Source organism: Nocardiopsis sp. CC223A (assembly GCF_030766825.1).
Classification (GTDB): Bacteria; Actinomycetota; Actinomycetes; order Streptosporangiales; family Streptosporangiaceae; genus Nocardiopsis.
This window is the reverse complement of the sequence record NZ_JASFDV010000022.1, coordinates 1-84,473: the sequence shown is the minus strand read 5'-3', so window position 1 is coordinate 84,473 and position 84,473 is coordinate 1. Positions and strand designations below refer to the sequence as shown.

66 protein-coding genes are annotated in these 84,473 nt (G+C 73.0%); 40 read left to right on the top strand and 26 right to left on the bottom strand.

The features are described from left to right. A partial coding sequence (gene sepH / locus QJS33_RS11740; protein ID WP_306367951.1) for a septation protein SepH occupies positions 1-1,268 on the bottom strand: 1,268 nt, incomplete at its 3' end. Positions 1,269-1,852: 584 nt separating this feature from the next. On the opposite strand from sepH, the gene QJS33_RS11735 reads away from it, so the two are divergent. Then, positions 1,853-2,878 (top strand): hypothetical protein, encoded by a 1,026-nt coding sequence (locus QJS33_RS11735; RefSeq protein ID WP_306367950.1) that lies wholly within the window; start codon positions 1,853-1,855, stop codon positions 2,876-2,878. Positions 2,879-3,131: 253 nt separating this feature from the next. Here the strand turns inward: QJS33_RS11735 and QJS33_RS11730 are convergent, their stop codons facing one another. Beyond that, complete coding sequence (locus QJS33_RS11730) at positions 3,132-4,430, bottom strand: D-arabinono-1,4-lactone oxidase (RefSeq protein ID WP_306367949.1); 1,299 nt, start codon at positions 4,428-4,430, stop codon at positions 3,132-3,134. Between the two features lie 145 nt (positions 4,431-4,575). Here QJS33_RS11730 and QJS33_RS11725 point away from each other — a divergent pair, with 145 nt between their 5' ends. After that, complete coding sequence (locus QJS33_RS11725) at positions 4,576-5,607, top strand: ferrochelatase (protein WP_306367948.1); 1,032 nt, start codon at positions 4,576-4,578, stop codon at positions 5,605-5,607. Between the two features lie 115 nt (positions 5,608-5,722). After that, positions 5,723-7,759 carry a S9 family peptidase gene (locus tag QJS33_RS11720; protein ID WP_306367947.1) on the top strand — a complete coding sequence of 679 codons (2,037 nt, stop codon included), beginning with the start codon at positions 5,723-5,725 and terminating at the stop codon, positions 7,757-7,759. Positions 7,760-7,801: 42 nt separating this feature from the next. Here the strand turns inward: QJS33_RS11720 and QJS33_RS11715 are convergent, their stop codons facing one another. Then, positions 7,802-8,272, bottom strand: coding sequence for a GNAT family N-acetyltransferase (locus QJS33_RS11715; RefSeq protein ID WP_306367946.1), 471 nt, complete (start codon positions 8,270-8,272; stop codon positions 7,802-7,804). 332 nt (positions 8,273-8,604) lie between these two features. On the opposite strand from QJS33_RS11715, the gene QJS33_RS11710 reads away from it, so the two are divergent. Further along, positions 8,605-9,414, top strand: a complete 810-nt coding sequence (locus QJS33_RS11710) for an inositol monophosphatase family protein (protein WP_306367945.1) — start codon at positions 8,605-8,607, stop codon at positions 9,412-9,414. Between the two features lie 97 nt (positions 9,415-9,511). On the opposite strand, the gene QJS33_RS11705 is transcribed toward QJS33_RS11710, so the two are convergent. After that, entirely contained in the window at positions 9,512-9,673 is a 162-nt protein-coding gene (locus tag QJS33_RS11705) for a hypothetical protein (protein WP_220560172.1), read from the bottom strand. Positions 9,674-10,363: 690 nt separating this feature from the next. Here QJS33_RS11705 and QJS33_RS11700 point away from each other — a divergent pair. The 3 genes from QJS33_RS11700 to QJS33_RS11690 all read left to right on the top strand — a co-directional run bounded on the left by QJS33_RS11700 (position 10,364) and on the right by QJS33_RS11690 (position 13,108). Then, the gene (locus QJS33_RS11700; protein WP_306367944.1) at positions 10,364-11,017 is read left to right on the top strand and encodes a response regulator transcription factor; all 654 of its coding nucleotides are present in this window, start codon (positions 10,364-10,366) and stop codon (positions 11,015-11,017) included. A 71-nt stretch (positions 11,018-11,088) separates the two neighbouring features. Beyond that, positions 11,089-12,306 carry a cell wall metabolism sensor histidine kinase WalK gene (locus QJS33_RS11695; RefSeq protein ID WP_306367957.1) on the top strand — a complete coding sequence of 406 codons (1,218 nt, stop codon included), beginning with the start codon at positions 11,089-11,091 and terminating at the stop codon, positions 12,304-12,306. A gap of 505 nt (positions 12,307-12,811) precedes the next feature. Further along, positions 12,812-13,108: a DUF4193 domain-containing protein gene (locus QJS33_RS11690; protein WP_220565672.1), complete on the top strand. Its 297-nt coding sequence runs from the start codon at positions 12,812-12,814 to the stop codon at positions 13,106-13,108. A gap of 155 nt (positions 13,109-13,263) precedes the next feature. On the opposite strand, the gene QJS33_RS11685 is transcribed toward QJS33_RS11690, so the two are convergent. Next, positions 13,264-13,542, bottom strand: a complete 279-nt coding sequence (locus tag QJS33_RS11685; RefSeq protein WP_306367943.1) for a DUF4235 domain-containing protein — start codon at positions 13,540-13,542, stop codon at positions 13,264-13,266. 249 nt (positions 13,543-13,791) lie between these two features. Between QJS33_RS11685 and valS the strand changes: the two genes are divergently transcribed. The 4 genes from valS to QJS33_RS11665 all read left to right on the top strand — a co-directional run bounded on the left by valS (position 13,792) and on the right by QJS33_RS11665 (position 19,086). Continuing rightward, positions 13,792-16,377 carry a valine--tRNA ligase gene (valS, locus tag QJS33_RS11680; protein ID WP_306367942.1) on the top strand — a complete coding sequence of 862 codons (2,586 nt, stop codon included), beginning with the start codon at positions 13,792-13,794 and terminating at the stop codon, positions 16,375-16,377. Positions 16,378-16,540: 163 nt separating this feature from the next. Beyond that, positions 16,541-17,017: a dUTP diphosphatase gene (dut, locus tag QJS33_RS11675; RefSeq protein WP_306367941.1), complete on the top strand. Its 477-nt coding sequence runs from the start codon at positions 16,541-16,543 to the stop codon at positions 17,015-17,017. Positions 17,018-17,074: 57 nt separating this feature from the next. After that, positions 17,075-17,929 (top strand): DUF3710 domain-containing protein, encoded by an 855-nt coding sequence (locus QJS33_RS11670; RefSeq protein ID WP_306367940.1) that lies wholly within the window; start codon positions 17,075-17,077, stop codon positions 17,927-17,929. A 425-nt stretch (positions 17,930-18,354) separates the two neighbouring features. Beyond that, positions 18,355-19,086 (top strand): PIG-L deacetylase family protein, encoded by a 732-nt coding sequence (locus tag QJS33_RS11665; protein WP_306367939.1) that lies wholly within the window; start codon positions 18,355-18,357, stop codon positions 19,084-19,086. A 38-nt stretch (positions 19,087-19,124) separates the two neighbouring features. Here QJS33_RS11665 and QJS33_RS11660 read toward each other — a convergent pair whose 3' ends face one another. Both QJS33_RS11660 and QJS33_RS11655 read right to left on the bottom strand, forming a co-directional pair. Beyond that, positions 19,125-20,303, bottom strand: coding sequence for a serpin family protein (locus tag QJS33_RS11660; RefSeq protein ID WP_306367938.1), 1,179 nt, complete (start codon positions 20,301-20,303; stop codon positions 19,125-19,127). 34 nt (positions 20,304-20,337) lie between these two features. Further along, positions 20,338-21,438, bottom strand: a complete 1,101-nt coding sequence (locus QJS33_RS11655) for a serpin family protein (protein ID WP_306367937.1) — start codon at positions 21,436-21,438, stop codon at positions 20,338-20,340. A gap of 281 nt (positions 21,439-21,719) precedes the next feature. Between QJS33_RS11655 and QJS33_RS11650 the strand changes: the two genes are divergently transcribed. Continuing rightward, positions 21,720-22,454 carry a DUF3159 domain-containing protein gene (locus QJS33_RS11650; RefSeq protein ID WP_306367936.1) on the top strand — a complete coding sequence of 245 codons (735 nt, stop codon included), beginning with the start codon at positions 21,720-21,722 and terminating at the stop codon, positions 22,452-22,454. 62 nt (positions 22,455-22,516) lie between these two features. Here the strand turns inward: QJS33_RS11650 and QJS33_RS11645 are convergent, their stop codons facing one another. Together QJS33_RS11645 and QJS33_RS11640 are read right to left on the bottom strand one after the other, a co-directional pair. Beyond that, the gene (locus QJS33_RS11645; RefSeq protein WP_306367935.1) at positions 22,517-23,200 is read right to left on the bottom strand and encodes a TrkA family potassium uptake protein; all 684 of its coding nucleotides are present in this window, start codon (positions 23,198-23,200) and stop codon (positions 22,517-22,519) included. A 2-nt stretch (positions 23,201-23,202) separates the two neighbouring features. Next, positions 23,203-23,874: a TrkA family potassium uptake protein gene (locus QJS33_RS11640; RefSeq protein ID WP_306367934.1), complete on the bottom strand. Its 672-nt coding sequence runs from the start codon at positions 23,872-23,874 to the stop codon at positions 23,203-23,205. A 335-nt stretch (positions 23,875-24,209) separates the two neighbouring features. Here QJS33_RS11640 and QJS33_RS11635 point away from each other — a divergent pair, with 335 nt between their 5' ends. Then, complete coding sequence (locus tag QJS33_RS11635; RefSeq protein ID WP_306367933.1) at positions 24,210-25,505, top strand: class I SAM-dependent RNA methyltransferase; 1,296 nt, start codon at positions 24,210-24,212, stop codon at positions 25,503-25,505. 394 nt (positions 25,506-25,899) lie between these two features. Next, positions 25,900-26,271 carry a DUF427 domain-containing protein gene (locus QJS33_RS11630; RefSeq protein WP_306367932.1) on the top strand — a complete coding sequence of 124 codons (372 nt, stop codon included), beginning with the start codon at positions 25,900-25,902 and terminating at the stop codon, positions 26,269-26,271. A 57-nt stretch (positions 26,272-26,328) separates the two neighbouring features. On the opposite strand, the gene QJS33_RS11625 is transcribed toward QJS33_RS11630, so the two are convergent. Continuing rightward, positions 26,329-27,246 (bottom strand): DMT family transporter, encoded by a 918-nt coding sequence (locus tag QJS33_RS11625; protein ID WP_306367931.1) that lies wholly within the window; start codon positions 27,244-27,246, stop codon positions 26,329-26,331. A 231-nt stretch (positions 27,247-27,477) separates the two neighbouring features. Here QJS33_RS11625 and QJS33_RS11620 point away from each other — a divergent pair, with 231 nt between their 5' ends. Then, positions 27,478-27,909: a protein-tyrosine phosphatase family protein gene (locus tag QJS33_RS11620; protein WP_306367930.1), complete on the top strand. Its 432-nt coding sequence runs from the start codon at positions 27,478-27,480 to the stop codon at positions 27,907-27,909. Here the strand turns inward: QJS33_RS11620 and QJS33_RS11615 are convergent. From QJS33_RS11615 to QJS33_RS11595, 5 genes are all read right to left on the bottom strand, one after another. Then, entirely contained in the window at positions 27,906-28,952 is a 1,047-nt protein-coding gene (locus tag QJS33_RS11615; RefSeq protein ID WP_306367929.1) for a hypothetical protein, read from the bottom strand. The genes QJS33_RS11620 and QJS33_RS11615 overlap by 4 nt on opposite strands. Before the next feature lie 135 nt (positions 28,953-29,087). Beyond that, positions 29,088-30,650 carry a hypothetical protein gene (locus tag QJS33_RS11610; protein ID WP_306367928.1) on the bottom strand — a complete coding sequence of 521 codons (1,563 nt, stop codon included), beginning with the start codon at positions 30,648-30,650 and terminating at the stop codon, positions 29,088-29,090. Next, entirely contained in the window at positions 30,647-31,543 is an 897-nt protein-coding gene (locus QJS33_RS11605; RefSeq protein WP_306367927.1) for an ABC transporter ATP-binding protein, read from the bottom strand. The genes QJS33_RS11610 and QJS33_RS11605 overlap by 4 nt, the downstream gene beginning before the upstream one ends. Next, a complete protein-coding gene (locus QJS33_RS11600; protein WP_306367926.1) occupies positions 31,540-32,343 on the bottom strand; it encodes a zf-HC2 domain-containing protein in 804 nt (267 codons plus the stop codon). Before QJS33_RS11600 ends, QJS33_RS11605 begins: the two co-directional genes overlap by 4 nt. Further along, on the bottom strand, positions 32,340-32,930 hold the full coding sequence (locus QJS33_RS11595) for an RNA polymerase sigma factor (RefSeq protein ID WP_306367925.1): 591 nt from the start codon (positions 32,928-32,930) through the stop codon (positions 32,340-32,342). The genes QJS33_RS11600 and QJS33_RS11595 overlap by 4 nt, the downstream gene beginning before the upstream one ends. A 110-nt stretch (positions 32,931-33,040) precedes the next feature. Here QJS33_RS11595 and QJS33_RS11590 point away from each other — a divergent pair, with 110 nt between their 5' ends. From QJS33_RS11590 to QJS33_RS11570, 5 genes are all read left to right on the top strand, one after another. Continuing rightward, complete coding sequence (locus QJS33_RS11590) at positions 33,041-33,976, top strand: LLM class F420-dependent oxidoreductase (RefSeq protein ID WP_306367924.1); 936 nt, start codon at positions 33,041-33,043, stop codon at positions 33,974-33,976. 486 nt (positions 33,977-34,462) lie between these two features. Next, positions 34,463-37,183, top strand: a complete 2,721-nt coding sequence (gene acnA, locus QJS33_RS11585) for an aconitate hydratase AcnA (RefSeq protein ID WP_306367923.1) — start codon at positions 34,463-34,465, stop codon at positions 37,181-37,183. 189 nt (positions 37,184-37,372) lie between these two features. Next, complete coding sequence (locus QJS33_RS11580) at positions 37,373-39,334, top strand: hypothetical protein (RefSeq protein WP_306367922.1); 1,962 nt, start codon at positions 37,373-37,375, stop codon at positions 39,332-39,334. Continuing rightward, the gene (locus QJS33_RS11575) at positions 39,324-40,652 is read left to right on the top strand and encodes a hypothetical protein (protein WP_306367921.1); all 1,329 of its coding nucleotides are present in this window, start codon (positions 39,324-39,326) and stop codon (positions 40,650-40,652) included. Before QJS33_RS11580 ends, QJS33_RS11575 begins: the two co-directional genes overlap by 11 nt. Before the next feature lie 202 nt (positions 40,653-40,854). Continuing rightward, on the top strand, positions 40,855-43,023 hold the full coding sequence (locus QJS33_RS11570; RefSeq protein WP_306367920.1) for a serine/threonine-protein kinase: 2,169 nt from the start codon (positions 40,855-40,857) through the stop codon (positions 43,021-43,023). Positions 43,024-43,098: 75 nt separating this feature from the next. On the opposite strand, the gene QJS33_RS11565 is transcribed toward QJS33_RS11570, so the two are convergent. Next, positions 43,099-43,749, bottom strand: a complete 651-nt coding sequence (locus tag QJS33_RS11565; protein WP_306367919.1) for a TetR/AcrR family transcriptional regulator — start codon at positions 43,747-43,749, stop codon at positions 43,099-43,101. A 146-nt stretch (positions 43,750-43,895) separates the two neighbouring features. Here QJS33_RS11565 and QJS33_RS11560 point away from each other — a divergent pair, with 146 nt between their 5' ends. Together QJS33_RS11560 and QJS33_RS11555 are read left to right on the top strand one after the other, a co-directional pair. Next, on the top strand, positions 43,896-44,786 hold the full coding sequence (locus QJS33_RS11560) for an alpha/beta hydrolase (protein ID WP_306367918.1): 891 nt from the start codon (positions 43,896-43,898) through the stop codon (positions 44,784-44,786). A gap of 75 nt (positions 44,787-44,861) precedes the next feature. Next, complete coding sequence (locus QJS33_RS11555; protein WP_306367917.1) at positions 44,862-45,716, top strand: alpha/beta hydrolase; 855 nt, start codon at positions 44,862-44,864, stop codon at positions 45,714-45,716. On the opposite strand, the gene QJS33_RS11550 is transcribed toward QJS33_RS11555, so the two are convergent. After that, entirely contained in the window at positions 45,697-46,320 is a 624-nt protein-coding gene (locus QJS33_RS11550; protein WP_372339642.1) for a uridine kinase, read from the bottom strand. The two genes, QJS33_RS11555 and QJS33_RS11550, sit on opposite strands and share 20 nt — an antisense overlap. Before the next feature lie 113 nt (positions 46,321-46,433). On the opposite strand from QJS33_RS11550, the gene QJS33_RS11545 reads away from it, so the two are divergent. The 8 genes from QJS33_RS11545 (at position 46,434) to QJS33_RS11510 (ending at position 57,533) form a co-directional block, all read left to right on the top strand. Then, positions 46,434-47,609, top strand: a complete 1,176-nt coding sequence (locus tag QJS33_RS11545) for an ROK family transcriptional regulator (RefSeq protein ID WP_306367916.1) — start codon at positions 46,434-46,436, stop codon at positions 47,607-47,609. 307 nt (positions 47,610-47,916) lie between these two features. Beyond that, positions 47,917-49,032, top strand: a complete 1,116-nt coding sequence (locus QJS33_RS11540; protein WP_306367955.1) for a substrate-binding domain-containing protein — start codon at positions 47,917-47,919, stop codon at positions 49,030-49,032. An 84-nt stretch (positions 49,033-49,116) separates the two neighbouring features. Beyond that, a complete protein-coding gene (locus QJS33_RS11535; protein WP_306367915.1) occupies positions 49,117-49,914 on the top strand; it encodes an ATP-binding cassette domain-containing protein in 798 nt (265 codons plus the stop codon). Then, complete coding sequence (locus tag QJS33_RS11530) at positions 49,914-51,194, top strand: sugar ABC transporter permease (protein ID WP_306367914.1); 1,281 nt, start codon at positions 49,914-49,916, stop codon at positions 51,192-51,194. Before QJS33_RS11535 ends, QJS33_RS11530 begins: the two co-directional genes overlap by 1 nt. 584 nt (positions 51,195-51,778) lie before the next feature. Next, positions 51,779-53,032 (top strand): styrene monooxygenase/indole monooxygenase family protein, encoded by a 1,254-nt coding sequence (locus tag QJS33_RS11525; RefSeq protein ID WP_306367913.1) that lies wholly within the window; start codon positions 51,779-51,781, stop codon positions 53,030-53,032. A 121-nt stretch (positions 53,033-53,153) separates the two neighbouring features. Beyond that, a complete protein-coding gene (locus tag QJS33_RS11520) occupies positions 53,154-53,924 on the top strand; it encodes a sulfite exporter TauE/SafE family protein (RefSeq protein WP_306367912.1) in 771 nt (256 codons plus the stop codon). A 284-nt stretch (positions 53,925-54,208) separates the two neighbouring features. Continuing rightward, a complete protein-coding gene (gene dxs / locus QJS33_RS11515) occupies positions 54,209-56,134 on the top strand; it encodes a 1-deoxy-D-xylulose-5-phosphate synthase (RefSeq protein WP_306367911.1) in 1,926 nt (641 codons plus the stop codon). A gap of 40 nt (positions 56,135-56,174) precedes the next feature. Beyond that, positions 56,175-57,533: an FAD-dependent oxidoreductase gene (locus QJS33_RS11510; RefSeq protein ID WP_306367910.1), complete on the top strand. Its 1,359-nt coding sequence runs from the start codon at positions 56,175-56,177 to the stop codon at positions 57,531-57,533. On the opposite strand, the gene QJS33_RS11505 is transcribed toward QJS33_RS11510, so the two are convergent. Both QJS33_RS11505 and QJS33_RS11500 read right to left on the bottom strand, forming a co-directional pair. Continuing rightward, positions 57,526-58,353 carry a neutral zinc metallopeptidase gene (locus QJS33_RS11505; protein WP_306367909.1) on the bottom strand — a complete coding sequence of 276 codons (828 nt, stop codon included), beginning with the start codon at positions 58,351-58,353 and terminating at the stop codon, positions 57,526-57,528. The genes QJS33_RS11510 and QJS33_RS11505 overlap by 8 nt on opposite strands. A gap of 981 nt (positions 58,354-59,334) precedes the next feature. Next, positions 59,335-60,117 (bottom strand): TetR/AcrR family transcriptional regulator, encoded by a 783-nt coding sequence (locus QJS33_RS11500; RefSeq protein WP_306367908.1) that lies wholly within the window; start codon positions 60,115-60,117, stop codon positions 59,335-59,337. A 117-nt stretch (positions 60,118-60,234) separates the two neighbouring features. Between QJS33_RS11500 and QJS33_RS11495 the strand changes: the two genes are divergently transcribed. Continuing rightward, positions 60,235-62,445 carry an MMPL family transporter gene (locus QJS33_RS11495; RefSeq protein WP_306367907.1) on the top strand — a complete coding sequence of 737 codons (2,211 nt, stop codon included), beginning with the start codon at positions 60,235-60,237 and terminating at the stop codon, positions 62,443-62,445. Between the two features lie 57 nt (positions 62,446-62,502). Here the strand turns inward: QJS33_RS11495 and QJS33_RS11490 are convergent, their stop codons facing one another. Continuing rightward, positions 62,503-63,309 carry an AfsR/SARP family transcriptional regulator gene (locus QJS33_RS11490; protein ID WP_306367906.1) on the bottom strand — a complete coding sequence of 269 codons (807 nt, stop codon included), beginning with the start codon at positions 63,307-63,309 and terminating at the stop codon, positions 62,503-62,505. Between the two features lie 558 nt (positions 63,310-63,867). On the opposite strand from QJS33_RS11490, the gene QJS33_RS11485 reads away from it, so the two are divergent. The 7 genes from QJS33_RS11485 (at position 63,868) to QJS33_RS11455 (ending at position 74,253) form a co-directional block, all read left to right on the top strand. After that, on the top strand, positions 63,868-64,905 hold the full coding sequence (locus QJS33_RS11485; RefSeq protein WP_306367905.1) for a ScbA/BarX family gamma-butyrolactone biosynthesis protein: 1,038 nt from the start codon (positions 63,868-63,870) through the stop codon (positions 64,903-64,905). Beyond that, complete coding sequence (locus QJS33_RS11480; protein WP_306367904.1) at positions 64,902-65,570, top strand: HAD family phosphatase; 669 nt, start codon at positions 64,902-64,904, stop codon at positions 65,568-65,570. The genes QJS33_RS11485 and QJS33_RS11480 overlap by 4 nt, the downstream gene beginning before the upstream one ends. After that, a complete protein-coding gene (locus QJS33_RS11475; RefSeq protein WP_306367903.1) occupies positions 65,567-67,195 on the top strand; it encodes an FAD-dependent monooxygenase in 1,629 nt (542 codons plus the stop codon). Before QJS33_RS11480 ends, QJS33_RS11475 begins: the two co-directional genes overlap by 4 nt. A gap of 144 nt (positions 67,196-67,339) precedes the next feature. Further along, complete coding sequence (locus QJS33_RS11470) at positions 67,340-69,667, top strand: MMPL family transporter (protein ID WP_306367902.1); 2,328 nt, start codon at positions 67,340-67,342, stop codon at positions 69,665-69,667. Next, positions 69,654-70,832 (top strand): alpha/beta hydrolase, encoded by a 1,179-nt coding sequence (locus QJS33_RS11465; RefSeq protein WP_306367901.1) that lies wholly within the window; start codon positions 69,654-69,656, stop codon positions 70,830-70,832. Before QJS33_RS11470 ends, QJS33_RS11465 begins: the two co-directional genes overlap by 14 nt. Beyond that, positions 70,829-72,004: an alpha/beta hydrolase gene (locus QJS33_RS11460; protein ID WP_306367900.1), complete on the top strand. Its 1,176-nt coding sequence runs from the start codon at positions 70,829-70,831 to the stop codon at positions 72,002-72,004. Before QJS33_RS11465 ends, QJS33_RS11460 begins: the two co-directional genes overlap by 4 nt. A 20-nt stretch (positions 72,005-72,024) precedes the next feature. Then, entirely contained in the window at positions 72,025-74,253 is a 2,229-nt protein-coding gene (locus QJS33_RS11455) for an MMPL family transporter (protein ID WP_306367899.1), read from the top strand. Positions 74,254-74,297: 44 nt separating this feature from the next. On the opposite strand, the gene QJS33_RS11450 is transcribed toward QJS33_RS11455, so the two are convergent. Continuing rightward, positions 74,298-74,759 carry a MarR family winged helix-turn-helix transcriptional regulator gene (locus QJS33_RS11450; RefSeq protein WP_306367898.1) on the bottom strand — a complete coding sequence of 154 codons (462 nt, stop codon included), beginning with the start codon at positions 74,757-74,759 and terminating at the stop codon, positions 74,298-74,300. Positions 74,760-74,828: 69 nt separating this feature from the next. Between QJS33_RS11450 and QJS33_RS11445 the strand changes: the two genes are divergently transcribed. Continuing rightward, positions 74,829-75,920, top strand: coding sequence for an NAD-dependent epimerase/dehydratase family protein (locus tag QJS33_RS11445; protein ID WP_306367897.1), 1,092 nt, complete (start codon positions 74,829-74,831; stop codon positions 75,918-75,920). Positions 75,921-75,994: 74 nt separating this feature from the next. Here QJS33_RS11445 and QJS33_RS11440 read toward each other — a convergent pair whose 3' ends face one another. The 5 genes from QJS33_RS11440 to QJS33_RS11420 form a co-directional block, all read right to left on the bottom strand. Continuing rightward, positions 75,995-78,088, bottom strand: coding sequence for a 3-hydroxyacyl-CoA dehydrogenase NAD-binding domain-containing protein (locus tag QJS33_RS11440; protein ID WP_306367896.1), 2,094 nt, complete (start codon positions 78,086-78,088; stop codon positions 75,995-75,997). Beyond that, positions 78,085-79,284 (bottom strand): acetyl-CoA C-acyltransferase, encoded by a 1,200-nt coding sequence (locus QJS33_RS11435; protein WP_306367895.1) that lies wholly within the window; start codon positions 79,282-79,284, stop codon positions 78,085-78,087. The genes QJS33_RS11440 and QJS33_RS11435 overlap by 4 nt, the downstream gene beginning before the upstream one ends. Before the next feature lie 617 nt (positions 79,285-79,901). Continuing rightward, positions 79,902-80,951: a tetratricopeptide repeat protein gene (locus QJS33_RS11430; RefSeq protein WP_306367954.1), complete on the bottom strand. Its 1,050-nt coding sequence runs from the start codon at positions 80,949-80,951 to the stop codon at positions 79,902-79,904. Between the two features lie 256 nt (positions 80,952-81,207). Further along, the gene (locus QJS33_RS11425) at positions 81,208-82,458 is read right to left on the bottom strand and encodes an HRDC domain-containing protein (RefSeq protein ID WP_306367953.1); all 1,251 of its coding nucleotides are present in this window, start codon (positions 82,456-82,458) and stop codon (positions 81,208-81,210) included. 96 nt (positions 82,459-82,554) lie between these two features. Further along, the gene (locus QJS33_RS11420; protein WP_306367894.1) at positions 82,555-83,130 is read right to left on the bottom strand and encodes a DUF3000 domain-containing protein; all 576 of its coding nucleotides are present in this window, start codon (positions 83,128-83,130) and stop codon (positions 82,555-82,557) included. Positions 83,131-83,452: 322 nt separating this feature from the next. On the opposite strand from QJS33_RS11420, the gene hemE reads away from it, so the two are divergent. Beyond that, positions 83,453-84,421, top strand: a complete 969-nt coding sequence (gene hemE, locus QJS33_RS11415; RefSeq protein WP_306367952.1) for a uroporphyrinogen decarboxylase — start codon at positions 83,453-83,455, stop codon at positions 84,419-84,421. The last annotated feature ends 52 nt before the right edge of the window (positions 84,422-84,473 follow it).

Below are 84,473 nucleotides of genomic sequence, written 5' to 3'. Positions count from 1 at the left end.
GCCGGCCGCTCGGCCGGGCGCGGCTCGGGACGGGGCGGCTCCGGGCGGGCGACGGGTTCGACGGCCGGGCCGCCGTACCGCTCGGCCTCCTCCTCGAACACCGGGGGCGCCGGTCGGGCGGGTCCGGTGTCCCGGCGGCCCGGCTCGACGTACTCCTCGCGGTCGTGCTCCGCGGCCTCCCCGCGCCGGGGAGGGGTGCGCTCCCCGTGTTCGTCCCGGCGGCCGGTTTCCCCGTGGTCCTCCTGGTGGGCGGGCCGCTCGTCGCGTTCCGGGACGCGCTCGAACCGCTCGGCCTCTTGGACGGCGGGCCGCTCGTCGTGCTCCGGGGACCGCTCGCTGCGTTCGGCCCCCTGGGGGGCGGGCCGCTCGTCGCGTTCCGGGGCACGCTCGAACCGCTCGGCCTCCCGGTGGGCGGGCCGCTGCGGCCGCGCGGCCGGGGCGTCGTGCCCGCGGTACCCGCGCGGCTCCTCGGCCCATCGGTGCGCCTGCTCCTCGCGCCGGTCGCCGGTCCGCGGGGCCGGTCCGTCCTCCTCGCCGCGCGGCACGGACGGCCGCAGCGGGTCGTCCAGCGGGCCGTCGGCACGCCGCAGCCCGCCGACCCGCTCGGGGGCGGGCCGCGTGGAGGGGCGCGGTGCCTCGGTCTCGGCGCGCCGGGGGGCGAAAGGGGTCACGTTCGCGGTGGGGGAGGGGGCGGGGTCCGGCGAGGAGAACCGGGCGGCCTCCTCGTCGGCGGGGGTGACGGTGTTGTGTCTGGGCTCGTACAGCCAGTGGGCGACGCGCTCCTGGCCGCCGTCCAGGAAGACGAGCTTGAGCTGCCAGGTGCGGTCCTCGCGTTTCCAGGAGTCCCACACCGCGTCGCCGGTCTCCAGCTGGTGGGCCCCGATCCGGCGGGTGACCAACTCCTCCAGGTTCCCCGCGGGTGCGGCCTCGCCGGCGATGCGCACCGCGGCGCGCTGGGCCTGCTGCGCGATGTACTCCCGTTCCTGGAGGACCGGGCCCTCGAACCAGCGGACCCGTTCGATGGGGATGCCGGAGATCTCGGAGATGGCCTCCGCGGTCTCGCCGGACCGAATGCGGGCCTGGATTTCCTTGGGGCGCAACGGATTCTCCACTTCGATCTCGTACTGGCCGAGCCGGGAGAACTGGCCGCGTACTGCGGCGCGGAGGCGGTCATCGACCGGGAGCATGAAACGGGTTCCACGGCCGGTGCTGGCCAGCACCAGATAGGTGCCGTCCTCACTCACGGCCACGAGGCGAAGCTCGTGCATCGCCCTCCCTTTCGCGTCCCGTCGAGGACAGGTCCTGGGACCGACCCCGCGTTCTCCAAGTCTGGTCGGCCGACAACGGTTCGGCCACTACCGCGCCCGGCGCGCCCGAACATGTGTGCCCGCCTCCCGGTCCGCGGCACACCTCGCCGCGGTGGGAGCGCCCCGGGCCGTCCCCGGGGTCCTCACGGCCGCTTCCTTCGCCAATCTTGGCACGCTGACCCTGCCACGACCGGGAGCTGTCACGGGCGAATGTCGCGGTTCCCGTGCGAAGGCTCCGCCGTGATGGTATCCCGCGCCCCCCGAATCGCCCCAGGCCTGGGAAAAACTCCGATCTCGGTCGCTTCATCGAGTAGGGGGATTCTCTCGGGCGCAACTCGACACGCCGATGGCGGCCAGAGAGTGATGCATCTTCATTGATGGCGTTATCGGAACCCTGTCGCCCTTAGCCTGAGTTATCCGTACATGAGTCGTACGTGAACTTTGGGGCGTCTGGGGCCACATGACCGACACACGCCCATCCCGGAGTCCGACGCGCCCTCTCGCGCGTCCTCCGGACGGGACGGAGCACGAAGGGGGGCGGCCGCATGGGGCGGACCGAACACCGTGGGGAGCGGGACACGGAAGAAGGTGAGGACACCGGGAAGAAGCGCATCGACCTGAGCGTGTCCCAGGTCGTCGGAGCGGGCGTGGCGACCCTCGCCGCCGCCACCGCCGCCTCCTACCTCAACGTCTACGGGACGATCGTCGGGGCGGCCGTCATGGCCACCCTGAGCACGGTGGCCAGCCCCTTCCTCCAGCACTGGTTCTCCCGCGGCGGCGACCAGGCGCGGCAGTTCGCCGAGAAGGCCGTCGGCCACACCGAGCCCGCGGGAACAGGTTCTCACCGCACCGGCACCCACCCCCTGGACCCGCCGGGCACCGGCCCGGTGCCGGGGGTGCCGCCGACCGGGCCGATCCCGGGCCTGCCGGAGGAACCCGACGCCACCCGCACCATGGCCCTGCCCGTGCCGCGGGCGGACGCCACGGTGCGCATGCCCGCCGTCCCCGACGGCCCCGAGGAGCCGGTGACCCCCTACGGCGGACCGGAGCAGGAGCCGGACCGGCGCGGATGGCGCGCCTACGCGGTGCCCGCCGCCGTCGTGTTCGGCCTGGTGATGCTCGTCATCCTGCTGTTCGAGCTGTTCACCGGCCGCTCGCTGACCGCGTGGACGCAGGGGCAGGACGAGCACACCTCGCCCACTCTGCTCGGCGGCAGCTCCGCGCCCCCGGCCCGGGAGGACGGCGGGACCGACGACATCCCCGCCGACGGGGGCGACCGGGGCCGGCAGGAGGAGGACGGCGCCGGACAGGGGTCCCCGGACCCCACGGACGAGCCCTCCGAACCCGAGCCCACCGCCCCGGCCACCGAGCAGCCGCCGGGGGACGGCGACGGGCAGACCGACCCGACCACCCCCGGCGACGACGACACCACCGACCCCGGCGACGGGCAGACCGACCCCGGCACCGGGGACGGCGGCTCGGATTCCGGCGGTACCGAGGACCAGGGGGGCGCGGGCGGCACCGGCTCGGAAGGGAGCGGGGACGCCCTCCCCGAAGTCCCCGCGGGCTGACCCGCGCACTACGACGGGCCCGGCCGAAGGCGGTGCCGGGGCCGTCGCCGGGTTCCCGGGCCGTCTCGGTGACGTTCCCGGTCCCGGCCATCGGTTCCAGGAAGCGTTCCCGGAGACGGGCGGGTTCCCGCTCGGTGGACGGCATGGTGGTCGCAACCTCCCTGAACGCCAGGGCGTTGCGACCACCACCGGAACCCGGGGGCCGCGGCGGGGCCCGTTCTCCGTACCCGGGACCGGTCCGGGCCGCGTCCGCTCAGCCGAAGACGCGGTCCAGGTAGTCGTTGCCGAACCGCCGCTGCGGGTCCACCCGGTCGCGCACCGCCAGGGCATCGCCCAGGCGCGGGTACACCGTCTCCAGGTAGGAGCGGTCGCGGGTGTGCATCTTGCCCCAGTGCGGCCGACCGCCCACCGAGGTGAACACCGCCTCCAGGTCGGCGAAGTACGCCTCGTACGGCGTCCCCTTGTACATGTGCACCGCCACATAGGCGCTGTCGCGCCCGTAGGCCGTCGACAGCCATACGTCGTCGGCCGGGGCGAACCGCACCTCCACCGGGAAGCTCACCCGGTGGTCGCCCGCGTCCACGATCCGGCGCGCCTCGCGCAGCACGTCCACCAGGTGCTCGGCCGGGATCGCGTACTCCATCTCCACGAACCGCACGTCCCGCACGGACGTGAACACCTTGTGGGACACGTCGGTGTAGGAGCGCGCGGACAGCGCCCGCGAGCTGACCCGGTTCACCGCCGGGACCGTGCCGGGGAAGCGGCGGCACACCCGGTTGAGGCCCTCGAACAGGGTGTTGGACAGGAAGTCGTCGTCCAGCCACTCCTTGAACCGCGACAGCGGCTGCGCCGGACCGTCGGTGATGTTGTTGCGCTTGGTGTTGGTGTTGCCGGTGTGGGGGAACCAGTAGAACTCGAAGTGGTCGTTGTCGGCCCGCAGCTCCGGCAGCCGCTCCAGCACCTCCTCCAGCGGCATCGGCTCCTCCCGCGCGTGCAGCAGGAACGCCGGGCGCACCGCCATCGTCAACGCCGTCACCACGCCGAACGCGCCCAGACCCACCCGGGCGGCGTGGAACAGCTCCGGTTCCCGCTCCGCCGAGCACTCCACCACGGAGCCGTCGGCGAGCACGATCTCCAGGCCGACCACCTGGCTCGCCAGCCCGCCCGCGTCCCGGCCGGTGCCGTGCGTGCCGGTCTGCACCGCTCCGGCCACCGTTTGGACCGCGATGTCGCCCATGTTGGCCAGCGCCACCCCGTGCGCCGCCAGCGCGTCGTTGAAATCGCACAGGGGCAGCCCGGCCTCGACCGTTGCGGTGCCCGCCGCCGGATCGACCGAGCGCACCCCCGTCAGCGAGGTGGGGGAGAGCAGGAGCCCGTCGGTGACGGCCACGTCGGTGAAGGAGTGCCCCGACCCGACCATACGGACCCGCAGTCCGTCCGCCGCGGCGGAGGTCACGGCCGCCGCGACCTCGGCGGCGCCGTTGGGGGAGGCGGTCCGCTTGGGGCGGGCCTGGTAGGTGTCCGCCCATGTGTGCCACAACACATCTGTCATGCCAGGGGACATTACTCGCCGGTCACTTGTCTGGCCAGGGGGAGTGTGCGGACCGGAAGGCCCCGGTCGGGGGAGTCCGACACCACAGGCCCGCTGACCGGGGGGTGCGGCCCAGGTGCCCGGAGGAGCTGGTTTCATGAAGTGCATGAGGCCTTACGACGCGTTTCTGCTGATCTCCTTCGGCGGCCCGGAGGGCGAGGACGAGGTCATCCCGTTCCTGGAGAACGTCACACGCGGACGCAACATCCCACGTGAGCGGCTCGCGGAGGTCGGTGAGCACTACTTCCTCTTCGGAGGGGTGAGCCCGATCAACCAGCAGTGCCGCGACCTTCTCGCCGCCGTCACCGAGAAGTTCGCCGCCGACGGCATCGACCTGCCGATCTACTGGGGCAACCGGTTCTGGGCGCCGATGCTCTCCGACACCCTGGACCAGATGAGGAGGGACGGGGTGCGGCGCGTGCTGGCGCTGCCCACCTCCGCCTACTGCAACTGGTCGAGCCGCACCGCCTACCTGGAGGACATCGACCGCGCCCGCGCCGCCCTGGGCGAGGGCGCACCCGAGGTCGACCTCATCCGTCCCTTCTACGACCACCCCGGGTTCGTCGAGCCGCTGGTCGAGCACACCCGCGCCGCCCTGGACGCGCTGCCCGCGCGACAGCGCGAGGGCGCGCACCTGCTGTTCTCCGCGCACTCCATCCCCACGAAGATGGCCGAGGAGAGCGGGGGCCCCGAGCTGGGCTTCGGCCCCGAGGGCGCCTACGGCTCCCAACTCGCGGAGGTGGCCCGCCTGGTCGTGGACCGCCTCGACCGCGAGTACCCCTTCGAGGTCGTCTACCAGAGCCGCAGCGGCCCCCCCTCCCAGCCCTGGCTGGAGCCCGACGTCAACGACCGCATGGAGGAGCTCGCCCGGGAGGGCGTGCCCGCCGTCGTCGTCGTCCCGCACGGGTTCGTCTCCGACCACATGGAGGTCAAGTTCGACCTCGACGTGGAGGCCCGGCAGACCGCCGAGAAGCTGGGCATCGGGTACGAGCGCGCGCTCAGCCCCGGCACCCACCCGGCGTTCGTCGCGATGGTCGCCGACCTGGTCCGCGAGTACACCGAGGAGTACACCGAAGGGCGCGGTCCACAGCGCCTGTCCGCTGTGCCCCGCTGCGCCGGGTGCCACTGCCGCGACTGACCCCAGGGGTCCCGGACGTCGCACGGGACCCCTCGGTAAACACCGCTGACACTGTGAGGGGATGAGGGGATAGGGTTCTGCGAAGATCCCAACCACCCTCTCAGGAGTCATCACCTTGGTCCGTTCCTGGTACGAACTGCCGGAATACGTCCGCCTGAAGCGGGTCGACGGGCTGCGGCTGTCCCCCGACGGAACCCGTCTGGTCGCGCCCGTCAGCGGCATCGCACACGATGCCAAGACCTTCCACAGCGCCCTGTGGGAGATCGACGTCCGACCCGGATCCGAGGGCGGGGCCGCCCCGCGCCGCCTCACCCGCGGTGCCAAGGGCGAGAGCAGCGCGGGTTTCCTGCCCGACGGCTCGGTCCTGTTCACCAGCGCCCGCCCCGACCCCGACGCCAAGCCGGAGGAGAAGCCCACGTCCTCCCTGTGGCTGCTGCCCGCCGAGGGCGGAGAGGCCCGACAGGTCGCCTCCCGGCCCGGCGGCGTCGGCTCCTTCACCGTCGCCCGCGACAGCGGCCTGGTCGCCTTCACCTCCGCGACCCTGCCCGCCAGCCAGAACGAGGAGGACGACGCCGAGGCGCGCAGGGCCCGCTCGGAGGCGGGTGTCAGCGCGATCCTGCACGAGTCGCTCCCGGTCCGCTACTGGGACGGCGACATCGGCCCGGACCATCCGCGCTTCTTCGTCGCGGAGCCGCCCGCCGACGGCGAGGCCCGCCTGGGCGAGGCCCGCGACCTCACCCCCGACGCGGGCAAGGCCCTGCTCCAGGCCCAGGGCTCCCTCACACCGGACGGCACCGTCCTCATCACCACCTGGGACGTGCCCACCGGCGGGGGCGGACACCGCAGCGACCTCGTCGCCGTCGACACCGCCACCGGCGAGCGCACCACCCTCCTCACCGAGGAGGGGTACGACCTGAGCTCCCCGCTGGTCTCCCCGGACGGCCGCCTCGTCGCCTACACCCGCGGCTTCGAGGGCGACTACCACGGCGAGCCCCGCGACTTCGAGTTGCGCGTGCTCGACCGCGAGACCGGTGAGACCTCCCCGGTCCACCCGGGACTGGAACTGTGGGCGCGCGGCCTGGCCTGGTCCGCCGACTCCACGGCGCTCTTCATCGTCGCCGACGAGAACGGTCGCCGCCCGGTCTTCCGCGCCGACCCGTCCTCGGGCGCGGTCGTCCGCATCACCGGCGACCACGGCGCCTACAGCGAGCTCAACCCGTCCCCGGACGGCCGGTACGTGTACGCGCTGCGCGACGCCTGGGACGCCCCGCCCGCGCCGGTGCGCCTGGACGCCGCCGCCGCCGACGGCGAGCCCGTGTACCTGAACACCCCCGGCTCGGAACTCACCGTGCCGGGCACCCTCACCGAGGTCGAGACCACCGCCGACGACGGCACCCGGATCCGCTCCTGGCTGGTCCTGCCCGAGGAGGCGTCCGCCGACGCCCCGGCCCCGCTGGTGCTGTGGGTGCACGGCGGCCCGTACATGAGCTTCAACGGCTGGTCGTGGCGGTGGAACCCGTGGATCCTCGCGGCCCGCGGCTACGCCGTCCTGCTCCCGGACCCGGCCCTGTCCACCGGCTACGGACAGGACATGCTGCGCCGCGCCTGGGGCAAGTGGGGGCCGCGCGTGTTCGCGGACGTGATGGCGATCACCGATGCGGCCGAGGCCCGCGAGGACATCGACGCCGAGCACACCGCCATGATGGGCGGCTCCTTCGGCGGCTACATGGCCAACTGGATCGCGGGGCACACCGACCGCTTCAAGGCCATCGTCTCCCACGCCTCCCTGTGGGGCCTGGACGGGTTCAACGCCACCACCGACTACCCGCCGGTGTGGGAGCACGAGTTCGGTACCCCGCTGGAGCGGCCGGAGCGGTACCTGCTCAACTCGCCGCACCTGCACGCCCCGAACATCACCACGCCGATGCTGGTGATCCACGGGGACAAGGACTACCGCGTTCCCATCGGCGAGGGGCTGCGCCTGTGGCGCGACCTACAGCTGTACGGGGTGGAGTCCAAGTTCCTGTACTTCCCGGACGAGAACCACTGGATCCTCACGCCGGGCAACGCGCAGGTCTGGTACGAGACGGTCTTCGCGTTCCTGGACCACCACGTCCACGGCAAGGAATGGGCCAGACCCGAACACCTCTGACCGGTTCCCGGGCGGTCGGTCCACCCCGGCCGCCCGGGCCCCTCAGGGACGCCGGACGTACCGCACATCGGGTTCGCGCTCCTCGTTGCGCGACCCGTCGGTCTCCTCCACGGCCGTGAAGCCGTGCCGTTCGTAGAAGCGCCGCGCGGCCGTGTTGACCTGGAACGTCCACAGCTCCAGGCCCTGGGGACGGCGCCGCAGGGCCAGGCGCACCAGGCGGTCGCCCAGGCCACGGCCCCGCCACTCGGGGTCCAGGTAGAGCTGGTCCAGCGTGTCGCCGTCCAGGACCAGCAGCCCCACGACCCGGTGGTCCGCGGTGCAGACCCAGGACTCCCGTTCCGGTACCACCACGTGCGCGAACCAGGACCGGACCGCTTCGTCGTCGTGCGCGCGCCTTACCGTGGGCAGGGCCGCCGCGAAGGAGCGCAGCCACACCTCCGCCATGGCCTCCGCGTCGGCCGCCTCCGCCCGTCGCAGCACCACACCGCCGCCCGTCCGAACGTCGTACGCCATGGGATCCCTCCGGTCGGAACATCGCGGCCGCGCACCGTCCTACCGACACCGGCGGTATCGGCGCAAACGGTTTTCCGCGGACCTCTCCCCGGACCGGGGAATCGGGAATCCACGTGTCCACGAGGGCCGGCCCGCGGTCTTTTCCGAACCCGGTGTGACCTGGAACACCGGAACGGCGGAGTCGAAGAACCGGGCGCCGCCGGGTCCGCGAGGCGCGGGAACACGGTGAATTCCGGAGCCTTCCCGGATTCGGCGTCACCGTCCCCGCCGGAGTTCACCCGGGCGGCGTAGAGTGCGGACCGACCCCACACCCGAATGCGGAAAGCGGAGCAGTGACCGGCATCCACACCACACCCGACCCGCGGGCCCTGCGCGACCTGGCCGTGCGGGTGGCGACCGAGGCGGGTGAGCTCGCGGCCGAGGGGCAGGCGGGCGTCACCGTGCTCGACACCAAGTCGAGCCCCACCGACGTCGTCACCAAGATGGACCGGGCCACCGAGGAGCTCATCCGCTCCCGGTTGCTGGCGGTCCGCCCCGACGACACGATCCTGGGCGAGGAGGGAGGCGAGGCGGGCGGCGACGGCGGAGTGCGCTGGGTGGTCGACCCCATCGACGGCACCGTCAACTACCTGTACGGACAACCGGACTGGGGCGTGGCCATCGCCGCCGAGGTCGACGGCGTGGTGGTCGCGGCGGCGGTGAGCGTCCCGCGGCGCGGCGAGCTGTACGAGGCCGTGCTGGGCGGGGGCTCCCGGTGCAACGGCGAACCCCTCCAGGCCCCGCCGGCGGTGCCGCTGGCACAGGCGCTGGTGGCCACCGGCTTCGGCTACTTCGCCGAACGCCGCGTGCAGCAGGCGCGCGTGCTGGTGGAGGTCCTCCCGCACATCCGCGACATCCGCCGCGGCGGCTCGGCCGCCGTGGACCTCACCGGGCTGGCGGCGGGCCGGTCCAACGCGTTCTACGAGCGCGGGCTGAACGCGTGGGACTGGGCCGCGCCCGGCTTGATCGCCTCGGAGGCGGGCATCCGGGTGGGCGGCCTGCACGGCGGCCCGCCCGCCAACGACCTGGTCATCGCGGCCCGGCCGGAGCTGTACGACGCTCTGGACGCCCTGCTGGCGCCGCTGGGCGCCGACCGCGACTGACGGCGGGCGCGCGTGGGGGCGCGGCGGAACACCCGTTCCACCGCGCCCCCGTCGACCCGATGGGCCGCGTCCCGGTCCCGGGGATCCGGGCGTCGGCTCAGGCGCAGTCGATGCCGTTGCGAGCGGCGATGCGGTACAGGTCCTCAAGTTCCGACGTGTGGGTGTCGATGAGGAACTCGTCGCCGACGGCCTGCGCCGACTGGAGCGCACCGCGGGTCTCGTTGATACGGACCTTGATCTCCGCGAAGAACTCGCCCATTGCACCTCTTCCAGGGGTAGGACCGGAGAACTCCCGCGCTCCGGTCGCATTAGGTGTCGCGCACGTTGCCGTGCGTGCGCAATGCGGTGTGGTCACGTCCCTGTGACATGCGAGCACGTCGCGGTCCGCCCTTTCCGGTCGGGTTCCGCGCGTGCCACTTACGTCTACCGCACTGTGACCCATGTCAAACCACCGGCCCCGGTGAGTGATGTTTCCGTGATCCGCACCGCGATCGCGGATCCTTTCCGTAGGATGGAAAAGCCCCTGTGGGCGGGGGTGGCGCCGACCGCGCCGCGACGGCCGCCGCGCGGGTGCGGACCGCTCGCCCGCCCGTTCGCGGAACGTGTCCCATGACACATCTGCGGGTAAAGCCCGGTGCTTACTTGTTTCTTATTCTTGATGTGTCAGATTCGAGATGTGCGGGGTTACGTCGCCGTCGGCGGTTGGGGGATTCGCCGACGGCGACGCCCCGCGCACAAGGGGGTCGTGAGACTCCCGGCCCAGCGCCCGTCCCCGGCGCGGGGTGAGGACGAGGTCCGGTTCGCGCCGACGGCGCGGCGGGTTTACCGTCTCCTTACCCCCGCCGTGAGAGAACGGTTGACGCGGCCGGGACCGAGAACGCCGCTGCCGGTGTGTTGGGGGATGCGCCGGCAGCGGCCCCTTTTTCCCAGGTACCGAAGAGGACTTGACGTGCGTGTACTCGTGGTCGAAGACGAACGCGTCCTGGCCGACGCCGTCGCGGTGGGACTGCGTCGTGAGGCCATGGCCGTGGACGTGGTCTATGACGGCGACACCGCCCTGGAACACGCCGCGGTCAACGACTACGACGTGGTCGTGCTGGACCGCGACCTGCCCGGTACCCACGGCGACGAGGTCGCCCGCACCCTGGTGGGCGAGAGCTACAACGGGCGCATCCTGATGCTCACCGCCTCCGACACCGTCCAGGCCAAGGTCGAGGGCCTGCGCCTGGGCGCCGACGACTACCTGGCCAAGCCCTTCCACTTCCCCGAGCTGGTGGCCCGCGTGCAGGCGCTGGCCCGGCGCTCCACCCCGCCGCTGCCCCCGGTCCTGGAGCGGCACGGCATCACCCTGGACCCGGCCAACCACCGGGTCCACCGGGAGGGGCGGGAGATCGCCCTGACGCCCAAGGAGTTCGCGGTGCTCCAGGTCCTCATGCGCGCCCAGGGGACCGTGGTCAGCGCCGAGGGCCTGCTGGAGAAGGCCTGGGACGAGAACGCCGACCCCTTCACCAACGTCGTGCGGGTCACCGTCATGACCCTGCGCAAGAAACTCGGCGCACCACCCGTCATCCAGACCGTGCCCGGCGCGGGATACCGGCTGTGACACCGCCCGACCCGGACGGCGAGCGGTCCACCGGGCGGGCACGGCCCGCGGACACGGCCCACAACGGCGGAGTGGAACCCACCCGCCCGGGGGACACCGGCACCTGGCGCCGCCTGGGCGCGGCCGCCCCGGTCCGTTCGGGGGCCGAGCGCTCGGCCGCCTCCGAGCGGGTCCACCGGTTCGCCGACAACCTCAGCCTGCGCGCCCGGCTCACCCTCATCTACGGGATGCTGTTCTTCGCCGCGGGCTCGGTGCTGGTCCTGGTCAACTACCTGATCGTCGCGGTGCTGCTCAACGCCCTGCTCAGCGAGGACAGCGCGGCCGAACTGGCGGCGCACGGGTACCTCATCGAGGAGGTCCTCACCCACGTCACCCGGTTCTCGCTGCTCGCGCTGTTCCTGGTGGGGCTGCTCGCGGTGGCCCTGGGGTACGCGGTCGCGGGCCGGGCCCTGTCCCCCCTACAGAAGATCACCCGCATCGCGCGCCGGCTCTCCGAACGCGACCTGCACGAGCGCATCGCCCTGTCCGGCCCCGACGACGAGATCCGCGAGCTGGCCGACACCTTCGACGGCATGCTGGAGCGCCTGGACCGCGCCTTCGACGGCCAGCGCCGGTTCGTCGCCAACGCCTCCCACGAGCTGCGCACGCCCCTGGCGATCAACCGCACCCTGCTGGAGGTGGCGCTCAGCGCCCCGGACGTCTCCTCGGACCTGAAGTCCGTCGGCAGGACCCTGCTGGAGACCAACGCCCGCCACGAGCGCCTCATCGACGGCCTGCTCTTCCTCGCCAAGAGCGACCGGGAGCTGGAGGTGCGCGCCCGCGTCGACCTGGGGGAGGTGGCCGGCACGGTGCTCAGCCAGTTCGCCTCGGAGATCACCGACTCCAAGCTGGGACTGCGCCAGGACCTGCGCCCGGCCGTGGTCGTCGGCGACCCGGTCCTGCTGGAGCGGCTGGTCGCCAACCTGGTGGAGAACGCCCTCAAGTACAACGTCCCCGACGGGGAGATCACCGTCCGCAGCGGCCTGTACGAGGGCCTGCCGGCCGTCCAGGTGGAGAACTCCGGCAAGGTGATCCCCGCCTACGAGATCGAGGGCCTCTTCGAGCCCTTCCGCCGCGGATCGGGCGACCGGGTGGGCTCGGGCCGCAGCGCCGGGCTGGGCCTGTCCATCGTCCGCTCGGTGGTGCGCGCCCACGAAGGCGTGGTCACCGCATGGCCACGTTCGGGTGGCGGATTGGTGATCACCGTCTGCCTTCCCGTCCCATCAGGCGAGACGCCCGAACGGCGCTGAACCGGGCCCTTTCGACCCGCCGAACATATCGCCTGGGGCCAGGTAATAGGGCCCAAGCTGCGTCACGCCACGCTTCGTGGTATCTATACGTGTCCGAAGACACGCCCATCCGGGTCACGTGCGCCGACCTCGGGTGGGTATGCTGCCTCGGGCGTGGACACGGAGGGAATCCCTCCTGACGTGGGCATGTCTTCGGTTTTCGCCCGCGGTGAGGGAGTGATCCGCGCTTTGTCCGGGGTGGGCGGAACGGCTTTTCCAGGTCTACGGGACACCCGATGCCGGGTAGTACTCCAGGGGAAACCGGGTCGAAAGCGGCGACTCTTCTGGCCGCCTTCGGACACGGTCCCGCAAAAAGTGCTGCCGACCTGTGAGCGGTGGCCCGGGAGGGGGCACGGTTCACCGGTAATCGGGAAAACTCATCGGCCGAACCGGGCACAACCGAGGTCTCTCAAGCGTTACTACCCGCGCGACGAGGCACTGAACGAGGGGGATGGAGTTAGCAGAGATGGCCACCGACTACGACAGCCCGCGCAAGACTGACGAGGACATCAACGAGGACAGCCTTCAGGAACTGCAGGCTCGGCGCGTGGACAAGGGCACCGGCACGATCGACATCGACCCCGACGAGGTCGCGGAGGGCATGGAACTGCCCGGTGCCGACCTGTCGGGCGAGGAGCTCGCCGTTCGGGTGCTGCCGCGTCAGGCCGACGAGTTCACCTGCTCGCGCTGCTTCCTGGTGCACCACCGCAGCCAGCTCGCCGAGCAGCGGGCCGGACAGCTGGTCTGCAAGGAATGCGCCTGACCGGCCGGGACGGTCGAGGCATCGCCCCGTTCCGGGGCGTCCGGTGCGCCCCCCCTTGACGGGACGCGCACGCACGGGGAGCGAAACCGACGACGGTGGACGGCCGACCGCACGGATCAGTGCGGTGGGCCGCCCACCGTCGTCGTTTCCGGGGGTCAGGCCTCCAGCGCTTCGGGAGCCGTCCGGTGCAGGCCCTTGCGGGCGGTGCGCACGGCCAGGACCCGGGCCACCTCGACGCCGACACCGGCGACGACGGCCCAGCCCAGGGCGCGGCCCAGGCTCACGTCAGGGGATTCCAGGTCCGTGGGCGGCTCCTCGCCGGTCGCACGGGTCCACGCGAAGGTCAGCGCCTTGCGCATGACGAACTCGGCCGCGAACCCGGCCACGAAGCCCAACAGGACCGGGGCGACCTCACCGCCGTCCTTCTTAGCCATGAATCGTTCACCGTTCTTGTCGAGTGCACGGGCACGGGCGGCGGACCGCCCGTCACCCCATGGTCTACCGGAACGATCCTTTCACGCGCGCACCCCCTCGTCGGCGGAGCACCCCGGGCGCGGGTCGGGCGCTCCGGGGGGAGCCGGCCGGGGAGTGTCCGGCGGATCGTTCCGGGGCGTGGCACATCGGTGCGTACCGTGCCGAGAATCCAGGAGCGATCACGCTCCGGAGCGCACTACCATTGCCCCATGACCAACCGCTCTCATTCCTTCCGCATGCCCGACAAGCCTTCGCTGGACGGTATCGAGGCGAAGTGGGTCGACGTATGGGATGAGTCCGGCGTCTACCACTTCGACCGCACGGCCGAGCGCGAGGACGTCTACTCCATCGACACCCCGCCGCCCACGGTCTCGGGGTCGCTGCACATCGGCCACGTCTTCTCGTACACGCACACCGACACCGTCGCGCGCTTCCAGCGGATGAACGGCAAGGCCGTCTTCTACCCCATGGGCTGGGACGACAACGGCCTTCCCACCGAGCGCCGGGTCCAGAACTACTACGGCGTCCGCTGCGACCCGTCGGTCGCCTACGACCCGGAGTTCGAGCCCCCGGCCAAGCCCGACCCCAAGCGGCAGGTCCCCATCTCCCGCCGCAACTTCATCGAGCTGTGCGACCGGCTCACGGCCGAGGACGAGAAGGTCTTCGAGTCGATCTGGCGGCGTCTGGGCCTCAGCGTCGACTGGCGGCACACCTACGCCACCATCGACGACAACTCCCGGGCCGCCGCCCAGCGTGCCTTCCTGCGCAACCTCGCCCGCGGCGAGGCCTACATGGCCGAGGCGCCCACCCTGTGGGACGTCACCTTCCGCACCGCGGTCGCCCAGGCCGAGCTGGAGGACCGCGAGCGGCCCAGCGCCTACCACAAGGTCGCCTTCCACAAGCCCGACGGCACCCCGGTCCACATCGAGACCACCCGCCCCGAGCTGCTCGCGGCCTGCGTCGCCCTGGTCGCCCACCCCGACGACGAGCGGTACCGGGACCTGTTCGGCACCACCGTCACCACGCCGGTCTTCGGCGTCGAGGTCCCCGTCAGGGCGCACCGGCTCGCCGACCCCGAGAAGGGGTCCGGCATCGCCATGATCTGCACCTTCGGCGACACCACCGACGTCACCTGGTGGCGTGAGCTCCAGCTGGGGACCCGGCCCATCATCGGCTGGGACGGGCGCATCATCGCCGACCCGCCCGCGGGCCTGGAGTCCGGCGCGGCCCGCGAGGCCTACGACCGCCTGGTCGGCGCCACCGTCCACACCGCCCGCGAGCGGGTCGTCGAGATGCTGCGCGAGAGCGGTGACCTGGTCGGCGACCCCAAGCCCATCACCCACCCGGTCAAGTTCTACGAGAAGGGCGACAAGCCCCTTGAGATCGTCACCACCCGCCAGTGGTACATCCGCAACGGCGGCCGTGACGAGGACCTGCGCCGACAGCTCGTCGAGCGGGGCCGTCAGCTCACCTGGCACCCCGAGCACATGCGCGCCCGCTACGAGAACTGGGTCGAGGGCCTCAACGGCGACTGGCTGATCAGCCGCCAGCGCTTCTTCGGCGTCCCCTTCCCGGTCTGGTACCCGCTGGACGCCGACGGCAACCCGCGCTACGACGAGCCGATCCTGCCCACCGAGCAGCAGCTGCCCGTCGACCCCAGCTCCGAGGCGCCCGCCGGGTACACCGAGGAGCAGCGCGGCCGGGCGAACGGGTTCATGGGCGACCCCGACGTGATGGACACCTGGGCCACCTCGTCGCTGTCCCCGCAGATCGCCTCCGGCTGGGAGCGCGACGAGGACCTGTTCCGCCGCGTCTTCCCGATGGACTTCCGCCCCCAGGGCCAGGACATCATCCGCACCTGGCTGTTCTCCACGGTCGTGCGCGCCAATTTCGAGAACGGCACCCTGCCCTGGCACACCACCGGTATCTCCGGCTGGATCCTGGACCCGGACCGCAAGAAGATGTCCAAGTCCAAGGGCAACGTCGTCACCCCGTTGGCGCTGCTGGAGAAGTACAGCTCCGACGCGGTCCGGTACTGGGCGGCCAGCGGCCGTCTGGGCACCGACACCGCCATGGACGAGGGACAGATGAAGGTCGGCCGCCGGCTGGCCATCAAGATCCTCAACGCCAGCAAGTTCGTCATGTCCGTCGCGGGCGAGGGTGCGGTCGCCGACCCGGCGAGCGTCACCGAGCCGCTGGACCGCGCGATGCTCGCCTCCCTGGCCGAGGTCGTGGAGGACGCCACCGCGGCGTTCAACGCCTACGACCACACCCGGGCCCTGGAGCGCACCGAGCGGTTCTTCTGGGACTTCTGCGACGACTACCTGGAGCTGGTCAAGGCCCGCGCCTACGACACCGGGTCGGCCGGGGGCGCGTCCGCGCGCGCCGCGCTGCTCATCGCCCTGGGCGCCCTGCACAAGCTCTTCGCCCCCTTCGTCCCCTTCGTGGCCGAAGAGGTCTGGAGCTGGTGGCAGGAGGGTTCCCTGCATGCCCAGTCCTGGCCGGACGCCGCCGAGTACCGGGCCGCGGCCGCCGACGGCGACCCCGTCGTCCTGGCCGCCACCGCCGAGGTCCTGCGGGCCGTCCGCAAGGCCAAGTCCGAGGCCAAGCTGTCCATGCGGGCCGAGGTCGAGCGGGTCCGGGTCACCGGCAAGCGCGTCGAGGCCGCCCGGGCCGCGGCCGCCGACATCGCCGCCGCCGGCCGGGCCGCCGGGATCGACTTCCAGCCCACCGACGACGCCGAGCTGACCGTCGAGGTCACCCTGCCCGTGGCCACCGAGGAGCCCGGCGCCTAGCCGCGTGACCTGCGCCGTCGCGGCCGGAGCGGATCCCCGCCCCGGCCGCGGCGCGTTCGCGCGGGGGCGCGGCGGGTGACGGGCGGGACGAAGCGGGGCGCGGGCCCCGAGGGGCGCCGTCGAACGCCGAGGCAGCGCCCCGGGGGCGATAGGCTCGGCGAATGTGAGTAGCGCATCCCCGGAGGGCGGACGGATCCCGATCACGGTCCGCCGCCTGGACCCCGGCCTTCCCCTGCCCGAGTACGCGCATCCCCAAGACGCGGGAGCCGACCTGTACACCGCCGTGGACGTCGTCCTCGCGCCCGGGGAGCGGTCCACCGTCCCCACCGGCCTGGCCATCGCCCTGCCGGACGGGTACGCGGCCTTCGTGCACCCCCGGTCGGGTCTCGCGGCGCGCTGCGGGCTCACGATCGTCAACGCCCCGGGCACGGTGGACGCCGGATACCGGGGCGAGATCAAGGTGACCCTGCTCAACACCGACTCCGCGGACCCCGTGAAACTCATCCGGGGCGACCGGATCGCGCAGTTGGTGATCCAGCGTGTGGAACGGGCCGTGTTCGTCGAGGCGGACACCCTGCCCGAGTCGGTGCGCGGAGCGGGCGGTTTCGGTTCGACCGGGGGCAGCGCCGCACTGCGGTGACGTACGTCCCCGACCCGGTGCGACCCCGGGACCAACGGAGAACGAAGAGGTGAGGGCGTGTTTGGACGCCGCCGCAAGAAGCGGAAAGAAGAGGCCGGCAGAGCCGGGGCCCCTCGTGAGGGCGCGGCCGGTGCCGTCTCCTTCGACAACGAGGTGCATCCCGGGGCCGCGGCGGATCCCGGCGGCGAACCCGTCAAGGAGGCCGACCGGTACCGGTCCAACGGTCCGTGGGACGCCGCCGAGGACGCCCCCGAGCTGAAGCGCATGGACCTGGGCGGGATCCGGGTGCCCCAGGAACAGGGCACCGAGATCCAGGTCAACGTGGCCCAGGACGCCCAGGGCAAGCAGAAGGTCATCGGCGTGACCCTGGTCCGCGGCAAGAGCGCCGTCCAGGTGCAGCCCTTCGCCGCACCCAAGTCGTCGGGCCTGTGGGACGAGATGCGCGAGGAACTGCGCGAGCAGGTCGAGAAGCAGGGCGGCAAGGTCGAGGACCACGACGGCACCTTCGGCCCCGAGCTCAAGGCCCTGGTCCCGGTGCCCGGCCGGACCACCGAGGACGGCCGCCAGCTGGCCCAGCGGGTCCGGTTCATCGGCGTGGACGGCCCGCGCTGGGTGCTGCGCGGTGTGATCCGCGGTGAGGGCGCCGCCAAGCCGGAGATGATGGCCGAGGCGGAGAAGCTGTTCTCCGATGTCGTCGTGGTGCGCGGCGACCAGCCCGTCCCGCCCGGCGAGCTGTTGCCGATCACCGTGCCCAAGCAGGTCCAGGAGCAGTTGGCCAAGGCCGCCCAGGCGCGCGCCGCCCAACAGGACCAGGCCCGCCGGGCCGCCCGGCGGAGTGCGCCGGGGACCACGCCCAACGGGGCGCAGCCCCGCGACCCGGGTGCCTCGCCCAACGGCTCCGCACAGGCCTGACGGTCATGACGGAACCGCCCCCGAGCCCGGCGGGTTCGAGGGGGCGTCGCGACACCGATCGAACCGAACGGGTTCCGGCGGACGCTCGGCCGGGGAGTCCCGGCCGAGCGTTCCGCGTGGACGGCGCTTCGGCTTCTGGGCGACGTGCCCGAGATCCAACGGCCCGTGGACGGACGGGTCCGTGCCCTTGGGGAGGTACCGCCGCAGCGGGATGGTGTCCCACCGAGTGGTGTGGCCTCGTTCGACCCCCTGGTCCCGGGGGTGACGACGCACTGGTCGGCGATCCGTTCTTGTTCGAACAGCCGTTGTTCTCACACCACTCGACGGGACACGACCCGCAGCGGGCCGTCGGTGTTCCCGTTCGACCCACGCCCCGGCGCCGGGGCGTTCCCGTGTCCGGGGCGGTTTCGCCGTAAGGTGGGTCGATGACGAACGACAGCGCACCCGCCCCCCTGCCGGAGGACTGGATCCGGGCCCTGGCCGTGGCCGCCCACCCCGACGACCTGGAATTCGGCGTCTCCTCGGCGATCGCCCGCTGGACCCGCCAGGGCAAGCAGGTCGTCGAGCTCATGGTCACCCGCGGGGAGGCGGGCATCGACACCGTGGCGCCCGAGGAGTGCGCCCCGCTGCGGATGGCCGAGCAGCGCGCCTCGGCGGCGGCGGTGGGTGCCGCCGCGGTCGAGTTCCTGGACTTCCCCGACGGCCTGCTGGAGTACGGGCTGCCGCTGCGCCGCGCCCTGGCCGAGGCGATCCGCAGGCACCGACCCGAGGTGATCATCTCGATCAACTTCCGCGAGCACTTCGCCGGGGGGAGCGGGTTCAACCACGCCGACCACCGGGTGATGGGCCCGGCCCTGCTGGACGCGGTCCGCGACGCCGCCAACCGGTGGGTGTTCACCGAGCAGCTCGCCGGCGGGCTGGAGCCCTGGTCCGGGGTGCGCTTCGTCGCGTTCGGCGCCTCACCGCGGGCCGCCCACTTCGTGGAGCTGAGCGAGGACGACCTGGCGGCCGGGGTGGCCTCCCTGGACGCCCACCAGGTCTACCTGGCCGCCCTGGACGGGTTCGACCAGAAGGCGTTCCTGCCGCAGGCCGCCGCGGCGGCGGGGGAGTGGGCGGGGGTGCCGCTGGCCACCGGTTTCGAGGTGTTGGACGTCTGAGGCGGGTCCGGCCCGCACGCGTGCGGGCCGGACCGCGCTCACCAGGGGTGCTTCAGGGGCTGTGCGGGTCCGGGGTCGACGGGGTCGGTGACCCGCCCCAGGAAGAGCGCGGCGGAGCCGCGGCGCAGGACGAACGCGAACGGCCGGTCCACGTGGAACTCCACGGGCCGTTGCGGCATCGCGGCCGCCACCGCCATGACGGCGGTCGCCGCGGCACCTTCCGCGCCGACCTCGTCCACGCTGAGCACCGCCCGGTGGATGATCGCGTCCACCTGGAGCGGGTCGCCGGTGATCCCGCGTAGGTCGTCACCGGGCCCGCCCGCCGTGGCCGCGAGTTCGGGCAGCAGCGGCAGCAGCTCGAAGCCGCTCTCCACCCGAAAGCGCGGCAGTGCGACGTCCACGCGCTGCGAGCGCAGGGCCCCGCACAGCTCCCGGTGGGCCCCCTCGGTCAGCACCGGCGGCTCCGTGCCGCCGTCCTCCGACAGGAGGACGTCCAGGTACAGGTCGTGGTGCCCGGCCAGGGTGAGCATGCGCAGCCCCGCGGCCTCGGCCACCTGGAAGTGGTCGGTCAGGCGCATGGTGGGTACCGGCCGGTCGCCGCCGGGGGCGTGGAACACCTGCTCCACGGTGTGCGCCGAGTCGAACGGGGAGGTCCACACCAGCCGCACCCACAGCGCGTTGAGCAGCACGGACTCGGTGTCGGCGGTGACGGTCCCGGGCGGGAGCAGGTCGGGGATCATCCCCCGGGTGACCTCGGTGACGGCGGCGTTGATCTCCTCGCGCACCTTCTCCGGGGCGGCGGCGAAGTCCGCACGGTGCACCGCGGAGGCGGGGCGTTCGGCCAGCGCCGCGGCGAACCCGGGCAGGACCGTGCGGTCGGCCCGCACGTACAGGTCGTTCACCGACGCCAGCTCCAGTGGCGGGACCTCCTCGGCCTCGGGAGGGGCCCAGCCGCCCACACCGCCCAGTGCGGTTCCGCCGGCGTCGGCCGCCACCGCCGCGTCCAGCGCGGCGACGTGCCCGTCCAGGGAGCCGCGGTCCGCCGCCAGCAGGCGGGTCAGCGCCGCGAGCACCTCACCCGAGGCCCCGGCGGCGAGCAGGGACAGCGCCGCGGCCGCCGAGTGCGGCGACCACACGTGCGAGGTGTCCGGTTCGGCCAGGGAGTCCTCCAGGGACAGCGCGAAACGGAGGTGGTCGGGGTCGAGTTCCGGTGTCATGGCGGGCCTTCCACGGGGAGGGGTCGGGTCGGGCTCAGGCGGCGGGTCCGGGGTCGACGGGATCGGTGACCCGGCCCATGAAGAGGATCGAGGCGCCGCGGCGCAGGACGAACACGAAGGGCCGGTCCACGGTGAACTCCACCGCCCGGGACGGCAGGCCCGCGCGCAGCATGATCACACCGGTGGCGGCGGCCCCCTCGGCGCCCTTCTCGTCCACGCGCAGCACCGCCTGGTGCAGGATCTCGCTGACCGCCAGCGGTTGCGGGCTGATGGCGTCGAACCGCGCCTGGCCGCCGACCATCTCCTTCAGGCCCAGCCGGGTCAGCGGGCCCAGCAGGGACACGCTGGTGCGCACGGTGAACCGGGGCAGCGCCAGCTTCGTCATCGTCGGGGCCTGGGCCCGGTACAGGGCGGCCGGCAGTTCGGGGGCCAGCGGCGGCGGTGTGGGGGCGGCGGTGTCGGGCAGCAGCACGTCCAGGTACAGACCGTGCCCCCCGGCGAGGGTGAGCAGGCTCCACCCGTGCGCGCGGGCCAGCGGCAGCCTGGCGGTGCGGTGCATGGTGGCCACCGGTCTGGGCCCGCCCGGCGCCCGGAACGGCATGGGTCTGGTGTTGGCGGGCTTGAACGACTCCTGCCAGACCATCTTCACCCACAGGGCGTTGACCAGCAGCAGCCGGACGTGGGGCGGTGGCAGCCCCGGCGGCAGCAGTTGGTCGATGAGGCCGCGGGTCACCTGGGCGACCCGGCCGTTGATGTACCGGCGGACGCCCTCGGTGTCGCTCAGGAAGTCGACGTTGGCGATCTCCGCGCCGCCCCGGGCGCGCACGTGGTCCACGAACGTCCGGCGCAACGGCAGGTCCCGGGGGACGTACAGGCCGTTGAGCACGGCCAGGTCCAGCCCGGGCTCGGGGGCCACCGAGGAGTCCAGGTCGAGCAGCTGCCCGGCGAAGTCGCGGCCGATCAGGGAGACGATCTCGGCCAGGGTCCGGTGGGACGCACCCGAGGCCAACAGGGCCAGCACGGTGCCGACGGAGTGGGGCGACCACACGTGGGAGGTACCGGGATGGATCAGTTCCCGGTCCAGTGCGGCGGCGAACTCCAGGTGGTCCCTCCGGGGGAGGGGGATGGACGACATCGGGCTCCTCGGATCGGTGGTTCTCCGGGGCCAGCGTACGGAGTACCGGCGCCGCAGGCCAGGGTCACCCGGCCGGACCGCGGCCGGACCCGGCCGCGGTCCGGCCGGTGAGAAAACGGTGAGAAGCCCTGCGGACCATCCGCCGCGCACACGGACGAACCGTCCGATACCGCTCCGGTCGGGGCCGGGAGGCCGGGCAGGGGTCGCGTAGTCTGGGGCATCAAGACCGTGCACCCCCCGCCCGGGGGCGGCACCGACGACGCGGAGCGGACCGGGAGCAGATGACTGAGCAGCAGCGCGCCGATGAGGGGACCGGCCGGGAGCCCGGGGAGACGCGGCCCCCGGAGGTGACCGAGGAGACCGTCGAGGCGCTGGTCCGCTCCCAGCTCGCCAAGGCGCTGGGCGGCAAGCGGGGCATGGTCGAGGCGGCCGTCCCCACCCTGACCTTCACCGTCTCCTACATCATCGGCTCGGACCTGCGCCTGTCGATCGGCCTGGGGGTGGCCGCGGCCCTGCTGTTGGGCGTGCTGCGGCTGATCCAGCGCTCCTCGGTGCAGTACGTCGTCACCAGCCTGTTCGGCATCGGCATCGCCGCGGTCTTCGCGATGCGCAGCGGCAACGCCGCCGACGCCTTCCTGCCCGGCATCATCTACAACGCCGTCTACGCGGTGGTGCTGAGCCTGTCGGTGCTGGTGCGCTGGCCCGCCATCGGACTGATGATCGGCCCGTTCATCGGGCACAAGGAGGACTTCACCTCCTGGCGGGAGAACCCCGCCGTGGTCTCACTCGCGTCCAGGCTCACCTGGCTGCTGGTCCTGCCCTGCGTCATCCGCGTGATCGTGCAGTACCCCCTGTGGGCGGCCGCCACCTACGGCGGGGCGAACACGTTCGCGGCGCTGGGCCTGTCCAAGGTCGCCATGGGCTGGCCGCTCCAGGTGGCGGCGTTCGCGGCGATGGTGTGGGTGCTGGCCCGCGGCCGCACCCCGCTGGCCGGGCCGCCCGCCGCCCGGGACTGACCGGGAGCCCCGCACCCTCCGGGGTCCGCAGGGGGCGCGCCCGCCGGGCGCGCCCCCGCCCTTCAGGCCCCGGACCCCTCGCCCACCGGGTCCAGGACCTCCTCCAACGAACCCAGCGACTCGGGCTCGGCCAGGAACACCACGGTGTTGCCCACCGACAGCACCCGCTCGGGCTCAGGCGCGCGCACCCCGCCCGGGCCCACCACCGCGACCAGTGCCACGCCCTCGGGGAGCACCGCCGTCAGCTCGCTCTCGGGACGACCCGCGAACGGACTGCGCGCGTGCAGCACCGACTCGGCGATCTCCGCGCCCGGCAGCGGCGGCAGGGCGTCCTCGTCGGAGGGCTCCTCCTCCGGGTCGTCCTCCACCAGGTCCGCGATCAGCCGCGGCGGCGACACCGCCAGGTCCACCCCCCACGAGTCGTTGAACAGCCACTCGTTGACGGGGTCGTTGATCCGGGCGATCACCCGGCCCACCCCGAACTCGGTCTTGGCCAGCAGGGACACGACCAGGTTCACCTTGTCGTCGCTGCTGGCCGCGACCACCACGTCGAAGTCGCCCAACCGGGCGTCCTCCAGCGTGGACAGCTCACAGGCGTCCGCCAGCAGCCACTCCACCTGCGGCAGGTCGTCCACCCCGATCGCCCGGGTGTCCCGGTCGATGAGCAGGACGTCGTGCCCGTTGCCCGCCAGCTCCGTGGCGATGGAACGCCCCACGCTCCCGGCACCCGCGATCGCGACGCGCATCGCTACACCTCCTCGTCACCGTGCAGTCGTGCGGACAGGCCGTCCAGGTCCCGGGTGTCGGCCACCGCGTGCAGCACGTCGCCCGCCTCCAGGACCACCTCCGCACCGGCCAGCACGATCCGACCGCTGCGGGTCAGGTACACCACCCGCAGCGGGGCCCGCTCCTCCACCTCGGCGACCGGCCGGCCCGCCCACCCGTCGGGCAGGGTGACGTCGGTCATCGCCAGCGTCCCCGAGGCGTCCTGCCACTCCGGCCCCGTGGTCAGGCGGTCGTCCCCCGGCACCATCCGGCGCAGGATCGAGTCCGCCGTCCACCGCACCGTCGCCACGGTGGGGATGCCCAGCCGCTGGTACACCTCCGCGCGGCGCGGGTCGTAGATCCGCGCCACCACGTGCTCCACCCCGAACGTCTCGCGCGCCACCCGGGCCGCGATGATGTTGGAGTTGTCCCCGTTGCTCACCGCGGCGAACGCCCGCGCCCGGTCGATCCCGGCGGCCAGCAGCACCTCCCGGTCGTGCCCGAGCCCCCGGACCGCGTGTTTGGCGGTGTCCCCGCGCAGCCTCCGGAACGCTTCGGGGTCCTGGTCGATCACCGCCACCGTGTGCCCCAGGTCCACCAGTGTGTGCGCCAGCGTGGACCCCACGCGGCCGCACCCCATGATCACGATGTGCACCTCGCCCGCACTCCCGTCGAAACAGCGCCTCCCGGGCTCGGGGCGTCACCCCGTGCCCTCTCAGTGACACCTTGGCACATCGGCCACCGTCCCGTGCGTTCGGGCCGACACCGGCGGGGCCGCACCGGCCCTCCGACGCCGAGCGTGACCGGACCCGGCCCGCGGTGGCGGTAGATTGGGGCGGTCGGTGACCGTGCGTGCAGGTCACCCGCGGGACGTGCGCCGACGCGCACTCCGGGACGCCCCGCAGCGTCCCGCCACAGCCTCCTCCCGCGACGGGCGACGCCCCGTGGACGCCGCCGCACCACATCCGCGATCCCCGGAGGAAATCCGCCATGACCCGTGCCGGTACCGAGTTCGAGCTGACCGTCGACGACGTCGCCCACGGCGGGTGGTGCGTGGGCCGCCACAACGGGCAGGTGGTGTTCGTCCGCCACGCCCTGCCCGGCGAGCGGGTGCGGGTGCGGGTCACCGAACGCACCAGCAACCTGCTGCGCGCCGAGGCGATCGAGGTCCTCACCGCCTCCCCGGACCGCGTCGAGGCCCCCTGCCGGTTCGCCGGGCCGGGCGCCTGCGGCGGCTGTGACTGGCAGCACGCCGCCCCCGAGGCCCAGCGGCGGCTCAAGGCCAAGGTGGTCGCCGACCAGCTGCGCCGGATCGCCGGGATCGACCGCGAGGTCGTCGTCGAGGAACTGCCCGGCACCCCCGGCGGCCTGGGCTGGCGTACCCGGGTGCGGTTCGCGGTGGACGCCGACGGCAACCCCGGTCTGCGCCGCCACCGCTCCCACGACATCGAGCCGGTGGACCGCTGCCTCATCGCCCACCCCGGCGTCACCGAGCTGGGCGTGACCGAGCTGCCCTGGCCGGGCGTGCGCGAGGTCGAGGCCGTGGCCGCCGCCGAGCGCGCCGACCGGGCGATCGTGGTCACCCCCACCGGGGCCAAACTGGGCACCCTGCCCGAGCTGAAGGCCTCCAGCGCCGTGCTGCGCCGCTTCAAGGGCGGCCGCGTCCAGCAGGTGCGGGGCCGCCGCGGGGTGCGCGAGATCGTCGGAGAGCGCGAGTTCCGGGTGGGCGCGGGCGGGTTCTGGCAGGTCCACCCGGCCGCCGCCCGCGTGTTCACCGAGGCGATCCTGGCCGCGCTGGCCCCCAAACCGGGGGAGACCGCGCTGGACCTGTACTGCGGTGCGGGCCTGTTCACCGCCGCCCTGGCCGAGGCCGTCGGCCCCGAGGGGCGTGCCCTGGGCGTGGAGAACGGCACCGAGTCGGTGCGGGACGCCCGGTACAACCTGCGCGACCTGGAGCAGGTGCGCATCGAGCAGCACGACGTGGCCGCGCAGATGCGCGAGTGGGCCGACGTGCGCGCCGACGTGGTCGCCCTGGACCCGCCCCGCGCTGGGGCCGGCGCCGAGGTGGTCCGCTCCATCGCCGGGACCCGGCCGCGGGCGGTGGCCTACCTGTCGTGCGACCCGGCCACCCTGGCCCGCGACCTCGCCGAGTTCGACCGTGCCGGGTACCGGCTGGTCGATCTGCGGGCCTTCGACGCCTTCCCGATGACCCACCACGTCGAGTGCCTGGCGGTGCTGGAGCCGGTCAACCCGGCCCGCCGCCACCGCGAGGCCCGCGAGGAGTAGCCGTGCCGGGGGCGGCCTCCACCCGGGTACGCCGTCGGGAGCCCTCCCGGCCTTGAGTCGGCCTCCAAGGTGGCGTAGGCCCCGGCGGCCTTTGAACCGCTCGGAGGGGCCGCCGGTGACCCGGATCGGGACGACGGTGCCGTCCTCGGGGAGCGGGGAGGCGTGTGCGGGGCCGGGGAGGGCGACCAGTGCGGTCGGCAGGGGGAGGGCGGCCACGGCCGCCGGGGTAGTGCGCGAGGGGAGGAGCCCTTCCCGGTCGGGGGAGCGGGGGCGACCGGCGGCGTACCGACGCCGGCACCGGCCGGTCCAGGGGCAGGACCGTCGGTGGTTTCGACGCCCCCCGCGCCGTCGGCCGTACCGCGGGTAGTCTCGGCGGCGAGAGGGAGGACGCAACATGACCGGACGGATGCGGGTCCCCGGACCCGACCACCCCATCACCATCGAGCCCACCGGCGCGCGCGTGGTCGCGCGGGTCGGCGGCCGGATCGTCGCCGACACCACGGCCGCGCTGACCCTGCGGGAGGCCTCCTACCCGCCGGTGCAGTACATCCCGCTGGCCGACGTGGACCCGGCGCTGCTGAGCTCCACCCCGACCACCACCCATTGCCCCTACAAGGGCGACGCCGCCTACCGCACTCTCACGGTCGACGGGGTCGAACTGACCGACGCCCTGTGGGTCTACGAGGAGCCCTACCCGGCGGTCGCGCAGATCGCCGGACACGCCGCCTTCTACCCCGACAAGGTCGAGGTCACCGTCGAGGACTGACCCGGACGCGCGGACGGCGGGGCGCACCGGTGCGCCCCGCCGTCCGCGCGCCGGTGGTCAGCGGCGCCCGGGGGCCGGGGCACGCAGCACCGCCAGACCCAGCACCAGGACGCCCAGGCCGGTCCAGGAGGCCGGGGCCAGGCGTTCGTGCAGCACCAGCACGCCCAGCAGCGCGGCCACCGCCGGTTCGGCCAGGGTCAGCGTGGTGGCCACCACCGCCGGGGTGTGCCGCAGCCCCTGCCCGAACAGCCGGTAGGCGCAGAACACGGTGAACACCGCCAGGTACAGGGCGACCGCCGCGCCGCTCCCGGTGGCCAGCCAGCCCGCGCCCAGGGCGGCGACCACCGGCAGCGCCAACAGCCCGCCGCCCAGGAACAGGGCCCCCATCACCGCGGACGACCCGTGGCCGCGCCGGATGAGGCGTTCGGCGATGAGGGCGTAGGCGGAGTAGGAGAACCCGGCGGCCAGCGCGGCGAGCACGCCCAGCGGGCGCACCGGGTCGGCGCCGCCGCCCTCCGAGCCCAGGACCAGTACCGCGCAGCCGGCCACGGCCGCGGCGGTGGCGACGGTCCAGCGCAGGTCGGGCCGCCGCCGGTCGGCCCACCAGGCGAGCAGCCCGGAGAACACCGGCGAGGAGCCCAGGGTGATCACGGTGGCGACCGCCACCCCGGCCTCGGCCACGGCCGGGTAGAACGTCAGCGGGTATCCGGCCACCGCCACCGCGCCCAGGGCCAGTGCGCGACGGGTGGCCGGGTCCGAGCGGCCGATGAGCGACCGGGCGCCCCGGCCGGTCAGGAACAGCAGGAACCCGCCCAGGACGAGTCCGGCGGAGCCCACCGCGGCGGCGGGCGCGTGGGAGGCGCCCAGGGTGGCGGCGGTGCCGGTGGTGCCCCACAGGACGGCCGCGGCCAGGATCGGCAGCGGGCCCCGGAACAGGGTGAGGGCGGGGGTCGGTGAAGAAAGGTCGTGTGACACGGTCGTGTTCTCTCCGTCATCGTGCGTCTGGGGACGTCCGGTGCGGGCGCACGACGGCGGCCGACCGCGGTGCGGTCGGGACTCGCTCAGCTCGGGAGTGCGGTGCGCCCGGTCAGGCGCACGGGGGTGGCAGTACGACGTGCCAGTGCGGGTTCTTCACGGGGGCAGCCTAGTACACCTCCGGTCATGGGACTTCTTCCGGGGCGGTGGCGGGGACGCTAGTCTCGCCGGATGACCACCACCTGGAACCCCGGCGCCACGGGTGTTCTGCGCCTGCCCTCGGGCCGGCTGGTCCGCGGCCGCCCGCTCGCCCGGCCCGTTCCGGAGGGCCCGGAGCCCGACCTGGGCGTGTACCTGCTGGGCAAGGCCCCGCCGCCGGTCCCCTGGGAGTCCCGCTGGGTGCGCTGGCCCGACTTCCGGCTGCCCGCCGACCCCGCGGCCCTGGCCCGGGAACTGGCCGCGGCCCTGGAACGCGCCGCCGACGAGCGGGTGGAGTTCGCCTGCCTGGGCGGCCGCGGCCGCACCGGGACCGCCCTGGCCTGCCTGGCCGTCCTGGACGGGGTCCCGGCCGCCGAAGCCGTCGCCCACGTGCGCGAGCACTACTCCCCGCACGCCGTCGAGACCCGCCGTCAGGCGCGCTTCGTCGTGGACTTCACCGGCTAGACCGCGGGGCCCTCGGGACCGGGGGTGTCGTCGTGGCCGCGGGAGCGGCGGCGGGCCAGGTAGACCGCGGCCGCGCCGCCGCCGACCGCCAGTACACCGGCGGTGACCAGGCCGGCCAGGGCGGCACCGGTGACGGGCAGGCCACCCGGCCCGCCGTCCCCGTCGTCGGCCGCCGGGGCGGAGGTCGGCGTGGGGCTCTGCGCCGCGGGGTCGGCGCCCTCGTCGGGGTCGCTCTCGTCGGGGCCGTCCGTGGCGGGGGCCTCGGCCCCCGGGTCCGGGGACGCGTCCTCCCGCGGGGACGCCCCGTCGGTCGGCTCCCGGTCGCCCTGCTCCCCGGCGGCGGGGGCGTCCCCGGTGCCGCCGTCGGCGGGGCACTCCACCGACACGGCCGCCATCGTCAGGTCCAACAGCTCGGTGCCGTCGACGGTGGCCGTGACAGCGGTGTACATCTCACCCGCGCCGGTGTCCCCCTCGGCCGGGGTGTGGTCGGTCACCGTCACCTCCGCGGTGCTCCCGTCGGGCAGTTCGACGTCGGCGGTGGCCTCGCCGCCGGAGGGGGTGATCGCGGTCCCGAACACGGTGACGACCCGTTCGGGTTCCGGGCCGCTCTCCCATTCGAGGTTCCCGGAGAAGTCACAGGTGAGCGAGTTGCTCAGCGGTCCGACCTCGACCGCGGGCGTGTCGGTGCCGGGCAGGGACAGGGTGAGTCCGCCCAGTTCGGCGATCGCCTCGGCCCGCCCCTCGCCCCGAGCCGTGGTGTTGACCGTCGCCTGCGCGGGCCCCACCACCGACACCGGTTCGAGCAGCCCGCCCTGGTCGCCGGAGGTGTCGGCGCCGAGCCGTTCCTCGCCCACCTCGGAGCTGACGTAGACGGTGCCCCACAGCCCCTCGGCGCCGCCCGCGTCGGGGGCCACGACCAGGCCGACCAGGGTGGCGCTCGCCGTCGCCGGGAAGGTCGGCGCGCCGAGGGCGGGTGCGATCGACACAGGGACGGCGGCGATGCCCAGGGCGACCGCGCAGGAGACGGTACGGCGAAGACTCAACGGATGCCCACCTCGCGAAAGACCCGGCGCGCGGCCGGGAAAGCCATGGATGATCGCGAGTCTAGGTATCGACCGGCAAAGCGACGGGAAAGGGCGCACCGGCCCCGGGGACGGTGTCCTTCCTGTCTGCGGGGGTCAGGTGTCGGTCGGGCACAGCGGAGCGTACGGGTTCCAGGCCTCGTACAGGTTCGGCTCCATGTCGGAGAACACGGTGTTCCACTCGGCGGCCTCGGCGATCCGGTCCTGGTCCTCGGCGATCGGGACCTCCAGCAGCGCGGCCAGTTCCAGGGTGTCCATCCCACCGGAGGAGATCCGCTCCCAGTGCTCCTCCAGCAGCGCGTGCATCCGCTCCGGGGGCACCGAGACGATCCGCCGCCCCAGTACCAGGTCGGCGGGGGAGGGGGCCAGGTCGGCCAGGGCGATCGCCATCGTGTCGGTCCGCAGGTAGAGGTCGTCCGGGGTGTGGGAGGCGACGACGCGGTCCACGACCCAGGCGACCACGACGGTCCGGGCCTGCCCGGTGCCCCGGCAGTCGTCCAGCCCGTAGGGGGCGGGCGGGCCGACGGACATCCCCAGCGTCTTGCGGGCGAACGACGAGTACAGGTACGAGTACCACGGATGCGAGTCCGGGTCCATGTAGTCGTGGACGGTCACCGCGGGCCGGGGGACGTCGAATTCGCGGGTGTACCAGTTGGCGTCCTGCCACACCACCGGGGCGTCGGCCCGTGCGGCCTCGGGCAGTTCGTCCAGGACCGGGTCCAGGGCGGCGTGCCAGGAGGGCACCCAGGAGTCGTAGCCGGGCAGCGGGCAGTAGGTCACGCCCTCGATCTCCTGGCAGGGCCAGGGGCCCTCCACCCCGTACACCTCGTCGTCGGCGTACTCCCGCGGTTCCGACGCCCCTTCGCGCCACACCGTCGAGTTGCCGTGGACGGCGACCCCCAGGGCCCCGGCCGCCAGCAGGGCCGCGGCGGCCGAGGTGGCGACCAGGACCCGAACGCGGTGCCGGGCGCCCAGCACCAGCACCAGCAGTGCGGCCGTCACCAGGCAGCTGTAGGCCAGCGAGTGCAGGTTCACCGCGGACAGGGACACCGAGAAGTCGGGGAAGGGGCTGATGACCTGTTGCAGGGCCACGGTCGCGCGCGATACGGCGCTGTTGAGCCGCTCCGAGAACACGATGCCGTTGTAGACCAGGTACAGCGGCAGGCAGAGCGCGAGGAGGACCAGCGGCAGGTACGACCGGGTCCACAGGACCAGGAGCAGTGCCCCGAGCGGTCCGGCGGCCGCGACCAGGAAGGGCACCGGGAACGCGAACGGGTCGATGATCCCGGCGGGCGGCAGGGGTTCGGCGGCCAGCCACAGCCACAGCCCCAGCCCGGTCAGGAGCGCCCACAGCAGGAGCACGGCGGCCAGCGCCAGGGCCGTGATCCTGCCGGTGCGGCCCAGCGGGGTCGCGGAGATGACCGGGTGGCGGGCCTCGCGTACGGCGGAGGGGGTCACGGCGCCGAACCCGATCGCGGCGAGGAACAGGGCCGACGTGGACATCTCGGCGTACCAGGAGTCCACCGACTGGCCGGGGTAGGAGCCCGACCACGTGGAGTACAGGAGGAACAGCACCGAGCCGGGCAGCAGGAACGGCCCGCGCAGCAGTCGCACCGTGTTGAACACGGTCAGTCGGACGAAGGTGGCGGTGCGCCTCACCGCACCGCCTCCGCGGGTTCGGCCCCGGACACGCCGACGAGCAGCAGGTAGGCGTCCTCCAGGGTGGGTTCCACCGCTCTGAAGGCCGTCCCGGGCGGCAGCGGCGACCCCGGGGTCAGGACCCGGTGGCGCCCGTCGGGCAGCCGCCAGGAGGTCAGGCCGCTGCCGGGGTCGCCGGGACCCTCCCACACGTGCCCGCGGGCGCGGGCCAGCAGGTCCCCGGGAGCCCCGTCGAAGACGACCCGGCCCCCGTCCAGGCACACGATGTGCCCGCACAGCGCGGCCACGTCCTCGATCTGGTGGGTGGACAGCACGACGGTGCTGTCCACGGCCAGCCGGGACACCAGGTTGCGGAACCGGATGCGCTGCTCGGGGTCCAGCCCCACCGTCGGCTCGTCCAGCAGCAGCAGGTCGGGGTCGCCCATCAGGGCCGACGCCAGCGCCAGGCGCTGGCGCATGCCACCGGACAGGCGGCGCACCCGGCTGTGCCGCCGGTCGTACAGCCCGACCTGCCGCAGCACCCGGCGCACCTCGTCGTGCCGGGCCCGGCGGCCGCCCAGTTCCTTGAGCACGGCCATGTAGTCGAGCAGGGCGAACGCGGTGAAGTGCGGGTAGAAGTCGGGGTTCTGCGGCAGGTAGCCCAGCCGCCGCCGGATATCGGTGCGCTCGGGAGCCCGGGACGGGTCCAGGCCGAGCAGGCGCATCCGGCCGGAGGTGGCGTCCAGGTCGGTGGCCAGGCAGCGCATCAGGGTGGTCTTGCCGGCGCCGTTGCGGCCCAGCAGGCCGGTCACTCCCGGACCCAGCTCCAGGTCCACCCCGTCCAGGGCGGTCCGGGTGCCGTACCTGCGGGTCACCCCGCTCAGGTGCACCCGGCCGGTGAGGGCGGTGGTCATGCCATCCTCACCCGGAGCAGCAGCATGCCGGCCAGGACGGCCAGGGCCACGCCCCAGCACGCCTGGGCCTGGGGGGCGAACACCCCGACGGGGACCGTCTGCCCGGACAGGGACACCAGGCCCAGGACCGCCAGCCACAGGACCCCCACGATCCCCGAGGCCGCGCTCAGGTGGATCCAGTTGCCCAGCAGGAGCGAGCCCGCGACCAGGGTCAGGGAGGGCAGCAGCCAGAAGACCGCGTCCCAGGCGGTGGTGGTGTGCGGCAGCAGCAGCGCCGCACCGGTGCACAGCAGCAGGGCCGGGACCAGGACCGCGCAGGTGCGCAGGAACAGCAGCCGCTGCCCGGCCATGGGTGTGACCGAGGCCAGGGTGTGCGCCGGGTCGCCCCCGCGCCCGTAGGCCAGGGCCACGCCGACCAGCGGGACCACCGGCGCCAGGAAGAAGAACATCAGTGAGCCGCGCGGCAGCAGGTACGCGGCGAACAGGGCGGCCGCCAGGACCACCACGGTCGAGCCGAGCCAGGCCTGGTAGAGCCGCGGGGTGGCGGCGAGGAGCTTGGCGGTCTCCGCGCGCAGGCCGACGGAGGCCAGCACGGTCTCGACCGGGCCGCGCCGGGGCCGGTCCACCACGTCGCGCAGGGACGCCCAGCCGTCGGCCAGCCACGATTCGTCGGCGGGCAGCAGGGATCGGCAGGGCGCGCAGTGCATCAGATGGGCCTCCACCGACATCGCGGTGATCTCGTCGCTTCTCCGGGCCGCGTAGTCGTGGGCCTGGGCCGGGGTCAGGTGCCAACCGCTCATGACGTCAATGCCTCCCGCAGGCGCGCCTTGGCGCGCATCACCCGTGTCTTCACGGTGCCTTCGGGGATCTGGAGAATCTGTGCGGCCTCCCGCACGGTGAGTCCGTCCAGCACGGTCGCCTGTATGGCGGCCCGCAGTTCGGGGGACAGGGTGTGCAGGGCCGCGCCCAGGGGGCCGTGCTCGATGTTGAGCAGCACGGTGTCCTCGGCAGAGGCGTCCCCGATGGTCTCGTAGGGTTCGGCCTCGATGTCGGAGATCCACCGGTTGGCCCGCCGGCGCAGCTGTGAGATGAGCTGGCGGATGGCGATGGTCCACAGCCAGGCCCCGGCGTCGGTGTCGCCGGGCCGGGGTGTGAAGGAGCCCGCGTTCTTCCACACGGCCAGGAAGGTCTCCTGGAGTGCGGCGTCGACCTGGTCGTGGTCGGAACAGCGGTAGTTCAGGCGCGCCCGCAGCCAGGGCGCATGCCTGCGGTGGAGGATCTCCAGCGCCTCGGCCTCGCCCGCCGCGATGGCGGTCAGCAGCACCGGGTCGGTGCTGTCGGGGCCGTAGGAGGGTGCGCGGCGGTGCGCGCGTCGGAACAGCTTCACGGTCGGGTTATCGCTCGGGGCTCGAAGGACGGTTCTCGGTGTGCGGCCTTTTCGACGCTACCCGCGCGCCGGGGGGAGATCGCCCCCGCGAGTGGGCGAAAATGGGGTTTATGCGCCTGAGGATCTTCCTTGAGCCCCAACAGGGGGCCACCTACGAGGACCAGCTCGCTGTGGCCAAGGCCACCGAGGAGCTCGGATTCGACGCCCTTTTCCGCTCTGACCACTATCTGCACATGGGGGACGGCACCACCGGCCTGCCCGGGCCGACCGACGCCTGGATCACCCTGGCCGGGCTGGCCCGGGAGACGTCTCGGATCCGCTTGGGCACGCTGATGACGGCGGCGACGTTCCGCTACCCGGGTCCGCTGGCGATCGCGGTCGCGCAGGTGGACCGGATGAGCGGCGGCCGGGTGGAGTTCGGGTTCGGAGCGGGCTGGTACGAGGAGGAGCACGCCGCGTACGGCATCCCCTTCCCGACCACGGCCCGGGAGCGCTTCGACCGCTACGAGGAGCAGCTCGACATCATCACCGGCCTGTGGTCCACGCCGGCCGGCGGCACGTTCCGCTACGAGGGCAAGTACTACCGGCTGGCGGAGGGGCCCGCGCTGCCCAAGCCGGAGCAGAGCCCGCGGCCGCCGGTGCTCATCGGCGGTACCGGCCCGCGCCGGACCCCGCGCCTGGCCGCGACGTTCGCCGACGAGTACAACGTGCCGTTCTCGTCGGTGGCCGACACCGGGGCCGCGTTCGACCGGACGCGGGCGGCCGCGGCGGCGGTGGGACGCACCGATCGGATCGTCTACTCGGCGGCGCAGGTGCTGTGCGTGGGCCGCGACGAGGCCGAGATCGCCCGGCGGGCGAAGCGCATCGGCCGCGAGGTGGACGAGCTGCGGCTCAACGGCCTGGCCGGGACGCCCGCCGAGGTGGTCGACAAGATCGGCCGGTTCGCGGAGTCGGGCGCCGAGTGCATGTACCTCCAACTGCTGGACATGGCGGACCTGGAGCACCTGGAACTGGTGGCCGCCGAGGTGGCCCCGCAGCTGGGCTGAGGCGCGCCGGGCGCCGACGGGGTGCTGGAGGCCGGGGTTCCGGGAGCTCCGGAGGAGCCGAAGGCCCCGGCTCCCCGAAGACGGCGGGTGGGCCGAGGGAAGAGGGGGTTCGAAGAACACGGGGGCGCCGGTCGGGGGGAGGCGCCCGCACGATAACTTGATATCGAGATACAAGTGGGATAGCTTGATGTCAAGATAAAAGAGGGTTCCCCCCGGCCCGGGCCGCGCCCGGGTGTGTGACGTCGACCTCTCGGCGTCTCCCGGCCCCGAGCATCACGGGCGTCCGCGCGCAGCGGACCGCCTGGCCTGCGATGAGTGGTGTCGTCGCAGGTCATGGCCGCTTCCGAGAGGTCGGATACGGTCGGAGGACACCCCCGCGGCCCTCCGTCCACCCGGCGACCGGTTAGGGCGGCCTCAGTGGGTCCCGCGTCCGCCCGATGGGGCAGGATGCCAGGGACAAAGTGGCGAGATCAGGAGGCAGACACCGTGTCCGCGAACAGCTTCGGCGCCCGTGACACGTTGCGCGTTGGCGACGAGTCGTACGAGATCTTCCGGTTGGACTCCGTGGAGGGCTCCAACCGACTTCCCTACAGCCTGAAGGTCCTCCTGGAGAACCTTCTGCGCACCGAGGACGGTGCGAACGTCACCGCCGACCACATCCGCGCCCTGGCCGGCTGGGACGCCAAGGCCCAGCCCAGCCAGGAGATCCAGTTCACCCCCGCCCGGGTGATCATGCAGGACTTCACCGGCGTTCCCTGTGTCGTCGACCTCGCCACCATGCGCGAGGCCGTCCGCGACATGGGCGGCGACCCGGACAAGATCAACCCGCTCGCCCCCGCCGAGCTGGTGATCGACCACTCCGTGATCGTCGACCTCTTCGGCCGCCCCGACGCCTTCGAGCGCAACGTCGAGATCGAGTACGAGCGCAACCAGGAGCGCTACAAGTTCCTGCGCTGGGGCCAGACCGCGTTCGACGAGTTCAAGGTCGTCCCGCCCGGCACCGGCATCGTGCACCAGGCCAACATCGAGCACCTGGCGCGCGTCACCATGAGCCGCAACGGCCAGGCCTACCCCGACACCTGCGTCGGCACCGACTCGCACACCACCATGCAGAACGGCCTGGGCATCCTGGGCTGGGGCGTCGGCGGCATCGAGGCCGAGGCCGCCATGCTCGGCCAGCCGATCTCCATGCTCATCCCGCGCGTGGTCGGCTTCAAGCTCAACGGCCGGCTCAAGCCCGGCACCACCGCCACCGACCTCGTGCTCACCATCACCGAGCTGCTGCGCCAGCACGGTGTGGTCGGCAAGTTCGTCGAGTTCTACGGCGAGGGCGTCACCTCCGTGCCGCTGGCCAACCGCGCCACCATCGGCAACATGAGCCCCGAGTTCGGCTCCACCGCCGCGATCTTCCCGATCGACGACGAGACCATCCGCTACATGCGCCTGACCGGCCGCTCCGAGCAGCAGGTCGCCCTGACCGAGGCCTACGCCAAGGCCAACGGCTTCTGGCACGACCCGGCCAACGAGCCCGAGTTCTCCGAGTACCTGGAACTCGACCTGGGCGACGTCGTCCCGTCGATCGCCGGCCCCAAGCGCCCGCAGGACCGCATCGTCCTGGCCCAGGCCAAGGAGACCTGGCGCCACGACGTCAACAACTACGTCTCCGACGAGGCCGACGAGGCGGGGGAGGAGTCCTTCCCGGCCTCCGACGCCCCGGCCCAGCACGCCAACGGCCGCCCGCACAAGCCCGTCAAGGTCACCATGGCCGACGGCACCGAGACCGAGATCGACCACGGCGCCGTCGTGATCGCCGCGATCACCTCCTGCACCAACACCTCCAACCCGTCGGTCATGCTGGGCGCCGCCCTGCTGGCCAAGAAGGCGGTGGAGAAGGGCCTGTCCCGCAAGCCGTGGGTCAAGACCTCCATGGCCCCGGGCTCCAAGGTCGTCACCGACTACTACGAGCGCTCCGGCCTGACCCCGTACCTGGACAAGCTGGGCTTCAACCTGGTCGGTTACGGCTGCACCACCTGCATCGGCAACTCCGGCCCGCTGCCGGAGGAGATCTCCAAGGCCGTCCAGGACAACGACCTGGCCGTCACCGCGGTGCTGTCCGGCAACCGCAACTTCGAGGGCCGGATCAACCCGGACGTCAAGATGAACTACCTGGCCTCGCCGCCGCTGGTGGTCGCCTACGCCCTGGCCGGGTCCCTGGACGTGGACATCACCACCGAGCCCCTGGGTGTCGGCAAGGACGGCGAGCCGGTCTACCTGGCCGACATCTGGCCGACCGCCGAGGAGATCCAGGAGGTCATGGACTCCGCGATCGCCGCCGACATGTACGAGTCGGCCTACGCGGACGTCTTCGCCGGTGACGAGCGCTGGCGCTCGCTGCCCACCCCGACCGGCAACACCTTCGAGTGGGAGGGCGAGTCGACCTACGTCCGCAAGCCCCCGTACTTCGAGGGCATGGCGCAGGAGCCGTCCCCGGTCACCGACATCACCGGTGCCCGCGTCCTGGCCAAGCTGGGCGACTCGGTCACCACCGACCACATCTCCCCGGCCGGCGCGATCAAGCCGGGCACCCCGGCGGCCGAGTACCTCAAGGCCCACGGCGTGGAGCGCCGCGACTTCAACTCCTACGGTTCCCGTCGCGGCAACCACGAGGTGATGATCCGCGGTACGTTCGCCAACATCCGCCTGCGCAACCAGATCGCGCCGGGCACCGAGGGCGGCTACACCCGCGACTTCACCCAGGCGGACGCCCCGGTGTCGTTCATCTACGACGCCGCGCAGAACTACGCGGCGCAGGGCACCCCGCTGGTCGTCCTGGGCGGCAAGGAGTACGGCTCCGGCTCGTCCCGCGACTGGGCCGCCAAGGGCACCAGCCTGCTGGGCGTGCGCGCCGTCATCACCGAGTCCTACGAGCGCATCCACCGCTCCAACCTCATCGGCATGGGCGTCCTGCCCCTGCAGTTCCCCGAGGGCCAGAGCGCGGACTCCCTCGGCCTGACCGGCGAGGAGACCTTCTCCATCACCGGCGTGACCGAGCTGAACGAGGGCCGCATCCCCGCCACGGTGAAGGTGAGCACCGACACCGGCGTCGAGTTCGACGCCGTGGTGCGCATCGACACCCCCGGTGAGGCCGACTACTACCGCAACGGCGGCATCCTCCAGTACGTGCTGCGCCAGCTGATCGCCGGGTAGCCACCTGGACTCCGCTGCCGTGCCCGACCGGCGCGGCGCGCGGTTCACGGGGCCGCCGTCGTCCGACCGACGACGGCGGCCCCCTTCGCTTTCCAGGGAAGGAGCGCCGCCGGAAAAGGGTGGCCGCCCGTCGAAGAAGCAGGTGGTACCGGGTCGAAGGTGTCCGAGACGGGGCACTATGCTCTGCCCATGCCCATCCCGCACCGTGCCGGCGGCCCGCTCCGCGCCCTGCTCCTCACGGTGGCCCCGGCCCTGCTGCTCCTGTCCGCCCCCGCCCCCGGCGCGGCCGATACGGCGGACGCCGCCGACGCCCCCGCGGTCGACCCGCAGCCGACCTACGCCGAGTACTTCGCCGGGCTGCTCGCCGCCGAGCCCGAGGGCACCGCGGTCGTGGTGGACGGCGCGATCGGCGGTGCCGTCCCGCCCGAGGAGATGGAGCGCGGGCTCCACGAGGCCTTCGAACCGCTCGGCGTCCCGTACCACGTGGTGGTCACCCCCTACCTCGGCGTGGGCAGCGACGCCGGGATGGGCGAGATCATGCCCGCCGTCCACGACCGGCTCGGCGCCGACGGTGTCTACGCCGTCCTCCCGGCCACGGGCGGGCTCACCGAGCTGCGCGTCTACGGGGCCGACCTGTCGGTGGACGGCGCCTGGGACGCCGTCCACGACGCCGAACTCCACGACGTCCCCGCCCACGAGGCGGCCCGGGTCCTGGTCGCCGGGCTGACCGGAGCCGAGCCCCCGGCCGAGTTCGCCGAGCGGGACGACGGGGACGGGTTCCTCGCCGGGTTCCGCGCCGACATCGACCCCACGCGCTACAACGGCCCCGAGAACCTCGGCTTCCTGGTGGGAACGGTGGGCGGCGCCCTGCTGGTCGGCGCAGGCTGGATCGCCTGGCGCCGGGCACGGCGCGGGCGCCTCCTCGTCCCCGCCGTGGTGGTGCTGGCGGCGTTGTCGGCGACCGGTGCGCTCGTCACCGCCACCTACACCCACACGGTGAACGCGCCCGTCGGCGGGCACGAGGTCGCCGACCCCGAGGAACTGGTCCGGCTGGAGCCGCCGTACGTGGTCTCCACCGGCCGGGTCGAGCACATCGCCGCCGCCCTGGCCGAGGACCCGCTCTACGTCGACCCGATCATGCCCCTGACCCGGGAGGGCCTGGAGGACGTCCCCGCCCTGCTCACCGGTGCCCCCGTCCCCGTTTTCGCGGCGGCGGTGCCGCTGCACCATGAGGACGAGGCCGGAGGGGACCCCGAGGTCCTGGCCGCGGCCCTGGCCTCCGTCGCCGAGGAGGACGGCGTCTACCTGGTCGTGGGACCCGGAGTCGACACCCCCCACGTCGGAGCGGCCGCCCGCGGGCTGGAGGTCGACTCCTACGCGCTGTGGTTCCCGATGACCTTCAACGAGGAGCCCACCCCGGCCGCCGCCCTGGAGACCGCCGTGGCCGACCTGTCCGAGTTGGAGTTTCCCCCCGGCGACGGCTACCGGCCGCTGTTCGCCGACGACGAGGCGAACCTGCCCGGCCCCCGCGCGGAGCGCTACTGGTCGGGCGGGTTCTTCGGGGGCCTGTTCCTGGCGGGCCCCTTGGCGGCCGCCGCCGTGGTCGCCGCCTACCACCTCGCCGTCTTCCTCCTCGCGCTCTCCCGGAACCGGGTCCCGGGCGTCGCCCTGAACGACCGTGCCCTGCGGCGCCTGGCCGTGCGCGAGGCCGACCGGGTCCGCGCGCTGGTGGAGAAGGAGCCCGACCGGATCCCCGGCGAGTTCATGCCCCAGGCCGAGGCCGCCCTGATGGTCATGGACCGCGACCCGCGGGGGCTCGACCTGCTCGGGGCCGCGGTGCTGTCGCGCCGGGTGCTGGCCGCGGTGCAGGACCCCGACACCGACACCGTGCCCTGCACCGTCGACCCGCTGCACCCCTTCGCCGCCGAACAGGTGAAGTCCCGGCGCCTGGGCGGCCGGGTCCCCCTGTGCGCGGAGTGCGCGCGGCTGGACGACTCCGCCCGGGCCGGGCGGGTCCTGCGGCTGCGCACCGGTGGCACGGCCCACTCCTACCGGGCGAAACCGGAGGACCCGTGGATCCGTCATTCCTTCGGGGCGCACCTGCCCCGACGCCTGGTCGACCAGCTGTTCGAGGAGAACCGTGTCCACTGACCCCCGCACGCTCGCGCGCCGGTGGGCCCGCGCGACGGCGCTGACCCTGGCCCTGTCCGCGTCCCTGGCCGGTGCCCCTGCCCTGGCCGACACCGCCTCCCCGACCGCGGAGGAGACCGCCGCCGAGGAGACCGCCAGCCCGGCGCAGGTGATCGCCGACGCCCTGGCCGAGTCCCCCGTCTACGTCGACTCCTCCTATGACGGCGCCTACGCGGTCGAGGCCCGCGAGCGCGTCGTGACGGCGATCGAGCAGCACGACCTGAACCTGTACGTCATCGTCGTCCCGCTGGTCGAGGGCGACACCTGGAGCGGGGAGAGCGAGGCGCTGGCCTCGGCCGTGCACGATCGCATGGGCGGCGGCGAGCGCCACTTCCTGATCTACGACCGCCGCGGCGACATGGAGGGCCACGACCTGGGCACCGACCCCGACGACTGGTCCAAACCCGCCTTCTACGGGGCCCTGGCCGCGAGCTACAAGACCATGGGCGGGCAGCAGACCCTGCCGACGCTGGTGGAGGCCGCGGTGGAGGCCGCCCTGGCCGACGACCCCGAGGCCGCCTACGAGACGGCGCAGCAGGCCTACTACGACCGGGTGGGCGAACCCCCGACGGGGAACCTCATGCCCGCGCGGTGGTGGAACCCGTGGATCATCGGCGCGCTCGTGCTCGCCCTGCTGGCCGGGATCGGCGTTCCGCTGTACCGGCGCCTGGACCGGTCCCGCCCCGGCGGGCTGCTGGGCCGCCGCCCGGCCGCACCGATCGCCCAGCACGCGGCGTTCGACAACGCCGACCGCGCCCAGCTGGAGTCGCTGGTCGAACGCGGCGGGCGCGACCTCATCGAACTGGGGGAGCGGCTCAGCTCGGACACCGGCGTCGACCCCCGGCACCTGGCCACGGCCCTGGACGCCCGCGACGCCGCCGCCCGCGTCCACGACCGGATGGTGAAGGAGGGCGCCACACTGCCCGACGCGGTCGGGGTGCTCGTGCTGCTGGACCTGGCCGAGGACGCCCTGGCCGGGCTGCGCGGCCCGCGCCGTCCCTGCTACGCCAACCCGTTGCACGGCAACGACACCCGGCAGACCCAGTGGCGCGAGTTCGGCGGGCTGCGCACCATCCGCGTTCCGCTGTGCCCCGAGTGCGCCCGCGCCGTGCGCGACCGGCGGCGGCCCACCGTGCTGCCGGCCGAGCACGAGGGCCGCTCCGTCCCCTACTACGAGGTGCCCGCCGAACGCAGCGTGTGGGCGGCCACCGGCTACGGGACGCTCACCGACGACCTGGTCGAGCGGATCCTGCGGGGCGGGCACCGGCCCGCCCGCTGACGGCGGCGGGACGGGTGACCTCTGTTGCGGCGGGGGTGGCGTTCCGTCGTAAGGTGGTCATGGAAAGCGGTCGATTCGGACGGGGTGGAACCCCGTCGGCCCCGGGCCGTCGCCGCGCCGCCGCGACCCGTGCGCACGACCGCGGATGCCCCTGCTCCGCGCATCCTGTCGGCGCCCCCTGTCCGGCCGCCCCGTGAGATCCGTGAAAGGCACGATGTTGGACGACCCCGCAGAGGAATCCGCCCCGCGCACCGTGGGCGGTTACCGCTTGGTGCGCTCGCTGGGGCGCGGCGGTTTCGGCGAGGTGTTCCTCGGTGAGGCCGAGGACGGGACCCGGGCCGCGGTGAAGGTGCTGCACGCCTCGTGGGCGGGGGACGCGGACATGCGGCGCCGGTTCGCCGCCGAGGTCGAGCAGGCGCGTCGGGTGAGCGGTTTCTGCATCGCGGCGATCCTGGACGCCGACCCGGAGGCGGCGCAGCCGTGGATCGCGACCGAGTTCATCGACGGGCCGACGTTGCAGCGCGCGGTCGCCGAGGACGGGCCCCGGCACGGGGTGGAGTTGCAGCGGTTGGCGGTCAACACCGCGACGGCGCTGGCGGCGATCCACGCCGCCGGTGTGGTGCACCGGGATCTGAAGCCGGACAACATCATGTTGGCGGCGGACGGTCCGCGGGTGATCGACTTCGGCATCGCCCGTGCGGTGGAGGCCACCTCGGTGACCGCCAGCGGGGTGGTGGGCACCATCGGGTACATGGCACCCGAACAGCTGGAGGGCGCCCGCCTCACCTCGGCCGTGGACGTGTTCTCCTGGGGCGCGGTCATGGTCTACGCCGCCACCGGCCGCGAGGCCTTCCACGCGCCCACCCAGGCGTCGCGCATCGCCCGTATCCTCAGCGGCGGCCCCGACCTGGGCGACCTCGCCGAACCCCTGCGGGGCGTCGTCGAACGCTGTCTGGACAAGGAGCCGGACCGGCGCCCGGACGCCTCCTCCCTGCTCAACCTGCTCATCGCCGGCCCCCAGGGCCCGGCCCCGGCGTCCGGCGGCGCCGTGAACCCCACGCTGGTGGCCCCGGCCACCGGTGTGGACCCCACCCGTGTGGCGCCGCCGCACAACGTCGACCCCACCCGCGCCTACACCCGATCGGCCCCGCCCCCGGCCGCGCCCGTCGGGCCCCCGGCCGCCGGAGCGGCCGCCCCGGCCCCGGGCCCGGCGTCCACCCCGCGGCCCGGCCCCGGGAACACCGGCGCCTCCGGGTACCACACCGGTGTCGGCGGCGTCCCCCCGTACCACTTCGCGGGCATTCGCTTCACCGACCCCGGAGCCCTGGCCGAGGCCATGCAGGGCGACTGGGCGGCGGCCGTCCGCGTGTTCGGCGACCCCACCGAGCGCGCCCTCCTGGGCGCCTGGCTCATGGACGACCTGGGCGACACCGTCGTCGACCGCTCCCTGTTCCGCCGGCACGCCGACGACGCCAACCTGACCCTGGCCTCCTTCATCGCCCAGACCCGGCCCGACCTGCCGCCGGTCTTCCGCGGCCGCGGCGCCACCCTGGCCGAGCTCGGCGGGCTGTTCTCCGACCCGCGACCCGTCATCACCGGGGCGCCGATGTCCAACGAGATGGCCCTGTTGGCCCGCCCCGAGGTGCTGCGGACCATGGGCCTGCACCACGGTCCCGACCCGGCCGCGTACCAGCGCCTGGCCGACTCCCTCAACGCCGCCGAGCACGCCGGGAACACCTTCCACCAGGAGCTGTCCGGCCGGCTCGCCGGGTGGCGGGCGGCGAGCCCCGACGTGAACCCGGCGCTGATCCTCACCTTCCTGCTCCACCCCGAGCGGATGGTCCCGCCCCACGACGGCGGCGACGCCGGGGTGGGGGAGTGGATCGACATCCTGTGGCGTCGGGTGGAGGCCTCCCCCGGCCCGGCCGGGGTGGGGTACGCCGCCGCGATCTACGGTGCCGTCCCCACCCTCCAGGCGCTCTCCCGCCAGCGCCGGTACTGGGAGGAGCGCTACACCAGGGTCGCCACCGAGCACGAGTCGCTGCACGACAAGGTCATGCAGCAGCAGCGCTACTTCCAGATCCGCCGCTACTGCAACTACGCGCTCTTCGGCTTCCCGATCGGGATCGTCATCGGCATGTCCGGCCAGGCCGAACGGCTGGGCGATCTGCTGGTGTCGCTGTCGGTCCTGGCCCTGGCGGCCTCGCTCGTGCTCTCGCTGGTCCTGCGCGTCGGCTACGGCGACGTGGTGCGCCGCGGGCAGCGGGTGATGGAGCTGAACAACGCCGCGGCCCAGCTGCCCGAGCTGACCTCGGGTGTGGAGCGCATCCGCGCCGACCTGGTCCACGCCCGCCGCCTCACCGGCGGCTGACCGGCCGGAAGGGCGTGTGGAGCGTCACCGCGGGCCGGGTCCCGGTCCGCGGTGACACAGCGGCGGTGGGGCCGCTCAGGACTCCGCCTCCCACGGGCGGGGGGCGCCCGTCGTGGCCAGGGCCGACAGGCGGGTGACGACGGCGGCGCGCGCCAGCCGGTAGGGCCGCTCCGGGTCGTCCTCCAGCAGGGAGTCGGAGTTGGCGGTCTCCAGGAACGAGGCCAGCTCGAACACCAACAGGTCCACGTCGGTGTCGGCGGACAGCTCGCCCAGCTGCACGGCGTCGGCGGCGTTGCGGGTGAGCAGGCCGCGCCACTCGCGGCGGGTCTCCGCCAGGGCGTCGCGCACCCGGCCGGGGCGGGACTCGAACTCGGCGTTGACGGTGTAGAAGAAGCAGCCGCCCGGGAACACCCGCCCCTGCGAGTAGCCGACCCAGTTCTCGAACAGCCGCCACAGCCGGGAGACCCCGGGGCGGACCTCCAGGGCCCCGTTCACGACGTGGTCGGCGAAGATGCGGCGCCCGGCGCGGATCGCGGCCAGCTGCAACTCCTCCTTGGAGCCGAAGTGGGCGAACACCCCGCTCTTGCTGACGTCGAGCTCCTTGGCCAGGCGGCCCAGGGAGAGCCCCTCCAGCCCTTCGACCGAGGCGATGTCCACCGCGCGGCGCAGCACGGCGCGCCGGGTCTGGTCGCCCCGCTGGACGCGGCCGTCGGTCCGGGTCGCCATGCGTGTACCTCCCGCCGCCCTCGCCGGGCGGTCCTTGTTCGAACGACAGGTCGGTTACGAGGAAAGAGTAGCCGCCACTTGACGTCAGGCCTCTTTCAAACAAATAATACGATCGTTCGTATACTTTGTGAAGCGAAGGAGATCCCATGGGTGCGGTCAGGCCACTCCCCCTCGTCGGTGCCGCCGTCAACGCGCTGGCACTACCCGCCCCGCGCCTGGCCGGGTCACTGGCCCGGAGGATGTGGGCGGCCCCCGCCCCGCCCCGTGTGATCCCGGACGAGGACCGGGAACTGCACGAGTCGGCCGAGACCGGGACGGTCCGCGTCGGCCGCTGGGACGTGGCCACCTACACCTGGGGCGATACCACCCGCCCGGTGCTGCTCGCCCACGGATGGCGCTCGCGCGCCGCGCGCTTCGCCCCGCTCGTCCGCCGCCTGGTCGACCTCGGATACGGCCCGGTGTCCTGGGACGCCCCCGGCCACGGGGCGACGGGCGGGCCGCTGGGCAGCATCCTCGACGCGCTGCGGATCCAGCGCCACCTACAGGAGCGCCACGGCCGCTTCCACGCCGTCGTCGCCCACTCCATGGGCGCGCCCTTCGCGGTGCACGCCCTGCGCGAAGGCATCGAGGCGGACCGGGTGGTCCTCCTCGCCGGGGTGTCGAACTTCGACTACCTCCTCACCGCGTTCTCCGACGCCCTGCGGCTGAGCCCCCGCGTCCTGCGGGCACTGCGCTCGGACGTGGAGCGCCACTACTTCGACGCCGACCCGACCGTGTGGGAACGCTTCTCCACCACCCACCGGATCGACACCCTCGACCAGCCGTTCCTGCTCCTGCACGACGACACCGACGAGGTCGTGCCCTTCGCGCACTCCCTGCGCACCATGGAACACCTCGGCGGACGGGGCCGGATGATCGCCACCACCGGCCTGGGCCACAGCGGAGCCCTCTTCGAGAAAGAGCATCTGGACGCCATCACCTCCTTCGTCCAGGGCGCCGACCTGCCCGTCCCCGCGGACCGGCCCGGCCCCGCATGATCCGGGGCGGGGCGGATCGGGGGACCAGCACCGCCCGATCCGCCCCGCCGACCCGAAGAAGGCAAGGAGAGCCCCATGACCACCGCGCCCCACCCGATCGACCTGGAGGTCCTGGCCGTCACCGCCCCGCGCGTGGCCGGCGAACGGGCCCTGCGCCTGTGGAGCGACCCGGGCGATACCTCCACCGTCGACCGCGACCGCGACGTGCACGAACGCGCCCGCGTCGACCACCTCGACCACCGGTGCCGGCGGGTCGCCGCCTACACCTGGGGGGAGGGCACGCGCCCCGTCCTGCTGGTCCACGGCTGGGGCTCGCGCGCCGCCCGCCTCGCCCCGCTGGTCCGTGCCCTCACCGCCTCCGGGCACACCGTCGTCTCCTGGGACGCACCCGGGCACGGCGCCACCGGCGGTCCCGCCGGTACCGTCCTGGACGCGCTGGCCATCGCCCGCCGGCTCCAGGAACAGCACGGCGACTTCACCGCCGTGGTCGGCCACTCCCTGGGCGCGCTGTTCGCCACCCACCTGGTGCGCGAGGGGATCCGGACCGACAGGTTGGCCCTGCTGTCGGCGATGGCCGACTTCGAGGGCACCCTCGACGGCTTCGTCGCCGCCCACGGCTGGGGCCCACGGGTGAACCGGGCCCTGCGTCGCGCCATCGAGGACGCGTTCTTCGACGGGGACCGGGACATCTGGAAGCGCTACGCCACCGTCCGCGACGCCGACGCCCTGGAGGTGCCGGTGCTGCTGTTCCACGACGTCGACGACCCGCTGGTCCCCCACGCCGAGTCCGTGCGGGTCCTCGCCGCGATGGGGGCGGGGGCCAGGATGGTCGGCACCGTCGGCCTCGGGCACAACCGCATCCTGGCCGATCCTGACGTCCTGGAGCGGCTCACCGCGTTCGTCGCCCCGGTCAGGGCCGCGGCGTGGTGAGGTCCGTCTCCCGGGTGTTGCCGATGATGACGTCGGCGTGCTCCCGTGGCCGCTCGGCAGCGTAGAACACCGCCTCCTGATCGGCCCAGACCCGCCGGAAGGGGGCGTACAGCCCCGCGTCCCCGCGGGAGTCCAGCCGCCGGTCGCGCACCGTGTCGGAGGCGTCCACCCACACCGACAGGTCCACGTGGGGGCGCACGATCCGGGCACCGGAACCGCACCCCTCCACCACCAGGACCCCGCCCGCCGCCACCGGTCCCGGCAGCGCGCACTCCTCCTCGGAGAACCGGTCGCGCGTCCAGTCGTAGCGCCGCCAGTGCGCCGCGCCCCCGGTGCGCAGCGGCTCCAGCACCCACGCCACCAGCAGTTCCGGGGCCCGCGCCAACCCGTGCCACCCCGGGTACAGGTCGTCCATCGGCAGCACCGCGGCCGCCGTGCCCCGCGCGGCCAGCGTCGCGCGCAGCCGCTCCGCCACCGTGCTCTTGCCCGAACCGGAGCGGCCCTCCACGGTGACGACGCGCACGCGCCCGCGGTCCCCGGGAACGGCCGCGGCCAGCCGGGCGTCCCATCCGTCCCGGTCGGTCGCCACATGTAGAGAGGTCACGTTCGGACCCTAACGTGCGCCGGTGGGCGGTTTCCGCTTGCGTTCAATGCTTGTAGCATTCGACACAGAGGGCACGGTCGAACCGTGCCGTGACCGATCGAGAGGGACGCCCGGTGACCGACACCGCAGTGACGCCGGGATCCCAGTCCGCCCTGCGGCAGGCCAACGAACGCCGGATCGTGGACGTCCTGCGCCGGGACGGCACCCGCACCCAGGCCGAACTGGCCCGGGCCACCGGTCTGTCCGCCGCGAGCGTCTCCAACATCGTGCGCGGCCTGCGCGCCGCGGGCACGGTCTCGGTCCACGACACCTCCTCCAACGGCCGCCGGGCCCGCGCCGTCACCCTGGTGCGCCCGCCGGGGGCGGTGGTCGCCGTCGACTTCGCCCCCGAACGGGTCACGGTCGCCGTCGGGGACAGCGAGGGCAACATGCTGGCCCGCGAGGAGATCGACTACGACGTGGCCGCCGACCCCGAGCGGGGGGTGCGCCGGGCCTCCTGGCTCGCCGAGACCACACTGCTGCGGGCCCGTATCGACCTGTCCACGGTGGCCTCGGTGGTGGCGTCGGTGCCGGGGCCGATCGACCCGCACGGCGGCGAGGTCGGCGGTATCTCCTGCCTGCCCCGTTGGGCGGGCTTCCGGCCCGCCGAGGCGCTGGCCGAGCGGCTGGGGGTCCCGGTCATCGCGGAGAACGACGCCAACCTCGCGGTCCTGGCGGAGCTCCACAAGGGGGCGGGCCAGGGCGCCGAACACCTCATCCACCTGGTCATCGGCGACGGGGTGGGCGCGGGCATCATCGTCTCGGGCGGGTTGTTCCGCGGGGCGGGCGGCACCGCGGGCGAGGTCGGGCACATCGCGCTGGACCCGCGCGGCCAGGTGTGCCGCTGCGGCAACCGGGGCTGCCTGGAGACGTTCGTGGGCGCCGGGTACCTGTTGGACATGCTGCCGCAGAACACCTATGTCTCCCACGGCCCCGGCCCGGCCGCCGTGGGGGACCTGGTGGGCGCCGCCCTCTCGGGCGACCCGGGCTGCCGGCGCATCCTCGCGGAGGCGGGCACGGCGCTGGGCCAGGGCGTGGCGATCATGGCCAACCTGTTCAACCCCGACCGGGTGATCGTCGGCGGCGACCTGTCCGAGGCCGGTGAGCTGCTGCTCGACCCGATGCGGCGGGCCATGGAACTGGGGGCGCTGGGCAGCGCCCTGTCCCGGCTGGAGCTGCTGCCCAGCGCGCTGGGACGCGATGCCTCCCTGTACGGAGCCCTGCGCATGGCGGCGCAGAGCGTCCGCTGAGCGACGCACGGTCGCCGAAGGCCCTTTCTTGACCTTCCCGTGGTGAAGCTTTGTGCTGCCCGTACGTGGTCGTCCGTGTTCTTTCCGCGCATGCTGGGAGGGTGTCGTCTTTCGCTTATGCGCCCTGACCTGCGATTTCTTTGTTTTTAACGGCTGAACGCAAGATCCGTGATGTTTCGGTTATGTGTTCAGGAGTTGACGACAAGGCTGCGCCGGGGTCTACTTCACAACATCACTCGCGAGTTCACATCCGTCCCCCGCACGTCAGAAAGGTGCAGCGTTGAGTACACGCACCGCACACCAGCGCATGGTCGTCGGAGGCTTCGCCGCCGCCGGCGCCGCCCTCACCCTTCTCGTTTCCGGCTGTGGTTCGCTCACCACTTCGGGCGAGGACGCCGAGAGGGAGGTCCACAGCATCGAGGAGGGCTTCCACGTCGGCCTCCTCCTGCCCGAACTCCAGACGGCCCGTTACGAGGCGTTCGACAAGCCCTTCTTCGAGGAGGCGCTCAACGAGTTCTGCCCCAACTGCGAGCTGTCCTACGCCAACGCCGACCAGGACGTCGACGAGCAGCAGACCCAGGCCCAGGCCATGCTCACCGACGGGGTGGACGTCCTGGTCCTGGACGCGGTCGACTCCGCGGCCGCGGCCGGCACCGTCAGCGAGGCCCAGGCCCAGGGCGTCCCCGTGGTCGCCTACGACCGCCTCGCGCAGGGCGGCGTCGACATGTACGTCTCCTTCGACAACCACCGTGTCGGCCAGGTCCAGGCCGAGGCCCTGATCGCGGCCCTGGAGGAGAGCGGCACCGCCGGTGACGGCCAGATCGTCATGATCAACGGCTCGCCCACCGACCCCAACGCCGCGGACTTCAAGGCCGGCGCCCACGAGATCTTCGAGGACCAGGTCGACATCGGCCAGGAGTTCGACACCCCGGACTGGTCCCCGGACCAGGCCAACAGCCAGATGGAGGGCGCCATCACCGCCCTGGGCGTCGACGAGATCATCGGCGTCTACTCCGCCAACGACGGCATGGCCTCGGGCATCATCGCCGCGCTGCGCAGCGCCGGTGTGGAGGTCGACGACCTGCCGCCGGTCACCGGCCAGGACGCCGAACTCGCCGGCATCCAGCGCATCATCGCCGGTGAGCAGTACATGACCGTCTACAAGGCCATCCAGCCGGAGGCCCGGATCGCCGCCGCCATGGCCGTGGCCCTGGCCACCGACACCGACCCCGAGCTCGGCGAGTACACCCTCACCGACGTCGAGGACGCCAACGGCGAGACGGTCCCCGCGGTCCTGCTCGAACCGATCGCGGTCACCGAGGAGAACGTCGGCGACACCGTCGTCTCGGACGGGATCTACACGATCGAGGAGATCTGCACCGACGACTACGCCGACACCGAGTTCTGCCAGGAAGCCCTCTAGGCACGGTGCGACGCCCCGACGGGGCGGGCGGGCCCCCGCCGCCCGCCCGCCCCACTCCGGGACGAGAGAAGAGATAACGAACGCATGAGTACACCAGTCCTGGAACTGTCCGGGATCTCCAAGACCTTCGGGGCGGTACGCGCGCTCAGCGAAGTCGACTTCCAGGTCGCCGAGGGCGAGGTCGTCGCCCTCCTGGGGGACAACGGCGCCGGTAAATCCACGCTGGTCAAGGTCATCTCCGGCGCCCACCCCGCCGACAGCGGCGGCGTGATCCGCTGGGACGGCCGACCGGTCTCCATCGGGGCGCCCGCCGACTCCCAGCGCCTGGGCATCGCCACCATCTACCAGGACCTCGCCCTGTGCGACAACCTGGACATCGTCGCCAACCTCTTCCTGGGCAACGAGAAACTGCACTTCCCCGGCACCCTCGACGAGGTCGAGATGGAGAGCCGGGCCAGGGAGCTCCTCGACTCCCTGTCGGTGCGCATCCCCAGCCTGCGCGTGCCGGTGGCCTCCCTCTCCGGCGGCCAGCGCCAGATCATCGCCATCGCCCGCTCCCTGCTGGGCCAGCCCCGCGTGGTGATGCTCGACGAGCCCACCGCCGCCCTGGGCGTCGCCCAGACCGCCCAGGTCCTCGACCTCATCGAGCGTCTGCGCGACCAGGGCCACGGCGTCGTCCTGATCAGCCACAACATGGCCGACGTCCGCGCGGTCGCCGACCGCGCCGTGGTGCTGCGGCTGGGCCGCAACGCCGGCGACTTCCCCATCGCGGAGACCAGCTACGAAGAGATCGTGGCCGCCATCACCGGTGCCGCCGACAACCCGGTGAGCCGCCGTACGCAGCGCACCGGTTCCTCGGCCCTGGCCACGGAGGACAAGTGATGACCCAGCAGACCCCGGTTTCCAAGGCACCCGGAAAGGGCGGGACCGCGCCGGCCGAACCCGTGCGCGACCCCCGGCTGCTGACCACGGCCGCCTCGCCCAGGGGCTGGCTCCAGGCACTGCGCCGCAACCTGCGCAGCGGTGAACTGGGGCCCATCCCCGTCATCGTGGGGCTGCTGCTGATCGCCGTCGTCTTCCAGTCGATGAACGACCGCTTCCTGTCGCCGCAGAACCTGTCCAACCTGACCCTTCAGATCGCCGCCATCGGCCTGATGACCACCGGTGTCATCATGGTGCTGCTGCTGGGCGAGATCGACCTGTCCATCGGATCCGTCGCCGGCCTGTCCGCGGCCGTGCTGGCGGTCCTGGCGGTCAAACAGGGCGTCCCCGAATGGGGCGCCATCGCCGCCGCGGTCGGCGCCGGCCTGTTCATCGGCCTGATCCACGGCACGGTCTTCGCCAAACTCGGGGTACCCGCGTTCGTGGTCACCCTGGCGGGCCTGCTGGGCTGGCAGGGTGTGCACCTGTACCTGATGGGCTCCGACGGCACCATCAACATCAGCCCCAACGGGGCGATCGCGATGCTCACCCAGACCTACTTCGTGTCGTTCATGGGCTGGGCCATCGCCGCCGTCTCGGTGGGCCTGTACGTCGTGTCGGTGGTCCTGGTCGAGCGGCGGCGCCGCCAGGCCGGCCTGCCCTACAAGCCGCTGAGCGAGATCGCGTTCCGCGCCCTGCTGCTGGCCCTGCCGATCCTGGGCGGGGTGTGGGTGCTCAACCAGTACAAGGGCGTGCCGCTGGCCTTCCTCATCTTCGTGGGCTTCGTGGTCGTCCTGGACCTGATCCTGCGCAAGACCCGCTACGGCCGCATGGTGTACGCGGTCGGCGGCAACGCCGAGGCGGCCCGCCGCGCCGGCATCAACGTCGACCTCATCCGCATCTCGGTGTTCGGCATCGCCTCCACCCTGGCGGCGCTGGGCGGCATCATGCTCGTCTCCCGCAACTTCGCGGCGAGCGTGTCCACCGGCAGCGGCGCCGAGCTGATGATGGCGATCGCCGCCGCGGTGATCGGCGGCACCAGCCTCTTCGGCGGCCGCGGCAACGCCTACTCCGCGCTGCTGGGCGGCCTGGTCCTGGGCGCCATCACCTCCGGTCTGCTGCTGCTCCAGATGGACACCTCGGTGCGGTTCATGATCACCGCGGCCGTCCTGCTCATCGCGGTCATCATCGACGCCGTCTCCCGCAACGGTCGCAAGACCAACGCCCGGGGCGGCGCCTGACACCCGCAGTACCCCCGTTCCCTCCCGGGAAAAGGGGCGGCGCTCACTCCCCGCCGCCCCCACGCCCCGGTCCGGCCCCGGTAGCCGGACCGGGGCCTCTCCGTGCCCGCCACCGCCCACCCCCGCCGTCCCGACGACGCCTCCGGTCCGAGGCCGGCGGCGCCGGGCGGTCCGCCTGTGATGTGCGTCGCTCCGGGTGGAGGGCGCACCGGGACGGTCCGGTGCGCGCGGGGACGGGACCGGGGCGGCGGTCGGCGGGGGCGGCCCGGTACCGCGGCGACCGGGGCGGGAACGGCGCACAACGGCGTTGAACTGCGCGGACGTTCGGTCGGGGCCGCCGGGACGGGGGCGTGAACGCCTTCCGCCCTCCCCGGGGGCCGGTGCGGCCGCAGGTCCCGGGTGCGCAGAGGCGAAGGTCCCGGTCGGCGGGGGTGCCCGAGGGACCCGCGGGCGCGTTGCTAGGTTCGCCGTGAAACCACCGCCCGCGCGGGGCCGCACACGGTTCGCCACGTGCACGCCCCCTCTTCGCCGTGCCCCGGGACCGCCCGGGCCCCGCGCGGGCACGAACCACGGGAGCAACGGGCATGCGCACCATCCTCGTCGTCGGCGCCGGGCAGTCCGGCCTGCAACTCGCCCTCGGCCTGCTGGCCGAGGACTACGACGTCACCCTGGTCAACCCCGACGGCCCGGAGGAGATCCGCGCGGGCCGCGTCACCTCGACCCAGTGCCTGTTCGGGCCCGCCCTGCGCCGCGAGCGGCGGCACGGACTCTCCCTCTGGGAGGACCGGGCCCCGCAGATCCGCGGTGTCGGCCTGCGCGTCGCCCCCCGGGAGGGAGACGCGCCGGGGCCCTCCTGGCTCGGACGCCTGGAGGAGCCCGCCCGCTCCGTCGACCAGCGCCTCAAGCTCTCCGCCTGGCTGGACCTCTTCGTCCGGGGCGGCGGCCGCCTGATCCGCCACCGGGTGCGCCCGGCCGAACTGCCCGGGCTCGCCGCCGAGTACGAGCTGGTCGTGGTGGCCGCGGGCCGGGGCGGTCTCGCCGAGGTCTTCCCCCGGAACACGGCCCGTTCCCGGTACGACGCCCCCCAGCGCTCGCTGGCCCTGGTCTACGCCTCGGGGGCGGACCCCCACCCCGACGGGCCCGCGCTCTCCCGCACCGCCGTCCCGGGTGCGGGCGAGGTGTTCAGCCTGCCCGTGCTGTCCCTGAACGGCCCCTGCGACGCGCTCATGGTCGAGGCGGTGCCCCGAGGCCCCCTGGACGACCCGCTGCCCGCCACCGCACACGCCGGGGACGTCCTGGACCGGGTGCTGCGGGTGGTGCGCCGCCACGCGCCCTGGGAGTACGAGCGGTTCGCCGGAGCCCGCCCGGCCGACCCCATGGCCGCCCTCACCGGCGGGTACGCGCCCGCGGTCCGCGAACCCGTCGCCCGCCCCGGCGGGGGCGCACCGGTCCTGGGCATGGCCGACACCGTGGTCGCCAACGACCCCATCACCGCCCAGGGGGCCAACATGGCCTCGCTGGCCGCCGACGTCTACCGGCGCGCCATCGTCGACCACGGGACGCGCCCCTTCGACGAGCACTTCATGCGCGGGGCGTTCGCCGAGTACTGGCGGCGGGCACGCCAGGTCACCGCATGGAGCCGGGTGATGCTCTCGGGGCCGCCGCACGTGTGGGAGCTGTACCGGCTGGCGGCCCGCCACCAGGGGACCGCCGACCGGTTCGCGAACTCCTTCGCCGACCCGACCGGGCTCATCGAGTGGTTCCTGCACCCGGAACGGGCCCTGGAGTACATCGACGGGTTGTCCCGGCCCGCGCCCGTGGGCGGCCGCTCCCGCTGACCCCGACGGGCGCCGCACCCACCGGCGGGGCACCGCCCGGGGACCGGACCGGGCGTGATCACATCCCATGTCCCCACCTCCCGAACCCGACCGGGAAGGTGAGGATGTAGCGTCGCACCCCGTGCTCTCGGAATTCTTCTCGCCCACCGGACACGGGCTGCTCCCAGCGGGCGACGTCTGGACCTTCGTCGCCGTCGCCGCACTCGCCGTCGTCGCCGGGGCCGTGGTGCAGAGCACCGTCGGCCTGGGCCTCGGTCTGGTCGGCGCCCCCGTCCTGTCCCTGCTCGACCCCACCCTCATGCCGGGCGCGCTCCTGGTCACCGTCATCGTCCTGCCGGTCCTGACCCTGCTCCAGGAACGCCGCCACATCGACTGGCGGGGCATCGCCTGGGGCCTGCCCGCCCGCCTGCCCGGAACGGTCCTGGGGGTCTGGGTGGTCGCCGTCCTGCCGCCCCGGGCGCTGGCCGGGGCGGTCGGCGCCATGGTGCTCATCGCCGTCGCCCTGTCCCTGCGGTCCTTCCGGGTGCGCATCACCCCGGTCTCCCTGGTCGCCGCGGGCACCCTGTCCGGGTTCGCGGGCACCGCCACCTCCATCGGCGGGCCGCCCATGGCCCTGCTCTACCAGTACGAGGAACCCGCCCGGGTGCGCGCGACCCTGGCCGCGTTCTTCCTGTTCGGCGGCGCCCTCTCACTGGTCGCCCTGGGGGTCGGCGGGCAGCTCGACACCCGGATCCTGGTGGTCGGGGCGGCGGGGATCCCGCTGGTCGTCCTGGGCTTCGCGGCGGGCGTCGCCCTGCGCAGCCGGGTCAAGGCCGGCCCCCTGCGCCTGGGCATGCTCGCCGTGGTGGCGACCTCGGCGATCGCCCTGCTGGTCCAGGCCGTTCTCGGATAACCTCGGCGGGGCGGCCGGACGGCGAAGACGCTCCCCAGAGCGGGTAATGTACCCCGGAAACCGTGCCGGGGCGGCGTTCCCGCGGTTCGAGGTCCGCCCGACGGGGGGACGCGCGACACGCGTGTCCTCCTTGTTGCACCGCCATGACCGGTGTCGGGCGGAACCCGTGGACGCCGCACCATAAACTCGGGTATGTATACCTGCCGGTAGCCGAACCCGGCCCACGTCAGGGGCCCGGTGCGGCAAATTCAACCGACACGCTGGACGAGGGGACTGACGAGACAGTGACACTGTTCGAGTCGATGCACAATCCGGAAGCTCTCAAGCGGCTTCCGGCCGATCAGCTCCCGGTCCTGGCGCAGGAGGTCAGGGACTTCCTGGTCGACTCCTGCTCGCAGACCGGCGGTCACCTCGGCCCCAGCCTCGGCGTCGTCGAGCTCACGATCGCGCTGCACCGGGTCTTCGAGTCCCCCGAGGACCCCATCCTGTTCGACACGGGCCACCAGGCCTACGCGCACAAGATCCTCACGGGCAGGCACGACTTCAGCAACCTGAAGTCCGAGGGCGGCCTGTCCGGCTACCCCTCCCGGGCCGAGTCCGAGCACGACTTCATCGAGAACTCCCACGCCTCCACCGCGCTGTCCTACGCCGACGGTATGGCCAAGGCCAACGAGGTCCGCGGCGTGCGCGACCGCACCGTCGTCGCCGTCATCGGCGACGGGGCCCTCACCGGCGGCATGGCCTGGGAGGCGCTCAACAACATCGCGGAGAAGAAGGACCGCCGCCTCGTCATCGTCGTCAACGACAACGGGCGCTCCTACTCCCCGACCAGGGGCGGCCTCGCCGACCACCTGGCCTCCCTGCGCATGGCCCCCGGCTACGAGCAGGCGCTGGGCCTGGCCAAGAGCACCCTCAACCGCACCCCGGTGGTCGGCCAGCCCCTCTACGAGGCCCTGCACGGCCTCAAGAAGGGCATCAAGGACGCCATCCAGCCCCAGATGATGTTCGAGGACCTGGGCCTGAAGTACCTGGGCCCGATCGACGGCCACGACGAGCCCGCGCTGGAGAAGGCGCTGCGCCGCGCCCGCGACTTCGGCGGCCCGGTGATCGTCCACGTCATCACCCAGAAGGGCAAGGGGTACGCCCCCGCCGAGAACCACGACGAGGACCAGTTCCACGCCCCCGGCCCCTTCGACGTCGCCACCGGCCGGGCCAAGCCCGGCTCCAAGGCCCTCAAGTGGACGTCGGTGTTCGCCGACGCCATGGTCGAGATCGGCGCCGAGCGCGAGGACGTGGTGGCCATCACCGCCGCCATGCTCCACCCCACCGGCCTGAACAGGTTCGCCGACGCCTACCCCGAGCGCACCTTCGACGTCGGCATCGCCGAGCAGCACGCCGCCACCGCCGCCACCGGCATGGCCATGAACGGCCTGCACCCGGTCGTCGCCGTGTACGCGACCTTCCTCAACCGCTGTTTCGACCAGGTGCTCATGGACGCCGCCCTGCACCGCCAGGGCGTCACCTTCTGCCTGGACCGGGCCGGCGTCACCGGCAACGACGGCGCCAGCCACAACGGCATGTGGGACATGTCCATCCTCCAGGTGGTCCCCGGACTCCGCCTGGCCGCGCCCCGCGACGCCGAGCGCCTGCGCACCCTGCTGCGCGAGGCCGTGGCGGTCGAGGACGCCCCCACCGTCGTCCGTTACCCCAAGGGCGCCGTCGCCGAGCACCTGCCCGCCCTGGGCAAGGTCGGGTCCATGGACCTGCTGCGCAGCGCCGCCGACGGCGGCCGCTCCGAGGACCTGCTCATCGTGGGCGTGGGCACCATGGCCCAGGTGGCCTGCGAGGTCGCCGACCGGATGGCCGACCAGGGCATCGGCGTCACCGTCATCGACCCGCTGTGGGTCAAGCCCCTGGACGAGGCGCTGGTCGCCGAGGCCGCCCGGCACAGCGTCGTCGCCGTGGTCGAGGACAACGGCCGCACGGGTGCCGTCGGCGACGCCGTGGCCCGCCTGCTGCGCGACAACGACGTGGACGTGCCGGTGCGCACCTTCGGCATCGCCCAGGAGTTCCTGGACCACGCCAAGCGCGACACCATCCTCCGGGAGCAGGGCCTGACCCCGCAGGAGCTCTCGCGCAAGCTCACCGAGACGGTCTCACGCCGCACCGAGGGCGCCGGCGACCCGGCCCTGGCCGACAAGACGGTCTGACCGTCCTGGACGGGAGGGGTCCTGCTGCCAGAATGGGGGCATGACCTCTCCCGACGATCCCCGCGCCGAGGAAGAACCCGCACCGCTCAAGGTGGCCGTCATCGGCTCCGGGCCGGCCGGTCTGTACACGGCCGACTCCCTGACACGGCAGCGGAGGGTGCCGGTCCGCGTCGATGTCATCGACCGCCTGCACACCCCGTACGGGCTGGTGCGGTACGGGGTGGCCCCCGACCACACCAAGATCAAGGGCGTGGCCCGCGCGCTGCGGCGCATCCTGGAGCACCCCGGCGTGCGCTTCGTGGGGGGTGTGGAGTTCGGCGTCGACGTCACCCGGGACGACCTGGCCCGCACGCACAACGCCGTCGTGTACGCCACCGGGGCCGCCACGGACCGGCACATGGGTGTGCCGGGGGAGGACCTGCCCGGCAGCGTCGCCGCCACCGACTTCGTCAACTGGTACTGCGGGCACCCCGACAGCGAGATGCTCCGGTTCGTCCTGGACAGCGAAGAGGTCGTGGTGGTGGGCGCCGGGAACGTCGCCCTGGACGTGGCCCGCATCCTCGTCAAGACCGCCGACGAGCTGCGGCACACCGACATCCCCCAGCCCGTCCTGGAGGCGCTGGCGGCCAGCCGGGTGCGCACCGTCCACCTGCTGGCCCGGCGCGGTCCGCTCCAGGCCAGGTTCACCGCGCCCGAGCTGCGCGACCTGCTCGAACTGCCCGACGTCGACCTCGTGGTGGACCCCGCCCAGGTCGACATCGACCTGACGCGGATCCGCGGCGAGGTCGCCCGTGCCGCCCGCACCAACCTGCGCCTGCTGCGCGAGCGCGCCGCCCTGCCGCCCAAGGGGCACCCGCGCGCCGTCCACCTGCACTTCTGGTCCCGGCCCCGGGAGATCCTGGGCGCGGACCGGGTGACCGGTGTACGGGTGGAGCGCACCCGCCTGGACGGCGAACACCTGGTCGGCACGGGGGAGACCGTCGACCTGCCCGCGGGCATGGTGCTGCGCTCCGTCGGCTACGCGGGCGTGCCGATCCCGGGTGTGCCCTTCGACGAGGCGTCCCGCACCGTGCCCCACCGTGACGGCCGGGTGCTCGACACCCGGGGCCGCGTCGTGCCGGGGGACTACGTGGCGGGCTGGGCCAAACGGGGCGCCACGGGAGTGATCGGCACCAACAAGTCCGACGCCGCGGCGACCGTGCGCTCCCTGCTCGACGACGCGCCGGCCCTGCTGGCGGACGCCCCCGACCTGGTGGACCTCGCCGAGGTGGTCAAGGGCAGCGACTACGACGCCTGGCTGCGCATCGACGCCGCCGAGGCCCGCCGGGCCGCGGAGCTGAACCGCGGCGAGCGGGTCAAACTCCACGGCTGGGCGGCCCACCGGGACGCCATCAGGTGACCTCGCCGGAGGCCGCGCCGTAGGTGTTGCAGCCGCCCACGGTGGCGTCGTTCCAGCCCTGCTCCAGCCAGTGGGCCCGGTTGGTCGCGGTGCCGTGGGTCGGTAGGTCGCCGCCGCCGTTGAAGTTGTCGTTGACCCACCGCAGGGACCGCTCGTCGGCGTCGGTGATGGCGCGCAGCCCGATCCCGGCCATGCACTCGGCCTGGAGCTCGGTGCGGCGCAGCGTGTCCAGCTCCTCCTCCTCGCTGGACGACTTGCGGCGCAGGTCGTGGGAGATGTCGAGGATGCCGGTCACGTACTGCACGTGGTGGCCGTACTCGTGGCCCATGAGGGCGATCCACACGTCCTCGTGCGCCTGCTCGGGGATCTGTCCGCCGAGCGTGCGAACGTTGGGCAGGACCACGGTGATGCGCTCGAAGTCGCTCTCGTAGTAGGCCAGGGTGTACCCCTCCTCGTCGCCGGAGTCGGGGGACTCCCGGGTGACGGTGATCTCGGGGGTGTCCACGCTCAGGCCGAGGTCGTCGAAGACGGGTGCCCACAGCTCGTCCAGGCAGTGGCCGGTCGCGGTGGCGAACTCCTCCCAGGAGTCGTCGGATCCGGAGTCCAGCTCGGGTACGTCGCAGGCGATGTCCTGGGGGGTGGCGGCGTCGTACAGGGGGTGGTCGGCGATGTCGACGGCGACCTGGGCGGGCGGCTCGAACAACCGGTCGTCGTAGTGGGCGGCGAGGTTCTCACCGGTGGGCGTCGGCTCGGGCTGCGGCGTGGTGGAAACGATGACCACGCTGGCCACCAGCGCCGCCAGTGCGACGGTCGCCGCCACCGCGGACGCCGCCAACACCCTGAGCCCGCGCCGCCGAGGCGGCGCGGGCGGCGGTCCCCAGTACTGCGGCGCGGCCCACCCCCCGTACTGCCCGGTGTGTCCCGGCGCGTACGGCGCCGTTCCCGCGCCCTGCCACGGCCCGCCGGGAACGGGTGCCCCGGGGTACGGCGGCATGCCGGGCGCCCCCTGCGCACCGCCCGCGTACGGCGATGCGCCCGTGACGGGTGCGCCGTGAGCGCGCGGACCGCCCGCGTACGGCGGCGCACCCGGTACGCCGCGCGGGGTGTCCGCGTACGGCGGTGCCTCCGCGGAGGTGCCCTGTGCGCCTTCCGGGGCCGCCGGATACGGCGGCCTGCCTTGGGCGGGTGTGTTCTGTGCGTGGTTCGGGTGTGGTGCCGTGCCCGGGGTCTGTGTGCTCTGGGGTGCTCCCGGGGTGTGGGGGGCGGGGCCGTGTGCCTGTGCACGGTCCGGTGTGCTCTGCGGGTCGCCTGGTGCCGCCGGGTGCGGTGGTGCGCCTACGGCGGGGCCAGGGGGCCTGCCCGGGGCGGGTGTGTTCTGTGCGCGGCCCGTGCGCGGTGCCGTGCCCGGGGTCTGTGTGCTCTGGGGCGCTCCCGGGGTGTGGGGGGCGGGGCCGTGTGCCTGTGCACGGTCCGGTGTGCTCTGCGGGTCGCCTGGTGCCGCCCTGTGCGGTGGTGCGTCTACGGCGGGGCCAGGCGGCATGCCCGGGGCGGGTGCGTTCTGTGCGCGGCCCGTGCGCGGTGCCGCCGGGTGCGGTGGCATGTCTGCGGCGGGAGTGTCCTGCGGGGAGGCGTGGACGGTGGTGCCGGGGACCCAGGGGGTGCCGGTGGACGGGCGGAAGCGCTCATCGCCGGGTCGGTTCTCCACGGGGTCGGTCCTCGCTCTCATGCCATGGCGCGCCGGCCAGGGCCGAATCCACCCGGGGCGAATCCGGCAAGTGCCACAGACCTCTAAGTATGGGGCTTAATCGGACTTACCCATAGTAACTACATTGCTGCTTTCGGGTGATTCGTACTGAACGCCCAGGCCTGTCAGTATGTTCTGAAGCTCGGACTCGAAGAGTGGTTCCATGTCCTGCATCACGAAATCCAGGTGCTGGAAGATCTCCATGCACACCACTCCGTACAGCCGCACCCAGCACGAGCTGAGCACCATCACGGCCTCGACCGGCGTGCGCGAGTCCCCGAACCCGCACAGGTCCGCGAAGGACCGCAGCTCCCGCTCCAGTTCGGGTGTGATCGACCGCCCGTCGGGCAGCTCGAACCTCTTCTCCCGGACCAGCCGCTCGAACAGCGTGAAGAAGGTCGCCCCGAACCGCTTGCCCGCCTCCACCGCGGGCGTCAGGTCCACCCCCGGCTCCAGCCGGGCGCGCGGCCCGAACATGACGGCGAACTCCGCCCGGTGCTCCAGCGCCCACCTTCGGAACGCCCGGAGCGAGGTGACGATGCGCCGGTCGGTGTCCCGGGCCGGAACGCCGGCGTCGGCCGCGGCCACCGCGGCGGCCAGCTCGTCGAACATGTCCGCGGTGATGAGCACCAGCAGCGAGTCGATGCCCGACACGTAGCGGTACAGCCCCGGCGCGGTCATCCCCATCTCGCGGGCGATCGCGCGCAGGGACACCCCCGCCGCCCCCTGCTCGACGAGGTGGCGGCGGGCGATGCCCTTGATCTCGGCGAGTGTGGCTTCGCGCACACGCTCCCGTCGGCTCGGTGCCCGCTCGCCCTGTTCCAGCTGCGGCTTCGTCATCTGCTGCGGTACACCCCGGTTTGTGGTCGATCGTCGGTGATATTGACATCGTAATGCCTGCACGCTTTAGTAAACACCGTTAACTGGCATAAAGACCGTTTGCCGAAAGGGCTGCTCATGCCAACGCACACGGGGCTTTTCGGTCGTCTCGGGCTCGGCGCCCACCGCTTCCGGTGGGCGGTGCTGGTCGCCACCGCGCTCTTCGCCGTCTTCGCCGCGGTCTGGGGCTCGGGTGTCTTCTCCGACGTCAGCGAAAGCGGTTTCGAGGACCCCGGCGCAGAGTCCTCCCAGGCCATGGACCTCATCGAGGGCGAGCTGGGCCACGACGACATCGACATCGTCGCCGTCTACCGCAGCGACGAGATGAAGGTCGACAACCCCACCTTCGCCGCGGCCGTCCAGCGCATCGCCGACGGCATGCCCGCGGACGTCGTCGCCGACTTCGACGTCTACCTCGACGAGGACCTCTCCGACATCGAACGCGGCATGCTCGTCTCCGAGGACATGCACGCGACCTACATCCCCGTCACCCTCACCGGGGAGGGCCACACCGACCGCCTGGACCGGTACGAGGCCGCCGCCGAACACCTGGAGTCGGGCCCGCTGGAGACCCACCTGGGCGGTCCCGTCGCGGTCGAGCACGAGCTCTCCGAGACCGCCGAGTCCGACATCGTCCGCGCCGAGCTCATCACCATGCCCCTGTTGCTGTTCCTGCTGGTGCTGATCTTCGGCGGCCTCATCGCGGGCGTGGTCCCCCTGGCGGTGGGCGGCCTGGCCATCCTGGGCTCCCTCACGGTGCTGCGCGCCCTCACCCACGTCACCGACGTCTCGGTGTTCGCGGTCAACGTCGCCACCATCCTGGGCCTGGGGCTGGCCATCGACTACGGCCTGTTCATGGTGAGCCGGTTCCGCGAGGAGCTGGACCGGGGCCGGGGGGTGGCCGCCGCGGTCGGCCGCACCGTCGACACCGCGGGACGTACGGTCGCCTTCTCCGGGGTCACCGTCGGCATCGCCTTCGCCGGCCTGCTCTTCTTCCCCCAGCCGATCCTGAAGTCCATCGGCTTCGGCGGCATCGCCGTGGTCCTGTTCGACCTGCTGGCCGCCCTGGTGTTCCTCCCGGCGCTGCTGTCGGTGGTGGGCCGGCGCATCGACCGGCTCCGACTGCCGCTGCCCCGCCGCACCGTCACCGGGACCCTCCAGGAGGGCGGCTGGACACGGCTGGCCCGCACCGTGATGCGCGGCCCGGCGGTGGCGCTGGTCGCGGTCCTCAGCGTCCTGGTGGTCTTCAGTTCGGGCCTGGCCGCCACCCACCTGGGCACCACGGACCAGCGCTACCTGCCCGAGGAGGCGGGCAGCCGGATCGCCACCGAGTCGGTCGCCGAGGACTTCCCGGCGGGCGGCCTGGGCCGCCTGCACGTGGCGGTGGCCGGCGACCCCTCCGACGAGGCGCTGGACGAGTACGTCGAACGTCTGGAGGACCTGCCGGAGGTCTCCCTGGCCCGGGTGGAGCGCACCGGCGAGGGCGTCGCCCACGTCCTGGTCGCCTACCAGGGCGCGACCGACTCCGACGAGGTCAAGGGCCTGGTCGCCGACGTGCGCGCCGAGCCCGCCCCGGCGGGGGCGCAGGAGACCCTGGTGGGGGGTGTCGCGGCGATGCAGCAGGACAACGTGGCCGCGATCGTGGAGGCGGCCCCGGTCACCGTCGCGTTCATCGCGGGCGCCACCCTGTTCCTGCTCTTCCTGGCCTTCGGCTCGGTCGTCCTGCCCCTCAAGGCGATCCTCATGGGCGCGCTGTCCCTGGGCGCCTCGCTGGGAGTGGTGGTCTGGGGCTTCCAGGAGGGCGCCTTCGCCGGGCTGCTCGGGTTCGAGCCGGTCGGCACGATCGACCCCACCTACCTGGTGCTCATCACCATCGTGGCGTTCGGTCTGGCCATGGACTACGAGTTGTTCCTGCTCAGCCGGGTCCGCGAGGAGTTCCTGCGCACCGGGGACAACACCCGCTCGGTGGCGGCGGGGCTCCAGCACACGGGTCGGATCATCACCAGCGCGGCGGTCCTGCTCGTGGTGGTGCTCCTGGCGATGGGCACCTCGGGCCTGCTGTTCCTGAAGATCATCGGCATCGGCCTGGCGATCGCGGTGTTCGTGGACGCCACCCTGGTCCGCGCGATCATGGTCCCGGCCGCGATGCGCCTGCTGGGCGGGGTGAACTGGTGGCTGCCCCGGCCGCTGCGGTGGCTGCACGACCGCATCGGCATCTCCGAGGGCGGCGGCGAGGAGCCCGCGGCCCCGGCGCAGGCCGGGAGCGAGCGCGTGCCCGCGGGGGTCTGAGTCGGGACCGGGGCCGCCGGGAGGAGAGGTCTCCCGGCGGCCCCGGCCGTGGGCGGATCAGGGGGTGTTCTGCAACCGCCGTGCGCCGGAGAGCGGCTGGTGGCGGCGGATGGCCTGGTAGAGGTCGTGCAGTTCGGGGCGGGGCGGAACGTTGAGCTCCCCCAGCATCCGTGTGGCCAGCATCTGGTACACGCGGACCGCCTCGGCCGTGCGGCCCTCCTCGTACAGGGCCAGGATGAGGAGCCGGGCCAGGTTCTCCTCCAGCGGGTGGTGCCGCAGTGCGTCGCGCAGCGGTTCCAGCACCTCGGCCCGGCGACCGGTCCGGAGGCCGACGGCGGCGTACTCCTCCAGCACCACCAGGCGGACGGTCTCCATGAACTCCCGCTCGTCGTCGAACGCGGGTCCGGACAGCTCGCCCAGGAAGGGGCCCCGCCACAGGGCCAGGGCGCGGCCGAACAGGTCGGCGGCCCCCACCTCCTCACCGCTGTCGCGCATCGCGCGTGCGGTCTGGATCCAGGTCTGGAACAGGAGCAGGTCCATCTGACCGGCCGGGGGCACGAGCCGGTAACCCGAGGGACCGCTCTCGATGGTGACGCTCCTGTGCGGGGGCAGGGCGGAGAGCGCACGGCGCAGCCCGGAAACGTACTTGTGGACCAGGTTGACGGCGTGGGTCGGGTGGCTCGGACCCCACACCATCGTGATGATGCGCTGCGTGGTCACGGCGCGCTCGGCGTTGAGCGTGAGTGCCGCGAACACGGCGCGTTGTCGGGGGGCGCCCAGGGGCAGGGGACCGTGCTCTCCGACGACCTCCAGCTCCCCCAGGACGGAAATGGTCGTCGGTGCCGCCTGCGTGGTTCTGATCATTCCGGAGCCCTTCCGGCGATTCTTGCGTTACCCGTCTCCAGCTTCTCGTGCACTCCGATCCCGTGCGGTGCTCTCCGGCATCGGTGGCGGAGGCCTTGCTCCGAATCGGTCCGGAGTACCGCTCTGCGACGGCTTGTGCACACCGTCGGTATGCGGTGAGCCGATCATAAGCACGTGACCAGTGCCTGTAAGTAATGGATAAATCTCCCTGTGCCATCAAGGTGCGGGCCTTCGCAGGCGGGACCGTGGGCCACAGGTCCCGAAGTCATCTCCTGTGTCGATCATCACAAAAAGCAGATGATCGGTGTGAATGATCAATTGAGCGTTCATTCCCCCACGTGGAAGCCTTGCGCGGAGTCAGAAGTGAGTTTTTTTCACGCTGGGCCTTCAGGTCGCGCTCCAGGTCGTCTTCAGGTCGCCTCCGAATACTCGGTTCCGTGGCGGAGGCGGACCGTTCCCCGTCCGCCTCCGTTACGGGGGTCGCCCTCCTCACCGTTCCGAAGTCCGTGTCCTCTCCGCGGAACACCCGTCGAGGGGGATGTGAACGAAAGGGAAGACATGAACCGCACGACCACCGGGCCGCAGGCCACCGCGACGGCCGACACCGACGACCGGGACCTGGCCCACCTGGACCCCGACTTCGGGGAGACCAGGGAGCTCGACTACGACGCGACCGTCCCCCGGGGGCTGGTCCACCGCAACGCCGTCTCGGAGGTGTTCGTCACCGACTCCAGGCAGACCGGCGAGAACACGTTCGACGTCGCCGCCCAGCTGCCCCGCGGGCACGTCATGCTGGAGACGCCCACCTACGACCTCCCGCTGATCCTGGAGGCCTGCCGGCAGACCGGGGTGCTCATCTCACACCGGCACCTGGACGTCCCCCTGGACCGGGCGTTCATCATGCACCGCATGTCCCTGCACATCAGCGACCTGGACGGCCTGCGCCAGGGGCCCGAGCCCGGCCGCGCGCTGATCCGCACCGACGCGGACCTGTACCGCAACCAGGCGGGCAAGCTGCGCGGCTACGACTTCCGCGGTGACGTCTTCATCAACGGCACCGAGGTCGCCAAGGCCACCGGGGCGCTCATCTTCCTGGGCCGCCCCGCGTACCAGGCGCTGCGCACCAAGGGCCGGGACGCCCTGGACTGGAGCGACGCGGCCGCGCCCCGCGCGATCCCGGCCTCGCCCGCCGTGGTGGGCCGCCGCGACCCGCGCAACGTCGTCATCACCGACCCGGTCCAGCGCGGGGACGAGGGCTGGCGGGCCACCGTGGTCCCCGACCACGACCACCCGCACCTGTTCGACCACCCGCTGGACCACCTGCCCGGCAACCTCCTCATCGAGGCCGCCCGCCAGGTGGCGGTGGCCGCCGTGGCCCGCTCCGCGGGCCTGGACCCGGTGACCCTGGTCCCGGTGTCGGTGGACGCGTCCTTCTCGTCCTTCTGCGAGAACGACCTGCCCACCACGGTGGAGGCCGACCTGGCCCCCTTCCGCTCCGACGAGCGGTTCGGCCCGGTCGTCGGCGTGGACGTCCGCGTCAACCAGCAGGGCACCACCAACAGCTCGTTCCGGATCGAGGTGGCCCAGTGGGTGTGAACCGCATCGAGGCCGTCGTGTGCGACTACGGCGGCGTGCTCACCAACCCGCTCCACGAGACCTTGGAGCACTTCGCGCGCACGGTCGACCTGACCGCCGACGCCATTCTCACGGCGATGGGCGCCGCCGCGGCCAAGGTCGGCGCCGATCCCATGGCGCTGCTGGAGATCGGGGCCATCACCGAGGCGGAGATGGTCGCCTCCATCACCGCCGAACTGCCCGAGGGGGGATGGGCCTTGCCCGAGGACCGCACCTTCGGCGAGCTGTGGTTCGCCGGACGCACCGGCAACCACGAGTTCGCCGACTTCCTGCGCGGCCTGAGCATGGACGGTTACCGGCTGGCCCTGCTCACCAACAACGTCGTGGAGTGGGAGAGCCTGTGGCGGGCCACCGTGCCCGCCGACGAACTGTTCGAGGTCGTGGTGAACTCCGCGCACGAGGGCGTGCGCAAGCCCGACACCGAGATCTACGAGCGCCTCCTGGCCCGGCTGGGCCTGACCCCGGACCGGTGCCTGTTCGTGGACGACCTGGAGGACAACCTCAAGCCCGCGGCGGAGCTGGGCATGGCGACCGTCCGCTTCCAGAACAACGCGCAGGCGGTCGAGGAGATCACCTCGGTCCTGAAGGTCTCGGGCGCTCCGTCGAAGGCCGAGGGGGCGCGGTGAGCACTCCCGATCCGCACCCCCCGGTGCTCGTGGTCGGCGCCGGCCCCACGGGGCTGGCCGCCGCCTGCACCCTGATGCAGAACGGTGTGCCGTGCCGCGTGGTCGAGCGCCGGGCGGGGGTGGCCGAGGAGCCCAAGGCCCTCATCCTGTGGAGCGGGGCCCTGGAGGTCCTGCGCCGCCTGGGTGTGGACCGGGAGGTGGTCGACCGCTCCCTGCCGCTGGAGTCGGCGTCCTACTTCTCCGCCGGCAGGCGCATCGGCGGGGTCCGCTTCGGCGGACTGCGCGACACGGCCTTCCCCGGCCCGATCTGCCTGCCCCAGCCCGGAGTGGAGCAGGCCCTGTACGACCGCCTGCTCGCCCTGGGCGGCTCCGTCGAGTGGTCCACCCGGGTCCACGCGGTGGAGCCCGTCGAGGGCGGGGTCCGGGTCGCCCTGGGCCCCGAGGGCGACCCGGAGGCCGCGGAGGAGGTCACCGTCCCCTGGGTGGTGGCCGCCGACGGCAGCCGCAGCACCGTCCGCGAGTCCCTGGGAGTGGCCTTCGAGGGCGACACCTACGACCGGGTGTTCCTGCTGGCGGACGGTGTCGTGAGCGGCCCGACCCCGGACAGGGAGGCCCAGTACCACCTGACCCCCGACGGGGTGCTCGTGGTGGTGCCGCTGCCCGGCGGCGGGCACCGGGTGTTCTTCGACATCGCCCCGGACGGGGAGACCGCCCCGCCCGACGACGCGTTGATCGCCCGTCTGCTGGCCGAACGCGGTCCGCGGGGCCTGCGCGTGGACACCGTGTGGTGGCGCAGCCGCTTCCGGGTGCACGCCCGGGTGGCCCGCGAGTTCCGCCGCGGCCGGGTCCTCATCGCCGGGGACGCCGCCCACCTGCACAGCCCGGCCGGCGGCCAGGGCCTCAACACGGGCATCCAGGACGGGTTCGACCTGGCCTGGAAGCTCGCCACGGTACTGCGGGGCGCGCCGGAGGAGCTGCTGGACAGCTATCCGCTGGAGCGCCGCCCCACCGCCAAGGCGGTGGTGCGCAGCGCCGACCAGCAGACCCGCACCTGGATGGTGCGGGCTCCGCTGGCCCGGCTGGTGCGCGACACCCTGATGCGCACCCTGTCGGCCTCGGGGCTGCTGGAGAAGCGTCTGGTGCCGCAGCTGGCGCAGATCTCCCCGGACCTGTCGGAGAGCCCCGCCGTCACGGCGCCCCCTGCCGGATGGCGGGCCCGCGACGCGGTGGGCGGCGCCCTGCCCGGGCGGCGCATCGGCGACGCCCCGCTGTCCCCGCTCCGGGGCACCGACGCCCGGAGCCTGCACGCGTACCTCGCCTCCGGGCGGCACACGCTGCTGGTGGGCGGCGGTCCCGCGGAGCGCGTCCGGGAGGCGGCGGCCGGGCTTCGCGAGCAGGTCCCCGACGACGTGGACGTGCTGCTGCTCACCACCGCGTCGGCGGAACCGGAGGGCGACCACGACGTCGCCCGCCTCACCGAGGGCGCCAGGGACGGGGCCGGGTGGGTGATCCACGTCCGACCGGACGCGGTCGTCTCCTCGGTCGCCCCCCTGGACGCGCACTGGCGGCCGGGGGTGTTCCTGGGCGGGGTCCTACTGCCCGGTGCCGAGCGGTCCCTCAGGTAAATGATATGTGAATCCTATCGTTTAGGTTGATGATCGTCGCATGTTTATACAGTACTGTGGCGGCGACGGCACCCGTGATGGCGGCCGGAGGACTCCGGTCGCCATCGGCGGTTCCGCCCGCGAACGACGAACGGGGGTGACACGATGCTCGACGCACTGACCCGGCTCACCACGCGCAGGCCCTGGTGGGTCCTGGCGACCGCACTCCTCGCCGTGATCGGCGCGGTGGTCCTGGGCTCCGGTGTCGCCGACCGCCTCCGGGCGGGCCAGGGCACCGAGGACCCCTCCTCGGAATCGGCCCGGGCCGCCGAGATCCTGGAGGAGCACTTCCCCGACAGCCGGCCCAACCTGATCCTCCTGGTGACCGCCGAGGCCGGGGTGGACGACCGCGAGGCCGCCGCCCGCGCCCTGGGCCTGGCCGAGGGGCTGGCCTACGAGGACGGTGTCGCCGGGGTCACCTCCTACTGGCAGACCGGCTCCGAGGAACTGAAGTCCGACGACGGCACCCGCGCGCTCATCGCCGCGCACGTGTCCGGCACCGAGGCCGAGGCGGGCGCGGCCGTGGCCGACCTCGCCGAACGCTACGGCGGCGACCACGGGCCCCTCACCGTCGGCGTCGGCGGACAGACCGCCGTCCTCAACGACATCGAGACCACCATCGCCGAGGACCTGGTCCGCTCGGAGATGATCGCCCTGCCCCTGACGCTGCTCATCCTCGTGTGGGTCTACGGCAGCGTCGTCTCGGCGTCCCTGCCCCTGCTGGTCGGGGTGGTGTCCATCATCGGCACCAACGCGGTGCTGTGGGCGATCGCCGGATTCACCGACGTATCGGTCTTCGCTCAGAACCTCACCATCGCGCTCGGCCTGGGCCTGTCCATCGACTACGCCCTGCTCATGGTCCGCCGCTTCCGGGCCGAACTCGCGACCGGCGCCCCGCCGGCGCAGGCCACGCTCACCACCGTCCGCACCGCGGGGCGCACCGTCGTCTTCTCCGCCCTGGCCATCTCGGCCGCCCTGGCCGCGATGCTGTTCTTCCCCCTGTACTTCCTGCGCTCCTTCGCCTACTCCGGCGTGACCGTGGTGCTGCTGGCCGCCCTGACCTCCCTGGTCGTCCTGCCGGCCGTGCTCACCCTGCTGGGCCCGCGCGTCAACGCGCTGGACCCCCGCCGCCTGCTGCGCCGGGGCTCGGCCCTCTCCCCGGAGGAGGCCGCCGACCGGCGCTGGGGCCGGCTGACCCGGGCGGTCATGGGGCGGGCACCGGTGTTCGCCCTGATCGCCCTGGCCCTGCTGATCGCGGTCGGGCTGCCCTTCCTGCGGGTGGAGTTCGGCATGGCCGACGACCGCCAACTGCCCGCCGGGGTCGAGTCGCGCGAGGTCATGGACACCATCCGCACGGACTTCGGCTCCACCGCCACCGGCGCCGTCGACGTGCTCGTCCACCAGGCCCCGCAGGACACCGACACCGGACTGCTGGACGACTACGCCGCCGCCCTCTCGCGCCTGGACCACGTCGCGGAGGTCCGCTCCCCGCTGGGCGTCCACATCGACGGCGCCCACCTGCGCGAGCGCACCCCCGTGGACGCCCTGCGCGAGTCCGAGGACCTGGCCTACATCCAGGTCGTCCCGGACGCGGAGGTCGAGGACATCTCCCTGGAGAGCCAGAACCTGGTCCGCGACATCCGCGCGGTCGACACGTCCCTGGAGGTCTCGGTCACCGGCCAGGCCGCCGCGGTCGTGGACGCCCAGGCGGCCATCGCCGAGCGCGTCCCGGCCACCCTGGCCGTGGTCGTCGTCGGCATGCTGGTCCTGGTCTACCTGCTCACCGGAAGCGTTCTCCTGCCCCTGCTGTCGGTGCTGTTCAACGCGCTCAGCCTGACCGCCATGTTCGGAGCCGTCGTCTGGGTGTTCCAGGACGGCAACCTCTCCGGACTGCTCGGGTTCACCCCGACGGGGTTCATCGACACGGCCCTGCCGGTGCTCATGTTCTGCATCGCCTTCGGACTGTCCATGGACTACGGGGTCTTCCTGCTGTCCCGGATGCGCGAGGAGTACGACCGCACCGGCGACCACCGCACGGCCGTCGAACTCGGGCTCCGGCGCACCGGCGGCATCATCACCGCCGCCGCGGTCGCCCTGGCGGTCGTCCTCATCGTCATCGGCGCCTCCCGGGTGACCAACACGATGATGCTCGGCTGGGGCGTGGCCCTGGCCGTCATCGCCGACGCGACCGTCGTGCGCTGCCTCCTGGTGCCCTCGGTCCTGCGCATGACCGGCCGCGCCACCTGGTGGGCGCCCGGACCGCTGCGCCGGCTCCACCGGATCTTCGACGCCACCCTGGGCGAGAACGCCGCCGAACCCGGCCGCGCCCCCGCTGACCCGCGGACTCCCGAGGAGCCCGCGCGGACCCCGGTACCCGGACACGGTGCCGAACCCGCCCGAGAGACCGCGGAGGTGGCCCGTGCCCGGGACTAGGAACACCCTGATCGCCGTGGGCGCGGTCGCCGCGTCGGTCGCCGCCGCGCTGGTCCTGCTCCCCTCGGGAGAGGACGGGCCGGCCGCCGCACCCGAGCCCACCGCCCGGGAGCGGGCGCAGGCCACCGCCGAGCGCATGGCCGACGCGGGCATCGTCGACGTCCCGGTGAGCTTCACCGTCGTCAACCGCAACGACTCGCGGCTGCCCTGCAACAGCGACGGCGAGGAGTACACCCTCCGGGGACACCTCACCGGCCCCGCCGAGGCACTGGAGCAGGACGACCCCGCCGTCACCGTCTACCAGCACGGACAGGCGGCGGGGGAGTGGTTCTGGCGGCTGGACGAGCCCGGATACCACCACACCGAGGAGATGGCGCTGCTGGGCGGCGTCTCCCTGACCCTGGACCGGCTCGGCTACGGCGGGGAGCGGCCCGACGGCCTGGCCATGTGCCTGGGCTCGCAGGCCGACATGACCGCGCAGGTCATCGAGCAGGTCCGCACGGGCGACTACACCCTGGGGGAGGGCGGCGCCACCGGCCCGGGGCCCGACGAGCCCCCCGCCTTCGACACCGTCGTCCTGGCCGGGCACCACAGCGGCGCCCAGATCGCGCAGATCACCGCCTACTCGTTCGACGGCCCGGCGGCCCCCGACGCCCTGGCCCTCCTGGGCTGGAGCGGCACCGGGGTGACCGACCGCGCCAACGCCCGCTTCTTCGGCGGCCTGGCCTCCTGCATGCAGGGCGGCGTGCCCGCCGACGCCGAGGCCGGACCGCCCGACCCGGACGGTGCGGACGCGGCCGGATACACCTACGTGGACGTCGGCCGCACCTCCTACACCCGGGCCAACTTCAGCGACCCCGCGACCCCGGTCGCCGCCCTGGCCGCCGACCTCCAGTCCCGCACGCCCTGCGGCGACCTGGGCACCCAGGTCGAGGCGCTGGCCACCGACACCCGCAACCTCCACCGCATCGAGGTGCCCGTGCTGTTCGCCTTCGCCGACGCCGACACGCGCGTGTCCGACGGCGCCGACCACGTCGGGCTCTTCACCGGGGCATCCGACACCGAGACCGTCACCGTGGCCGACGCGGGCCACTACCTCGTCCTCGAACCCGGGGCGGCCGAACTGCGCACGGCCCTGGCCGACTGGCTGGAGGAACAGCGGTGAACACCACCGGAGCGCCCCCGCGCCGCCCGTCCCGCCGCCTGCGCGCCGCGGCCCTGGCGGCCTCCCTCCTGCTCACCGCCGCGGTGGCCACGAGCGCGGCCGCCGCGGAGCACACCGCCGCACCCGCGGCCGCGGCACCCGCCGCCGCGGCCCCGGCCGCCCCCGAGACCCCCCGCGAACCGGCCGTGACCCCGCCCGGCGTCGTGGACCTGGCCGTCGAGTTCACCGTCGACAACGTCAACCGCACCCGCGGCCAGTGCTCCGCCGACGGCGAGGAGTACACGGTCCGGGGACACCTGACCGCCCCCGAAGCGGCCCTGTCCGCCGACGCGCCCGCCGTCGCCCTGCTCGTCCACGGCACCAACACCGGCGAATGGATCTGGCGCCTGGACGTCGAGGGCCGCAACTACGTCAACGAACTCGCCGCACGCGGGCACGCCTCGGTCACCATCGACCGCCTCGGCTACGGCTCCAGCGACATCCCCGAGGGGTTCGCCAGCTGTAGCGGCGCCCACGCCGACATCGCCCACCAAGTGGTCGAACAGCTGCGCGCGGGCGACTACGAGGTCGAGGGCGAGGACCCGGTGTCCTTCGACACCGTCGTCCTGGGCGGCCACTCCAGCGGCGCCCTGGTCGCCGAGAGCGTGGCGGTCTCCTTCGGCGGCGTGGACGGGCTGCTGCTCACCGGCTGGGCCGCCGTCGGCATCACCGACGACACCAACCGCCGGTTCCTCACCGCCTACCGCACCTGCCTGGAGGGCGGCGAGGAGCACGAGTCCCCGGGCGACCCCCGCGGCTACGTGTACTTCGACCCCACCCTGGAGGACTTCACCGAGGGCGGGCTCGGCCCGCACGCCGACCCGGCCGTCGTCGCCCAGATCGAAGGGCTGTGGGGCCGCAACCCGTGCGGGGTCATGGTCTCCGAGCCCATGGCGATCCTCTACGACCTCGACCTGATCGGTGAGATCGACGTCCCCGTCCACCTGGTCTTCGGCGCCCACGACGTGCTGCGCCAGGGGGTCGAGGGCTACCCGGGTCTGTTCACCTCCAGCCCCGAGGTCACCGAGACGACCCTCACCGACGCCGGGCACTTCGTCACCATCGACGCCGGCGCGGAACTCCTGTACGACACGGCGGCCGAGTGGATGGACCGGCACGCCCCCACGTCCTGACCCTGGAAGGCGAGAGCACCATGGCAACCTCATCGACCACCGCCTCACCCCCGGGCGCCGGCGGCACCGGCGGCCCGCCGGAGCGCCCGCCCCTGCTGGCCCGCCTGGGGGAGGGCCTGGCCCGTCGCCCGGGCCGGGTCATCATCCTGGCGATCGTCCTGACGTTGCTGGGGGTGTTCCTGGCCGCGGGCACGATGGACCGGCTGCTGCTGAGCCGCTTCGAGAGCCCGGGCTCGGAGTCGGCACTGGTGGAACAGCGTCTGGAGGAGGGTTTCGGCACCGGCAAGCACCACTTCCTGCTCCTGGTGACCGCCCAGGACGGCGACGTGGACGACCCGGCCGTGGTCGAGGCCGCCACCGCCCTGGAGGACGAACTGGCCGCCCGGGAGGGCGTCGCCGAGACCGCCTCCTACTGGGGCCGCGGCGACTCCCCGGCGATGCGCTCCGAGGACGGCTCCCAGGCGCTCATCACCGTGCGCATGGAGGGGAGCGTCACCGAGGCCCGCACCGCGCTGGGCGAGATCTCCCCGGACTTCACCCGTGAGGACGACATCCTGCGGGTGGAGGTCGGCGGCGGCGACGAGATCTTCCGCCAGGCCGCCCAACAGGCCCAGGCGGACTTCCTGCTCGCCGAGGCGATCATCTTCCCGCTGGTGTTCGTGCTGCTGTTCGTCATCTACCGGCGGTTCTCGGTGGCCGCGCTCACCCTGGGCATGGGCCTGTTCTCGGTGATCACCACGCTGGCCCTGCTGCGCGGGGTCACCTACATCACCGACGTGTCCACCTTCGCCGCCAACCTCACCCTGGTCATGGGCGTGGGCCTGGGCGTCGACTACAGCCTCTTCATCATCAACCGGTTCCGGGAGGAGCTGGCCCGCGGCCGGGAGGTCCCCGACGCCGTCGCGACCGCGGTCGCCAAGGCCGGGCGCACCGTCGCGTTCAGCGGCCTGACCGTCGCCGTCGCGCTGTCGTGCCTGATGCTCTTCCCGTTCCCGTTCCTACAGTCCTTCGCCTACTCCGGCATGGGCACGGTGGTGACCTCGGTGTTCGCCTCCCTGGTCATCCTGCCCGCGGCGCTGGCCAAGATCGGGCACCGGGTCCGGCCCAAGCGCGAGCCCGACCCCGACCGCGGCTGGTGGCACGACACCGCCCTGCGGATGATGCGCCGCCCCGTGCTGTGGGGACTGCCCGCCCTGATCGTCGTCCTGGTGCTGGCCGCCCCGGCCCTGGGGCTGAACTTCGGCCTGCCCGACGCCCGGGTGCTGCCCCAGGGCAACTCCAGCCGCGACGTGCAGGACCAGATCGAGACCGGGTTCGCCCAGGAGGAGATGGACGCGGTCCAGGTGATCGTCGACCTGCCGGCCGCCGAGGCCGAGGGCGCGTCCGCGAGCGACTACGCGGCCGAGCTGTCCCGGGTGGAGGGCGTCTACCAGGTGGACGCCCTCACCGGGCGGTACGTGGACGGGCAGCAGGTGGCGGACGCCGAGCCGGGCGCTCAGGAACGGTTCGGTTCGGCCGAGGCCACATGGTTCTCCGTGGTGCCCGAGACCGAGGCGATCTCCGACGGCGCCGACCTGATCGAGCGCATCCGGGACGTGCCCGCACCGGCCGCCGCCGAGATCGGCGGCTACCCGGCCGACCTCGCCGACTTCCGTGCGGCGCTGCTGGGACAGGTGCCCCTGGTGTTCGGGCTCATCCTGGCCATCACGTTCGTCCTGCTGTTCCTCATGACCGGGAGCCTGCTGCTGCCGGCCAAGGCGATCGTGCTCAACGTGCTCAGCCTCGCGGTGATGTTCGGCGTGATGGTCTGGATCTTCCAGGAGGGCAACCTGTCCGGGCTGCTCGGGTTCACCGCCAACGGGACCCTGGAGACGACCTTCCCGATCCTGATGTTCTGCATCGCGTTCGGGCTCTCCATGGACTACGAGGTGTTCATGATGTCCCGGATCAAGGAGGAGTACGACCTGACCGGGGACAACACCCGCGCGGTCGCGGCCGGGCTACAGCGCAGCGGTCCGCTGGTCACGGCGGCGGCGGTCATCCTGGCCGCGTCGTTCGCCACCTACGCGGTGTCCGACGTGCTCTACCTGATGATGCTGGCGATCGGGATGGCGGTGGTGATCATCGTGGACGCCACGCTGATCCGCGGGGTGCTGGTGCCGGTGTTCATGCGCCTGGCGGGCGACGCCAACTGGTGGGCGCCCGCGCCGCTCAAGAGGCTGCACGCCCGGTTCGGCATCTCGGAGTAGCCGGACGCACCGCCGGGGGCCGTCCCGCCCCCGGCGGCCCCGGGTCACTCGTGTTTGGTGACCCGGGGGTGGGAGTCCAGCAGCCGCCCCGAGAGTGCGTGCAGGACCGTGCGCTCCTCCTGCGAGAGGGGGGCGAAGAACTCCTCCTCGGCGGTGGACACCGCCTCACGGGCCTTCTGTAGCAGCAGGGCGGACTCGGGGGTGGGCGTCACGATGTAGCGCCTGCGGTCCTTCGGGTTGCGCTTGCGTTCGGCCAGCCCGCGGGATTCCAGATCGTCGATGAGGCCGACCATCACGTTGGGGTCCACCCCCAGGGCCCGGCTCAGTTCCTTCTGGGAGGGGTCGGACATCTCCTCCGCCGCGGCCAGCACGTGGAACTGGCGGGCCGTGATCTCCTGCGGTCCGAAGATGTCGAGGGTGACGGCCTGGACCAGTTCGCCCAACTTGATCAGTCGGTAGCCGGTCGTGTGCCACAGGGGTGTCCCCCAACCCGACGCGTTCTCCATACCGGACCGCCTTAGAAATTCATAAGCCGAAAATATTATCTGCATACATGATAGTTGGGATGTGACATCATGGCGGACACGGAAACGCCACGACTTCCGAAGCGGGACCGCTCCCTGGTGACCGGGGCCACCGGCCTGCTGGGCGGCAACATCGTCCGACTCCTCCTCGGCCTGGACCAGGAGGTGGTCGCGCTGGTCCGGGACCTGGAGCGGGCGCGCCGCCTGCTGCCCGACGACCCCCGCCTGCACCTGGTCCGCGGCGACGTCACCGAGCCGGCCACCTACCGGGGCCACCTGACCGGGATCGACGAGGTCTTCCACACCGCCGCCTACTTCCGCGAGTACTTCCAGGACCCCACCCGCACCGGGCCCCTGGAGAGGATCAACGTGCAGGGTACCGAGCAGGTCCTGAGCGCGTCCGCCACCTCCGGGGTCCCCGTGTTCCTGCACACCGGGTCCATCAACACCATGGCCCTGCGCGGGCCCGAGCGCCCCGCCGACGAGAGCACCCCGCCCCCGGAGAAGTACGCGCGGCCCGCGGTGTCGGACACCTACCCCACCAGCAAGGTGCGCGCCGACCGGGCGGTCGCCGCCATGGTCCGCTCCGGCAAGACCGGCACCACCCGGGTCGCCACGGTGCTGCCCGGTTGGATGTGGGGTCCGGGCGACGCCGGCCCGACCTCCGCGGGCCGCCTCTTCCTCGACGTGGCCAAGGGGCGGGTCCGGGCCATCCCGCGCCTGCGCAACTACGTGGTGGACGCCCGCGACGTCGCCTACGCCTGCGTCGCCGCGGCCCGCGTGGGCACCGCCGACCGCTACGTGGTGGCCGGGGAGAAGCGGTCGCTGCCCGCACTGACCGACACCGTCGCGGCGGAGACCGGTGTCCGGGCGCCCCGGTCGGTCCCCGCCGGCCTGGCCACCGCGGCCGCGACCCTCATGGAGCTCAGCGCCCGCATCCGCGGCGGGGAGCCCACGGCCACCCGCGAGGGCGTTCGGGTACTGCGCGAGGGGGACGCGCGCAACATCAGCTCCGACCTGGCCCGCCGTGAACTGGGCGTGGAGTTCCGTCCCGTCGCCGAGACGGTCACCGCCATGGGCGCCTGGTACCGGACCCACGGCATGCTGCCCGCCGGGCAGGCGCGCGCCGGATCCGTCCGCTGACCCCGGACGCACGACGGGCCCGACCCCCACCGGGGGCCGGGCCCGTCGAACTTTCAGGAGGTCGTCCCGGTCGGTCAGACGGCCTTCGGGTCGCCCTCGTGGAACCGCTTGCCGTTGACGGCCTCGGACACCCCGACCTTGTCCAGGTAGGGGGTGATACCGCCGGTGTGGAACGGCCAGCCCGCACCCGTGATCAGGCACAGGTCGATGTCGGCGGCCTCGGCCACGACACCCTCGTCCAGCATGATCCCGATCTCCCGGGCCAGCGCGCGCAGCGCGCGGTCCAGGATCTCCGGCTCGGTGGACGGGGCGTCGCCGCCCGCGAACAGCTTCTTCACCTCGGGGTCGATGCTGAAGTCGGGGGCGAAGATCGCGGTCTTGCCCTCCTTGACGATCTCGCCCAGCTCCGGCGAGACCGCGAAGCGGTCCGGGAAGGCCTCGTGCAGGGTCTCCGACACGTGCAGCGCCACGGCCGGGCCGACCAGCTGGAGCAGCATCAGCGGCGACATCGGCAGGCCCAGCGGGGCCACCGCGCGGTCGGCCACCTCGGGCTCGGTGCCCTCGGACACCGCGCCCAGAACCTCGCCCATGAACAGGGTGAGCAGGCGGTTGACCACGAACGCCGGGGCGTCCTTGCACAGGACGGCGGTCTTCTTCAGCTTCTTGGCGACGGCGAACGCCGTGGCCAGGGCGGCGTCGTCGGTCTTCTCGCCGCGGATGATCTCCAGCAGCGGCAGCACGGCGACGGGGTTGAAGAAGTGGAAGCCGACGACCCGCTCGGGGTGCTCCAGCTTCGAGGCCATCTCGGTGATGGACAGCGAGGAGGTGTTGGTGGCCAGGATCGCCTCGGGGGAGACCACGGCCTCCACCTCGGCGAACACCTGCTGCTTGACCTCCATCTTCTCGAACACGGCCTCGATGACGAAGTCGGCGTCCGCGAAGGCGTCCTTGGTCAGCGAACCCGTGACCAGGGCCTTGAGGTGGTTGGCCTTGTCCTGGTTGACGCGCCCCTTCTTCAGGAGCTTGTCGACCTCGCCGTGGACGTAGGCGACGCCCTTGTCCAGGCGCGCCTGGTCCAGGTCGGTCATGACGACCGGCACGTCCAGGCGGCGGGCGAACAGCAGGGCCAGCTGGCCGGCCATCAGGCCGGCGCCGACGACGCCGACCTTCGTGACCTTGCGGGCCAGCGACTTGTCCGGGGCGCCCGCGGGCCGCTTGGCGCGCTTCTGCACCAGGTCGAAGGCGTACAGGCCGGCCTTGAGCTCGGGGCTCATGATGAGGTCGGCCAGCGCCTCGTCCTCGGCGGCGAAGCCCTCGTCACGGGTGCGGGTCTTGGCCTCGGCCACCAGCTCGACGGCGCGGGCCGGGGCCGGGGCGGCGCCGTGCAGCTTGCCCTCGACCACGAACCGGGCCATGTTGACCGCGTTGTCCCAGGCCTCGCCCTTGTCGACGGCGGGGCGCTCGACGGTGACCTCGCCCTTGACGACCTTGGCCGCCCAGCGCAGGGACTCCTCGACGAAGTCGGCGGGCTCGAAGATCGCGTCGGCGATGCCCAGCTCGAACGCCTGCGTGCCCTTGAGCATCTTGTTCTGGGCCAGCGGGTTCTCGATGATGACCTTGAGGGCCTTCTCCGCGCCGATCAGGTTCGGCAGCAGGTAGGTGCCGCCCCAGCCGGGCACCAGGCCCAGGAAGGTCTCGGGCAGGGCCAGCGCCGGGACACCCGAGGAGATGGTGCGGTAGGTGCAGTGCAGGCCGACCTCGACCCCGCCGCCCATGGCCGCGCCGTTGATGAGCGCGAAGGTCGGCACGTCCAGCTCGCCGAGCTTGCGGAACACGTCGTGGCCGAGCCTGCCGATGGCCAGCGCCTGCTCGCGGTTCCGGATCGCGGGCACGCCGCTGAGGTCGGCGCCGACGGCGAAGATGAACGGCTTGCCGGTGACGGCCACCGCCACGATGTCCTTGCGGGCGCGGGCGGCCTCGATCTCGGCGTCCAGGGCGAGCAGGCCGCCGGGGCCGAAGGTGTTGGGCCGGGTGTGGTCGTGGCCGTTGTCCAGGGTGATCAGGACGGCGGTGCCGGCGCCGTAGGGGAGCTCGATGTCACGGGAGATCGCCTTGGTGACGACCTCGTCCTTGAACAGTTCGCGCGCTTCGTCGAGTGCGGTGCTCACTTGCCCCCCTCGTAGTTGGTGTTCTCCCAGAGCACGGTGCCGCCCATGCCCATGCCGACGCACATGGTGGTGATGCCGTAGCGGACGTCGGGACGCTCGGCGAACTGGCGGGCGAGCTGCATCATCAGCCGCACGCCGGAGGAGGCCAGCGGGTGGCCCAGTGCGATGGCGCCGCCCCACGGGTTGACGCGGGCGTCGTCGTCGGCGATGCCGAAGTGCTCCAGGAAGGCGAGCACCTGGACGGCGAAGGCCTCGTTGATCTCGATGAGGCCGATCTCGTCCATCGTGATGCCCTGGCGGGCCAGCAGCTTCTCGGTGGCCGGGACCGGGCCGACACCCATGACCTCGGGCTCGACACCGGCGAAGGAGAAGTCCACGAGGCGCATCCTGGCGTCCAGGCCCAGCTCCTGCGCGACCTCCTCCGCGGCCAGGATGGCGCCGGTGGCGCCGTCGTTGAGGCCGGCGGCGTTGCCGGGCGTCACGTTGCCGTGCGCGCGGAACGGGGTCTTGAGGCCGGCCAGGGACTCCATGGTGGTGCCCGGCCGCGGCGGCTCGTCCTTGGTGGCCAGACCGTAACCCTGCTCCAGGGAGCGGACGACGACCTCGACCAGGTCGGGCTGGATCCTGCCGTCGGCGTAGGCCTTGGCGACCTTCTCCTGGCTGCGCACCGCGTAGGCGTCGGCGCGCTCCTTGGTGATGGAGGGGTACCGGTCGTGCAGGTTCTCGGCGGTGTTGCCCATGACCAGCGCGGTCGGGTCGACCAGCTTCTCGGAGAGGAAGCGCGGGTTGGGGTCGACGCCCTCGCCCATCGGGTGGCGGCCCATGTGCTCGACACCGCCGGCGATCACCACGTCGTAGGCGCCGAAGGCGATGCCCGCGCCGGAGGTGGTCACGGCGGTGAGGGCGCCGGCGCACATGCGGTCGATGGCGTAGCCGGGGACGCTGCGGGGGAGTCCGGCCAGGATCGCGGCGGTGCGCCCGATGGTCAGGCCCTGGTCGCCGATCTGGGTGGTGGCGGCGATGGCCACCTCGTCGATGCGCTCCGGGGGCAGACCCGGGTTGCGGCGCATCAGTTCGCGAATGACGCGGACGACCATGTCGTCGGCGCGCGTCTCGGCGTAGAGGCCCTTGCCTGACTTGCCGAACGGGGTGCGGACCCCGTCGACGAATACGACATCGCGGGCGGTTCGCGGCACGATGGCCCCTCCTTCTCCAAGGTGATGGGTGGACTTTCGAGCCCATGCTACTCGCCGGTAACAAATTGCGCGAGTGCCGCATTCCCCGGCTCCCGAGCGGTGGCCGCGCACCGACGATCGACGGGCCCGGGGCAGAACTCTCGGCCGATGCGCGGGGCGATCCGAGCCGGTCGACCGGAACGGCCCGCGACGGCCCGCGACGTCCCGCCGCGCCTACTTTCGCACGGTTCGGGGTTTGTGGTGGGAAACCGACACGGGCGGGGAGGCGGCCCTTGGCCGACGGCCGTGAACGCCGGGAGGTGTCGCGCACCGCAGCGCGCGTCCCTGTTTTCGCACGGTTCGGGGTTTGTGGTGGGAAACCGACACGGGCGGGGAGGCGGCCCTTGGCCGACGACCGCGAACGCCGGGAGGTGTCGCGCACCGCAGCGCGCCCCCCGTGCACCGGCTCGCCCTCCCGCGCCCGCCCACATCCGCGGGTCCGGGCGGTGGGCACCCGCGCCGGACTCCTGGAGGCCGACGACCTGTGCCGCGACCCGGCCGCCGTCCCCCGCCCGGGGAAAATGACGGCGGCGGTGCGCCCCTCCGGAGGGGCGCACCGCCGCTCGGGCGGACCGGGCTCAGAACAGGGCGTCGGCCTCGCGGTGACGGCCCGCGGCGCTGTAGGCGCCCGCCAGGTCGCGGCGCAGCCGCAGAGTCAGCCGGCGCACCTCCGGGTCACCGGAGGAGTTGAGCGCCACCCGGTAGGCGTCGCGCAGCGTCTCCACCGCCTCGTCGGTGCGCCCCGCCTGGGTGTAGGCGCGGCCCAGCCGGTGGTGCACGGTCAGGGTCTCCAGGTGGCCCTTGCCCATCCGGCGGCGCCGTCCGGCCAGGACCGTCCGCAACTGGCGGATGGCCTCGTCGTGGCGGCCCGCCATGTTCTGCGCGGCGCTCAGCCCCAGCCGCAGGTCCTCGCCGCGCTCGGCGTCCTGCACGTCCGCCAGTGCCCGCTCGTAGTGCGCTATCGCCGCGTCCAGCCGTCCGCTGCGCCGGTAGCACACGGCCAGCCGGCTGCGCGCCTCCACGGTGTCCTCGTCGCTGGGCCCGAAGGCGCTCTCCCGGTCCCGCAGCAGCACCTCCCACTGGGCGGCGGCGTCGGCGGGGCGGCCCGCGTCCTCGAACGCCCAGGCGAGGTTCTCCCGGATGATCTCGGTGCGCGGGTGCTCGGTGCCGAAGACCGCGACGGCCTCGGCCAGGGCCAGCTCGAACTGCTGCACCGCGGCCTGGCGACGGCCCATCTGCGCGTACTTGGTCGCCAGGTTGTTGCGGGCGGTGATGGTGTCGGGGTGCTCGGTGCCCAGGCGCTCCACCAGGGACCGCAGGGTGCGCTCCAGGGAGGCGGCGCGCATCCCGGCGGTGGGGGCGGGCCGTCCGGTCGCACCGGACCCGGAGTCGACGGGGCCGGAACCGGGCGCGGACCCGGCCACGGGAGCGGGGGCCCCGCGGGAGGGTTCGGTGATCACGGCGGCCGGGGCGGTGATCCGGGAGGGAAGGGCGTCGGCGGGATCCACGCCCCGGACGTCCGCCCGCGCCCGGGTTCCGTCGGACACGGGGACACCCTCATCGACGACGCGCACCCGGTCGGCACGCGTACGTCCGGTTCCACCGAACAGCGAACGCCAGAACGACAGCGGACTCACCTCTTTTCCCTGACCGCATCCTCTGAAAGCGCACACCGGGCCGGACCGCCGGTGCTCTTCGCGCGGTGTGCACCCACACCGTCGCAACGTTCCCTCTTCACCGTCAAGAGGTCACGGTGCACTGAAATTCCAAGGCACAGTTCCATAACTTAAACGGACAGGAGGTCATGGAACAGGCGGTCCAGGCCCCCTATATGGGGTGACTTCGGACACACTGAGATTGAGGACGTGAGAGGGGGGTAAAGGTTTACCCGTCCTCGGCTGTTTTCAGGGCCGTCGCGAGGGGCTCCGCGGTCAGGCCGATCTGCCATTCCCGGGCCCCGCGCTCGCGCAGGAACGCCCCCACCGAGTCGGGGTCCACCGCCGCCGGCGGGGCCCACGCCAGCCGCCGCACGGTGTCCGGCAGCAGCAGGTTCTCGGTCGGCATCACGACGTCCTCGGCGATGCCCGTGACCGTCGCCCGCGCCGCCTCCAGCCGCCGTGCCGCCTCCGGGGCGCGGTCGGCCCACCGGTTCACCGGAGGCGGCCCGTCACCGGGCGCGTTGGGCCGGGGCAGGTCGGCCTGGGCCATCTCCCGGGCCCGGTCGATCGCCTTCATCCACGTCCCCGGGTACCGGCGCGCCAGTTTGATCCCGAACTGGCGGATGCGGTTCAGCTCCGTCGCGTTCTTGGGCATGGTGGAGGCGGCCTCCACGATCGCCGCGTCCGGCAGCACCCGGCCGGGGGAGATGTCGCGCTCCTGCGCGATCCGGTCGCGCTCGTACCACAGCTCCCGCACCGCGGCCAGGGACCGCTGGTTGCGCACCCGGTGGATGCCCGAGGTCCGGCGCCAGGGATCGGCGCGCGGCTCCTTGGGCGGCGCGGCCAGCACGGACGCGAACTCCTCCCGCGCCCACCCCAGCTTCCCGGCCTCCTCCAGCTCCGTCTCCAGCGCGTCGCGGAGTTCGATGAGGATCTCCACGTCCAGCGCCGCGTACCGCAGCCAGTCCTCCGGCAGCGGGCGCTGCGACCAGTCCACGGCGGAGTGCTCCTTGGCCAGGCGCACGTGGAGCATCCGCTCCACCATGAAGCCCAGCCCCACCCGCTGGTACCCGAGCAGACGACCGGCCAGCTCGGTGTCGAACAGCCGCCGCGGGCGCAGGTTGACCTCGCTCAGGCACGGCAGGTCCTGGTGCGCGGCGTGCAGCACCACCTCGGCGTCGCCGACGACCTCGTCCAGGCCGCTCAGGTCGGGGCAGGCGATCGGGTCGATCAGCGCCGAGCCCGAACCCTCCCGGCGCAGCTGGACCAGGTAGGCGCGCTGTCCGTAGCGGTAGCCCGACGCGCGCTCGGCGTCGACCGCGACCGGTCCGCTGCCGGCGGCGACGGCGGCGACGACTCCGGCCAGGGCGTCGGCGTCGGAGGTGACCTCCGGTAGACCTTCGCGCGGTTCCCGCAGCAGCGGCGCCTTCTCGGCGTCGTCGTCACCTGGTTCACGGGGTTCTGTCTTCGAGTTCAACGCGTTCGCCACACCACTACGGTATGCGCTGCCGACACCGCGCGCGGATCCGGACCTGACCTCGCCGAGCGTGTGAACCCCTGCGGACGGGAGGTCTCAGGGCCGCGCACGCTGCCGGGCGATGTCCGCGACATCGGTCGGCGGCAGCCCGGCGGCCGAAGCCAGCAGGGTCTGCCAGGCCGCCGCGTGCGCGGTCAGGTCGTCGTCCTCGGGGGTCCAGGAGGCGCGCATCTCCACCTCCGTGGTGGACCCCTCGCCCGCCTTGGTCCCGAAACCCTCGGTGGTGGCGCGGGTGACCGTGCCGCTCAGCGTGTGGTGGGCGGCCCCGCACGAGGCCAGGGCGTCGGTCAGCCAGCTCCAGGCGACCGGGCCCAGCAGCGGGTCGGTGGCGATGTCCGACTCCAGTTCGGAGTTGACCTGGCAGACGACCCGGAACGGGCCGGGCCAGTCCCGGGTCCCCTCGGGGTCGTACAGAACGATGAGGCGACCCCAGGCGATCTCCTCGCCGTGCACGGTGACCTGCGCCGACACGGCGGCGGTGTGAGGGGCCAGCCGACCCGGGGCGGGGATCTCCCGGACGGTGATCTCTGACCTGAGGGAGGGGCCGTTCAGGGCCTCGACCGCTCGCCGGAACGTCTCGCCGGCGTCCGCGGCGCTACCGACATCGGGCATGGTGGAAAAGTCAGCCTTCATTGAGTGGGATCGCGTGCAGGCGGGGTGTCGCCCGACAGGGGGCGGTTCCCCCCGGCTCAGGAGGGTGGGCACGCCAATGACCGTGGCACGAGTCATCACCCCCGGGGCGTAGATCCCCCGGCGTGTCGGGGTTTTGTGATGATCTTGGGACCGGGCGGCACCCCCGGGGTGCTGCGCACGGTCACCGTTCGGGGCGATCCGCGTGAGAGCACCGGGCGGAGCATGGCACGATCGAAGGGTGACGCTGCAAGATTCTCCCTTCCTTCGCGCCTGCCGGCGCCTGCCCGTGGACCACACCCCGGTGTGGTTCATGCGCCAGGCCGGGCGCTCCCTGCCCGAGTACCGACGGGTCCGCGCCGACGTGCCGATGCTGGAGGCCTGCGCCCGTCCCGACATGATCACCGAGATCACGATGCAACCGGTCCGCCGGTACGACGTCGACGCCGCCATCTTCTTCAGCGACATCGTCGTCCCGCTCAAGGCGATCGGCATCGACCTCGACATCAAGGCCGGTGTGGGCCCGGTGGTGGCCGACCCGATCCGCGACGCGGACGGGGTCAAACGGTTGCGCGACATCGAGCCCGGCGACCTGTCCTACGTGACCGAGGCCGTGGGCATGCTCACCGGCGAGCTCGGCGACAAGCCGCTCATCGGCTTCGCGGGCGCCCCGTTCACACTGGCCTCCTACCTCATCGAGGGCGGGCCCTCCAAGAACCACGAGCACACCAAGGCGCTCATGTACGGCGAGCCGGAGCTGTGGGACGAGCTCATGCGCCGCCTGTCGGCCATCACGCTCGGCTTCCTGCGCACCCAGATCGACGCGGGTGCCAGCGCGATCCAGCTGTTCGACTCCTGGGTGGGCGCGCTCAGCGCCGAGGACTACCGCGCCTCGGTACTGCCCTACACGTCCTGGATCTTCGGCCGGCTCAGCGAGTACGAAGTGCCGCGCATCCACTTCGGCGTGGGCACCGGTGAACTGCTGGGCCTGCTCAGCGAGGCGGGCGCCGACGTCGTGGGCGTCGACTGGCGGGTACCGCTGGACAAGGCCGTGCAGCGCGTCCAGCCGGGCACGGCGCTCCAGGGCAACCTGGACCCGGCGACCCTGTTCGCCCCGTGGGAGGTCGTCGCCGAGCGCACCCGCGACATCCTGTCCCGCGGCCGCACCGCCGACGGCCACATCTTCAACCTCGGCCACGGTGTCCTGCCGGAGACCGACCCGGACATGCTCCAGCGCCTGACGGAGTTCGTCCACGAGGAGACCTCCGCCTGATCCGCGGGCGGGCCGGGTCCGGTCCGCCGCCGACCCCCGGAGCGGCGGGGGC

What these genes read in the sequence shown, in the direction of transcription:
- QJS33_RS11735 (WP_306367950.1), top strand. Translation starts at nt 1,853, where the DNA reads ATGGGGCGGACCGAACACCGTGGGGAGCGGGACACGGAAGAAGGTGAG.
- QJS33_RS11730 (WP_306367949.1), bottom strand. Translation starts at nt 4,430, where the DNA reads ATGACAGATGTGTTGTGGCACACATGGGCGGACACCTACCAGGCCCGC.
- QJS33_RS11725 (WP_306367948.1), top strand. Translation starts at nt 4,576, where the DNA reads ATGAGGCCTTACGACGCGTTTCTGCTGATCTCCTTCGGCGGCCCGGAG.
- QJS33_RS11715 (WP_306367946.1), bottom strand. Translation starts at nt 8,272, where the DNA reads ATGGCGTACGACGTTCGGACGGGCGGCGGTGTGGTGCTGCGACGGGCG.
- QJS33_RS11705 (WP_220560172.1), bottom strand. Translation starts at nt 9,673, where the DNA reads ATGGGCGAGTTCTTCGCGGAGATCAAGGTCCGTATCAACGAGACCCGC.
- QJS33_RS11690 (WP_220565672.1), top strand. Translation starts at nt 12,812, where the DNA reads ATGGCCACCGACTACGACAGCCCGCGCAAGACTGACGAGGACATCAAC.
- QJS33_RS11685 (WP_306367943.1), bottom strand. Translation starts at nt 13,542, where the DNA reads ATGGCTAAGAAGGACGGCGGTGAGGTCGCCCCGGTCCTGTTGGGCTTC.
- valS (WP_306367942.1), top strand. Translation starts at nt 13,792, where the DNA reads ATGACCAACCGCTCTCATTCCTTCCGCATGCCCGACAAGCCTTCGCTG.
- QJS33_RS11665 (WP_306367939.1), top strand. Translation starts at nt 18,355, where the DNA reads ATGACGAACGACAGCGCACCCGCCCCCCTGCCGGAGGACTGGATCCGG.
- QJS33_RS11660 (WP_306367938.1), bottom strand. Translation starts at nt 20,303, where the DNA reads ATGACACCGGAACTCGACCCCGACCACCTCCGTTTCGCGCTGTCCCTG.
- QJS33_RS11655 (WP_306367937.1), bottom strand. Translation starts at nt 21,438, where the DNA reads ATGTCGTCCATCCCCCTCCCCCGGAGGGACCACCTGGAGTTCGCCGCC.
- QJS33_RS11650 (WP_306367936.1), top strand. Translation starts at nt 21,720, where the DNA reads ATGACTGAGCAGCAGCGCGCCGATGAGGGGACCGGCCGGGAGCCCGGG.
- QJS33_RS11645 (WP_306367935.1), bottom strand. Translation starts at nt 23,200, where the DNA reads ATGCGCGTCGCGATCGCGGGTGCCGGGAGCGTGGGGCGTTCCATCGCC.
- QJS33_RS11635 (WP_306367933.1), top strand. Translation starts at nt 24,210, where the DNA reads ATGACCCGTGCCGGTACCGAGTTCGAGCTGACCGTCGACGACGTCGCC.
- QJS33_RS11630 (WP_306367932.1), top strand. Translation starts at nt 25,900, where the DNA reads ATGACCGGACGGATGCGGGTCCCCGGACCCGACCACCCCATCACCATC.
- QJS33_RS11620 (WP_306367930.1), top strand. Translation starts at nt 27,478, where the DNA reads ATGACCACCACCTGGAACCCCGGCGCCACGGGTGTTCTGCGCCTGCCC.
- QJS33_RS11605 (WP_306367927.1), bottom strand. Translation starts at nt 31,543, where the DNA reads ATGACCACCGCCCTCACCGGCCGGGTGCACCTGAGCGGGGTGACCCGC.
- QJS33_RS11600 (WP_306367926.1), bottom strand. Translation starts at nt 32,343, where the DNA reads ATGAGCGGTTGGCACCTGACCCCGGCCCAGGCCCACGACTACGCGGCC.
- QJS33_RS11590 (WP_306367924.1), top strand. Translation starts at nt 33,041, where the DNA reads ATGCGCCTGAGGATCTTCCTTGAGCCCCAACAGGGGGCCACCTACGAG.
- QJS33_RS11580 (WP_306367922.1), top strand. Translation starts at nt 37,373, where the DNA reads ATGCCCATCCCGCACCGTGCCGGCGGCCCGCTCCGCGCCCTGCTCCTC.
- QJS33_RS11565 (WP_306367919.1), bottom strand. Translation starts at nt 43,749, where the DNA reads ATGGCGACCCGGACCGACGGCCGCGTCCAGCGGGGCGACCAGACCCGG.
- QJS33_RS11560 (WP_306367918.1), top strand. Translation starts at nt 43,896, where the DNA reads ATGGGTGCGGTCAGGCCACTCCCCCTCGTCGGTGCCGCCGTCAACGCG.
- QJS33_RS11555 (WP_306367917.1), top strand. Translation starts at nt 44,862, where the DNA reads ATGACCACCGCGCCCCACCCGATCGACCTGGAGGTCCTGGCCGTCACC.
- QJS33_RS11540 (WP_306367955.1), top strand. Translation starts at nt 47,917, where the DNA reads ATGGTCGTCGGAGGCTTCGCCGCCGCCGGCGCCGCCCTCACCCTTCTC.
- QJS33_RS11535 (WP_306367915.1), top strand. Translation starts at nt 49,117, where the DNA reads ATGAGTACACCAGTCCTGGAACTGTCCGGGATCTCCAAGACCTTCGGG.
- QJS33_RS11530 (WP_306367914.1), top strand. Translation starts at nt 49,914, where the DNA reads ATGACCCAGCAGACCCCGGTTTCCAAGGCACCCGGAAAGGGCGGGACC.
- QJS33_RS11525 (WP_306367913.1), top strand. Translation starts at nt 51,779, where the DNA reads ATGCGCACCATCCTCGTCGTCGGCGCCGGGCAGTCCGGCCTGCAACTC.
- QJS33_RS11510 (WP_306367910.1), top strand. Translation starts at nt 56,175, where the DNA reads ATGACCTCTCCCGACGATCCCCGCGCCGAGGAAGAACCCGCACCGCTC.
- QJS33_RS11500 (WP_306367908.1), bottom strand. Translation starts at nt 60,117, where the DNA reads ATGACGAAGCCGCAGCTGGAACAGGGCGAGCGGGCACCGAGCCGACGG.
- QJS33_RS11495 (WP_306367907.1), top strand. Translation starts at nt 60,235, where the DNA reads ATGCCAACGCACACGGGGCTTTTCGGTCGTCTCGGGCTCGGCGCCCAC.
- QJS33_RS11490 (WP_306367906.1), bottom strand. Translation starts at nt 63,309, where the DNA reads ATGATCAGAACCACGCAGGCGGCACCGACGACCATTTCCGTCCTGGGG.
- QJS33_RS11485 (WP_306367905.1), top strand. Translation starts at nt 63,868, where the DNA reads ATGAACCGCACGACCACCGGGCCGCAGGCCACCGCGACGGCCGACACC.
- QJS33_RS11470 (WP_306367902.1), top strand. Translation starts at nt 67,340, where the DNA reads ATGCTCGACGCACTGACCCGGCTCACCACGCGCAGGCCCTGGTGGGTC.
- QJS33_RS11455 (WP_306367899.1), top strand. Translation starts at nt 72,025, where the DNA reads ATGGCAACCTCATCGACCACCGCCTCACCCCCGGGCGCCGGCGGCACC.
- QJS33_RS11450 (WP_306367898.1), bottom strand. Translation starts at nt 74,759, where the DNA reads ATGGAGAACGCGTCGGGTTGGGGGACACCCCTGTGGCACACGACCGGC.
- QJS33_RS11445 (WP_306367897.1), top strand. Translation starts at nt 74,829, where the DNA reads ATGGCGGACACGGAAACGCCACGACTTCCGAAGCGGGACCGCTCCCTG.
- QJS33_RS11420 (WP_306367894.1), bottom strand. Translation starts at nt 83,130, where the DNA reads ATGCCCGATGTCGGTAGCGCCGCGGACGCCGGCGAGACGTTCCGGCGA.